The sequence below is a fragment of the Thioclava sediminum genome, from assembly GCF_002020355.1.
In the GTDB taxonomy this organism is placed as follows: Bacteria; Pseudomonadota; Alphaproteobacteria; order Rhodobacterales; family Rhodobacteraceae; genus Thioclava; species Thioclava sediminum.
This window is the reverse complement of sequence record NZ_MPZV01000005.1, coordinates 166,258-279,308: the sequence shown is the minus strand read 5'-3', so window position 1 is coordinate 279,308 and position 113,051 is coordinate 166,258. Positions and strand designations below refer to the sequence as shown.

Here is a 113,051-nt window from a genome sequence, read left to right as displayed (position 1 = left end):
AATTGCACGCCCTCGATCGGCAGCTCGCGATGACGCAGGCCCATGATCGTGCCGTCGTCCAGCTCGGCGGTGATCTCGAGGCAGTCGGGCAAGCTCTCGCGCTCCACGATCAGCGAGTGGTAGCGCGTCGCTTTCAGCGGAGAGGGAAGGCCCTTGAAGCAGCCTTTGCCCTCGTGGCGGATCTCGCCCATCTTGCCATGCACGATCTCGGAGGCGCGCACGACTTTCCCGCCAAAGGCCTGACCGATGGTCTGATGCCCCAGACAGACGCCGAACAGAGGCAGCTTCGCCTCGGCCGCGGCCATCACCAGCGGCAGGCAGATGCCCGCCTGATCGGGATCGCAAGGCCCGGGCGACAGCACGATCGCTTCGGCGCCCATGCCCATCGCCTCCTGCACGTTCAGCGCGTCGTTGCGCCAGACCTTCACATCGGCGCCCAGCTCGCCAAAATAGTGCACCAAATTATAGGTGAAGCTGTCATAATTATCGATGAGCAGCAGCATGGCCGGGCCCTTTCGTTTGTTGGCCCCCGGCGTCCCCCATGCACTCAAGCGCCGATGCGCTTATCAAGGGGGGTGAACCGGGGAACGGGTCGGGCTATAGATGCTATCAGCGAAGGGTCGGGGTCAAGGGCAGTCCCCGGGAAAAGCCGCGCATCAAGAGCGGTGAAGATGGAGGCAGGCAATGATGCGATCTGTGATGAAGGGCGGACTGGCCGGTCTGCTGGTCGCGGTACTTGGTGCGGGCGTGATGTCGTTGATCTTCCCGGCGCCGAAAGAGCCCGGCGCAGAGATCAAGCTCGCCGGAAGCCCGACGCCCGAAGAACCCGCGAATGTGGACCTGCCAGCGGGCTCCGATTTCTCGCGCCCTGCGACCGATCGCACGCCCTCGATGCCGACGCCGGACGGGGCGCCGATTTCAGCGCCGACCAAGACGCCGCGCGTGTCCGAGCCGCAGCCGAGCCTCGCGCCGCCCAGTGCCGACGAAATCCAAAGCGCCGCACGCCCGGAGATGGCGACCGAGATGGCCGAGCCGCTTCCCGAGGCGGACGGGGAGGCCGTGGCGCTCGCAGAGCCGGTCGCGCCGGAGGCAGGGGCCCAACCCGACAGCGCCCCGCCTGCCTCTTTGCAAGGCGCGCCCGCGCCCGATGCCACGCCCGAGGTTGCCGCTGCGCCCGCGCCCGAAGCGCAGCCGCAGCAGACCGCTGAAACTGCGCCCGCAGCCGAAATGCCCGCGCTGCCCGACGTGACCCTGCAGCCGCCGAAAGCGCCCGAGAAAGCGACGCCGCCTGCCGATGAGGGAAACACGATTGTGGCGGCGAGCGAGATGCCCGCACTGCCTGAGGCCGAGATCACGCCCCCCGAAGCGCAGCCTCAAGCGGCCCCGTCGCTCGGTGAGATGCCCGCGCCCGATCAGTTGCCGCCCGAGGGGGAGGGGATCGACACTGCGCAGGCCGACAAGCCCGAGATATCAAGCGATCCGGCCACAAGCCCGGACCTGCCCGCCGGGCGGGCCCTTCCGCAAGCCGGGGATGCGGCCCCGATCAAGCCGCGCATCTTCTCGTTGCAAGACGCCCCTTCGCTGCCGGGCAAGCCGATGGGCGGGTTCAAATCCGCGCCCGGTGTGGTGGTGGATCGCCTGCCGCAAGTGACGCCTTCGACCGCGCCTGCGCCAGAGGAGGGCCCCGACGCGCAGCCCGCGCAGGAAATGCCCGAGGTCGCGGCGGTCGATGCAGCCGATCTGAACCCGATCCAGAAATTCGCAGCCCCTGCACCGATCAGCGACAAGCCGCAAATCTCGCTCGTGCTGATCGATCCGGGCGTGGCGGCGGGCGGGCTCGACCCGGCGACGATCACCGCGAGCGATCTGCCGATGACCATCGCGATCGATCCGACCCGCGAAGGCGCGGCTGACGATGCGAAAGCCTTCCGCGCGGCGGGGTTCGAGGTCGCGATCCTCGCAGCTGGATTGCCCGCGAACGCCGCGCCCGAAGATGTCGAGGTGGCGCTGGAGGCCTGGCGTCACGTGATCCCCGAGGCGGTCGCCGTCGTGGAGCCGCCGCAGCCGCAATTCCAGAACAACCGCCCGCTTGCGCGCCAGATGATCTCCGCGCTCAGCCGCGGCGGGCTTGGGGTGGTCACCCAGAAGAAGGGCTTCGACAGCGCCAACCAGATCGCGACCTCGGCCGATCTGCCGCGCGCGCAGGTCTGGCGCGTGATCGATGACGGGCGCGAGAAGGCCGCAGTGATCTCGCGGATGCTGGCGCGCGCCGATTTCGAGGCGGAGCGCAACGGCTCGGTCGTGGTGATGCTCTCGGCCTGGCCGGAATCGGTTCAGGGGATCGAGGACTGGTATGTCGATGCGCAGAACAAGGTGACGCTGACCCCGGTTTCTGCGCTGGCGCTCGATAGCGTGGCGGCTGGCACTCCAGACACCGAGCCGAAAATGGAAAACGCGGGCCAGTAAGCCCGCGTTCTCAAAGCTTGGGAAAAGGCGACTGCCTCAGCCGTTGCCGCGAGTGGCTACGAACAGCCCCGCATCCTCGGCCGCCTTGCGCAGCGCCTTGGACTTGTTGACCGTCTCCATCCACTCGGCCTCGGGGTCGCTGTCATAGACCACGCCGCCGCCTGCCTGAATGTAAAGCGTCTTGTCCTTCACCACCGCCGTGCGCAGCGCGATGCACATATCCATCTCGCCATTGGCTGCGAAATAACCCACGGCGCCGCCATAGATGCCGCGTTTCTCCGGCTCCAGCTCGTCGATGATCTCCATCGCGCGGACCTTGGGCGCGCCGGACACGGTGCCTGCGGGCAGACCGGCCAGCAGCGCCGAGAGCGCGTCCTGATCGTCGGCCAGCTCGCCCACGACGTTCGAGACGATATGCATGACGTGGCTGTAGCGCTCGATGATAAATTTCTCGGTCGGGTGGACCGAACCGATCTTCGCGACGCGCCCCACATCGTTGCGGCCCAGATCCAAGAGCATCAGATGCTCGGCCAGCTCTTTCTTGTCGGCCAGCAGGTCTTCTTCCAGCGCCTTGTCCTCGGCAGGGGTCGCGCCACGCGGACGGGTGCCCGCGATCGGGCGGATCGTCACCTCGCCCTCGCGCACGCGCACGAGGATCTCGGGCGAAGCGCCCACGATCTGGAAGCCCCCGAAGTTCAGGAAGAACATGAAGGGGGAGGGGTTGGTGCGCCGCAGCGACCGATAGAGCGCGAAGGGCGGCAGCGGGAAATGCGCCGACCAGCGCTGTGCCGGAACCACCTGGAAGATGTCGCCCGCGCGGATGTAGTCCTTCGCCTTCTCCACGGCGGACATGTAGCCCTCTTTGGTGAAGTTCGAATGCATCTCGCCGACCTGCAGGCTCTCGCCCAGATCGCGGCTCTCTACCGGCGTGCGGTCGAGATCGCGCAGCGCATCCGAGACACGCTCGGCGGCCTGCGCATAGGCCGCGCGCGCGGACTTGCCCTCGGCTTGGAAGGCAGGCGCACAGATGATCACGTCGCCCTTCACCCCGTCGAGCACGGCCACGACCGACGGGCGCAGCAGCATCGCGTCGGGCACGCCGAGCGGATCGGGGTTCACGTTCGGCAGCTTTTCGACCAGACGGATGGTGTCATAGCCGAGATAGCCGAAGAGACCTGCCGCCGCGGCGGGCAGATCGTCGGGCATCTCGATGCGGCTCTCCGCGATCAGCGCCCGGAGGCTGTCGAACGGGTGGCCCGGAAGGTCTTCCCACGCCTCGTCGAAGCGCGCCGAGCGGTTGATCCGCGCCTGCTCGCCCCGGCATTCCCAGATCACGTCAGGCTTCATGCCGACGATCGAGTAGCGCCCGCGCACCTCGCCGCCGGTCACCGATTCCAGCATGAAGGAATTCGGCTGCGCCTCGGCGAGCTTGAGCATCAGTGAGACAGGCGTGTCCAGATCGGCCGCGAGCCGCGCGTAGACCAGCTGGTTTTCACCCTTGGCCCAGCGTTCCTCGAACGCCTCGAAAGAGGGGGAGAGAGCGACCACGGCGGGCCTCCTTACTGCATCTGCGACTGCACGGCGGTCACGGTCTGGTTGTCGAGATCGAGCCCGGCCTCCGACTCCACGGCGGTCGCGTAGAAATTGAGCAGGTCATTGGCCAGCGAGTTCGACAGTTGGGTGCCGATCTGACCCGAGATCAGCTTGGTGTCGGCATCTTCCATATCCGCCGGAATGACCTTGTCGGTGACGAAGACATAAACCTTGCCGTTGGCGGTGATCTGCGCGGGCTTGCCCGGCTCGGTCTTGAAGACCTTGGAGATCACCGGCGGCGGCAGTTCGTCGGAATAGCCGCCCCGGCCGATGCTCGCGACCTTGGTGGTCAGCACGCCGGTCTCGCCCAGCGACTTGCCGCCCTCGACCGTCGAGACGATCTCCTTGGCGCGGTCCTCTTCGGCCTGCACCACCTGATCGGCGCGCCAGGCCGCTGCGACCTCGTCCTTCACATCGGCGAAGGGCTTGGGCTGGGGCGGCACGATCTTGTTGAGGCGCAACGCGAAGACGCCGCCATCCGAGAGCGTCTGCAGATCGGGATAGGCGTCGGTCGTGGCCTCGTCGGCCGCTTTGCGGAACTCGTCATAGCCCGCGATGCCGTCGGTGCTGTCGGCGGTGTAGGCGATCTGGCCGAGCTCCATATCGGTTTCCTTGGCCATCTCTTCGAGCGTCGCGCCGCCTGCCAGACGGTCCTGCAGGTCTTCGCTCATCTTGCCGATCTCGTTGCGCGCCTTCTCGGCTTCGGCATCGCCCGCGAGTTCGTCGCGCGCCTCGGCAAAGGAGGTTTCCTGCGCATCGATGATGCCGTTCACCTTGAACAGGGCCGGGCCCAGATCGGTCTCGACGGGGCCGACCACGCTGTTGTTCTCAGCCGAGAAGACCGGATCGGCAGCCTTGCCCAGATCGTCACGGGTTACATCGCCCAGATCGGCGTCGTCGAGCGACAGGCCGCGATCCTTGGCGAGATCGGCGAAGGTTGCGCCGCCATCCAGCTTGGCTTTCGCGGCCTTGGCTGCGTCCATGTCGGAATAGACGAGACGCTCCACAAGGCGTTTCTCGGGCTGCTTGAACTCGTCGGCGCGGCGCTCGTATTCGGCCTTCAGTGTAGCGTCGTCGATCTTGACCTTGTCGGCCAGCATGTCCGGAGTGAGCCACGCATAGGTGATGTCGCGCGTCTGGGGCGCGGTGAACTGATCGATATGGTCGTTGTAATAGGTCTGAAGCTGATCGTCGGTCGGGTCCGGGATCGCCTTGGTCAGATCGCTTTCGCTCACCTCGGCCCAGGTGAATCCACGCTTCTCGCTGACATATTTGGTATAGGCGTCGACCACCGGCTTGGGCGCATCCACGCCCCCTGCAACGGCGCCCTGAATGATCGAGCGGGACAGGTCGTCGCGCAGCTGAGCCTCGAATTGCGGCTCGGTATAGCCCTGCTGGCGCAGCGCGAATTTATAGGTTTCGCGGTCGAACTTGCCCGAGGCGTTCTGGAACGCCTGAACGTCGTAGAGCTGCTTTTGCAACTGCTGGTCGCCCACCGACACGCCAAGACGCCGCGCGCCTTCGCCGATCGCGGCCTGACCGATCAGCTTGCCCAGCACCTGCTGGTCGACGCCGGAGGAGCGCATCTGCGCCATCGTGACCGGCTGGCCAAGCTGCTGGCTGCGTTGCTGAATCTCCTGACGCAGGGCGCGGGCGTAATCGTCGACGGTGATCTTGGTGTCGCCGACCGCGCCGACCGCTTTGGCCGAGCCGGAGAAATTGCGTAGCCCGAAACCGCCGAGACCAAGGATCAGCATGGCCAGCAAGATCCAGACGACGACACTCTTGCCGTGGCTGCGCATCTTCATCGGGGTTCCTCCTCGGGCATTGTTTGTTGGGCGCTGTTTAGGGCTTTGATTACTGGCCTGCAAGGCTAGCCGCGCGCGAGGCCCGCCAGCCGGTCGCGAAGGGCCGCGATCCCGTCCGTATCGACATTGGCGAATGCGATCCGCATCTGCTGCGCGGCGCCGTTTGCGCCTTGCGGCATGAACATCGTACCGGGCAGCATCAGCACCCCGGCTTCGCGCACCAGAGCCTGCGCGAAATCAGGAGAGGGGCGGGGATCGGGATGCGTCACATAGGCGAAATAGGCCCCGCAGCCGAGCATCTTCCAGCCTTCCAGATCGGCGAAAGCGGCCTCCATGGCCGCGCGCCGGCGCAGGATTTCCGCGCGTTCGCCCGCGACCCATTGCGACAGGTGCAGCATGCCCCAAAGCGCGGCCATCTGGCCGAGTTGCGAGGGGCAGATCGCCACCGTGTCGAGGAATTTCTCGACCTCGGCGAGGCGTGTCTCGCCCGCGACGATTGCGCCGACGCGATGCCCGGTCAGCCGATAGGCCTTCGAGAACGAGTAGAGATGGATGAAATAGCGCGGCCAGTCGGGATCCGAGAACAGGTCATGCGGCGCGCCGCTACGCGAGTCGAAATCGCGATAAGTCTCGTCCACGATCAGTGCGAGCTTGTGCCGCTTGGCCAGATCGGCGAAGGCGCGCAGCAATTCGGCCGGATATTCCGCCCCGCCCGGATTGTTGGGCGAGACCAGAACGATCGCGCGGGTCTTGCCGGTGATCTTCGCGGCGGCCTCCTCCGGGTCGGGCAGAAGCCCCGCGCCGGGTGCCAGCGGCACCGTCTGCACGCCCGCCATGTCGAGCCACATCTTGTGATTGAAATACCATGGGGTCGGCAGGATCACCTCGTCGCCCGGACCTGCGAGCGTAGCCAGCGTCGCGCAAAACGCCTGATTGCAGCCTTGGGTGATTGCGACCTGTTGCGCGGCGATCTCGCCGCCATAGGCGAGGCTCCATTGATGCGCGAGTTCCGCACGAAGCTCGGGCATGCCCAGAACGGGGCCGTAGAGATGCGCTTGCGGATCGTTCAGCGCGGCCTCGGCGATGGCTTGGCGCAGCGCCTCGGGCGGCGGATCGACAGGGGCTGCCTGAGAGACATTGATCAGCGGGCGATCGGCGGTGAACTCGACCCCATCGAGCCAGCGCCGCGCCTCCATGACCGGGGGCGGGAAGGTGGCGGCGAGGGCGGGATTGAGCGGATGCGGCATGGGGGTCCTTCTGGCTGATCGGCGCGAGATCAGCAGAGCGTCGCGCGCTTGGCAAGAGGCGGGAGCCTCCGGCGGGGATATTTGGATCGAGAAGAAGAGGTTTGCGCTTCCTCTTGGCGGAAATATCCGGGCAGGCGAAGGGAGGCAGCGCCCCCTAGCTGCGTCTCTCACGGTGGTTGCGCCACGCGAAGTTGTGCCGCACGTACCATTCGCGCAGGGTCAGTGCGATCACCACGAGATCCAGCACCGTCAGCGCCAGCATGCCTGCGCCATGGTTCAGGCTATAGAGATACATCTGGTAGGCCACGAAGCCCGTCATCATCACGATCGCCATCGGATAGGCCCAGATCAGCCCGCGGATCAGCAGCAGCACGACGACAAGTTTCAGCAAGCCGTGGCTGGTGAAATAGAAGCCGTAGAAATCCTGCGTCTGGATCGAGAAGTGATGGGCCGCGTTCAGGAATGCATTGGCGATCCGGTCATTGGGATCCTCGCGCAGCTCGCGCGCGGTCAGCCAATGCGCTGCATCGAACAGCGCATTCTTCGGCAGGCCGAGCAGCGCGAGGCCAGACAGCGTTTCCGCAATCTCGAAGATTGCCTTGATGATCAGGCTGACCTCGAAGAGCCAGTGCAGGAACCGACCCAGAGGGGTTCCGGGCGCGCCGAATTTCACCGATCAGTCCGTGCCGCGATACGGCTGCACATATTGCAGCGCCATGTCCCAGGGGAAGAAGATCCAGGTGTCTTGGCTGACCTCGGTGATGAAGGTGTCGACCAGCGGCGCGCCCATCGGCTTGGCGTAGACGGTGGCGAATTGCGCCTTCGGGAAGAGGTCGCGCACCAGCTTCAGCGTGTTGCCGGTGTCGACGAGGTCGTCGACGATCAGCACGCCTTCGCCGCCGTTTTCCATCAGGCTCTCTTGCGTGGGCTTGATGACCTGCGCTTCGCGCTGTTCCTGATGGTTGTAGCTTTTGACCGAGATCGTATCGACCGTGCGGATGTCGAGCTCGCGCGCGACGATCGCCGCCGGAACGAGGCCGCCACGGGTGATGCCCACCACCGCGCGCCAGCTGCCGTCGCCCGGGCCCTTGCCGTCGAGGCGCCATGCGAGCGCGCGCGCATCGCGGTGGATCTGGTCCCAGCTGACATGGAAGCCTTTTTCATGCGGCAGACGATCGGACATCGGGGGTCTCCTCAGCTCAGAGCGAGTTTCAGACCGAGCAGCGCCAGCAGGCCGCCAAAGCAGCGCTCGATCACGGTTTTCAGGTTCAGATAGGCCGCGCGCGTTTTCTCGAGCGAGAAGATCCGCGCGACGATGACGTTCCACCCCGCATCGTTGAACATCACGATGCCGAGGATCGCGACATAGGCCCAGGCGGGTGCCGACGGCGGGATGAAGGTCAGGAAGACAGTGCCGAAGAACACGGCGGGTTTGGGGTTGGCGAGCTGGGTCGAGACGCCGAGCCAGATCAGCCGGGGGATGGAGCGGGTGCGCGGCAGGTCGGGGATCTCTTCATCCATCGGGTCGCCCGCATGGCGCCACATCTTATAGGCGAGCCAGAGCAGATAGGCCGCGCCCGCGATCTTGAGTGTGGTCAGCAGGGCAGGGGCGACCTTGAAGACGAGGGCGAGGCCGAAAAGTGCCGCCGCCGCCCAGATCACCGCGCCCAGGCCGATACCGAGCGCGAGCCAGATGCCGCGACCGAAGCCCTCGCGCAGACCCGTGCGCGCGGCCAGCAGCACAGCTGGCCCCGGCGACATCGCCGCGGCCAGATGCACGAAATAGATCGCGGTGAGGGCCGCGAGGGTCATCTCATTCCTTCCGCTTGGTGACCACGTCGATATCGGGCGCGTCGACCGCTTTCATGCCCACCACGTGATAGCCAGCGTCGACATGCAGCGTCTCGCCGGTGGTGCCGGAACCGAGATCGGAGAGCAGGTAGAGCGCGGCCTTGCCGACTTCTTCCTGAGTCACGTTGCGGCGCAGCGGCGAGTTCAGCTCGTTCCACTTCATGATGTAGCGGAAGTCACCGATGCCCGAAGCCGCGAGGGTCTTGATCGGGCCAGCGGAGATCGCGTTGCAGCGGATGCCGTCTTTGCCCAGATCCTCGGCGATATACATCACGCTCGCTTCCAGCGCCGCTTTCGCCACGCCCATCACGTTGTAATGCGGCATGACCTGCTCGGCACCGTAATAGGTGAGCGTGAGCAGCGAGCCGCCCTCGTTCATCATCGCGGCGGCTTCCTTGCACACGGCGGTGAAGGAATAGACCGAGATGTCCATCGTGGTTTTGAAATTTTCGCGCGAAGTATCGACATAGCGCCCGCGCAGCTCCGACTTGTCGGAGAAGCCGATCGCGTGGACGACGAAATCGATGCTGTCCCAATGGGTGCGCAGCGTCTCGAAGAGCGTCTGGATCGAGTCGCCGCTGGCGACGTCGCATTCCACGAGGATATCGGAGCCGAGCTGTTCTGCCAGCGGCCCCACGCGCTTCTTGAGCGCCTCGCCCTGGAACGAGAAGGCCAGCTCCGCACCGGCATCCGCGAGGGCTTTGGCGATGCCCCAGGCGATGGATTTGTCATTCGCAAGGCCCATAATCAGCCCGCGTTTGCCTGCCATCAGGTTGTTTGACATGTCAGGTTTTCCCCCGCTTCGCTCTGGTAAGTCCGAATGCTTTAGGCGAAAGGTGGAGACGCATCAAGGCTACTGACCTCCGGTCAAGCATGATCGTGTGGATCGTGTTGCAGATCTGGGCGTTGAGCACGATGTGCGATGCGGCGACGAGACTGGAGGCGAGTATGAGTGACAGAACCGGAATTTTCGCAGGCGAAGATCCCTTTGCCATCGCGCAGACATGGCTGGATGAGGCCGCGGACACCGAGATCAACGATCCCAATGCGATTGCCCTGGCGACGGTCGATCCGGACGGGTTGCCCAATGCGCGCATGGTTCTTCTCAAGGAAATCGAAGGGCGCGACATGCCCTCCGGCGGGGCTTTCGTCTTCTACACCAACTACGGATCGGTGAAGGCGCAGGAGATCGAAAGCGCCGGGAAAGCCGCCTTTGTGATGCATTGGAAATCGTTGCGCCGTCAGATTCGGGTTCGCGGTATGGTTGAGCGCGAGGAGGGGCCGCAGGCCGACGCCTACTACAAGTCGCGCTCGCTGAAATCGCGTCTCGGCGCCTGGGCCTCGCGACAAAGTGAGCCACTGAGTTCACGCAGCGCCTTGATGGCGGAGGTCGCGAAGGTGACCGCGAGCCACGGTGCGAATCCCGATCGGCCGCCGTTTTGGGGAGGGTTCAGAATCAAACCGTTGGAGTTGGAATTCTGGGCGGACGGTTCTTTTCGCCTTCATGATCGCTTCCGCTGGAGCCGGCAAACCCTTGCCGATCAGTGGGTTGTAACCCGCCTGAACCCCTGAAACTCGCGCTTCGTGAATTGCATAGGGTCTTGAAACTTTGGGCAATCTCTTGAAGTGTCCCCTAAACACCGCATTTCCAGAAGGACGTGCGGAGGAAATGCGAACAGGAAAGCCCGCGAATGCAAACGGGATGGAATATGCTGGGGGAGTCCGAGGCAGAGCTTCGTGAGGTGACTGGCACCGTCAAATGGTTCGACCCTGTCAAAGGGTTCGGCTTCATCGTCGATGGCGAAGGGGGGCCGGACATCCTTCTTCATGCGAATGTTCTGCGCAATTTCGGTCAGGGCTCGATTGCCGACCACGCACGGATTCGCGTCCAGATGCAGCTGACCCCGCGCGGCGCGCAGGCGGTCGAGGTTTTGGAGATTCTTCCTCCGGAAGGCGAGCCCGTCGCGCCGATCGAGGATCTGGGCGACAACACGTTCGACGATATCGCGGCGCTGCCATTGGAGCCCGCGCGGGTGAAGTGGTTCGAAAAGTCCAAGGGCTTCGGCTTTGCCAATGTCTTCGAGAATGACGAGGACATCTTCATCCATATGGAAGTTCTGCGCCGGTCGGGTTTTGCCGATCTGACTCCCGGCGAAGCGGTGTGCCTGCGCGTGATCGAAGGCAAGCGCGGCCGGATGGCGGCACAGGTTCTCGCATGGGATGCAGGCTTGAAATCCGGGCGCTGAGCGCCGCGCTTTTCCTTGCCGTAACGCCGGGCCTCGCCGCGGCGGAGGGGGCGCAGTGCCGCGATGACCTCGCCATTCTGCGCACCGGGAACCAGCCGGTCAGCTTCACCGTCGAGATTGCCGATAGCAGCGCCGAGCGCGCGCAGGGCCTAATGGGGCGGCGCGAGATGGACGAAGGGGCAGGAATGCTCTTCATCTACGAGCATGCGCGGGAGGTGGCTTTCTGGATGCATGACACGCCGCTGCCGCTCGATATGGTGTTCATCGATCCGACGGGCGAGGTGGTGAAGGTCGCGGCCAATACGACGCCCAATGACGACACCCCGATTCCCTCCGGCGCACCGGTTCGCTACGTGCTCGAGATCAATGCCGGGATGGCGGCGCGCCACGGCATCGCGCCGGGCACGCAACTGGCGCATCCCAGCGTTGATCCCGCGCTGGCCGCATTTCCCTGCGAATGACCCTTTCCTTGGGACGAGCCTCTTTGTAAGGAGAGGGCGTCGGGGCGTAGCGCAGCCTGGTAGCGCGTCTGTTTTGGGTACAGAAGGTCGTGAGTTCGAATCTCGCCGCCCCGACCATCCCCTCGAAATCGCCGGAATCGGGCCCGCTATATCTAGTGGTAGGCTCTTGATTGTGACACTAGCGACACGCTCTTCGGCTTTGCCCAAATTTTGCGCAACCCCGGCGAGGCTATCCACAAGATATTGCGTTCTGTGGATTGAAATTGCCAGATGAGCGGCCAAAGCCCCCGAATCTTCAATGAAATTTGGCCCTTATTGGTGCCGCAATGCAGCGCCCATGCGTTAACCAAATGTGGAGGAATCGTGCAGCGCGCTTCCCTCGGGGCCGGTCAACTGAAAAATGGACTGACTCTAGGTGAAAGTTTCGTTGACGGCTCGGTGCGCCTACGGCAGGTTGTGTGGTGTCGGAGGCTAACCCACCAGATGTAGTGGAGCCTAGGGCCAAGGGACAGATTTCGGACATTGCACCCCCGAATCCGGGGCGCGCAGCCCTCGCGGTGTCGACTGCGAGGCCCGGGCTTCTTTGTCTTCTGCGGCTCCCGCCGGCACCAGATTGGACTGACTGCAAACGGGGACAGGGCAATGAAGATCGAACGGAAGTTCACCACCGACGAAACCGGCGCTTACGGCGCGCTGGAATTCACGACGACCACGTCTGAGATTCGCAACCCCGACGGGAAAGTGGTGTTCCGAAACGAGTCGGTCGAGGTGCCCGGCCGCTGGAGCCAGGTGGCGTCTGACGTTCTCGCGCAGAAATACTTCCGCAAGGCCGGCGTTCCGGCGGCGCTGAAGAAGGTCAAAGAGAAGGGCGTGCCGGAATTCCTGTGGCGCTCGGTCCCCGATGAAGAGGCGCTTGCTCAGCTCCCCGAAGAGGCGCGCTACACCGGTGAAAACTCGGCCAAGCAAGTGTTCGACCGTCTCGCCGGTGCCTGGTGCTATTGGGGCTGGAAGGGCGGCTACTTCTCCACGGAAGCTGATGCGCAGGCTTACTATGACGAGATGCGCTTCATGCTGGCCGAACAGATGGCCGCGCCGAACTCGCCGCAATGGTTCAACACCGGCCTGCACTGGGCTTACGGCATCGACGGCCCCGGTCAGGGTCACTTCTATGTCGACCACAAGTCGGGCAAGCTGACCTCCTCGACCTCGGCCTACGAGCATCCGCAGCCCCATGCCTGCTTCATCCAGTCGGTCTCGGACGATCTGGTGAAAGAGGGCGGGATCATGGACCTCTGGGTCCGTGAGGCGCGCCTGTTCAAATACGGCTCGGGCACCGGCACCAATTTCTCGAGCCTGCGCGCCGAAGGCGAGAGCCTCTCGGGCGGCGGCAAATCCTCGGGCCTGATGGGCTTCCTCAAGATCGGCGACCGCGCAGCGGGTGCGATCAAGTCGGGCGGCACCACGCGCCGCGCGGCGAAGATGGTGATCTGCGACATGGATCACCCGGACATTGAGGAATTCGTCAACTGGAAGGTCATCGAAGAGCAGAAAGTGGCTTCGCTGGTCGCGGGCTCCAAGCTGCATGAGCGCGAACTTAACGGCATCTTCACCGCGATCCGCGAATTCGACGGTTCGGCGGAGACCTCGGTCGATCCGAGCGAGAACGAGGCGCTGAAAGCCGCGATCAAATCCGCCAAGCGCGTGATGATCCCGGAGACCTATATCAACCGCGTGCTGCAATATGCGCGGCAGGGCTACAGCTCGATCGAATTCCCGACTTACGATACCGATTGGGACTCGGAAGCCTATGTCTCGGTCTCGGGCCAGAACTCGAACAACTCGGTGCGCGTCACCAACGCTTTCCTGAAGGCGGTGAAGGACGATGCCGATTGGGAACTGATCCGCCGCACCGACGGTAAGGTCGCGAAGACCGTGAAGGCGCGCGATCTGTGGGAGCAGGTCGGCCACGCCGCATGGGCCTGCGCCGATCCGGGCATCCAGTTCCACGACACCGTCAACGAATGGCACACCTGCCCCGAAGACGGCGCGATCCGCGGCTCGAACCCGTGCTCGGAATACATGTTCCTCGACGACACGGCGTGTAACCTCGCTTCGATGAACCTGCTGACCTTCTACAAGGACGGCAAGTTCGACGCGGAAAGCTACATGCACGCCACCCGTCTGTGGACCGTGACGCTGGAAATCTCGGTGCTGATGGCGCAGTTCCCCTCGAAGGAAATCGCGCAGCGCAGCTACGACTTCCGCACGCTGGGCCTCGGCTATGCCAATATCGGCGGCCTGCTGATGAACATGGGTCTGGGCTACGACAGCAAAGAGGGCCGGGCGCTGTGTGGCGCGCTGACTGCCGTGATGACCGGTGTGTCCTACGCCACTTCGGCCGAGATGGCGGGTGAGCTGGGCGCTTTCCCGGGTTACGAGAAGAACGCGAAGCACATGCTGCGCGTCATCCGTAACCACCGCAACGCGGCCTACGGTAAGACCGAGGGTTACGAGGCGCTCGAGACCAAGCCGGTCGCGCTCGATCACAAGGGCTGCCCCGATCAGGACCTGATCGCGCTCGCCACCCAAGCCTGGGACGAGGCGCTGGCGCTGGGCGAGAAGCACGGCTACCGCAACGCGCAGGTGTCGGTGATCGCGCCGACCGGGACGATCGGTCTCGTGATGGATTGCGACACCACCGGGATCGAGCCGGACTTCGCGCTGGTGAAGTTCAAGAAGCTCGCAGGCGGCGGCTACTTCAAGATCATCAACCGCTCGGTGCCGGGCGCGCTCGAGACGCTGGGCTATGGCTCGGCGCAGATCGAAGAGATCATCGCCTATGCGGTGGGTCACGCCAGCCTCGGCAACTGCCCCGACATCAACACCACGGCGCTGATCGGCCACGGCTTCGGCCCGCGCGAGATCGAGAAGGTCGAGGCCGCGCTGCCGACGGCGTTTGATATCCGCTTCGTCTTCAACCAGTGGACGCTGGGCGAGGAGTTCTGCACCCAGACGCTGGGCATCCCGGCCGAGAAGCTGAACGATCCGACCTTCGACATGCTGCGTCACCTCGGCTTCACCAAGAAGCAGATCGACGCCGCCAACGACCATGTCTGCGGGACGATGACGCTGGAAGGGGCGCCGCATCTGAAGGACGAGCATCTGAGCGTGTTCGACTGCGCCAACCCCTGCGGCAAGAAGGGCAAGCGCTACCTCAGCGTCGACAGCCATATCTACATGATGGCCGCCGCGCAGAGCTTCATCTCGGGGGCGATCTCGAAGACGATCAACATGGCGAACCACGCCTCGATCGAAGACGTGAAAGCGGCCTACGAGCTCAGCTGGTCGCTCGGCATCAAAGCCAACGCGCTCTATCGTGACGGCTCCAAGCTGTCGCAGCCGCTGGCCGCCGCGCTGGTCGAGGATGACGAGGAGGCCGAGGAAATCCTCGCCACCGGTTCGACCCAGGAAAAGGCCGCCGTGCTCGCCGAGAAGATCGTCGAGAAGGTGCTGGTCAAGGAGATCGTCCGCTCCCACCGCGAGAAGCTTCCGGAGCGCCGCAAGGGCTACACCCAGAAGGCGGTCGTGGGCGGCCACAAGGTCTATCTGCGCACCGGCGAATATCAGGACGGCACACTGGGCGAGATCTTCATCGACATGCACAAGGAAGGCGCTGGCTTCCGGGCGATGATGAACAACTTCGCGATCGCCGTGTCGGTCGGTCTGCAATACGGCGTGCCGCTGGAGGAGTTCGTGGACGCCTTCACCTTCACCAAGTTCGAACCCGCCGGCATGGTTCAGGGCAACGACTCGATCAAGAACGCGACCTCGATCCTCGATTACGTGTTCCGCGAACTGGCCGTGTCCTATCTCGACCGCACCGACCTTGCGCATATCAAGCCGCAGGGCACCAGCTTCGACGATCTGGGCGGCGGCGAAAACGAGGGCAAGCGCGCCGATGGCAATGTCGAGCCGATGTCCGAGAACGCGTCGAAATCGCTCGAAGTGCTGCGTCAGATTTCCTCGACCGGTTACCTGCGCAAGCGCCTGCCGCAAGAGCTGATGGTGCTGCAGGGCGGTGTGGACGTCGTGACCTCGCAGATGCCCGCGCAAAGCGCGCAGGCCCGTGCGTCCAGCTCCACGGCGGTCTCCTCTGGGGGTGTCCAGATGGATGCGCGCGCCAAGGCGAAGATGCAGGGCTACGAGGGCGAGGCCTGCGGCGATTGCGGCAACTACACGCTCGTGCGCAACGGCACCTGCATGAAGTGCAACACCTGCGGGGCGACCAGCGGTTGCTCTTGAGGGACAGGGGCTCCGGTCTGGCGGCTGGGGCCCCGACGACGACGCCACGCGATCCGCGTGTCGGGGACTGGGACGTGACGACTGGGGCCTATTCGCATGGCGGGGCCGAGGGACAGTACGACCGCCAAAGGCGGCAAAAGGAGCGGAAATTGGATCTGATCGTCGGCAATAAGAAGGTGACCCCGAAAGCCACGCGCCGGATTCCCGGTGGCATCGAGGCCGAACTGGTGGGCGAGGAACTGACCTCGCTGATCGACGCGACCTTCACCGGCATCGAGATCGCCTGCCTCGGCGGCGACCTCGATCACCACGCGCTCGACGTGACTGATATCCGCATGGGCGGCGGTGCGACCACCGTCACACTGATGACCGCGCGCGAGATGGCGCTGCACTAAGCGCCGCGCGCGCTAACGAGATCCGGGGCGGGTGCGCTCGCCCCAGACGCCGAGAAGGACCAGGCGAGACTAAAAACAGCTCGGGCGGTAAACTAATGAGCCTGATCGGCGAAACTGGCCCTCTCCAACCCCCCGGAGAGGGCCGCATTATTTCTTGCGGATAGGGCAGGGACGGGCTCTGGTCATTTGCGCGGCCTCGCGTCACGATATGCGCAGGGGCCCGAGGGGGCCGAGGATTGAAACCCGCAACCGGAAGGACCGCAGATGACCGCATCCGGACCGACAGTCTCCTTCACCCAGATGAAAGACGGCACCCGCGAGGATTACGAACTGCTCGAAGAGCTGGAAAAGCCCTTCCTTGCAGGCACGGCGGACCGGCTGTTGCGCGAATTGGCCGCGCAGGCGGAGGAGACGCTGTCGGGCTACCAGATCACGCGGCTCGAACACGGGCTGCAGGCGGCAACGCGGGCGCGGCGCGACGGGGCGGATCTCGACTGGGTCGTGGCGGCGCTGCTGCACGATATCGGCGACCGGCTCGCCCCGCAGAACCACGACCGGATGGCCGCTGAAATCCTGCGCCCCTATGTCCGCGAAGAGGTCTCGTGGGTGGTGGAGCATCACGGCATCTTCCAGATGGCCTATTACGGCCATCACTACGGTTGGGACCCGGAAGAGCGGCAGAAGTTCAAGGACCATCCCTGCTATAGTAGCTGCGAGCAATTCTGCGAGCGCTGGGATCAGTCGAGCTTCGATCCGGCCTATCCTATGGACCCGCTGGATAGCTTCGTCGAGGATGTCCGTGAGGTGTTCGCTCGTAAGGCCTATGCGCCCGAAGTGCTTCGCGCGGGCGAGGTTCACGGTCTGCCCGATCCCGCCTGAGTAGGCTGGAGCCGCGCCGGTCGCACCGGTGCATCTCGCTTTTTGTCGCAGGTGAACGATTTTTCTGGCGATAACAGGCGCGTGAGACTAAGGGCATGACCCATGAGCGATACCTTGCCCCCGTGCCCCGAATGCAATTCGTCCTTCACCTACGAGATGGACGCCCTCCTGATCTGTCCCGAATGCTGCCATGAATGGTCGGCCTCGGGTGACGCGGATGCGCCCGCCGAGGTGCGCGACGCGGTCGGCAACGTACTGAACGACGGCGACACGGTGACCGTGATCAAGGACCTCAAGGTGAAGGGCTCTTCCTCGGTCGTGAAGGTCGGCACCAAGGTGCGCGGCATTCGTCTCGTGGATGGCGATCACGACATCGACTGCAAGGTGCCCGGCATCGGCCAGATGGGGCTGAAGTCGCAATTCGTGAAAAAGGTTTCCGAGTAAGCCTGCTCACTGACGCGTGGCGACCCAGCTGCCCCTGCACCCATCGACGTTTTCATAATTCCCCACGAGGCGCCCTTTGACGAGGTGCCCCTTGAGCGAGCCGACAGAGCGCGTCCGGAAGTAGAAATTCCCGACGATCCGGTCGGCTCCGACGACATGCCCGGAAATCCTGTAGGAGGCTCCGTAGGTGTTGGTAGCCTCGCCCGAAACCCGGCCGTCTTGTATGCGTATCCCGCCATAGCCCGGTGTGCAGGGGCGATCCATCACACGCATGGACTGAGGGGTGTACCTTCCGACCCAGTGCCCGTCGAGCGGGCTTGGCCGTCCGTCGGGTGGCTCTGGGACGCAGGCTGCGAGCGCGATCAGGGTCATTCCTGCGAGGATCGCGGTGGCGGCCCTGCGTGTGAGTGTCGTCATCTTCGTCATCGATTTGACCTCCCCGGTTTGCGCCCGCGTGCTCACTCGATCACGACGATCATCGTGAAGGGGGCAGAGGCGTCGCCGATATTGTAGACGGTGATCCGGTTCTCGCCGTTGAGCCAGAGCTGGCCGCGATAGTCCCGCCTGCCGCCGCGGCTCTCGTAGAGAAGCGCGCCGTCCGGGGTGAAGATGTTGAAATGCACCGCAGGCGAGTCGGTCTGGAGCTGCGCCGTCAGGAACTGCTTTTCGCGAGCACCGAGCCGGTAGTTCACCGCGGCTCCGGGGGCGAGGGTCGATCTCAGCACCGCGCCGCTTGTGCCGGGGGCGAACTGGACCTGCTGCTCGCGGGTCTCGGGTTCGGCCACGCGTGGCGGCGGGGCAGAGCCTTCGCGAAGGTAGCGCCCGGCAACCCAGCCGGTCAGAGACCCTTCGGTCGCCGCGACCTGACACCAACGCTGTCCCTCGGCCATCCGACAACCCATGTTGCGCAGGATCGCCCCCTCGGGGAACCGCCCGAGGATCGCCGCCCCGGTCGAGGGCCCCGCGCGCAGGTTCAGCGGATCGTTGATGTCGCCGGTCTGGACCTCCCAGAAATCGGGCCCGCCCTGCAGCCCGTCGGCATAATCGCCCTGCACGATCGCGCCGGTCTTCCCGGTGATCCCGATCCGGATGTCGAAATTCGCAACCTCGTCGCGCCGGGCCGCCGAGCGCATCATGTAGACCGAGATCTTGTAGGTTCCCGAACTGGGCAGCGTGCCTTTGTAGTGGTTCAGCTCGGGCGTTAACTGGCTGGTCATGATCGCCTGATCGCCCGGGCCGCTCCCGGGACCGTAGAGGTTGAAATACGTGGCGGTGTGGTTCGTGGACAGCTTGATATCGATCGTCTGTCCGGCCTCGGCGCCGATCGTGTAGATCACGCTGTCATAGCCCTTGATGCGATCGCTCAGAACCGCGTTATCCGCTCCGGCTGAGAAATAGACCGGAACCTCGCGCATCTCCTCGGCAAGGACAGGTGTGGTGAATGACAAAGCCGCGACGAAGACATAACCCAGAAACCGGTTCATACCGATCCTCCCTCTTTGGTTTATGGCGCGCGTCATCGGGGAGTGTAGCACGAAAATCGTACAGAGGCGCGGGGTCAGGCAGTGCCGATCTGCGGGCGTCCCAAATAGGCCCGCAGATGGGGCAGGGCGGCAAGTTGCACCGCGATCAGGATCAGCGCGACCGGCCAGATCACCAGCGCGCCGGGCGCGGCGAGTGTGATCAGCGGGACCGCGATCAACACGAGTGCGGTCGTCAGCGCGGCGCGGCCCACCTGAGGCAGCGCCATGACCCGTGACAGCCGCCAGAGCGCCACGCCAAGACCGATCGCCTCGCCCGCGACCCCGAGCCAGATCACCGGCACGACCGAGCCGGTCTCAATCAGCGCCCAATAGCTCAGCGGCAGCACCCCGATCCGGGGCAGGTTCCCCCAAAAGCCGTTATCGGTCTGCCCCGCCGAGAGCGCGACCGTGCTCGGCCCGTTCTTGATCGCGCGGAGCGCATTCATCAGCGCGAAGGGGATCAGGAGCGGCAGGAGGTTTGCATATTTCGCCCCCAGAAGGGCCGTGACGACGAGCGGTCCGATCAGGACCGTGCCCAGCAGCAGGATCGATCCGGTGAGGAACATCCCCTCGAAGGTCGCCCCGGCAAGCTGGCGATGCGCGGAGGCGTCCGCACGGCCATGCGCGGCCGAAAGTTTCGGCAGAAAGAGGTTCTGCACCGATTTCGCGCCGATCAACGTGGGCGTCAGCGTCAGCGTCATGCCCATCGCGAAGATCGCCAGCGCCTCCATCCCCGCCAGTCGCCCGACGATGATCTTGTCGCCCTGAAAGACCAGATACATCAGGGCCGCATTGGCCAGAAGCGGCGCGCCGAAACGCAGGTTCGCGCGCATCTCGGTGCGGTCGAGGCGCGGGCGGTAGCGGCGCTCGGCCATCAGGTGCGAGACCAGAACGCCGAGGGCCGCGTGCAGCAGGATCGCCCAAAGCGCTACCTGCCAGTCGTCGAAGAGGCGCGAGAGCGGCCAGATCGCGATCAGCGCGGCCAGTGCGGGCAGGGCGCCTGTCAGTAGCATCGGGCGGTAGTGGCCCCTGCGCTGGGCGCGGTGGATGTCGAAATGCTGCGCCGCCGTCAGGAGCGGCACAAGCGCGAGCCAGCGATAGGCAGATGCGGCCTCTGGGATCGCGAGGAAGCCTGCGATCGGCCCGGCCAGTACGAACAGCGCCGCCGCCGCGATCACGCCGCGCAGCAGTTGGAAACCTTGCAGTGCCGCCTGAAACGCCGGGTCGTCGCCGCGCTTCGACTGCACGATCTGCTGCTGCAGCCCCAGCGTCGAGCCCATCTCGATCACCGCCATCACCATCGCGAAAGTCGCGGCCACGCCGTAATCGGCCACCGGGATCAGCCGCGCGATCGCGAGGTTGCGCGCGAGCATCAGCGCCGAGGTGGCGGCGTTCCCGCTGAGAATGAGGATCGCGGTGCGAAGCATGTACTGTCCGATATGGCGCGGGGTTTGGCCGCCCGCGCATGTTTTGCGCCCATAATCCCGCCCGAGGGGCCGTCGGGTCAAGCGCGCTGTGGCGGCTGTGGCTTGACGGCCACGTCACGCGCGCCGACCGACCCAGCCAAGCCTTGCCAGATTCACGGCTTTGCTGTTCAACTCCTTGAAAAACCAGATCGGCCGAGCATGACCCATCACAGCCCCATTTCGACGCCTTCGAGCGAGGCGCTCGCCCATGTCGCGGCGGGCGATCTCTGCGCGGGCTGCGGGCTGTGCGCCGGGGTGGCGCCGGATGAGATCGCGATGGCGCCCGATGCGCGCGGCTTCCTGCGCCCGGTGCAAAGCGCCGAGATCAGCGCACGGGCAGAGACTGCCATCGCCGCGTGCTGCCCGGGCCTGGGCCAGAGCGCGCAGCGCGTGGCGCCCGGAGAGGAACCGCTCTGGGGGCGGTTCATGGAGATGAAAGCGGGCCATGCCACCGACGCGGACCTGCGCCATGCGGGAGCCTCAGGCGGGGCGCTCTCGGCGCTGGCGCTGCATCTGCTGCAATCGGGCCGCGTCGATGCCATCGCCCAGATCGAGCCCGATCCAGACAACCCGATCGGCAACCGGATGCGGCTCAGCACCACGCGCGACGAGGTTCTGGGGGCGGCGGGCTCGCGCTATGCGCCCTCGGCGCCGCTGGCGGACCTGTCGACGCTGATCGCGGATGGGCGGCGCTTCGCGGTGATCGGAAAGCCTTGCGATGCGGTGGCTTTGCGGGCGCTGGTCGCGCGCGATCCGAAACTTGCGCGGAGTTTCCCGGTGATCCTGTCCTTCTTCTGCGCTGGCGTTCCCAGTGCAGAGGGCGCGCGGGAGTTGCTGGCGGAGATGGGCGCGCCCGAGGAGCAGCTCGCGGGCCTGCGCTATCGCGGCAATGGCTGGCCGGGCAAGACGGTGGCCGAGCTGCATGATGGCTCCACCCGTGAGACGAGCTATCACGCGGCCTGGGGCGGGGTGCTCTCGCGCCACGTCCAGCACCGCTGCAAGATTTGCGCCGATGGTACCGGCGTGGCCGCCGATCTGGTCTGCGCCGATGCGTGGGAGGCCGACGATGCGGGCTATCCGCTGTTCGAGGAGGCGCCGGGACGCAGCCTGATCGTGGCGCGCACGCGCTTGGGGGCCGAGATATTGGCCGAAGCCGAAACGGCAGGAGCCGTGGAAACCACGCTGTTCGATGTGGCGGAGCTGGCCGCGATCCAGCCCGGCCAGCGCGAACGCCGCCGCGCCCTTTTTGCGCGTCTCGCCGCGCTCAAACTGATGGCCCGCCCGATCCCGCGCTACGAGGGGATGAACCTGCGCGCCTGCGCGCTGCAAAACCCGGTCACGCGGAACCTGCGCAATTTCGCAGGCACGGTCCGACGTGTGTTGCGGGGCCGAAAATGAGCCGCACGCTGCGCGTCTGCCTGATCTTCCACTCGACGCGTTCGGACAATCTTGGCGTCGGCGCGCTGACCGTGTCGGAGATCGCCCTGCTGCGCGATCTTGCTGCCAAGGCAGGGCGCGAGATCGCGATCACCGTGCTCGACTGGAAGGACCGGCGCACGCCTTATGTGGCGGGCGACGACTTGCGGCTGATCGAGGTGGATGGCGCTTTCCTGAAATCTCCCAAAGGGTTGTGGGCCGAAGTTAAGGTAGCCGATCTGGTGATCGACATTGGCGGCGGCGACAGTTTCGCCGACATCTACGGCACCTCGCGGCTGGTGAAGATGTTCTGGATGAAGTTCGCCACCCATCTCGCGGGCACGCCTCTGGTGGTCGCGCCGCAGACCGTGGGGCCGTTCACCAAGGGCTGGTCGAAGCGGCTGGCGCGGATGAGCCTCAACCGTTCGGCTTTGGTGGCGGTGCGCGACGAACGCTCGCGCGCGGCGCTGGACGATCTGGGCTATCGCGGCGCGCCGGTTCTGGCCTCCGATCTGGCGCTGCGGCTGCCCTATGACCCGCCCGCGCCGCGTGACGGTGGTCCGGTGCGCGTGGGTATCAACGTCTCGGGGCTGCTGATGGCGGGGGGTTATCACGGGGGCAATGATTTCGGGATGGCGCTGGATTATCCCGCGCTGATCGCGCGCGCGATCGACTGGTTCAAGGGGCAGGGGGCCGAGGTCCATCTGGTCCCGCATGTGATCGTGCCCGAAGGCCCGATGGTGATCGAGGATGACCTGCGCGCCTGTAAGACGCTGGCGGCCGAGCATGATGTGATCTGCGCGCCCGCCTTCGCAAGCCCGTCCGAGGCGAAGAGCTATATCGCGGGGCTCGATTTCTTCACCGGCGCACGGATGCATGCCTGTATCGCGGCGTTCTCGTCCGGTGTCGCTGTGGTGCCGCTCGCCTATAGCCGCAAATTCGCGGGGCTGTTCGGCGCGCTGGGATATGACCACACAGTCGATGCGACCTCGGCGGATGCGGATGCAGTGATGGCGGCGCTGGAGCAAGGGTTCGCTGATCGCGACAGCCTCGCGGCAGAGGCGAAGGTGGCGCTGGCGCGCGGGATCGACCGGCTTGCGGCTTACGACGCGGAGCTGCTTGAGTTGATGAAGGCGCTGTGATGGCCGAGGCCGCGATCATCATCCCGCATTACAACGACGTCACGCGGCTCATGCGCTGCCTCGAGACGCTTGCGCCGCAGCTCGACGCGCGTTGCGAGCTGCTGGTGGTCGACAATGGCTCGACCGATGATCTGGCCCCCGTCCGCGCCGCCTATCCCGACCTTCGGATCGTGACCGAGACCAAGAAGGGCGCGGCAGAGGCCCGCAATCGCGGGGTGGCGGAGACGACGGCGGCGCGGCTGTTCTTCATCGACAGCGATTGCGTGGCCGACCCGGACTGGATCGCGACCGCCTTCGCCGTGGCCGGGCAGGGCGATCTGGTTGGCGGGCACGTCTTCGTGTTCGACGAGACCCCGCCGCCGCGATCCGGCGCAGAGGCTTTCGAGACCGTCTTCGCCTTCGATTTTCGCCGCTATATCGAGGAGAAGGGCTTCTCCGGCACCGGTAACCTGCTGACCCGGCGCGATGTCTATGAAGCCACCGGCCCCTTCATCGCGGGGCTGTCGGAGGATCTCGACTGGTGCCGTCGGGCGACCGCGAAGGGCTATTCGCTGATCTATGCCGACGGGCTGCGCGTGGGCCATCCGTCACGGCAGGACTGGGCGGCGCTGTCGCGCAAATGGCGCCGGCTGACCGAGGAAGGCTTCGGCGTGAATGGATCAAAACTGCCCGCGCGGCTGCGCTGGGGGGCGAAGGCGCTCTTGATGCCCGTCTCGATCCTCGCCCATCTGCCCAAGGTGCTGCGCCACCCCGACCTGCGCGACGCGACCGAGCGGTGGCGCGCCGTGGCGACGCTCGCGAGACTGCGGCTCGCGCGGATGGGCTGGATGCTGCGGCAGGCGATTTTCGGGCGGCTTTAGCGGCGCGAAGGCCACAATGGCGATGTGCAAGGTTTAATCTGGGTTAAAGCGCTTGCTGCGTCGATCTTCCTCACGCTAGCGTGACGTCAAGATATCAGAGCCGCAAAAAGTGGCCCGGAACAGGCAGGCAGCGATGGAGCAGATCGCATTCACCACGAGGCATGCAGCCCGCGTCGGACGGCGTGGGCTTTTGGCCGTCGGTCTTCTCGTACTCGGGGCGCTGCCCGCACTGGCGCGCGACTGGCAGGTCTCGGATACGGCCGGGCTGGCGCGGATCGGGGCGAAGCTGGAGCCGGGCGACACGGTTCTGATCGCGCCGGGCGACTATGACGCGCTCGATCTGCGGGGGCTGACAGGGCGCGAGGATGCGCCGATAACCTTCCGCTCTGCCGATCCGGGCAACCGGGCGGTGATCGCGCAGATGAACCTGCGGGAAGTCAGCCATGTCGTGATCGAGGCCGTGACCTTCGATTACCGTTACACCGAGGGCGACCGATCCAACTTCCGCCCGTTTCAGGTCTTCACCACCCGCGATCTGACGATCCGCAATGCGCTGTTCGATGGGGACCTCGCCCCCGCCGATCCCGATCTGATTGAGCAGGGCCCGCTGCCCACGGCCTTCGGGCTGGCGGTGCGCGCCTCGACCGGGATCACGGTCGAGCGGTCCGAGTTTCGTCGCTTTTATCGCGGCGCGATCTTCACCGACTGCACCGATCTGGTGGTGGTCGCCAACGACATACATGACATGCGGATGGACGGGCTGAACTTCGCCCAGATCGAACGCGCAGAGATCGCAAACAACCACATTCACGATTTTCGCCGTGCGGTCGCGTCTGGCGATCATGCCGACATGATCCAGTTCTGGACCGCCGGGACCGAACGGCCCAGCCGTGACATCGCGATCACGAACAACCTGCTCAATTCCGGCGAGGGCGGCTTCACCCAGTCGATCCTGATGCGCAACGAGCTGGTCGATCGCGGCAAGGCGGGCGCGGAGATGTTCTACCGCAATGTCGAGATCAGCGGGAACGTCATCATCAACGCCCATCTGCACGGGATCACGGTGGGCGAGGCGGAGGGCGTGAAGATCGCCAACAACACGCTCATCCATGACGTCTATTCCGAGGGCGAGAAACGCGATCCGGTTCTCTGGATCCCGCAGATCCGCGTGGCGCGCGATGCCCGCGCCGTGGAGATCGCCCGCAATGCGGTGAGCGAGATCGCAGGCCCGGCGGGGCAGCCCGACTGGAAGCTCCGCGACAACCTGCTGATTCAGGACATCACGCCGCAGCGGGCGAGCTATTACGACCAGCTCTTCGTCGCCGCGCGCACCGGTGCGCCGCGTGAGATCATGAATTACGCCTATCTTCCGGGTGGGGCTTTGGCCGGGAGCGGGATCGGTGCGCCGATGCTCGATATCCTCGGCGGTCCGGACGCGTTCCAGCCGGTCATGCGGTTCGCGCGCAGCGACGGCGGCGGCACCACGCTGCAATTCGACGCGAGCGAGAGTGTGCTGCCCGAAGGGGTGGCCCCTGCCGAGGTTGCCTATCGCTGGGGGATCGACGGGCAGACCAGTCTCGAGGGCGCGCAGGTGCCGGTGGGCTTCCGCATGCCGGGGCGGCACAAGGTGACGCTGTCGCTAACGCTGCCCGACGGGCGGAGCGCGCAGAGCAGCGGCTATGTCATGGTCCGCGATGACCGTATCCTCAGCTATGACCCCGAGCTGGGCCGTGTGATCTCGCATGCCGGGGCGCAGCCGGAGGCGCTCGACTCGATCCCGCTCAGCCCCGGCGCGCTGGAATTCGGGCTCGGTGGCGGGGCCGTGGTGATCCCGCGCGAGATGGTCGCGCCGCTCTACGGGGCGGATCGCTTCGCGCTGCATATGAAGCTGCGCGCGGTGGGCGATTACAAATCCGCCGGAGAGCTATTGCGGCTGCATCAGTCGCTGATCGTGCGGGTGACCGGGCGCGGCACGTTCGAGGTCGAGTTCTGGCCCGAGAGCGGGCAGCGGCTATTCCTGCGCACCAAGCGCGTGCCGATCTATGACGGCAAGTGGCACGACATCACCTTCCGCTACGCCTCGGAAGACAGCCGTTTCGAGGTGCTTTCGGGCGAGGAGGTGATCGGCAAGGGCTCCGTGTCTGGGCGGCTCAAGCCGATGGAGTATTGGGGCCTCGCGCTGGGCAATCCCTTCGGCAAGGGAAGCTTCCACGGCGAGATCGAGGCGCTTGATCTGACCGCGAGCCGCCCGGCGGTGAGCGGGGCGATGCGCTGATGCGCGCCGGGGCGATTGGCAGTGTCACTCCGCAACGTGCGCGCCCGACAAGCCGCGCGGGCGGGCGATCCCGTATCGCCGAGACCGCCGCGCTCGCGACCGCGAAACTGCCGTGGCCGGTGCTGCTGTTCGTGCTGTCGATCCTGCTGCCCTTCAAGTTCAACCTCGGCCCGCTTGCGATCACCGGGAGCCGCCTTGTGCTGATGGCCTTCATCCTGCCCGCCTTCGCGCGGGTCTTCAGCGGGCGGGCAGGGCGGATACTGCCGGTCGATTGGCTGTTCCTGTTCCATGCGCTGTGGCTGTCGGTCGCGCTGGCGGTGAACAACCCCGACCGGGTGATCCAGCAGGCGGGCTCGGTCGGGCTGGAGGTTCTGGGCGGCTACCTGATCGGGCGCGCCTATATCCGCTCGCGCGAGGATTTCGCGGCGCTGGGCAAGGTGCTGATCTGGTCGGTGCTGATCCTGACGCCCTTCTCGCTTTACGAGACGAAGACCGGCACGACCCTGATCCCGACGCTGATCGACAAGCTGCCGGGGATGGGCACGATCACCTACAACTTTCAGGAGCCGCGCCTGGGGCTGGAGCGGGTGCAGGGCCCCTTCGCGCATCCGATCCATTTCGGGCTCTATTGCTCGGTCGTTTTCGCCTTCGCCTTCGTGGCCTTCGACGGGATCAAGTCGCTGGGCTGGCGGGTGGTGGCGAGCGGACTGATCCTGCTCAACGGCTTTCTTGCGCTCTCCTCGGGGGCGCTTCTCTCGCTGCTGCTGCAGCTGGGGCTGATCGGCTGGTACATCACGTTCGTGCGGATCGAATGGCGCTGGTGGCTGCTGACGGGGCTGTGTGCCTTCGCCTATGTTACGGTCGACCTGCTGTCGAACCGCTCGCCGATCATGGTGTTTCTTAGCTACGCGACCTTCTCGGCCCATACCGCCTATTGGCGCACGATCATCTTCGACTGGGGGCTGAAGAATGTCTGGGCCAACCCGATCTTCGGCATCGGGCTGAATGACTGGGTGCGGCCGTGGTATATGTATTCCGGCTCGATGGATAATTTCTGGCTGGTGATGGCGGTGCGCTATGGCATCCCGGGCTTCCTGCTGGTCACGAGTGGCTATGTCTGGGGGCTGTTCAAGGTGATGTTCCGCGATTTCAGCGGCGATCCGCGAATGCAGAATTTCCGCCGCTCCTGGGTGTTCACCTTCGCGGGGATGACCTTCACGCTCTGCACCGTCTATGTCTGGGAGTCGATCTACGCCTTCACCTTCTTCCTGTTCGGGGCAGGCATGTGGATGCTGACCGAGGCGGTGAAGGAGCGGGCCGATGAACCCGAGGACGCGGCACGGCCTGAGGCGCGCGGTACCAGCTACACGCGGTTTGCGCAGACGCATCGGCGGGGCGATTAACGCCCGATCTTCGCCCGTGTATCGGGGCTGAGCGCGGCCAGCACCGCTCCGGGCGGCGCCATCCCGAAGAAGCCCCGCAAGAGCGCTGCGGCTTCCGCCCCATGCCCCTGGGCCCGCAATTGCGCGGCTTTCGCCAGCGACCACGCCGCACCGCCGATCAGCCCGGCGGGGAAATGGCGGCGCAGGAACATCGCCCGCGCGCGATGCTTGAAATATTGCGAGAACGGCGAGGCGACCGAGCCCATCCGCTGCGAGCCGATCGCCGTGCCCGCGACGTGATGTACGACCGCGCGTTCGCAATAGGAGATCGGCAGATCGCCCCGCCGCAGCGCCCAATCGACCTCTTCGTAGTAAAGGAAATAGTCTTCTGTCATCGGCCCTGCACGCTCGAGATGGGCGCGGGTCGCGACGAGGCTCGCGCCGGTGACGAAATCGATCTGGGAGGGGTCCGGGGCGGGGCTGTCCGCGGAGGCGAACTGGTTCAGGTTATGGGTGATCCCGGTGCGCCGGTCGATCACCCCACCGTCGATCTGGATCTTGTCGGGCGCGTCGCCATAGACCACCCGATGCGCGATCATCGCGGCGCCTCGCGGTCCGGGATCATGCGAGGCGAGAAGGGCAGGCGTCTCGGGCGGCACCACGCAATCGGGGTTGAGCAGCCAGAACCGGTCAAGCGCGGGATTGGCCGCGAGCCGCGCGAGGCCCAGATTGACGCCCGCAGCAAACCCGCCATTGCTCCCCGCCTCGATCAGCGCAATGCCATCCTGACCCGCCTCCGCTGCCCCCATCAGATCGGGAACGGCTGCGCGGATCACCTCCACCGTGTCATCGGGCGAGGCATTGTCGACTACCACCACATGCAGCGCCACGCCGGTCGCCGCCCGCAGCGAGGCGATGCAGGCCGCGATCACGTCCGAGGATCGATAGGTGACAATGACGACACCCAGAGCGGGATCGGTGGCGGGACGCGGCTCGGCCATGTCGCTCTGGCTCAGGCCCCGCGCGAGAGGGCTGCGACCCCGGTGCGGGCCACTTCGGCCAGACCCAGCGGGCGCATCAGATCGGCGAAAGCGTCGATCTTCTCCGGCGTGCCGGTGATCTCGAAGACAAAGCTCTCCAGCGTCGAGTCGACCACATTGGCGCGGAAGATCTCGGCCAGACGCAGCGCTTCGATGCGCTTGTCGCCCGTGCCCGCAACCTTGATCAGCGCCAGTTCGCGCTCGACCGGGTAGCCCTCGACGGTCAGGTCCTTCACTTCGTGAACCGGCACGATCCGGCCCAGTTGCGCCTTGATTTGGTCGATCACGTTCTCGGTGCCGCGGGTGACGACGGTGATCCGGCTGCGATGGCCCTTATGGTCCACCTCGGCCACGGTCAGGCTGTCGATGTTGTAGCCCCGGCCCGAGAACAGCCCGATCACGCGGGCCAGAACGCCCGCCTCGTTATCCACGATCACGGCGAGCGTATGGCTGCGCTCAATCTGGTCGTGGCTGTCGCGCAGGTCGTAAGCGGAATGGCTCGAGGAGCCTTTCTTGATCTTCAGAGCGGCCATTGCCTCTCTCCTTTTCCTAGTTCGGACCCGATCTTCGGCTTGGTCCAAATATCCCGGGGGTCCGGGGGCAGCGCCCCCGGCGTCGCTCACACCAGCGCCGCGCCTTCCTTGAAGACATCGGCATCGGCCGCCAGCAGCATCTCGTTATGCGGCTTGCCGGACGGGATCATCGGGAAGCAGTTCTCGTGCTTCTCCACGAGGCAGTCGAACAGCACCGGGCCGTCATGCTTGATCATCTCCATGATCGCATCGTCGAGATCGGCGGGGTCGGAGACCTGCATCCCCTTCCAGCCGAAGCTCTCGGCGAGCTTCACGAAATCGGGCAGGCTTTCCGACCAGCTATGCGAGTAGCGCTCGCCATGCAGCAGTTCCTGCCACTGGCGGACCATGCCCAGACGCTCGTTGTTGAGGATGAACTGCTTGACCGGCACGCGGAACTGGGTCGCGGTGCCCATCTCCTGCATGTTCATCAGCCAGCTCGCCTCGCCCGCCACGTTGATCACGAGGCTCTCGGGATGGGCGATCTGCACGCCGATCGAAGCCGGGAAGCCGTAACCCATCGTGCCCAGACCCCCGGAGGTCATCCAGCGGTTCGGGTCCTCGAAGCCGAGGAACTGCGCGGCCCACATCTGATGTTGGCCGACCTCGGTGGTGATGTAGCGATCCATGCCCTTGGTCAGCTCTTCGAGCCGCTGCAGGGCATATTGCGGTTTGATCGTCTTTTCCGAGTTGGTGTAGGCGAGGCAGTTCACCTTCTTCCACTCGGCGATCTTCTTCCACCATTTCTCGATCGCGGGCTTGTTCACTTTGCGTCCGCGCGATTTCCAGACCTTGAGCACGTCTTCGAGCACATGGCCGATGTCGCCGAGGATCGGCAGGTCGACGGCGATGATCTTGTTGATCGAGGAGGCGTCGATATCGACATGCACCTTGGTCGATTTCGGCGAGAAGTCCGCCACGCGGCCGGTGATCCGGTCGTCGAAGCGCGCGCCGAGGTTGATCATCAGGTCGCAGCCATGCATCGCGAGGTTGGCTTCATAGAGACCGTGCATCCCGAGCATGCCGAGCCAATTCTTGCCCGAGGCGGGGTAGGCGCCCAGACCCATCAGGGTCGAGGTGATCGGGAAGCCGGTCGCGTCCACCAGTTCGCGCATCAGCTGGCTCGCGGCGGGGCCCGAGTTGATCACGCCGCCGCCGGTATAGAAGACCGGTTTCTCGGCGGTCTCGATTAGCTCGACCAGCTTGGTGATCGCGTCGAGATCGCCCTTCACCTGCGGCTGGTAATGGTCGACCTTCGCGGCTTTCGGCTCGGTATAGGTGGCCACCGCGAATTGCACGTCCTTGGGCATGTCGATCAGCACCGGGCCGGGACGGCCCGAGGTCGCCACGTGGAAGGCCTGATGGATCGTCTCGGAGAGTTTCGCGGGGTCCTTCACCAGCCAGTTATGCTTGGTGCAGGGGCGGGTGATGCCCACCGTGTCGGCCTCCTGGAAACCATCGGTGCCCACGAGGAAGGTCGGCACCTGTCCCGACAGCACGATCAGCGGGATCGAGTCCATCAGCGCGTCGGTCAGCCCGGTCACCGCATTGGTCGCGCCCGGGCCCGAGGTCACAAGCGCCACGCCCGGCTTGCCGGTCGAGCGCGCATAGCCTTCGGCCATGTGGATTGCGGCCTGCTCGTGGCGGACGAGGATGTGACGGATGTCGTTTTGCTGGAAAATCTCGTCATAGATCGGAAGGACCGCGCCGCCCGGATAGCCGAAAATTACTTCGACCCCGTGATCCTTCAGCGCCTGAACCACCATCTTCGCGCCGGTCATCTGCCGTGCCATATGCTCACTCCATCCTTGCGCGAGGGCCACGCCGCCCACCGCTAACTCTCAAGCATCCACCTGTCCAAGAAAAAGCCCCCGGCTTTGAGGCGGGGGCGCATGGGAACCTTCATGGTTGTACCGTTACCGGCCCATGCGCTTGGCTCCTACGACGACAAGAAGAATCGCATCCATTGCGGATCCCTTTCGGACTGCTTTGCGCGGACATTAGGATCGGGCGTTGGGGGCGTCAATGCCCAAACGCTGAATAAAATGTCGCGGGCGGCGGAATTTCCTTCCCGATTATTGCGCGCCGCGACCTGCGAGTCGCAACTTTGAGAAACCGGAAGGGGCTCCCGAGCCGGGTGCCGCGGGGGCAGTCGCGGTGAATTGATCTCGTTGACGCTTGGTCAGTCGCGATATCGGGCTCAGAGGCGGGGCTTTAAGGCCGATCTGGTCAAGTGAACAGACCAGATGGAGCCTTAATTGCTTGACCTTTCTCCCCCACTCGGCCAATCACGGGCAAAGCCTCGCGCAGGCTTTCGGGACAAATTTAGGGAGGAAGTGAGATGGGCGCTTTGCTGGCCCTTTCACGCGCGATCGACCGGATAAACGAGACCATCGGCAAGGCGGTGTCGTGGCTTATTCTGGTGTCGGTCCTCGTGAGTGCGACCAACGCCATTGTACGCAAAGCCTTCGACATGTCGTCGAACGCTTGGCTGGAACTGCAATGGTATCTTTTCGGCGCGGCGTTTCTGGGCGCTGCCGCTTACACGCTCAAGCAAAACGAGCATATCCGCATCGACATCATCTATGGTGCGTTCTCGCGGAAGGTGCAGCACTGGATCGATCTGCTCGGGCATATCTTCTTCCTGATGCCGTTCGTTCTGCTGATGCTGTTCAAGCTGACGCCCTTCGTGATGATCTCGATCCGCTCGGGCGAGATGTCGACGAACTCGGGCGGTCTGATCCTGTGGCCGGCCAAGCTTCTGCTGCTGATCGGCTTCTGGCAGCTGTTCTTCCAAGGCGTGTCCGAGATCATCAAGAAGATCGGCGTGATGCGTGGGTTGATCGAGGATCCCCATGCCGACAGCGCGGGCCATCACGGCCATGATCCCATCGCCGAAGAGGAGGGTCTGTAATGCTCGAGCTTATCGCTCAGAACATGGCCCCGATCATGTTCGTCTCGCTGATCATCTTCCTGCTGATCGGCTATCCCGCGGCCTTCGCGCTTGCGGCCAACGGTCTTTTGTTCTTCGTCATCGGCGTTGAACTGTCGGGTTACTCCGGCGGGACGATCAATCTTGACTGGCCGTTGTTGAATGCGATGCCGCAACGGTTCTACGGGGTCTTGTCGAACGAGACCTTACTTGCGATTCCATTCTTCACATTCATGGGCATCGTGCTCGAAAAATCGGGCATGGCCGAAGATCTCCTCGACACGATCGGTCAGCTGTTCGGCCCGGTGCGCGGCGGTCTCGCCTATGCGGTGATCATCGTGGGCGCGCTTCTGGCGGCGACCACAGGCGTCGTTGCGGCCTCGGTGATCGCGATGGGCCTGATCTCGCTGCCGATCATGTTGCGCTATGGCTATGATCGGAAGGTGGCCACAGGTGTCATTGCGGCGTCAGGGACACTGGCGCAGATCATCCCGCCGTCGCTCGTGCTGATCGTTCTGGCTGACCAGCTGGGCGTTTCGGTGGGCGACATGTACAAGGGCGCGCTGATCCCCGGTATGGTGCTGACCGGCATCTACCTCGGCTATGTGCTCGTGATGTCGATCATCAAGCCGAAGTCGATGCCCGCTCTGCCGAAAGAGGCGCGCACGCTGGGCTCTGGCGTGATGTCGCTTTTGGTGGCGCTGGCCGGTGCCGTCGCGATCTTCATCTTCGCCGAGAAGTATTTCGAGGCGAGCGGGTCGAGCGTCAACAACTCCGAGATCCTCGCAGCCGGTGTGGCCGTGATCGCGATCTATATCGTGGCGTTGCTGGACAAGGCGCTGAAAACCAACCTGATGAGCCGTCTGGCCCAGCAGGTGGTGATCGTGCTGATCCCGCCGCTGGCGCTGATCTTCCTCGTGCTGGGCACGATCTTCCTCGGCGTCGCGACGCCCACCGAAGGCGGCGCAATGGGCGCGGTCGGCGCGCTGGTGCTGTCGGCGGTGAAGAAGCGTCTGACCTTCCCCGTCGTGCGTGACGCGCTGGCGGCGACGACGCGCCTGTCGGCCTTCGTGCTGTTCATCCTGCTGGGCGCGCGGGTCTTCTCGCTCACCTTCTACGGGGTGAACGGGCAGGTCTGGGTCGAGCATCTGCTGACCTCGCTTCCGGGTGGCCAATTGGGCTTCCTGATCGTGGTGTCGTTCCTGGTGTTCTTCCTCGCCTTCTTCCTCGATTTCTTCGAGCTGGCCTTCATCATCGTGCCGCTTCTGGCGCCTGCCGCGCAGGCGCTGGGGATCGACCTGATCTGGTTCGGGGTGATCCTGGGCGTGAACATGCAGACCTCGTTCATGCACCCGCCATTCGGCTTCGCGTTGTTCTACCTGCGCTCGGTCGCGGCCAAGGTGCCCTATATCGACAAGGTCACCGGCAAGAAGATGGAGCCGGTGAAGACCTCGCAGATCTACTGGGGCGCCATTCCCTTCGTGTTCATCCAGGTTGCGATGATTGCCATCGTGATCGCCTTCCCGGCCATGGTGATGCACTACAAGGGGCCGCAGGTGGATCTGAAGGATGTCGAGATCAAGCTGCCGCAGATGCCGGGCATGGGCGATGGGGGCGGCCTCGGTGGCCTGCCGTCGCTGGCGCCTCTGGGGGGCTCGACCTCTGGCGGGTCGGGCTCGAGCTCGGGAAGCGCGGCTCCGGGCGGGCTGCCTCCGCTTCCCACACCGGGCAGCAACTGAACGACCGGAAAATGAAAGATCGGGGCGGCCTTCAGGGGCCGCCCCTTTTTTATAGAGAGAGAGTGGAGGGCGAGGGATGCGGTATCCTCTTTTCGTTATTGTCGGGGTTTCGTTGCTTGCGCTGGCGGGCTGCGGCGAGACCAAGGAGCAGCGCGCGGCGACGGGCGGCGTGGCCGGTCTCGTGGTGGCGGGACCTGTCGGAGCGGTTGTCGGAGCCGGGCTCGGCGTAGTGACCCGCAAGAATTGACGACCAGCTATTCGCGGTACTTGGGAACCGCAGCGGGCGTTTCGGCGTCTTGTCCTTGAGGAAGCCGCGCATTGCGGCTGCTATCGAAAGGACGAGAAGATGCGAATTGCGACGATCTTGATGGCGGGCGGCCTGCTGGTTTCGCTCGCGGCATGTGGTGACAACGCGACCGAACGTGCAGCCACCGGCGGTGTCGGCGGCCTCGTGGTTGCAGGTCCGGTTGGTGCGGTGGCCGGTGCCACGGTTGGCGCGGCCACGACGAAGTGAGTTTTGTGACCAGACCAAGAGAAAAGGCCCCGGGGCGCGAACCCCGGGGCCTTCTCAATTCATACGAGACGCAGCTCAGAGCTTGAGGTTGCCCGCAGCCTGCTGACGCATCATGAAGTAGTCAGAGTTGAACTCCGACAGCTGCCACCAGCCATAGGCATCGTTGCGGAAGCCGAACTGGCTGTCGTAGATCTTCTTGAACGCTGCGTTCGAGCTGTTGATCTCGGCATAGACCTCGTTGGCCGCATTGAAGCAGGCTTCGAGGATTTCCTGGCTGAACGGACGCAGCTGCGCGCCTTGGCCCAGCAGCTTCTTCAGCGCGCTCGGGTTCTTGTAGTCATAGGACGCCATCATGTCCGAGTTCGCCGCCTGCGTCGCCGCCGTCAGCGCGATCTTGTAGGCCTCGGGCAGTTGGTCATAGGCGTTCTTGTTGAACATGGCGTGCAGACAGGCGCCACCTTCCCACCAGCCGGGATAGTAGTAATAGGGCGCGACCTTGTAGAAGCCGAGCTTCTCGTCATCGTACGGGCCGACCCATTCAGTGGCGTCGATCGTGCCTTTTTCGAGCGACGGGTAGATGTCGCCACCCGCGATCTGCTGCGGCACCACACCGAGCTTCTCGACGACCTTGCCGCCGAAGCCACCGATGCGCATTTTCACGCCCTTCATGTCTTCGACGGTGTTGATTTCCTTACGGAACCAGCCGCCCATCTGGGCACCGGTATTGCCGCACGGGAAGGCCGTGATGTTGTAGTTCGAATAGAACTCGTTCATCAGGTCGTTGCCGCCGCCATAGTAGAACCAGGCGTTCTGCATGCGCATGTTCAGGCCAAACGGCACTGCGGTCGCGAAGGCGAAGGTCGGATCTTTACCCCAGTAGTAGTAGGAGGCGGTGTGGCAGGCCTCGACGGTGCCGTTCGACACCGAGTCCATCGCCTGCAGGCCGGGGACGATTTCGCCCGCCGCGAAGACCTGAATGTTGAATTTCCCGTCGGTCATGCCCTTGACGTAATTCGCCATCGTCTCGGCGGCGCCGTAGATCGTGTCGAGCGATTTCGGGAAAGACGAGGTCATGCGCCACGTCACAGTAGGGGTTTCTTGCGCAATAGCCGGTGCGGCGAGCGCGCTACCTGCAGCTGCGGCTGCCCCGCCAAGCGCACCTTTGCGCAGGAAAGAACGACGATCCATATGGTTTCCTCCCAAGTCGTGGATGTCTGTCAATTTTTCTGACCACACCGCTCCATTATTAGCGTTCCCTCCGGCGTGGGCATTGTGGTCACAATACTTGACCGGTTCCGCGTGTAAACCGACCTGCAAGTAATTTTATGTCGCATATGGTCACAGTTTCGAAAGCTTGCTGCAGTGTGGCAATGCAGGCGCAGAATATCCGTTGGGTATCTTCGGTCGTCAGGGCATAGAAAAAGCCCCGACGCGCAGGGCGCCGGGGCTTCGGTTATCTGGCTTGACCAGTTTGGGCGGCTTACAGCTCGCCTTTGTTGGCTTCGCTCATCATGAAGTAGTCGTAGTTGAACTCGGCCAGCTGTTCCCAGGTGAACCAGTCCTTGCGGAAGTCCTTGATCGAACCCCAGATCTTCGCGAATTCGGCGTTGTTCGCTTCCATCTCCGAATAGACCTCGTTGGCTGCCTTGAAGCAGGCCTGCATGATCTCGGGGGAGAAAGCGCGCAGCTGGGTGCCGTTGGCGACCAGCGTCTTGAGCGCCTTGGGGTTCTTCATGTCGTATTTCTGCAGCATGTCCGCATCGGCCGCCTGCGAGGCGGTGTGCAGGAGCTGCTGGTACTGTTTCGGCAGGCTTTCCATCTTCTCTTTCGAGAACATGAAGTGGACCGTCGGGCCACCTTCCCACCAGCCGGGGTAGTAGTAGTAGGGCGCGACTTTGTAGAAGCCGAGCTTCTCGTCGTCATAGGGGCCGACCCATTCGGTCGCGTCGATCGTGCCTTTTTCGAGCGCCGGGTAGATGTCGCCGCCGGCGATCTGCTGCGGCACGAGGCCGAGCTTTTCCATCACCTTGCCCGCGAAACCGCCGACACGCATCTTGAGGCCCTTGAGGTCTTCGACCGTCGAGATCTCCTTACGGAACCAGCCGCCCATCTGTGCGCCGGTGTTGCCGCCCGGCAGACCATAGAGGCCCTGCTTGCCGAGGAACTCGTTATAGAGCTCGATGCCGCCGCCGTGGTAGTGCCACGCGTTCATGCCGCGTGCGTTGAGCGAGAAGGGCACCGCTGCGCCGAGCGCCCAGGTCGGGTCTTTGCCCCAGAAATAGTAGCCGACGGTGTGGCAGGCTTCGACCGTGCCGTTCATCACCGCGTCGGCGACCTGAAGGCCGGGGACGATCTCGCCAGCCGCGAAGACCTGAATCTTGAAGTTACCGTCCGAGGCTTCCTCGACCATCTTCGACATCACTTCCGCGCCGCCATAGATCGTGTCGAGCGACTTCGGGAAAGACGAGGCGAGACGCCAGGTGATTTGCGGGTTGCTTTGTGCGATCGCGGGGGCTGCCAGCGTGCTCGCGGCCGCGCTACCCAGCGCGGCTTTCGTCAGAAAGGAACGACGGTCCATTTAGGATCCTCCCATTATTGCTCCGTTGTGCGAGGCCGGTCCTCGCCGCCCGCCTCGTGTCCTCCGCGGCGGGTCTGTCGGGACCGTTTCACCACGGGCCGGGAGTGTCCAGAGTTCACGGGCCCGTAATCGTCGGAAGTCACGGAATAGTTTTGAAAAAATGAGTTGACAGATGGTGTCTGCCGAACGGTTGAGCAATTGCCTGCGAGAGTGACGTCCGTAGCTGGGTGTTGCTCAACTATTGCGTGTGTCGGGGAGTTGAATCCGGGCGACCTGTTCCGCGATGGGCGGCACGGAAAGCGGATGAGTCTCGGTCTCGTGCGTGGCCGGATCGCCGAGGTCGGTCCATTGCCCGCCCTTGTAGATCTCGAGAGCGGAGAAGTTCGCTTTGTAGTTCATCTTCGGCGAGCCGGGCACCCAATAGCCCAGATAGACGTAGGGCAGGCCCACGCGTTGCGCGATCTCGACATGGTCGAGGATCAGGTAGGTGCCGAGGGAGTCGCGGATCCGCTCGGGCTCGTAGAAGGAATAGACCATCGACAGCCCGTCATCGAGCACATCGGTCAGGCAGGTCGCGATCAGGGCGCGCATGCTGTCTGGCGTGGCGGCGGTCTCGCGATATTCGATCACGCGCGACTTCACGGGCGTCTCCTCGATCATCGCGGCGAATTCGAAGATGTCCATGTCAGCCATGCCGCCATCGGCGTGGCGCGCATCGAGATAGCGGCGGAACAGTGCGAATTGCTCTTCCGTCGCCCAGGGCGAAGTCGCGGTACGCTTAAGGTCGCCGTTCTTCTTCAGAACCCGGCGCTGCGATTTCGACAGTTTGAAATCGGCGACCCGGATGCGGGCCGACAGGCAGGCGGTGCAATCTGCGCAGGAGGGCCGATAGAGCACATTCTGCGAGCGCCGGAAGCCTTGCCGCGACAGCGCATTGTTCAGCTTCTCGGCCGACTCCCCCTGCAGTGCGGTGAACAATTTCCGCTCCGACCTGCCGTCCAGATAGGGGCAGGGCTGCGGCGCGGTTACGTAGAACTGCGGTGCAAGCGGAAGCGAATGGCGCATTAGTAGCCTCGTCGGGGAGGGGTCGCGGCAGGCTAGCAAAGGAGCGCGCACCCGCCAAGTGTTTCATGTTGATGACATAGAAAGCGCCCCGGTTACGTCAACCGGGGCGCCGAAATCGCATTGCGACCTGTCTATATGGTTAGGCTTTCGCGTCCTCGGAGGTGTCCTCCGACTGAGCCGCTTCCTTGGCGCGCTCTTCCATGTACTGGTCGAACTCTGCCTTGTCGCGGGCTTCGCGCAGACGACCGAGGAACTCTTCGAATTCCTGCTGTTCGCGCTGCAGTCGGTCGAGCGTGTCGGCCTTGTAGGCGTCGAACGCCGCGTTGCCGGTCGAACGCGAGACATGGACGCCTCCGACGCCGGAGCAACCGAAGCTGCGTTTTTGAACCGCCTGACCCGTGCGCCAGCGACGCCCGAAGCGGCCGGTGAACAGGATGAAAGCGAGAATGACGAGGCCGAGGGGGCCTGCGAAAATGAAACCGGCCACCATCAGCGCGATCCAGGCGCCGGGGCCGTTCCCATCCATCCAGTTAACGGCGCGGGTAAACCAGTTACCAACCGCGACGGGCATGGAGTTGGTGGAATAGGCGGACATTTGAACCTCCGGGTTGAGCATGTGAATTCCTTTCACATACCCAAGATCGGAAGTCAGGGCGGTTCTCGCAAGGGGGTATGTAAATGATTTTTACATTTTTCTCGCAAATCACCGGATTCGCGTGGTTTTATTCGGTGAAATCGGCTTGTTTCGCACCGCTGATCCGCTCCAGATCGGCCGGGGCGATAGCGAAAACATGGCGTGGCGTGCCTGCCGCAGCCCAAACGGTGTCGAAATCTAACAGCCGCGGATCGAGGAAGGCCGTCACCGGGCCGACATGGCCAAGGGGCGCGACGCCACCGATCGCGAAGCCCGTCTCCGCCCGGATCAGCGCCGCATCGGCCTTGCCCAAGGGCTGGCCCGCGACGGCGTTTGCCTTCTCCGCGCTCACCCGGTTGCCGCCTGCGGTGATGAACAGCACGACATGGCCGCTGTCTTCGCCGCGAAAGATGATAGATTTGGCAATCTGGTCGACCTCGCAGCCTACCGCCTCTGCGGCCATCTCGGCGGTGCGGGCCTCGCCCGGCTCGGTGATCTCGAATTTCGCATCTGCGGCTTCGAGGGCGGCACGGACGCGTTTGAGGGATTTGCTCATGGCGAGGCTCCGGAGGATCTGAAGTCGGGCGCTGGCACGCCGGGTGGGTGTAGTTATGGCCAGATGTCGCGCGACAGCAATCCCCATTGACCGGCTCGCTCGGCGGCGTAAGCATGGCGCCATGCCGTTTGCCTCGCGTCTCACCCGTTCTCCCCTGCCTTTCGAGCGCGACCGCGCCGCCGAAGCCGAAGAGCTGTTCTCCGATCTCGCGCCGGAGTTGCGCGAGTTGCTCGGGGGGACGGCAGGGTGCAGCCCTTATCTCAAGGGCCTGATGGAGAAAGAGGCCGAGTGGCTGCGTCCCGCGATTTCGGGCAATCCCGAAGCCGCACTGGCCGAAGAGTTCGCGCGGATCACACCCGTCAGCCTCGCCGATCTGCCGTCAGAGCTGCGTCGGGCGAAGCGTCGCGTCGCGTTGTTGGCCGGGCTTGCCGATCTGGGCGGTGTCTGGTGTCTCGAAGAAGTGACCGGCGCCTTGACCCGGCTTGCCGATATTGCGGTCGATCTGGCGATGAAGCGGCTGGTGGCCGAGGAAATCCGCCGCGGCAAAATCCCCGGGGCGACCAACGATGATATAGATAGTGCCGCCGGGATGGTCGCGCTCGCGATGGGCAAGATGGGCGCGCGGGAGCTGAACTACTCCTCCGATATCGACCTGATCTGCCTCTTCGATGAAAGCCGCTACGATCCAGACGATGCGATGGAGGCGCGCAGCGCGCTGATCCGGGCCACGCGCAAGATGGCGGCGATGCTCAACGACCGCACCGCCGAGGGCTATGTGTTCCGCACCGATCTGCGGCTGCGCCCCGATGCCGCCGTCACGCCGGTCTGTATCTCAATGGGCGCGGCCGAGCTTTATTACGAGGCCGAGGGCCGGACATGGGAGCGCGCGGCCTATATCAAGGCGCGTCCCTGTGCAGGAGATATCGCCGCGGGCGAGCAATTCCTCGAACGGCTGCGGCCTTTCGTCTGGCGCAAGCACCTCGATTTCGCGGCGATTCAGGACGCCCACGACATGCGCCTGCGCATCCGCGAGCATAAGGGGCTGCATGGCCCGATCGAAGTGGCGGGTCACAATATCAAGCTCGGCCAGGGCGGCATCCGCGAGATCGAGTTCTTCACCCAGACCCGGCAATTGATCGCAGGCGGGCGCGACGAGAGCCTACGCGACCGGACCACCGTGGGCGGGCTGCGCGCGCTCGCGGCGAAGACTTGGGTGCCCGAGGATGTGGCGGAGGAGTTGATCGATCACTACCGCGAGCATCGCGAGATCGAGCACCGTCTGCAGATGGTGGGCGACGCCCAGACCCAGATTCTGCCCGGCAACGAAGAGGGGCTCGCGCGGATCGCCGCGATGATGGGCGAGGGGGACGTGGCGCGCTGGCGCGACCGGCTGCGCGACCGGCTGGAGCGGGTCGAAGGGCTGACGAATGATTTCTTCGCCCCCGATGCCGCCGCCGAGCGCCCCGACCTGAGCGAAGCCGCGCGCGAGATCGTCGAGGGCTGGACGGGCTATCCGGCGCTGCGATCCGAACGGGCGCGCGCGATCTTCAAGCGGCTGGAGCCGGAACTTCTCGACCGGATGCGCCGCGCGGCGAATATGGAGGAGGCGCTGACGCAGTTCGACGGCTTCCTCAAGGGGCTGCCCGCCGGGGTGCAGTTGTTCTCTCTCTTCGAGGCCAATCCGCAACTCGTCGATCTGATCGTCGATATCTGCGCTACGGCGCCGGGGCTGGCGAGCTACCTGTCGCGCAATGCCGGGGTGCTGGACGCGGTTCTGGGTGGCTCGTTCTTCGCGCCATGGCCGGGCAAGCCAGCCCTTGAGGCCGATCTTGCGCGGCTGCTGGAGCGGGCGGGCGACTACGAGGCCGCGTTGATCGCGGCGCGGCGTTGGGCCAAGGAATGGAAGTTCCGCGTCGGCGTGCATCATCTGCGCGGCCTCGTTGATGCGTCAGAGGCCGCGGGCCAATATGCCGATGTGGCGGGCGCGGTTCTCGGCGCGCTCTGGCCGATCGTGCAGGGCGAATTCGCGCGCCGCTACGGGCCGTGCCCCGGCAAGGGCGCGGTGGTTCTGGGAATGGGCAGCCTCGGCGCAGAGCGCCTGAACGCGCAGTCCGATCTCGATCTGATCGTGATCTACGATGCGGACGGGCAGGAGTTTTCCGAAGGCAAGAAGCCCATCGCCTCAAGGGCTTACTACGCGAAGCTCACGCAGGCCCTGATCACCGCGCTCAGCGCGCCGATGCCGGAGGGGATGCTTTACGAGGTCGATATGCGGTTGCGGCCTTCGGGGCGACAAGGGCCCGTCGCGACCTCCGTGCAAAGCTTCGAGAGCTACCAGATGGAAGAGGCCTGGACCTGGGAGCATCTGGCGCTGACCCGGGCGCGGCCCGTCGCGGGATGTGCCGATCTGGCCGACCGGGTCGAGGCGATCCGCCTGAAGGTTCTGGAGGCGAAAGGCGGCGGAGACGCGGTGCTCCACGAGCTGGCGCAAATGCGCACCCGGATCTTCGCGGCCAAGGCCCCCGATGGCGATTGGGAGGCGAAGGTCGGCCCCGGCCGGCTGCAGGATATCGAGCTTCTGGCGCAAAGCTTCGCGCTTCGTGCAGGCGTTCCGGCGCGCAAGGTCGAGGCGCAGCTACGCGCAGGACCGCGTGGCGGGTTCGTGACGCGCGAGGAGGGCGAGCAGCTCGCCACCGCCTATCGCTTCCTTTGGCGACTGCAGGCAGGCGGGCGCTTGCTGAACGAAAAACGTCTGGATATGGCGGCGATCGGAGAGGGCGGTCGCGCTTTCCTGTTGCGCGAGACGGGGCTGGATGATCTCGATGCTCTGGCGGCGCGTCTGAACGAGGTCACGACCGAGACGGCCGCCATCGTGGACAGGGCTCTGGAGGGCTGAATGGCGCGCAAACTGATGGAATTGAGCGAGGCGGACCCGAAAGGATTGATCCGCGAGAGCTTCAAGATCGACGGGATCAGCACGGAAGAGTGCCGCTCGATCTTCATGGATTGGGCGTTGAGCCTCGGGCCGGGGATGGACGCGAGTGAAGCGATGCGCACCGTGCTCGCGGCGTATGAAGCGCCGCCCGAGCACCCGATGACCCGGGTGCTCGAAGAAGGTCTGACCCGCGAAAGCGGCCCGCCGATGCGGCGCGGCGGCTGGCGGGCGCGTCGTCCCTAGCAGGGTGGTTAGCGCGGCAGCGCCGCCGCCTCGCGCGCAAGCGCTTCGATCCCGGCCCAGTCGCCCGATTGCACCATCGCATCGGGTGCGACCCAGGAGCCGCCCGCGCAAAGTACGTTCGGCAGGCTCAGGTAATCGTTGGCGTTTTTAATGCTGACGCCGCCCGTCGGGCAGAAGCTGACCTGCGGGATCGGCGCTCCGATGGCCTTCAGCGCAGGCGCGCCGCCCGAAGCTTCCGCCGGGAAAAACTTCAGCACGTCGTAACCCATCTCGAGAAGCTTCATCACTTCCGACGCGGTGGCGGCACCGGGCAGAAGCGGCAGGCCCTCGTCCTCGCAGGCTTTCACCAGCGTTTCGGTCGCGCCGGGCGAGACGCCGAATTTCGCGCCCGCGGCTTTCGCGGCTTTCACATCGGCCGGGGTCAGCAGCGTGCCCGCGCCGACCACGCCGCCTTCGACATCGGCCATCGCGCGGATCGCGTCGAGCGCGCAGGGCGTGCGCAGCGTCACTTCCAGCGCAGGCAGGCCGCCCGCGACGAGCGCCTTGGCCAGAGGGGCGGCATGGGCCACATCCTTCACCACGATCACCGGCACGATCGGGGCCAGTTCGCAGATCTTGCGGGCGGATGCGGATTGTTCGCTAGGGGTCATCGGATCACTCCAGTCTGGGCCGCCCGCGCGGGCGGAGAGGGCAGGACGCTCCGCGGGGGATATTTATCGCCAAGCCGAAAGCAGAACCCTGTCTTCGCCTTGGTACAAATATCCCCGCCGGAGGCAAGAAAACTCAAAGCACCACGGAGGCGCCTTTGGTGGACGGGCCGACATGGGTGCGGAAGGCGCCGAACAGCTCGCGGCCGAGGCCGAACTGGTTGCCGCTGAGGTCGGGCACGACCGGCGTGCGGCTCTCGAAACCTTCGGTCAGGCAGGTCAGCTCGCCCGTCGTCGCGTCGAGCCGCACCATATCGCCGTCCTGCAGCTTCGCAAGCGGTCCGCCATCGGCGGCCTCCGGCGAGACATGGATCGCCGCCGGGACCTTGCCCGAGGCGCCCGACATCCGGCCATCGGTGACCAGCGCCACTTTCAGCCCGCGATCCTGCAGAACGGCGAGGGTCGGGGTCAGCGAGTGCAGCTCCGGCATCCCGTTCGCTTTCGGCCCCTGGAAGCGCACGACGACGATCGTGTCGGAGATGAACTCACCGTTCTTGAAGGCGTCCTTCACCTCGTGCTGTTCCTTGAAGACGCGGACCGGCGCTTCGATCACATGGCGCTCGGGCTTGACGGCGGAGACCTTGATCACGCCGCGCCCGAGATTGCCTTCGAGCTGCTTGAGGCCGCCGGTTTTCTGGAACGGATCGGCGGGCTTGCGCAGGATTTTCTCGTTCTGGCTCTCGGGATCGGACTCTTCCCAGATCAGACCGCCCTCGGTGATCTTCGGCTCCTGGGTGTAGCGGGTGAGGCCGTCGCCCGCGACGGTCTTCGCGTCCTCGTGCAGCAGGCCTGCCTCCAGCAGGTGGCGGATCATGAATTGCAGGCCGCCCGCCGCGTGGAAGTGGTTCACGTCGGCGAGGCCGTTCGGATAGACCTTCGCCATCAGCGGCACGACCGAGGAAATCTCGTCGAAATCTTCCAGATCGAGCACGATCCCGGCGGCGCGCGCCATCGCGGGCAGGTGCAGGACGTGGTTGGTCGAACCACCCGTCGCCATCAGACCGACCATGCCGTTCACGAAGGCTTTCTCGTCGAGCACTTCCGAGGCCGGGCGGTAGTCGTTGCCAAGCGCGGTGATCTCGGCGGCGCGCTTCGCGCCTGCGACCGTCAGTGCCTCGCGCAGCGGCGTGTTCGGGTTCACGAAGGATGCGCCCGGAAGGTGCAGACCCATGAACTCCATCAGCATCTGGTTGGTGTTCGCAGTGCCGTAGAAGGTGCAGGTGCCCGGGCCGTGATAGGAGGCCATCTCGGCTGCCATGAGCGCATCGCGACCGACTTCGCCGGCTGCGAATTGCTGGCGCACCTTGGCTTTCTCGTCATTGGGCAGCCCGGTGGTCATCGGCCCCGCGGGGATGAAGATCGCCGGGATATGCCCGAAGGTCGCCGCCGCCATGATCAGGCCGGGCACGATCTTGTCGCAAACGCCCATGTAGAGCGCCGCGTCGAAGGTGTTGTGGCTCAGAGAAACCGCCGCAGCCATTGCGATCACGTCGCGCGAGAAGAGTGACAGGTCCATCCCCGGCTGGCCCTGCGTGACCCCGTCGCACATCGCGGGCACGCCGCCTGCGACCTGTGCGGTGGCGCCGATCTCGCGCAGCGCGGCCTTGATCGTCTGCGGGAAGGTCTCGAACGGCTGATGCGCCGAGAGCATGTCGTTATAGGCCGTCACGATGCCTACATTGGGGGCGCGATCACCTGCCAACGTGTCCTTGTCCTCGCCCATGGCCGCATAGGCGTGGGCCTGATTGCCGCAGCTGAGATGCGCGCGGGCGGGGCCTGCATCGGCAGCCGCCTGCATCCGGGCAAGATAGTCGCCGCGCGGGCCTTCGGAGCGGGCGCGGATTCGGTCGGTCACACGGGCGATTGTGGCATCGAGGGTCATCGGCGGGGCCTTTCCTTGCTATGCATCTGATGCGGAACATGCAGCCCTTGCGGGCCGCTCGCGCAGCGGGCGCGGATCGCGGTCGCTTCTTCGCTATCATGTTAGCGCTAACGCCGCAACCCGTTCCCTTTGTCGATTATCTGGGGCAGAGCGGGGATGCGGCAAGCGCGAGGGCTTTCGCGCCCCGTCGCTTGGCGCTAGGAAGGCGGCGCTTGAGACAGCGCGCGCAAGGAGCATCCGATGAGCCAGTCCGAAGACACCGCCACCCGCCCGACCGTTCGGCTGCGCCCGAAGGCCGAGGCCCGCGCGATCCGCCACGGTTTTCCTTGGGTTTATGCCGATGAGCTGGTGACGGACCGGCGCACCAAGGCGCTGGCGCCCGGCACGATCGCGACGCTGGAGGATGGCGAGCGCCGTCCGCTCGCGACGGTGACGGTCAACCCGAACTCGAAGATCATCGGCCGGGTGATGAGCCGCGACGCCGAGGCGGTGATCGACCGCGACTGGATCGCCGGGAAGCTCACCCGTGCGCTGGAGATGCGGGCGCGGCTGTTCGATGCGCCGTTCTATCGTTTGGTCCATGCCGAGGCGGACGGGCTGCCCGGCGTCATCATCGACCGCTTCGGCGATGCGGCGGTGATCCAGCCGAATGCGGCATGGTCGGAGGTCATGATCGCCGATCTCGAGGCCGCGCTGGCCGAGGTGACGGGCGTCACGACGATCATCAAGAACGCGGCGGGGCGGGCGCGCACGCTCGAAGGGCTGGACGAGGAAATGCTCACCCTGCGCGGTGGGATCGAGGCGCCGGTCGAGGTGCCGATGAATGGCGCGATCTATCTTGCCGATCTGATGGGCGGGCAGAAGACGGGCCTGTTCTATGACCAGCGCCCGAACCATGCTTTCGCCGCAAGGCTGGCGGAGGGCGCGCGAGTCCTCGACGTCTTCTCCCATGTGGGCGGCTTCGCGCTGGCCGCGCTGGCAGGAGGTGCGACGTCGGCGCTGTCGGTCGATGCCTCGGCCCCGGCGCTGGATCTTGCGACCAAGGGCGCGGCCGCGATGGGCATGGCGGACCGGTTCGCCACGCGCCAGGGCGATGCGTTCGACACGCTCGATGCTTTGGACCGGGAAGGGGAGCGCTTTGATCTGGTGATCTGCGATCCGCCCGCCTTCGCACCCGCCAAGCCCGCGCTGCAGGCAGGGCTGCGCGCGTATGAGCGGATCGCGCGCATGGCCGCGCCGCTGGTCGAGCCGGGCGGCTATCTGGTGCTGTGCTCCTGCTCGCATGCCGCCGATCTGTTGCAATTCCGCGCGGCCTGCACGCGCGGCATCGGCAAGGCAGGGCGGTCGGCGCAGCTCATTCACACCGGTTATGCCGGGCCCGATCACCCGATGCTGCCGCAGCTGGCGGAATCGGGCTATCTGAAATCCCTGTTCTTCCGGCTCGACTGATGCGGGTCGTGCTCGATGCCTGCGTGCTCTACCCGACGGTGCTGCGCGAGATCTTGATCGGGGCGGCGAAGGCGGAGCTCTACCGTCCGCTCTGGTCGGCGCGCATCCTCGAGGAATGGGCGCGTGCGGCTGCGCGCCGCGCGCCTGCCGACGAGGCCATCGCGCGGGGCGAGATCGCGCTCTTGCGGGCGGGGTTCCCGAAGGCCGAGATTTCCGCCCAGCCGGGGATCGAGGCGCGGCTGGTGCTGCCCGACGAGAATGACCTTCATGTGCTGGCCGTGGCGATCGCGGGTAGTGCCGATGCGATCCTGACCTTCAACGCGCAGGATTTTCCGCGCGGGACCTTGGCGGGCGAGGGGCTGGAACGGCGCGATCCGGACGGCTTCCTCTGGCAGCTTCTGTCCGAACATCCCGAGCAGATGCGCGCCATCACCGAGGCCGTGCGCGCCGAGGCCGAGCGCCTCTCGGGCGAGCCGCAGCCGATCCGGGCGCTGATGAAACGCGCGCGTCTGCCGCGCTTCGGCAAGGCACTGGCGGCGTGATCTCGCGCTGCCTGTCCGGGTGTCGCCCCTTGACCGCCCGCGAAAGCCTCGCCAAACAGGCGCAATGATCGGGTTCATCACATGCCAAGAGCGCGGCGCGGCCGACAAGCTCCTTGCCCAGCTCGCCGAAAGGCTGCTGTCGCAAGGGCGCGACGTGATCGGCATGGTGCGCGCCGAGGTGCCGCAGCGGTTCGAATGCGAGATGCATCTGCGCCTCTTGCCCGAGGGAGAAACCCGCACGATCTCGCAGGATCTGGGGCAGGGCGCGGGGGCCTGTTCGCTCGATGCGGGCGCGCTCGAAGAGGTCGTCGCCCAGGTCGGTCATGCGCTCGAAACGGCGCCACCGGGCGCCATCGTGATCCTCAACAAATTCGGCAAACAGGAGGCCGCAGGGCGCGGGTGTCGTGACCTGATCGCGCAAGCGATGGCCTCCGATTTTCCGGTCCTTCTGTCCGTTCCGCCCGAAACGCGCGCCGATTTCGCGACTTTCGCAGATGGTATGGCCGAAGAAATCGTGCCGGAAATTCAGGCGCTTGAGGCGTTTCTTTCGCGTGAGAGCGCTTAATCTGCGCCCTCGCGTTGTCTCGTGTCGCTCCCATGCTAGACTTGTTCAGGTAAGGTGAGTAAAAGGGGGTCGTTAGCGCTAACGGACCCCAAACACGGAGCAGCCCATGGTTTCGCGCGTCATTCCCGTCGATCGTTTCGATCTGGTGATTTTCGGCGCCACTGGCGACCTCGCCAATCGCAAAATTCTCCCCGGCCTGTTTCGTCGCTATTGCGCCGGTCAAATCCCCGAAGGATCCACCATTATCGGGGCTGCGCGCTCGGAGATGACCCCCGAGGAGTTCCGCGACCAGACCCGCGCCGCGATCGCCGAATTCGGCGGCAATAAATGCGACGACGAAGGCGCGCTGGACGGCTTCCTGCCGATGCTCGACTATGTCGCGATCGACGCGAAAGGCGATGGCGGCTGGGACGATCTGAAGTCGAAAGTCCGCGACGATACCGTCAATGCGTTCTACTTCTCGGTGGCACCAGCGCTATTCGGAGATCTGGCCGAGCGCCTCCACACGCGCGGTATCGCGGGTCCGGAGGCGCGGATCGTGGTCGAGAAACCGTTCGGGCGCGACCTCGCCTCGGCCAAGGCGCTCAACGCGGCGCTGGCGGAGTATTTCGACGAGACGCAGATCTACCGGATCGACCATTACCTCGGCAAAGAGACCGTGCAGAACCTGATGGCGGTGCGCTTCGCCAACATCCTGTTCGAGCCGCTCTGGAACAGCCAATTCGTTGATCATGTGCAAATTACCGTGGCTGAAACGGTCGGTGTGGGCGGTCGTGGGTCGTATTATGACAAGTCGGGCGCGATGCGCGACATGGTGCAGAACCACATGATGCAGCTTCTGTGCCTGATCGCGATGGAGCCGCCCTACCACTTCGATCCCGATGCGGTGCGCGACGAAAAGCTCAAGGTGATCCGCGCACTCCAGCCCGTCCAGCCCGCCGATATCGTGCGTGGCCAATACGCGGCCAGCAAGGATGCGCCCGGCTATCTCGAAGATGCCGAGGATCCGGAGTCGACGACCGAGAGCTATATCGCGATGAAATGCCATGTCGCGAACTGGCGCTGGGTGAATACGCCCTTCTATCTGCGCACCGGCAAGCGGCTGCGTGCCCGCACCTCCGAGATCGCGATCACCTTCAAAGAGCCGCCGCACCAGATCTTCGACGAAGCCGAAGGCGAGTGGCGCGAGAACGTGCTGGTGATCCGGCTGCAGCCCAATGAGGGCATGAACCTGAAGATGATGATCAAGGAGCCGGGGCCGGGCGGGATGCGCCTCGTGCAGGTGCCGCTCGACATGTCCTTCGCGGAAGCTCTGGGCGACGAGGCCGACATCACCGACGCCTATGAACGCCTGATCATGGACGTGATCCGGGGCAACCAGACGCTGTTCATGCGCGGCGACGAGGTCGAGGCGGCCTGGGCCTGGACCGACCCGATCATCGAGGGTTGGGAGGCGCGTGGCGACAAACCTCAAACCTATGACAGCGGCGCGTCGGGGCCGGATGACGCGCTGATGCTGATGCATCGCGACGGACGCCGCTGGCGGGAGATTCGTGAATGAATTTTGAGAGTTATCCCGATCGCGAGATGCTGATGATGGGGCTTGCGGATCGCATCGCAAGCCAGTTGCGTGCGTCGATCAACAACGAGGGCCGGGCGACCTTGTCGGTGCCCGGCGGATCGACGCCCGGTCCGATCTTCGACATCCTTTCCGACATTGATCTGGACTGGTCGAAGGTCGCGGTGCTCCTCAATGACGAGCGTTGGGTGCCCGAGACCTCGGAGCGGTCGAACACGCGCCTGATCCGTGCGCGGCTCCTGAAGGGGCGGGCGGCAGCGGCGACACTGGTGCCGCTCTATGCCGAGGCGGAACGTCCCGAGGACAAGATGGAAGAACTGGCCGAAGGCATCGCGCCGCATCTGCCGATCTCCGTCCTCCTTTTGGGCATGGGCGCGGATATGCACACCGCGAGCCTGTTTCCGGGCGCCGACCGGCTGAAAGAGGCGCTGTCGAATGATGCGCCGATATTGCTGCCGATGCGGGCCGAAGCTGCGGGCGAGCCGCGTATCACCCTGTCCGCGCCCGTGCTGCGCGACGCGATGTATACGCATATCCTGATCACCGGCGCGGAGAAGCGCGAGGCGATCGAAAAAGCCGAAAGGCTCCCTGTGGAACAGGCGCCGGTGCGCGCCGTTCTCAAGGACGCGACCGTTCACTGGGCTGAATAACTGGGCAGAGCAAGCGATGACCATCTGGCAAGACCTCCTCGACAAGGCGCAATCCGTACAATCCCGCAGAATCGGAGAATTGTTCGAAAAGGACAATCGCGCAGGCGGATTCAGCCGCGAAACCGGGCCGTTTTTGTTCGATTTCTCCAAGACCAATATCGATGCGGAGACGCTCGATCTGCTGGTGAAACTGGCCGAGGTGAAGGATGTCGCGGCCCGCGCCGAGGCGATGTTCACCGGTGAGAAGATCAACGACACCGAGGGTCGCGCGGTGCTGCATACCGCGCTGCGCAATCTCGACACGGATGTGTTCGTCGATGGCGAGAACGTCATGCCCGAGGTCCGCGCGACCTATGCCCGGATGGAAGCGTTTGCGCGCGATGTCCGCGAGGGCAAGTTCACGGGGCAGGGCGGCAAAATCAGCGATGTGGTGAATATCGGCATCGGCGGCTCAGATCTGGGCCCGGCGATGGCGACGCTCGCGCTCGCGCCCTATCACGACGGGCCGCGCTGCCATTTCGTCTCCAACGTGGACGGGGCGCATATCCATGACACGCTGGCCGGTCTGAACCCGGAGACGACGCTGGTGATCGTCGCCTCCAAGACCTTCACCACGATCGAGACGATGACCAATGCCGAGACCGCGAAGCGGTGGATGGCCGAGAAGGTCTCGGACCCGGCCCAGCAATTCGCGGCGCTCTCGACCTCTGCTGAGAAGACCGCCGCCTTCGGGATCGATCAGGCCCGCGTCTTCGGCTTCGCCGATTGGGTCGGCGGGCGTTATTCGATGTGGGGGCCGATCGGGCTGTCGCTGATGATCGCGATCGGGTCGGAGGGTTTCGCGGGGTTCCTCAAGGGCGCCGCCACGATGGATGCGCATTTCCGCGACGCTGAGTTCAAGGACAACCTGCCGGTGCTGCTGGCGCTGGTCGGTATCTGGCACAACCAGTTCTGCGACTACGCCACGCGCGCGGTTCTGCCCTATGATCAACGGCTTGCACGGCTGCCGGCCTATCTCCAGCAGTTGGAGATGGAGAGCAACGGCAAGCGCGTCAGCATGGATGGCAAGGACCTGCCTTACAATTCCGGGCCGGTCGTCTGGGGCGAACCGGGCACCAACGGACAGCACGCGTTCTACCAGCTGATCCATCAAGGCACGCGGGTCATTCCGTGCGAATTCATGGTCGCCGCCGAGGGGCATGAGCCCGATCTGGCGCATCAGCATACGCTGCTCGTGGCCAACTGTCTGGCGCAATCCGAGGCGCTGATGCGCGGGCGCTCGCTGGCCGAGGCGACCGAGATCATGCGCAAGAAGGGCTTCGAGGGAGACGAGCTGGACCGTCAGGCGCGGCACCGCGTCTTCCCGGGCTCGCGCCCGTCGACCACGCTGCTTTATCCGAAACTGACCCCCGAGGTCTTCGGCGGGATCGTCGCGCTTTATGAGCACCGCGTGTTCGTCGAGGGCGTGATCCTCGGTATCAACAGCTTCGACCAATGGGGCGTGGAACTGGGCAAGGAGCTGGCGCTGGCGCTGGCGCCGGTGCTGAAGGGCGAGGATGCGGGCGAGGGCAAGGACGGCTCCACCCGGCAGCTTGTCGCGCGGGTGCAATCGCTGCGCGGCTGAGCTTGCCACGTGGTAACGGTGTGGTAACGGTCGCGCCTGTGGCCGGAACCGCGCCGATCATCCTTCCGTTCAGCTTATAGGCGGGCGCAGCGCCTCGCCTTTTGGTGTTCGAACAAAGGAATTCCACGATGATCGAGTCGATGGAGAAAAGCCCCGCAGGTGTGGTCGGTCTGATCGCCTCCGGCACTGTTCTTAAACATGATGTGACCGAGGCGATGCGCCTCGTCGGGGCCGCGGATCGGATGATGGTGGTCGTCGCGCCGCGCTTCGATGGCTACATGGCGGAACTGATCGGCGGGCTGCGTCAAAGCTGCGAAGACGGTCAGGCTGGGCGCTGTGCGCTGGTCGTGCCGGAGGATATGCGCTCCGAGGCGAGCATGCAGGGCGAGGGCGGCGCATTTCGCATCTTCACCGCGCAAGGAGAGGCGGAAAGCTGGCTCGCCTCTTAACGCAGGCCGATTTCCGACAGCGCCACGGCAAGCTCGCGGGGCAGGGCCTCTTCGCGGTCGCGACCTTTCGGCAGATCGCGGGGCGCATCCTCGGGGCTCAGGTAGCGCCAGCCCTGGAAGGGGCGGCGCGACAGGGCCTCCGTGCGGACAACCTCGCGGTCAAGCACGATCGCGCAGCGCGCGATCCCGTCCGCGCCCATCACTTCGGACAGTTCCAGAATGCGTTGACGTGCCAGCACCGCGCCCTTGAAGACCCAGTATAGCGACCCGCCACTCAGGATCTCGTCCGCGCGCTTCGGCCACATGCGCGTCACATGCATAGCCGGGCCTTTGCCATAGCGGCTGGCCTGCCACGCGATCAGGTCCTCGACCTTCTCGGCGCCGACGCACAGTTTGATCAGATTCACCACTTTGTCACCCATGCCTCTTAATTAGGTTTTCGCTCCCGCGACGGCAATGTCCGATTTGCGTCTGGTCATGCGAAGAGGCCTTAGGTATAGTGTCAGCCCGCCCCCGACGCACGATATGCGGAGGGGGCTTTCGATTTTTACCTCACTCGAACTGCTGCCAGCGAGGACCTCATGAGCCGTTTTGCCGCCCCGATTGCCGAACAGATCTGGGACATGAAATACCGTCTGAAGGAACAGGACGGGACCCCGATCGACGCGACCGTTGAGGATAGCTGGCGTCGGATCGCGCGCGCCTTGGCCGAGGTCGAGGATAAGCCCGCGAAATGGGAAGAGAAATTCTACGGCGCGCTGGAAGATTTCAAATATCTCCCCGCAGGCCGGATCGCTGCCGGTGCCGGCACGGGCCGCGCCGTGACGCTGTTCAACTGCTTCGTCATGGGAACGATCCCTGACAACATGGGCGGCATCTTCGACATGCTCAAGGAAGCCGCGCTGACGATGCAGCAGGGCGGGGGAATCGGCTACGATTTCTCGACCATCCGCCCGCGTGGCGCCGAGGTGAAGGGCGTCGCTGCCGATGCGTCGGGGCCGCTGAGCTTCATGGACGTCTGGGATGCGATGTGCCGCACGATCATGTCGGCAGGCTCGCGTCGCGGCGCGATGATGGCGACGATGCGCTGCGATCACCCCGATATCGAGAGCTTCATCACCGCCAAGCAGGATTCGGCGCGGCTGCGGATGTTCAACCTGTCCGTGCTGGTGACCGACGCCTTCATGGAGGCCGTGAAGGCCGATGGCCCGTGGGATCTGAAATACGGCGACAAGGTCTATCACACGCTGAACGCCCGCGATTTGTGGAACAAGATCATGCGTGCGACCTATGACTATGCCGAGCCGGGCGTAATCTTCATCGACCGCATCAACAAGATGAACAACCTCAACTATGTCGAGCAGATCGCCGCGACCAATCCCTGCGGCGAGCAGCCCCTGCCGCCCTATGGCGCGTGTCTGCTGGGCTCGATCAACCTTGCGCGGCTGGTGACGAACCCGTTCGAGGCCGATGCAGGTCTGGACCCGGAGCAGCTCGACGAGATGGTGCGTCTTGCGATCCGCATGATGGACAATGTGGTCGACGCCTCGCGCTTCCCGCTGGAGCAGCAGCGCGAAGAGGCGCAGAACAAGCGCCGCATCGGTCTGGGCGTGACCGGTCTCGCCGACGCGCTCCTGATGCTGGGCCTGCGCTATGGCTCGGAAGAAGCGGCGGCGCAGACCGAAGCCTGGATGAAGCAGATCGCGCGGGCGAGCTATCTCGCCTCGGTCGATCTTGCGAAGGAAAAAGGTGCGTTCCCGCTGTTCGATGCCGAGAAATACCTTGCCTCGGGCAACATGATGCAGATGGATGACGACGTCCGCGAGGCGATCCGCGAGCACGGCATCCGCAACGCGCTGCTGACCTCGATCGCACCCACGGGAACCATTTCGCTTTATGCGGGCAACGTCTCCAGCGGTATCGAGCCGGTCTTCGCCTATGCCTACAAGCGCAAGGTGCTGCAGCCCGACGGCTCGCGCACCGAGGAAGAGGTTGTCGATTACGCGGTGCAGATGTGGCGCGACAAGTTCGGGGACAAACCGCTGCCCGACTATTTCGTCAATGCCCAGACGCTTGCCCCGATGGATCACGTCCGGATGCAGGCGGCAGCGCAGAAATGGATCGACAGCTCGATCTCCAAGACCATCAACTGCCCCGAGGATATCCCCTTCGAGGCGTTCAAATCGGTCTATATGGAAGCGTGGGACACCGGCTGCAAAGGCTGCACCACCTACCGTCCGAACGACGTGACCGGTTCGGTTCTCAGCGTTTCCGAGAAGTCCGAAGATGCGCCGGAAGTCGATGAGGGCGCCGATGTGGTCTACCTGACCGAGCCGCTGGACCGTCCGGCAGCACTCGAAGGCTCGACCTACAAGATCAAGTGGCCGGGTTCGGAACACGCGATCTACATCACGATCAACGACATCGTCCAGGGCGGACACCGCCGCCCCTTCGAGGTCTTCATCAACTCGAAGAACATGGAGCATTTCGCCTGGACCGTGGCGCTGACCCGGATGATCTCGGCGGTGTTCCGGCGCGGCGGCGATGTCTCCTTCGTGGTCGAGGAGCTCAAAGCCGTATTCGATCCGCGCGGCGGGGCCTGGATGCAGGGCAAATATATCCCCTCCATCCTCGCGGCGATCGGCGGCGTGATCGAGCGTCACATGATCTCGATCGGCTTCCTCGAAGGCGAAGGGCTGGGCCTGAAATCCGACCCCGAGGCCGACCGCATGGCCATCGGCGAAGCCCCCCGCGGCAAAGCCTGTCCGTCCTGTGGCTCCTACGCTCTGCGGATGGTCGAAGGCTGCATGACCTGCGCCGATTGCGGCCACTCCAAATGCGGCTGAGCCGGGTGAGTTGAAGCCAAAAAAAGCAAATGACTGCGCAGGCGAAAGCATAAGCCTGCCCACGGGCTGCCCCAGCTGGTCTATCGTTGATCCCAGGGCGTCAGGCTGAAACAGGAACGGGGCGAGGATACATATCCTCGCCCCGTTTGGTTTTCGGCTGTCTCCCGCTTCAGAACTGCTTGGACAGTCTCAGCGAGATGCTGTTGCTGTGGCTGTTCGACCCCGAGGTATTGCGCAGGTCGATGCTGAGCTGCGTGCCGCCCTCGAAGGCGATACTCGTGCCCAGCCCGATCGTCAGCAGGTTCTGATCGGATTGCGGCAGGTTCAGCACATATTGCGAGCCGTTCACCAGATCCGCATAGCTCATCCCCGCGGCGATATCGCGGTTCAGCACCCGGTTATATTCCAGCCGGAAGTTCGGCGAGACCGTCCCGAAGCTCGTTTTTTGGGTGAAGCCACCGCGCAGGCCAAAGTCGAACTGGGTCGAGCCGAAGCTTTGACGGTCGAAGCTCAGCGCATCGGCCGGGTCCGCAGTGCGCTCGGTAAAGGCATTCAGATGCCCCGAGATCACCTGCATCCCCGCATAGGGCGAGAGCATCCAGTTATCCTGCCGGAACTCCATCCCGGTGCGGACCTGTGCGAAGACCTGAGAGCCATCGCGCGAACCATAGGCCATATCCGGCCCGCCCGAGATCGCGCGGCGACTGTCGAAGCCCAGCGTGCCATAGCCCGCCAGCACATCGACAAAGCCGCGTTCGCCGGTGCGGAAGGTCCCGTAGACCACCGCGTTCACGCTATGCCCACTGGTCTTCGAACCATCGCTGCCGATATCCGAGTGCCCGTTGCCATAGCCAAGCCCGAGCCCGAGGATCGCGTCCGCGCTGGGTTGGTAGTCGAGACCCGCGCTGAGCCCGTTGCTATGGAGGTCGATCGCGCCGTCCTTCGTCAGGTTCAGCGTGCCCGCCGTCCAGATCGCGGTTTGCGGGCCGAACAGGTTTTCGGAGGCGCCGCTGGTCGAGACGGATGGGGTCGGCGTGGGAGCTGCGCCACGCGTAGCCCCTCGGCTCGGCGCGGGCGTGCGACCGGTCTGGTTCTCGAACGGATCGACCGGGTCGGCAAAACCGCGCGCGCGGGTCACGCTGGGAATGCCGAGACGCGCGCCGAAACTGTCGCGCAGGCCATTGCCGTCGCGCAGCGCTTCGAGATGCGAGGAGAAGTTCCCGATCTGCGTGCGGGCGAATTGCATCGCCATCGTGTTCTGCGCGGTCACGATCCCGATCACATCCGGATCCTGTGTCGGATCGGGGGCCACCTCGACCAGAACCGTCAGCGTCGCGCTGCCCGGCGCGTAGCTCGCATTGCCGGCGGTCGTGCCGGTGATCTGGCAGCTACCCGCCGCGACCGGCGTGACCACAGCGCCGCTGAGCGTGCAGACCGACGGCGTCGCGTTGCTCAGCGTCACCGTCAGGCCAGAGCTCGCCGTCGCGGTTGCTGCGAAAGGCGCACTGCCGATCCGCACCGGAGAACTGACCGGCGCGAAGGTGATCGTATCGGTCTGGCGCGCCACGGTGGCGGTGATCGTGTAGCTCTGCGTCGCGATCCCATCGGCTGCGGTGGCGGCCACGCTGATCGTGTTCGCGCCCGTCGCCAGCGAGACTGGCGCCGAGGCGCTGCCCGAGGCGGTCGCATTGCCGTTCACGGTGAGGCTCGCGCCGCTATCCGTGGCCGTCGGCGTGACGGTTATCGAGCCCGTGCCATAGGGCAGGTCCACCGAATAGCCGCTCGTGCCCGAACTGAACACGGGGCTCAACGTGCCCTGGCTCACGCTCAGCGCCGAGAGCGTCGCGACATTCGACAGATAGGCGAACTGATCCGCGCTGGTGGCGCTCGAGGTGCCGCCCGGTGCGGTCACGCTTACATGCACCGTGCCCGTGCCCGAAGGCGCGGTCGCGGTGATCTGGCTGTCGGAATTGACGGTGAAGCCGCTCGCAGGTGCCCCCCCGAAGCTGACCGCCGTCGCGCCGTTGAAATCGCTCCCCGTCAGCGTGACGGAGGTGCCGCCGCTGGCCGACCCCTGTGCCGGGCTGATCGCGGTGATCGTGGGGGCGGCGCGCTGGATCGCGATGGTGATCGTGGCGCTTTGGAAGCTCGCATTCGGTGTGCTGGCATCATGGCCGCTTACGGTGAAGCTGTAGCTGCCATTGGCGCTGGGCGTGCCGCTGAGAGTCCCGGTGGATGAGAGCGACAGCCCCGGCGGGAACGAGCCGGTCTTCGCGGCTGTGTCGAACGTGTAGGGCCCGGTGCCGCCCGAGACGCTCAGCGTGGCCGAGTAGCTCGTGCCGACCTGCCCATCCGACAGCGCGCCCGAGGTCACGGTGAAAGTGGGAGCCGAGACGGTGATCGTGACCGTCGCGGGGGCGGATGTGCCCGTCGCGTTCGTGCCGGTATAGGTGAAGCTGTCCGCGCCGTGATAGCCCGCCGTGGGCGTATAGCTGATCGTGGTGCCGCTCACCTTGGTCGAGCCGTGGCTGGGCCCGGAGGCGACCGTGACCGATGTCGCCGCGCCGCCGGAGAAGTTCAGCGGCACCGCGTTGTCGGTCGAGCCATATCCTGCGGTGAGGCTCACGGCATTCGCGGTCGGCGCCGCCAGCGGCGAGACGCTGTTCGACGCGGCCGAGGCCGGGCCGGTGCCCGCAGAGTTGGTCGCGGTGACGGTGAAGTTGTAGCTGGTTCCGTTCGTGAGGCCGTTCACCGTGATCGGTGAACTGGTCCCAGTTCCGGTGAACCCGCCCGGTGTGGAGGTCACGGTGTATCCGGTGATCGTCGCGCCGCCATCGGAACCGGGCGGGGTGAAGCTGATCTCGGCCTGTCCATCTCCCGCCGTCGCGGTGCCGATCGTCGGCGCGCCCGGCACGACCGCGTTCACGGCGAAGCTCTGCGTGACGGTCGGGGCGGGGTTATAGGTGCTGTCGCCCGCCTGATCGGCGTCGATCGAGCAGGTGCCGGTCGAGGCGAAGGTCAGCGCGCCACCTGCGGTGATGGTGCAGACCCCGGTTGTGGTCGACGAGAAGCTGACCGGCAGGCCGGAGGACGCGGTTGCGTTCAGCGTCGGCGAGGTGCCGTAATCCTGCGCGCCCGGATTGGCGAAACTGATGGTTTGGCCCGCCGTCGGCGTGACGCTGTTCGAGGGCGCTGAGAACCCGGCCGATCCGTAGCCGTTATCGGCGCTGACCGTGAACGTATAAGCCGTACCGGCGGTCAATCCGTTGACGGTGATCGACGTGCCGGTGCCATTCGCGGTTTTGTTTCCAGGTGAAGACACCACTGTGTAATCCTGGATCGGCGCGCCCCCGCTGTCGGTGGGTGGGGTGAAGCTCACGGTGGCGCTCTCGACGCCGGCGACGGCTGTGACATTGGTGGGCGGCGGGGCCGTGGTCGGGTTGACCGTGAAGCTCTGCGTGACGGTTTGCGCCGCAAGATAGCTGCCATTGCCCCCCTGATCGGCATCGATCGAGCAGGTGCCCGCCGAGACGAATGTCAGTGCACCGCCCGAGGTGATCGTGCAGACACCGGTGGTGGTCGAAGAGAAGCTGACCGTCAGGCCGGACGAAGCGGTTGCGCTCAGCGTCGGCGAGGTGCCGTAGGTTTGCGCACCCGGGTTGGTGAAGGTGATCGTCTGAGCCGCCTTCGGGGTCACCGCGTTCGAGGCGCTGGAAGCCGGGCTTGTCCCGAAGTTATTCGTCGCGGTGACGGTGAAGGTATAGCTGGTGCCGTTCGTGAGGCCGTTCACCGTGATCGGCGAGCTGGCCCCGGTTCCGGTGAGCCCGCCCTGCGTGGAGGTCACGGTGTATCCGGTGATCGTCGCGCCGCCGTCGGAGGCGGGCGCGGTGAAGCTGACTTCGGCTTGGCTATCGCCTGCCGTCGCGGTGCCGATCGTGGGTGCGCCCGGCGCGGCCGCGTTCACGGCGAAGCTCTGCGTGACGGTCGGGGCGGCGTTATAGGCGTTATTGCCCGCCTGATCTGCATCGACCGAGCAGGTGCCCGCCGAGACGAATGTCAGTGCACCGCCCGAGGTGATCGTGCAGACACCGGTGGTGGTCGACGAGAAGCTGACCGTCAGGCCGGACGAGGCGGTTGCGCTCAGCGTCGGCGAGGTGCCGTAATTCTGCGCGCCCGGATTGGCGAAGGTGATCGTCTGTGCAGCCTTCGGCGTAACCGCGTTCGAGGGGCTGGAGGCCGAGCTCGTCCCGAAGTTATTCGTCGCGGTGACGGTGAAAGTATAGCTGGTGCCGTTCGTGAGGCCGTTCACCGCGATCGGAGAAGTGGTCCCGGTTCCGGTGAACCCGCCCGGCGAGGAGGTCGCGGTATAGCCGGTGATCGGGTCGCCGCCATTCGAGGCCGGGGCGGAGAAGCTGACCTGCGCGCTGCTATCGCCGGCCGAGGCCGAGACATTCGTCGGCGCATCCGGCGCGGTCGCGGGGGCCGGGAAGGTGAATGTGACGGTGTAGGTGGTATTGGTTGTGGTATTTCCGCCCGAGGAGATGCCCGATGCGTAATAGAGCGTGACCGGAACTCCGCTGGCCGGATAGGTCGTCGGAGCGGTGTCCAGAGTGACCGTGTAAGTCGGGAAAATATAGGTGCCGGTGCTTGTGTCGAGATTCGGGGATACCGTGATCACCGCGCCTGAATTCGGATCCGTGAAGGTCTGGCTCGTGATCTGATTATTAACCGTGTCGCCCTGGATCGGCCAATAGGCGTTCGCGTTGACCCCCGTCGCGTCATAGAGGCCATATTGGACATCGAGACATTCCGCACTCACGTTGAGCGTCTTTGTCGACCCCTGCCCGCCATCCAATAACAGCGTCGTGCCGGTGCCGCAGGCGGCCAGAGAGGCGCTCGCCCCGGCGGTTGTCAGAAGCACACCCGCCAGAAGTCGCAAAATGAAAATTCGGAGGGTCGAAATTCGCGTTATGCGAGAAAACCGGTTGGATGCCTGATTGACGGCGCATGCAATGCGACCGCTCAGCGTCAATGCCCTGAACATATCTTGTTGTCCCCACTGAAATTGCAGCGTGGCTCGGACGCATCAAAGAAAATCGTCTGAAAATCCCCGTGGGGCAATTGGTAAAATAATGCGCGAGTCTCTGCTCCCTGATGTTGACGCTATGTCGCGTATTAATTTTCGTCAATCTTTAGCGCGTATTGCCGGGATCTTGCCGAAATGTGCCGACAGGGCTGTGGCGCGAAGAGCGCAGTCGCCGGGTGGCCAGGGGGCGCCATCTGCAGCGCTCTCGCGCGCGCATCGCGAGCTCCCGTTTGGGTGATTTGTCAATATAGCGACACAACACATAGTTGTAAGTTGTCGCAGGACATGTTCGCCCGTAGCCTCGCCTTAGAGGAGAATTCAAGGGAACAGTTCGATGGAACCATTTCTGGGCATGATCATGCCCGTAGCCTTCGATTTCGCGCCGCAGGGCTGGGCGTTGTGTAATGGACAGTTGATGAGCATCGCGCAGTATTCGGCGCTTTTCTCGCTTCTCGGGACCGAGTTCGGCGGGGACGGGCGGACGACGTTCGGCCTCCCCGATCTTCGTGGGCGCAGCCCGCGCGGTGCCACCATGCAGGCGCGCGGGCAAAAACCGGGGAGCGAGGCGGTCACGCTCACGGACGCCACGATGCCCAGCCACAGCCACCCTTTCGTGGCCTCGCAGCTGGCGATCGCGGGACGTGCGCCGATTGCGCCCGACGACATGGTGATCGCTTCGGGCAATATTCCCGCTGGCAATCTCTATGGCAGCGCCGAGGCGCCGGTCGCGCTGGCGCAGACCAATATCGGTCACACCGGCGGCGGCATTGCGCATCCCAACATGCAGCCCTCGCTTTGCGTCAATTACGTCATCGCCCTCCAGGGCATCTTCCCGCAGCGCGCGTAAAGCGCGCAACGGATCCGCCGGAACGGAGAGGATATATTCATGGACCCCATTGTCGGACAAATCACGCTGTTTGCCTTCCCGCGCACGCCGCGCGGCTGGCTCAGCTGTCAGGGGCAGTTGTTGCCCATCAACCAATATCAGGCGCTGTTCTCGCTTATCGGAACCCAATATGGCGGCGACGCCGTCACGACTTTCGGCGTGCCGGATCTGCGCGGGCGCATTCCGCTCGGCATGGGACATGCGCCGGGGCTGTCGGTCTACAAGGTCGGCGACAAGGTCGGGGAGGAGACGGTCACGCTGAGCGTCGCGGAGATGCCGTCGCATTCCCACGCGATCCAGGCGTCGAGCCAGAGCCCGGCGGCCAACGCGACCGCCGTGCCCGGCCCGGAGGTCGAGTTCGCGACCGCAGATGGCACGGGTGTCACGCGCTACGCGGCCCAGCCCGGTGGCGCGTCCGCGACGCTGAATCCGGCCTCGATCGGATCGAGCGGTGCGTCCCGCCCGCACCAGAACATGATGCCGACCACGGTGATGAACTACTGCATCGCCTATGACGGTATTTACCCGCCGCGCTCGTAAGCGCGCCCGGTCTTTTCGGAAAGGACAGGATATGGACCCCATTCTTTGCACGGTCATGCCATTTCCCTACAATTTCATCCCCAAGGGTTGGATGCCTTGTGACGGGCAGGTCTTGCCGATGTCACAATACTCGGCGGTCTACTCGTTGATCGGGACGACCTATGGCGGGGACGGGCGCACGACCTTCGGGCTGCCCAATCTCAACGGGGGCAGCGGTTCGCCGTTGAGCGTCGTTGCCGGGCAGGGCGTAGGGCCGGGGCTTACCCCTCGCGCGCTCGGCCAGCGGGTGGGCAGCGATACGGTGACGCTTACCGAGGCCGATCTGCCGCCGCATTCGCATTCGCTTTCGGTGTTTCCTGAAGGCACGGATGCGAGTGCCGCGCCGACTGCAGGCGATACCTGGATCTCGACGGGGGCCAATGGCTATACCGGCACGCCGGTTCAGGAGGCGACCAGCTTTGCGCCCGGCGCGATCTTGCCGGCCGGAAGCAGCCAGCCGCATGAGAACGATCAGCCGACGCTAGGGCTCGTCTATTGCATCGCCATGCAGGGTATCTACCCGAGCTTCGACTGAAAAACCCGCGCGCCCCGCGAGGCGCGCGACCTGCAATTCAAAGGGGCGGTCGCAGCGCGGCGCGCCCCTTTTTCGTGGGATGAGCTGCCGTGAGAGATCGTGACGCTCTCCGACTTGATCCGAAAGCCGTGCCGAGTGGGCTCAATCCAGCGTCTGTCGATAGCGCAGCATCGAGATCAGCATGATCACCACGCCGATGATGGCGATCGCCCGCAAGTCGCCGGTGATGTCGGCCAGATGGGCACCTTTGAGCATCACCTTGCGCACGATCCGCAGGAAATGCGTGGCGGGGATCGCCGAGCCGATCACCTGCGCCCAGCCGGGCATGCCTGCGTAGGGGAACATGAAACCCGAGAGCAGGATGGTGGGCAGGATCGTCATGAAGCTCGCCTGCATCGCCTGCATCTGGGTGCGCACGAGGGTCGAGATCAGGAAGCCGAGGGCGAGGTTCACCACTATATAGAGGTTGAAGCCGATGAAGAAGGCCAGCCCCGATCCGAGGAACGGCACCCCGAACAGAAGCTTCCCGGCAATCAGGAACACGACGGTCTGGATGTAGCCGATCACGACATAGGGCAGGATCTTGCCCAGCATCACCTCGAGCGGCCGGACCGGTGTGGCGATCAGGGTTTCCATTGTGCCGCGTTCTGTCTCGCGTACGATCGCGATCGCGGTGATCAACACCATCGTCATCGCGAGGATCACGGCGATCAGGCCGGGCACGATGTTCAGCGAGGTTTTGCTCGCCGGGTTGAATTGCTTGTGCACCACGACCGAGAAGGGCGGCGGTTGCCCTGCGACCGGAGCGAGGGGGCCCTGGAAGGTCTGCTTCACCGCAGTGTCGATGATCCCCGACAGCGCGCCGACAGCGGTGCCCACGGCCGTCGGATCGGACGCGTCGGCGCTGACGAGCAGCTTCGGCGACAGGCCCCGCACGATGTCGCGCTCGAAATTGGGCGGAATGACCACGACGAAATTCGCGGTGCCGTCGCGGAGCGCCTGATCGCCTTCCTCGGCGCTGGTCACGATGCCCTCGAATTTGAAGTAATCCGAGGTCTCCATGCCCGACAGCACCGCGCGCGCCACCGGGCTTTCATCGGCCATCTCGATCAGGGTGGGCAGGTGGTGCGGGTCGGAATTGATGATGTAGCCGAACATGACCAGCTGCAGGATCGGGATGCCGATCATCATCGCGAAGGTCATCCGGTCGCGCCGCATCTGGATGAATTCCTTGTAGAGCACTGCTCCGAAACGCGAGACCGAGAACCAACTCATGCGGAGGGGCCTCCGTTGACGCCGAAATTGTCGGCCGCGGTTGCCATCAGGTAGATGAAGACCTCTTCAAGCTCGGCCTCTTTCTTCTCCCATTTGCGCGCGTCGTTCTCCCCGCTCTTTTCAGCGACGACCGCGTCGAGCCCGGCGCTGTCGGTCGAGGACACATGAAGCTGGGCGCCGAAGCGCGCGACCTGCTCGACCCGCGGATCGGCGCGCAGCTCTTCCTCGAGCTGGACCAAGTCGGGGCCGGAGACCCGCCATGTCGTCAGGCCGACCTGATGCGGGATCTCGGTCGCCGGGCCGTCGATCAGCTTCTTCCCATAGGCGATATACGCGATGTAATCGCATTGCACCGCCTCATCCATGTAATGCGTCGAGACAAGCACCGTGACGCCCTGTTTGCTGAGCTGGCGGATCTCGTCCCAGAAGTCGCGCCGCGCCTTCGGGTCGACCCCGGCGGTGGGTTCGTCGAGAAGCAGGAGCGCGGGCTTGTGCTGCATGCAGGCGGCCAGTGCCAGACGCTGTTTCCAGCCCCCCGACAAAGTGCCCGCCAACTGCTTGCCGCGCCCTTCGAGGCCTAGGGTTCGCAGGGTCTCGTCCACCACCTTCTTGCGGTTCTTCACCCGATACATCCGCGCCATGAAGTCGAGGTTCTCGCGGATCGTCAGATCGCCATAGAGCGAGAACTTCTGCGTCATGTAGCCGACGTTTTCCTTGATCGCGCGCGCGTCCTTGTGGATGTCGTAACCAAGGGTGTGACCTTCGCCGCCATCGGGGGTGAGCAGCGCGCACATCATCCGGATCGTTGTGGTCTTGCCCGAACCGTTGGGCCCGATGAAGCCGTAGATCGCCCCTTTGGGCACCGACATATCGACCTCGTTCACCACCTTCTTGCCGTTGTAGATCTTCGTGAGCCCCTTCACGACGATCGCGGGCTCGCTCCGGTCGCTCACGCTGTCGGCGGGTGTCGTGCTCATTGCAGCCGCCTCAGGCTGACCGGCTGGCCCGGCAGGAGCGACACGCCCGCCGGGATTCGCGCCTCGGCCCGGAACACGAGCCGCGAGCGTTCTTCGCGCGAGTAGATGATCGGGGGCGTGTATTGCGGCTCGGAAGCCATCTTGCTGATCGTCACCTTGATGTCGGGGTCACAGCCGTCGCATTCCATCTCCAGCTGATCGCCAATGGCGAAATCCGCGCGCTCGGCCTCGGGCAGGAAGAACAGGACCTTGAGCGCGTTCGGCGGCAGGATCGACAGCACGGGCGCCCCGGCTGCGGCCACTTCCCCGGCCTTGTAATAGACCGTCTCGATCCGACCGGCCACGGGCGCGGTGACCGTCATGTCATCCAGCTGTGAGCGGGCGAGATCGGCATCGGCCTGTGCTGCCTCGAGCGTTTTCTGGGCTGCGAGGACCTGCGCGCTGCGCGCGGGCAGGGCCGCCACTTCGAGCTGAGCCTTGAGCTGGGCCACCTGCGCCTCGGCTTCTTCCAGAGCGGCGCGGTCGACATCAACCTTGGCCTGAGCGACGATTTCTCGGGCGAACAGATCCTCGGTGCGCTTGAGCGCGGATTCCGCGAGGTTGCGATGCGCGATGGCTTGCTCCAGCGAGGCCTTGATCACCTCGATCTCGGGGTCGCGCGAGCCGGTTTCGAGGTTGTTCAGATTGGCGCTCGCGGTCCCGATCTTGGCCTCGGCGGCGCGGACCGCAGCCTGCTGCTTGGTCGAATCCATGTCGAAGAGGAACTGATCGGCCTTCACGCTGTCGCCTTCGATCGCCGCCAGCGTCTTGATGCGTCCGGTGACCGAAGGGGCGACATAGACGTATTCGCCCTCCACATAGCCGGAGTAATGCGGCACCGGGGCGTCCCCATAGCCGGGAATGATCGCGGTGAGCAGGGCGCTGATCCACGCAACAATGGTATCAAGCATCGGTCGAACCCTCCGGGGACAGGAAAACGCCGTGGAATAGAATGTCGAGGTGGTTCTCGATCAACTGATCGAGCGACAGCCCGTTCTCCGGCACGATGTCGAAGATCTCCGCAAGCAGGAGATGCACGACGATCGGGCCGATGATCGAGCGCAGGGTCAGTTCGGGATCGACCGGGCGCAACTGGCCCGACGCGATGCCCTGTCGGATGATTTCGGTGGCGGCGGGAAGGACGTGGTCGAACACCTCGCGCCGATACATCGCGGCGATTTCGGGGGCGACGACGGCCTCGCGGATCACGACCTTGGGCACCGCCAGAACTTTCGGATCCCCAAGCGAGGTCGCGATGAGCGAGAACAGCGCGCGCAGCGTGGCGCGCGCGTCGTCGGACGTCAGATCGACAAGCGCTTGCGCCCGTGTGGCGATCGGGGAAACGGCCCTGCGCACCAAGCCTTCGAGGATCGCCTGCTTCGACGGGAAATAGAGATAGACGGCCCCCTTCGAGAGACCCGCCGTCTTGGCGATCTGCGCCACCGACGTATGGGCGTAACCCTTTTCATCGAAGAGCGAGAGCGCCGCGTCGAGCACCTCGTCAGGCCGCGCCTCCGCGCGACGTCGAAATTTGGGCTCGGGCGAGTCGGGATCTGTCATGGGGAGAAAATAACTGACCGGTCAGTCAGTAGCAAGAATATTGACTCAGTGCCGTATGTCTTCCGACAACTTCAGGAAAAAGGCGAGGGGGGGTAGGCCCGACGCCGTTGGTCTTTCGCGGAAGTTGAGGGAAAAATCGCTCAAGGCGAGGAGGCACCGTTGCGCCATGCTTCGCTGAGCGTTGCGCCGCCCCGAGCTCGAGCGCCACGATGCCGCGCGGGGCTTTGGGGCAAGCCTGTCTCAGCTTTCCCTGCTCACGCGGTGGCGGAGCCAGACGATCCCATTCTCCAGCGTCTCGGCCTGCACCAGCTCCAGCGATTGCGCGGGGCCGGTGCCTTGTTCGTAGATCGCGGGTGCGCCGCTATTGCCGTCGATCACCGGCAGGATCAGGGTGCTGGTCGCGTCGATCAGCCCCTTGGCGAGGAAGGTGCCGTTCAAGGTGCCGCCGCCTTCAAGCAACAGCCGGTCGATCCCGAACCCCTCGGCGATGCGGCTCAGCGCGCCTTCGATGTCGTCTCCCTCGGGACCGCTGAACACGACCGAGATGCCGCGCTCTGTTAGCCGCTCGACATGGGCCTGCGCGACGCGCTCGGAGAGCACGATCGCCAGATGGTCGCCCTCGAGTTCGTCCGTATCCGGCAAGAGCCGCCCCTTGCGGTCGAATACGACGCCGAGGGTGCGTCCCGCCAGATCCGCCAGTCGATCGGGGCGCGGGCTCGGCGCGGGGTCGAGCATCGGTTCGACATGCGGCACCCAGCCTTCGAGCGAGGCGCGACCGATGATCCAGCCTTGCCCCTCCAGACGCGAACCGACCGCATCGTAGATCGTCAGCAATTCGTCTTCGGAATAGGGCCACCCTTCGGTCTTCAATCGTCCGTCGAGCGTGGTGATCATATGGCAAGTGATATGCGGCCGGGGCATTGCGGGGCCTCGTGCTTTGAAAATTATTGGGAAGAAGAAAGAGAAGGCCGAGCCGCGCGGGCCCGGCCCTCAAGGTCAGCCGTTATAGTCTTCGTCGGCGACTTTCTCGAGCCAGGTGACCGGCGAGCCGTCGATGCTTTCCTGCACCGCGATATGGCTCATCGCGGTCTCGGACGAGGCGCCGTGCCAGTGCTTTTCGCCTGCCGGGAACCACACGACATCGCCCTGGCTGATCTCTTCGACAGGGCCGCCTTCGCGCTGGACGCGGCCGCGCCCAAAGGTGACGATCAGGGTCTGGCCCGCAGGGTGGGTGTGCCATGCGGTGCGCGCGCCGGGCTCGAACGTGACATGGCTGCCCGAGGTGCGGCCGGGCTCTTCGGCCTGAAACAGCGGATCGACGCGGACGGTGCCGGTGAACCAGTCTTCGGGGCCCTGCATTGAGGCGTTGGCGCCGGAACGAATGATTTTCATGTGAAAACTCCTTTCTTGGGGTAGGGGAGCGCGGGCTTAGCCGCGCAGTTTTTCGAAACGGTAGGTCAGGGCGGGACCGCCGGGTTGCCCATAGGCTAGCTCGGCGGTGACCATTGCAAAGGGCTCGACGAAACGCCCGGTGCGCAATCCGCCCGCATCAACCGGCGTAAAGCCGATATCTTCGATCAGCCCGCGCGCGACGGCCTTCGCACCGTCGTCATCGCCGTAGATCAAAAGCTGCGGCGGGTCGGCCTGTCCCTTGCGGGCAAAGACCGGTGCGAAGCTCTCGGAGGGAGAGGTGTTGAATGTGGCCACCCAGCGCGCATCGGGGCGCATGGTGGCGAGTTGCTCGGCCCCGGAGGTCTTGGGGCCGAGCACGAGATCGCTATTGCTCGTATCGAGCGGAACGCAGCAGTTGAGCACCACCTGGCCTGCCATGTCGCAGGCCTGAGCCAGCACATCGTCGATGCGGCTCCAATGCACGGCGAGCAGGATCGCATCCGCATCCGCGACCGCCTCGGAGACGCTGGTCGCCCGCCCGCCGGTCTCGGCGGCGAGCCGGTCCAGCTTGGCCTGACTGCGCGAATAGGCGAAGCGCAGATCGTGGCCGCATTGCGCCCAGATCCGTCCGAGCTTGGCGCCCATCAGTCCAGATCCGAGAATGGCGATCTTCATGGCAGGGTCCTTTATTCGGCGCGGTTCTCGAAGACGTCCTTGGCCACCGGCAGGGCGGAGAAGACCTTGGGCCAGCCCGCGTAGAAGGCCAGATGCGAGAGCATCGCGCCCGCTTCCTCCTGCGTCAGCCCGTTATCCATCGCGCGGTTGAGGTGGAAGGTCATCTGCTCGGGCTGGCCCGCCGCGATCAGGGCCGCGACGGTGACCATCGAGCGGTCGCGCGGCGCGAGGTCGGGACGCAGCCAGAGGTCGCGGAACAGAAGCTCGCGCGTGTTGTCGACCACGCCCATCGAGACGTCGCCATAGGTGCCGCGCACGAAACTCTCGCGCGATTCCTCGGCCTCCTCATCGAGCGGCAGCAGATTGACCTCTGCGCCGGGAAGGCTGTCGGCGGCGATTCCGCGCGCCTCGTAGACCGGCGCCATCGCCTCGGCCGCGGCGGTGGCGTTGCCCCAGCCGGTGTAGAAGGCGAGATGGGTGACGGTTTCCGACAGTTCGGCAGGCGTCACGCCGCTATCGAGCGCGAGTTCGACGAAACGCTCGAGGTTTCCTGTCTCGTGGCGGGTCATCAGCGCCGCGAAGGTCACGAGCGAGCGGTCCCGCATGGACAGCTGTTCGCCGGTCCAGACCGAGCCGAGAAGATCATTGCTGGAATAGGCCTCGAGCGCGGGGGCCGCGCGGCCAACGGCGTCGGGGATGGTGCGATCGAGCGCCTCGCCGGAGGCCGAGGACGCAATCAGGGCGAAAGCAGAAGCTGCAAAACGGGTTTTCATATCATCTCTCCTGTCGGGTTGATCTTGTCCTTCAGAGATGGGGGAGGCGGCACTCAGGTTAATGCCGTATCAAGCCAAGTCACTCATGAGCGAGATTCATCGAAAGGCCTGAAAGGCACCGCCGGGACAGGCCCGGCAGTGCGATGGTCTGGCTTAAAGCTGCCCGCCATAGACGGGGAACATGCTCGCCTCGCCGTAATCCTTGATCTCCTCGACCGATTTCAGTGCCTCCATATCGGCTTCGGAAATTTCGAAATCGAGCGCCGCATTGGAGCGCATGTGATCGGGATTGGCGGTCTTCGGCAGCGCGACCATGCCCAGTTGCAGCACGTAGCGGATCGAGAGCTGCGGGACGCTGACGCTGTATTTCTCTGCCATCGCCTTGATCTCGGCATTGTCGAGGATCTGGCCGTGGCCGATCGGCGAATAGGCCTCGGCGACCATGCCGTTGCTCTGGATGTAGTCGATCAGTTCGAAGGGCGTGTTCGACACATGCGCGAGGATCTGGTCGATCATCGGCTTGACCTTTGCGTTGTCGAGCAGGTTGTCGAGATCCGCCTTCTCGAAGTTCGACACGCCGATCGCGCCCAGCTTGCCCGCCTCATAGGCTTCTTCCAGCGCGCGCCACGCTTCGAGGTTGCCCTCGAAGTAGCCATCGTCGCCGTGGAACTCGGTCCAGGGCTTCGGGCTGTGGATGATCATCAGGTCGATCTTGTCGAGCCCGAGCGTCTCGAGCGAGCCGTCGATGGCGGCTTTCGCATCGGCATAGTTCTTGATGCCCGCGTCGAGCTTCGTGGTCAGGAAAATCTCGTCGCGCGGAACGCCGCAATTGCGGATGCCTTCGCCGACGCCACGTTCGTTTCCATAGGCCTGCGCGGTATCGATATGGTGATAGCCCATCTCGACGGCGGCCTTCACCGCATCGGCCACCTTGTCATCGTCGATCATCCATGTGCCAAGGCCCAGTTTCGGGATCTCGACGCCATTGGGGAGGGTAAGGGTTTCGTTCAGGATCATGTCTGGCTCCTTGCATTGGAGTGCGCCGCGCCCCTCATTTTCAAGAGCACGGCTTCGGTTCATGTCCTGCAATCTAGTGCGAGATGCGCCTCAGGATAATCGGCGGAATTTTTATAGCACTCATGAGTGACAAGCATGAATGCGCACGTTCATTCACCCGAGCGTGATAATAGGGGACCGATCAGCCCCGCTCGCGCAGCGCTTCCAGCACGGCGCCGAAGGCCGAAGAAGGGCGTTGGCGGCTGGGGTAATAAAGGTGAAATCCCGGGAAATAGGGGCAATATTCCTCGAGGCAGGCTTGCAGGGCGCCGCTTTCCAGATGGGGCGCGGCGAGCCGGTCCGGCACCAGCGCCAGCCCGTGCCCGTCGAGCGCCGCGTGCTGCACCAACCCGATCGTGTTGAAGCAGGCCTGACCGGAGACTTTCACCCGGATCTCGTGCCCGTCGGCATCCTCGAATTCCCAGGCATAGAGTGCGCCATGCGTCGCCAGCCGCAGGTTGATGCAATTATGTTCGCTCAGATCATGCGGGGTCTGCGGCACGCCAGCCGTTTCGAAATAGGACGGCGCGCCGACGCAGAGCATCCGCTCGTCCGGGCCGATCCTTGTGGCGATCATCCCTTCGCTCACGCTGTCGCCATAGCGCACCCCGGCATCGCATTGCGCCGAGGCCAGATCGGTGAAGCCGTAATCCATCACCAGCTCGACATTGATAGAGGGGTATTGCTTGAGCAGCGGCGAGAGCTTTGGCCAAAGCACGGTCTCGATCGCGTAATCGGTGGAGACGATGCGCACGGTGCCCGTGGGCTGGTCCTGCGCGTCGTCGAGCGCGCGCAACCGCGCCTCGATCATCTCGAAACAGGGGTTGAGCGTGGCCAGAAGATCCTCGCCCTCGAGCGTCGGCGCAACGGATCGCGTGGTACGCGTCAGCAGCCGCAGCCCCAGCCGTTGCTCCAGCGCCTTGATCGTATGGCTCAGCGCGGATTGCGACACGTTGAGCCGCGCCGCGGCCTTGGTGAAGCTGCGCTCTTCGGCGACGGCGGCCAGGGCGATCAGATCGTTGATATTCTCGCGGAGCATGAGGGAGGCCTCGCTGAATGTTGGTGTCGCCATCGGGCGGGTCTCCCTCACGATATATGCGCGTGGTTCATGACGTCCACGGATTATTCAGCCGTGGATCAGGCGACGTCACTCCAGATAATCCGCGTCGGTCACCTTCTCGCCCCAAGTCACGGCGGAGCCATCTACCACCTGCTGAATCGCGAAATGCGTCACATGGGTCGTGTCGGTCGCGCCATGCCAATGCTCGATGCCGGGCGGGCACCAGATGACGTCGCCCGCCTGCATCAGCTGTTTGGGCTGGCCGCGTTCCTGTACCCAGCCGGAGCCTGCCGTCACAACGAGCTTCTGACCCGCCGGATGGGTGTGCCAGGCCGAGCGCGCGCCGGGAAGGAAGGTCACTTCGCCCGCGCTCACATCGCCCATGTCAGGGCCGAAGACGGGGGCGACGAGGGCGGTGCCGGTGAAGGTCTCAGAGCTGCCGATCGTGGCCGCGCGGCTCTCCGCCGGGGTCAGTTCCATCGACTGCGCAACGGCGGCGGGGGCGGCGAGAAGGACGGCGAGCGTCGTGAAGGTGCGGATCATCAGGGGTCTCCCTTGGATTGCGTTTCAATGGCAAGGCCGTGATCTCCCTGGCCTCGCTTTCATTGAGGTAAGGACCGCAGACGCGGGGTTAATGCCGCAAAAGCCGGAAAGCCTCATGAGCAGGATTCATGGATGCTGTGCGCAAAGCGGTGATTATCTGCGGCGCGTTTCGCGGCATGTTGAAAGGCAGGCGCCACCCTTGTTCCGGCGCTCTTCGTCAGTTCCCGAAAAAGGAGGCCCGAGATGTGCCAGTCCTGCAATGACACGTTCCAAACCTTGACCCGCGATGGCGAAAGCCGCCGCAATTTCCTGCGCAGCGGTGCCGCGCTGGCCGCGGCCCCCTTGGCGGCGAGCGTCGCCACGCAAGCGGCCGCGCAAGAGGGCGGCGCATCGCTCGAAGCTTCCGAAGTGCAGGCTTGGGCGGCCTTCGACACGGATGGCAGTTTCGCGCCGCATACGATCCCGCGCCGTGCGGCTGGCCCGAAGGATGTCGTGGTCGAGATCATGTATAGCTCGATCTGCCACTCGGACATTCACACCTACAAGGGCGACTGGGGGATGCCGCAGTTCCCGCTTGTTCCCGGTCACGAGATGGTCGGCCGGGTCGTCGGCATCGGCGCGGAAGTCACCAAGTTCCGCGAGGGCGATGTCGCCGGGGTCGGCACGATGGTCGACAGCTGCGGCACCTGCGCCAATTGCCTGGCCGACCGCGAGCAGAACTGCCTCAACGGCACGACCTTCACCTATAATTCCGAGGACAAGATCTCGGGCGGGGTGACCTATGGCGGCTATTCCAAGAAGATCGTCGTGAAGGAAGACTTCGCGCTGCGCATCCCGCCTGGGGTCGATCTGGCCGGGTTCGCGCCGCTTCTTTGCGCCGGGATCACCACCTTCTCGCCGATCAATCACTGGGATCTGCAGCCCGGCCAACGTTACGGCGTGATCGGAATGGGCGGTCTGGGCCATCTCGCGGTGAAGCTGGCGGCGGCGAAAGGGGCCGAGGTCGTCGTCTTCACCACTTCCGAGGACAAAATCGCCGATGCCAAGGCTTTCGGCGCCGCCGAGGCCTATCTCTGGTCCGACGAGGCCGCGATGCGGAGCCAGATGGGCAGCTTCGATCTGATGCTCTCGACCGTTCCGGTGGCCTATCCGATGCAGCAATTCCTGAACCTGCTCAAGCTCGACAAGACGCTGGTCAATGTTGGCGCGCTGTTCCCGATCGAGGGGGCGCATGGGATGATGATGGGCTTCGGGCGTCAGAGCCTCGCGGGCTCGATGACGGGCGGCATTGCCGAGACCCAGCGGGTGATCGACTTCGCCGCACATCACGGGGTCGCGGCCACCTATGAGATGATCACCCCCGAGCAGATCGGCGAAGCCTGCGAGAAGGTCGTGAACAAGCAGGCGCGCTATCGCTATGTGATCGACATGACCCAGGCCTGAAACGGCGACTGATGAGTGCCGCTCATCTGTGGCAGTATTGCGCGGGGGGTAATCCTCCCGCGCAATCGCGCATAGATTTGTCTCCAGCAGCAGGAGGGCATCGGCCATGAGCTTCACGAAGTTTCTGACACCCGTCGCGGCGCTGTGCGTCGCCGCCAGCATGGCCTGCGCTCAGGAGACGAAAGGAGACAGTATGATCCCGATCACCGTGACCGCAGGCGAGACGGTTCTGACCGCCACGCTCGACGACACCCCTGCAGGGCGCGATTTCGCGGCGCTCATGCCGCTGGAGCTGACCCTGCGCGACTACCACGGCATCGAGAAGATCGCCGATCTGCCGCGCAAGCTCGACACCACCGGCGCGCCGCGCAGCTACGAGCCGAAGACGGGCGACATCACGCTTTATGCGCCTTGGGGCAATCTCGCGATCTTCTACAAACCCTTTGCCAACTCGCCGGACCTCGTGCGGCTGGGCGCGTTCGACGGGTCGCTCGAGGCGCTGATGAGCAACCCGACGGTTCGGTTCGAGCGGGCCGAGTGATCGCATATCCCCTCGACGGCGTAGATCGGTAGCCTGACCCGGAAGGAGATGCCGTGACCGCTGCCGCACCTTTGCCATTGCCTGCCGCCACCCGCGCTGCGGGCGAGGACCGCCTGACGCGGTTCGCCCCCAAGATGGGCGCGGATTACGCGCGGGGGCGCAATTTCGATCACGGGGCGGGGCGGCATAGGGACGTCTCGCAACTGTCGCCCTATCTGCGCCGGCGTCTTGTGCTCGAGCGTGAGGCGGTGACGCGGGCGTATGAGGCGCATGGTGCAGAGGCTGCGGAGAAATTCGTGCAGGAGGTGCTCTGGCGGGGCTATTTCAAGGGCTGGTTGGAGCATCGCCCTGAGGTCTGGGCGCGCTATCGGGACGGATTGGCGCAAGACCTTGCCGCGCTCGACGACGCCCCCGGTCTGGCCGCGCGCGTGGCCGAGGCCGAGGCGGGCCGCAGCGGGATCGCCTGTTTCGACGCGTGGGCGCGTGAGTTGCGCGAGACCGGCTATCTGCACAATCACGCGCGGATGTGGTTCGCCTCGATCTGGATCTTCACGCTTCGGCTGCCGTGGCGGATCGGGGCGGATTTCTTCTATCGCCATCTGCTCGACGGCGATCCGGCCTCGAACACGCTCAGCTGGCGCTGGGTGGCGGGCCTGCATACGCGGGGCAAGTTCTATGCCGCTGAGGCTGCCAATATCACGCGCTACACAGGCGGCAGGTTCGCGCCCGATCCCGCGGAGTTGGCGGAAGTCAGCGAGGGGTTGGAGGCGAACGAGCCCGAGGGGCTGCCCCCGGTTGCGTCATTGCGCGCGCCGCGCCCCCCGCAGCCGGGGCTGCCCACGGCGCTCCTGATCACCGAGGAAGATTGCCGCGTCGAGGATTTCGATCTGAGCGCGTTCGATCTGCGTGGAGCCGCGACCCTCAGCGCCAGCCACCTGCGCTCGACGCGCGAGGTGGCGCCGCATGTCGCGCGGTTCGAGCGCGACGCACTCGCCGATGCCGCTGAGCGCGCCGGGGTGCCGGACGTGCAACGCCTGAAGGCCGGTGGCCCGTCCGCGCTGGTCGATTGGGCGCAAAGCCTCGGCGTTCGGCAGATCGTCACGCCTTACATTCCGGTCGGGCCGCTCGGCGATTGGCGCGAGAGCGCGGAGGCGGCGCTGGGCGCGCATGGCATCGCGCTGTGCGAGCTGACTCGGGAGTGGGATCGCGTGATCTGGCCCCATGCCACGGCCGGGTTCTTCAAGGTCAAAAAGAAGCTCCCCCAAATCCTTGCAGAGCTTGGCTTGGCCTGAGGGCAGGGTGAATTGCGCGCGCCCTTGCCGATCATCGCCGAGTGATCGCGCCGCTTCGGAATTTTCCTAGTCATCTCAAAGCTTTTGGGCTACGATTCCGATCAGACCCGGAAAACGGGCGTATTCGAGGCAGTAACGGCAGTATAGCCCATGACAGAAATGGCATTCGGCACCGTCCCCGTGCGGGCCGGTGAACCCGTCTTACCGAAATGGTGGCGCACGATCGACAAATGGGCGCTCGGCGCCGTTTTGGCGTTGTTCGGCCTTGGCATGTTGCTGGGGCTCGCAGCCTCGGTGCCGCTGGCAGAGCGCAACGGTCTTGAGCCTTTCTATTACGTCAAGCGACAGGCCTTCTTCGGGGTGGTGGCGCTGGGCGTGATGCTGGGCATCTCGATGCTCGACCCCAAACAGGTGCGCAGGCTGGGCGTGATCGGCTTCGTCGGCGCCTTCGTCGCGGTGATGCTGCTGCCGGTGCTGGGCACCGATTTCGGCAAGGGCGCGGTGCGGTGGTATTCCTTCGGCTTCGCGTCGATCCAGCCGTCCGAATTCCTCAAACCCGGTTTCGTCATCATCTCCGGCTGGTTCATGGCCGCAGCCCATGACGTCGGGGGCCCCAAGGGGCGGCTCTATTCCTTCCTGCTGATGGTCATCATCGTGGTGGCGCTCGCGCTTCAACCCGATTTCGGGCAGGCGTCGCTGGTGCTGTTCGCATGGTCGGTGATGTATTTCATTTCGGGCGCGCCGATTGCGCTGCTGACAGGGATCGGGGCGCTGACCGTGGCGGGCGGCTTCTTCGCCTATAATTTCTCGGAACACTTCGCGCGCCGGATCAACGGCTTCCTGTCGACGGATGTCGATCCGCGCACGCAGATCGGCTACGCGACGAACGCGATCCAAGAGGGCGGGTTCTTTGGCGTCGGTGTGGGGCAGGGTTCGGTGAAATGGTCGCTGCCCGATGCGCATACCGACTTCATCATCGCGGTCGCGGCTGAGGAATACGGGCTGATCCTCGTCCTCGTGATAATCGCGCTCTACGCGACGGTCGTGATCCGGTCGCTGCTGCGCCTGATGCGCGAGCGCGATCCCTTCACCCGGCTTGCGGGCTCCGGTCTGGCCTGCGCCTTCGGCGTTCAGGCGATCATCAATATGGGCGTCGCGGTGCGCCTTCTGCCCGCGAAAGGCATGACTTTGCCGTTCGTCAGCTACGGGGGCTCTTCGGTCATTGCTTCGGGGATTGCGGTGGGTATGTTGCTCGCGCTGACTCGGACCCGGCCGCAGGGACAGATTTCGGATATTCTCGCCCGGCGCGGTCGCTAAAACCCTCAGGAGGGGGACATGGCCAAGGACACGACCCCGCTACTGCTGATCGCCGCTGGCGGCACCGGCGGGCATATGTTCCCCGCACAGGCGCTGGCCGAGGCGATGGTGCGCCGGGGCTGGCGCGTGAAGCTGTCCACGGATGCGCGCGGGGCGCGCTACGCGGGCGGCTTTCCCCATACGGTGACGGTGGAGCAGATCGCCTCGGCGACATTTGCGCGCGGTGGCGCGCTCGGCAAGTTGGGCGTGCCCTTCAAGATCGCGGGCGGCGTGGCCTCGGCCATCCGCAAGAACCTGTCGGACAAGCCGACGGTTGTGGTGGGCTTCGGCGGTTATCCGACGATCCCGGCGCTGTCTTCGGCGGTGTTCCTGGGCATTCCCCGCGCGATCCACGAACAGAACGGCATCATGGGCAAGGTGAACCGGGTCTTCGCCAAGAAGGTGAACCGCTTCGCCTGCGGCACCTGGCCGACCGATCTGCCCGAGGGCGTGCAGGGCGAGCATACGGGCAATCCGGTGCGAGCTGCCGTGCTGGAGCGGGCGGGCGCGGCCTATATCCCGCCGGGCGATTACCCGATGTCGGTCCTCGTGATCGGCGGCTCGCAGGGCGCGCGCATCCTGTCGGACACGGTGCCGGCGGCGATGGCGAGCCTTCCGGAAGCCGCCCGCGCCAATCTGCGCGTCTCCCATCAGGCGCGCCCCGAAGACCTCGACCGGGTCGTGGCCGCCTATGACGCGGCCGGCATCAGCGCCGAGGTCGAACCTTTCTTCAATGACGTGCCGCGTCGTCTCAGCGAATGCCAGCTGGTGATCTCGCGCGCCGGTGCGTCCTCGGTCGCGGATATCTCCGTCATCGGACGGCCCGCGATCCTGATCCCCTATGCCGCCGCCGCGGGCGATCACCAAGCGGCCAATGCGCGCGGTCTCGCGAAGACCGGTGGCGCGATCACCATCCCCGAAAGCCAGCTCTCGGCAGAGAGCCTCGCGGATCAAATTTCACTGGTGCTGGACAACCCTGAGGGCGCGCTGCAGATGTCGCGCGCGGCCCTCTCCTACGGGGTGCCGGACGCCACCGAGCGGCTCGTCGCCCTCGTCGAAGACCTAGCAGGAAAGACTCAATGAACGCGACCAAACTGCCCGGAGAACTCGGCCCCATTCATTTCGTCGGTATCGGCGGGATCGGTATGTCCGGCATTGCAGAAGTGCTGATGACCCAAGGGTTCACGGTTCAGGGCTCGGATGCGAAATCCTCCAAGATCACCGATCGTCTGGCGAAACTGGGCGCGACCATTTTCGAGGGCCAGCGCGCCGAGAATATCGGTGAGGCGGGCGTCGTGGTGATCTCCACCGCGATCAAGCCGGGCAATCCCGAGCTGGAAGAGGCGCGCCGCCGCGGTCTTCCGGTCGTGCGCCGCGCCGAGATGCTGGCCGAGCTGATGCGCCTGAAGTCAAACATCGCGATCGGCGGCACCCACGGCAAGACGACGACCACGACGATGGTCGCGACGCTGCTCGACAAGGGCAATTTCGACCCGACCGTGATCAATGGCGGGATCATCCACGCCTATGGCTCGAACGCGCGCGCAGGCGCGGGCGAGTGGATGGTGGTGGAGGCCGACGAGAGCGATGGCTCGTTCAACCGTCTGCCCGCGACGATCGCCATCGTGACCAATATCGACCCCGAGCATATGGAGCACTGGGGCTCGTTCGACGCGCTGCGCAAAGGGTTTTACGATTTCGTCTCGAACATCCCGTTCTACGGGTTGGCTGTCTGCTGCACCGATCACCCGGAAGTGCAGACGCTGGTCGGCAAGCTCAACGACCGCCGCGTCGTGACTTTCGGCTTTAACGCGCAGGCCGATATCCGCGCGATCAACCTGCATTATGATGCCGGCGTCGCGCATTTCGACATCGCCCTGCAGGGCGAAGAGGGCAAGCCGGTGATCGAGGGCTGCACGCTGCCGATGCCGGGCGATCATAACGTCTCGAACGCGCTGGCCGCCGTCGCGGTGGCGCGCCATCTCGGGATGAAAATGGGCGAGATCAAGGAAGCTCTGGCGAGCTTTGGCGGCGTCAACCGGCGCTTCACCAAGGTCGGCGACGTGCTGGGCGGGGTCACGATCATCGACGATTACGGCCACCACCCGGTCGAGATCGCCGCCGTGCTGAAAGCGGCGCGTCAGGCGGTGAAGCCCGGAGCGCGGGTGATCGCGGTCCACCAGCCGCACCGCTATTCGCGTCTGCATTCGCTGTTCGACGATTTCTGCACCTGTTTCAACGAGGCCGATGTGGTCGCCATCGCCGAGGTCTTCTCGGCAGGCGAGGAGCCGATCGAGGGGGCGACGCGCGACGATCTGGTCGCCGGGCTGATCGCGCATGGTCACCGTCATGCTCGTGCCATTTTGTCGGAAGATGATCTGGCTCGGCTGGTGCGTGAACAGGCGCGTCCCGGCGATATCGTCGTCTGCCTCGGGGCGGGGACGATATCGACCTGGGCGAACAACCTGCCTGCGAAGCTGGGGGGCTGAGCAGGCGCCGGGGCGACCCGGCACGACATCGAAAAGACTTGCGGCGCTGCCACGTCGTCTCATGTGGGCAAGAAGGGCCGCGTCATGCGTGACGAGACGCATCTGAAACGCCGATTGGGTCCGTGGCTGATGACCGGCTACGGGGTCGGCGTCATGGTGGGCGCGGGTATCTATGTGCTGGTCGGCGCGGTTGCGGCGCAGGCCGGGATCTGGGCGCCGCTGGCCTTCGTGCTGGCGGGGCTGATCGCGGCGCCGTCGGCGCTGTCCTATGCCGAATTGTCCTCACGCATCCCCGAAGCTGCCGGAGAAGCCGCCTTTGTCGAGGAAGGCCTACGCAGCCATGCGCTGGCGCTGATCGTGGGGCTGGGTATCGTGGTCGCGGGCACGGTGTCGGCGGCGGCGGTGCTGCGCGGCGGGGCGGGCTATCTGACACTGCTGGTGCCGCTGCCGGTCGAGGGCGTGATGATCGCCTTCGGGCTGGTGCTGATCGGCGTCGCCTGTTTAGGTGTGCTGGAATCCGTGGGGCTCGCCGTGGCGCTGACGCTGGTCGAGGTGGTCGGGCTCGCGCTGGTGATCTGGGCGGGGGTCTCTGCCGATCCGAGCCCCGATCTCACGCCGCTGCCCGCGCCGCATTGGGCCGGGATCGCGGCCGCCGCGTCGCTCGCTTTCTTCGCCTTCATCGGTTTCGAGGACATGGTGAACATGTCCGAGGAGATGCGCGACCCGATCCGCGACATGCCGCGCGCGATCCTCGCCGCGCTCGCGATCACCGCCATCCTCTATCTGACCGTAAGCTACGCTGCCGTGCGGGCGGTGCCGCTGGCCGATCTCGCCCGCTCCGAGCAGCCGCTGGCGCTGGTCTGGCAATCGGCGGGGCACGGGCCCGGCATCCTCGCCGCGATCGCGGTGGCGGCGGCGCTCAACGGAGTGCTTGCGCAGGTGGTGATGGCGGCGCGCGTGCTGTTCGGTCTGGGTCGCCGCAGTCCCGCGCTGTCCGTTTTTCATCAGGCGCATCCGCGCTTTGGCACGCCGGTCCTCGCGACTCTTCTTTGCGGTATGGCGATGATTGCGCTTGCGCTCGCTGCCCCGGTCGAGCAATTGGCCGGTATCACTTCGAAGGTGCTCCTGGGCGTCTTCCTTCTCGTTAACCTGTCGCTCGTCGCGCTGAAAAGCCGGTCCGACTATGCGCCGTTCAAGGTGCCTATGGCCGTTCCGGTCGTGGGCGCATTGGTCGCCGGAGCGGCCCTGATCGCAGCCCTGGGAGGTTTCTCATGACCGTCTCGCTCGTTCTTGCCTGTGTCTGGGCGCTCATTGCCACGCTGATCGCGATGGGACCGAGGCGGTTCCACTGGCCGGGCGCGTGGGGGCTGATCGCGGTCGGCGTGCCGCTGGTGGGCTGGGTCACCTATCAGAACGGCCCGATCATGGGGCTGCTGGTGCTGGCGGGCGGCATGTCTGTGCTGCGCTGGCCGGTCATTTTCCTTGTCCGTGCGCTGCGGGGTACGCGTGACCCCGCTGAATGAGATCGGGATCGCTTGCCTCGCCCTGCGCGCGGGGCTACGAAATGCGCCATGACTGATTGTCCTTCGACCTATACCCCGCGCGGCGCGCTGACGCCGAACCGTCCGCTCGACTCGCTGACCTGGCTGCGCGTGGGCGGCCCGGCGGATTGGCTGTTCCAGCCTGCCGACGAGGAGGACCTTGCAGAGTTCCTCAAAGGGCTGCCCGAGGAGATCGCGGTCTTTCCGATGGGCGTAGGCTCGAACCTGATCGTGCGCGATGGGGGACTGCGGGCGGTGGTGATCCGCATGGGGCGGGGCTTCAACGGCATCGCCTGCGAGGGCGACACGGTCACCGCGGGCGCCGCGGCGCTCGACGCCCATGTCGCGCGCAAGGCGGCGCAGGCGGGGCTGGACCTGACTTTCCTGCGCACCATTCCCGGCGCGATCGGCGGGGCGGTGCGGATGAATGCGGGCTGCTACGGCTCTTACGTCGCCGATCACCTGATCGAAGCGCGCGTGATCACGCGGGCAGGGGAGCGGGTCACGCTCACGCCCGGGGATCTGAACTTCGCCTACCGTCAGAGCGATTTGCCCGAAGGCTGGGTGCTGACCGGCGCCACCTTCCGGGCGCAACCCGGCGACCCGGAGGCGCTCGAGACGCATATGGCCGAGCAACTGGCCAAGCGCGATGCGACCCAACCGACGAAGGACCGCACCGCCGGATCGACCTTCCGCAACCCGGCGGGCTTTTCCTCGACGGGCCGGGCCGATGACACGCATGAGCTGAAGGCGTGGAAGGTCATCGACGACGCCGGAATGCGCGGCGCGCGCATCGGTGGCGCGCAAATGTCGGAAAAACACAGCAACTTTATGATCAACACTGGCGGGGCGACCGCGGCCGATCTCGAAAATCTCGGGGAAGAGGTGCGCAAAAAGGTTGTGCAATCGAGCGGAATTTCGCTAGAGTGGGAAATCATGCGTGTAGGAGAATTCGAGGCGTAAGACCTCCACCCTGCAACGCAATTACCGGACGGGGGTCAACCCCCGCATGAGGCGAAAGTAGCGGGTATGTCGAGCAGGGCATCCCACCGTGTGGCGGTTCTTCTGGGCGGCCCTTCTGCTGAGCGGGAGGTGTCTCTGTCCTCGGGGCGCGAATGCGCCAAGGCGTTGCGCACGGCGGGTTTCGAAGTGATCGAGATCGACGCGGGAGAGGATCTTCCGCAACGGCTGAGCGATGCCGCGCCTGATTGCGTTTTCAATGCTTTGCATGGTCGCTGGGGCGAGGATGGCTGCGTTCAGGGCATGCTCGAATGGCTCCGCATTCCTTACACGCACTCCGGTGTGCTGGCCTCGGCGCTGGCGATGGACAAGGCGCGCGCCAAGCAAGCCTATGCCGCCGCGAACCTGCCGATCGTGCAATCCGTGATCGCGACCAAGGATGACGTGATGGCGCGGCACGTGCTGCCGGCGCCTTATGTCGTGAAGCCGAATAACGAGGGTTCGTCTGTCGGCGTCTATCTGGTGATGGACGGCGCGAACTCCCCGCCGCAGCTGTCGGCCGAGATGCCCGAAGAGGTGATGGTCGAGACCTACGCCCCGGGCCGCGAGCTGACCGTTTCCGTGATGGGCGATCGCGCGCTTTGCGTGACCGAGATCATCACCGAGGGCTGGTACGACTATGACGCGAAATACCGCCCCGGCGGCTCGCGCCACGTTCTGCCCGCCGAAATCCCCGTCGAGATCACCGAAGCCTGCCTCGATTACGCGGTCCGCGCGCATCAGGTTCTGGGCTGCCGGGGCCTCTCGCGCACCGATTTCCGCTGGGACGAGGGCAGGGGGCTCGCCGGTCTCGTGCTGCTGGAGACCAACACCCAGCCGGGCATGACGCCCACCTCGCTTTCGCCCGAACAGGCCGCGCATTGCGGCATCGACTTCCCCGAATTGTGCGCGTGGTTGGTGGAGGACGCCTCATGCGGCCGCTGAACGGTGCCCCGCCGCGCGAAGCCCCCGGGCATCGCCAAGGCCCTTCGGGTGGCATGGCCCCCCGCGTTTACCAACGCTCCAAACGTCCCGCCCGCCGCGATCCCGCGCCCTCGCGGCTCGCTTTCAAACTCGAGCGGCTGTGGCTCACGCCTGCGGTGCGTGCCTTCACCCGGATCGGTGTGCCGATTGTTCTGATCGTCGCGGGCCTCGGTCTTTGGCTGGGCGATCCGGGCCGCCGCGCCGATCTCGTCGCGCAGGTGCAGGACGTGAAGGACGCGATCGAGCATCGCCCCGAATTCATGGTCAAGCTGCTCAAGATCGAAGGCGCGAGCCCCGAGGTTGCCCACGCCGTGCGCGCGATGCTGCCGATGGGGCTGCCTGCTTCCAGCTTCGATATCGACCTCGACGCCTATCGCGACACGATCCGCCGCCTCGATGCGGTGGCCGATGCGCGCCTCGTGATCCGCCCGGGCGGGGTGCTCGAGGCCGACGTGACCGAGCGCGTGCCCGCGATCCTCTGGCGCCAGCCTGCGGGTCTCGAGATGCTCGACGCGTCGGGCCACCGGGTCGCCACGCTGATTTCGCGCGAAGCGCGCCCCGATCTGCCGGTGATTTCCGGCATGGGCGCGGATAAGGCGGTGCCCGAGGCGCTGGAAATCATTGCCGATGCCGGTCCGCTTCTGCCGCGTCTGCGCGGGCTGGAGCGGCTGGGCGAGCGGCGCTGGGATCTCGTGCTGGATCACGATCAGCGCATCATGCTTCCCGAGACAGATCCCGTCGCCGCACTCGACCGCATCCTCGCGCTCAACACCGCCGAGGATCTGCTCGCCCGCGATTTCACCGTGATTGATTTTCGAAACAAGGACCGTCCGACGATCCGGCTCAGCGATAACGCGCTCGCCGAATTCCGCCGGGTGCAGTCTGACATTCTCAAAGCGAGGGCCACGCAATGACCGATCTCTACGAGTTCCAGCGCGCAATGCGCAACATGCGTAAGGCAGCGATGCAACGGGGCGTGATCGCGCTTCTCGATATCGGCAGTTCCAAGATCGCCTGCCTCGTTCTGAAATTCGACAATCCGAACGGGTCCGAGGATGAGGACTCGCTGGCCGGGCACGCCTCGGTGCGGGTGATTGGGGCCGCGACGACGCGTTCGCGCGGGGTGCGCTTCGGCGAGATCGACGCGATGGCAGAGACCGAGCGCGCGATCCGGACCGCCGTGCAGGCCGCGCAGAAGATGGCCAATACCCGCGTCGATCACGTCATCGCCTGTTTCGCGGGCGCCGAGCCGCGCTCCTACGGGCTGGCGGGCGAGATCGAAGTTCAGGGCGATCAGGTCACCGAAGTCGATGTAAGCCGCGTGCTGGCGTCCTGCGATATCCCGCCGCTCGGGGCAGGGCGCGAGGTGCTTCATGCGCAGCCGGTGAACTTCGCGCTCGATCACCGCTCGGGTCTGGCCGATCCGCGGGGCCATGCGGGCCAGCGGCTCGCGGTCGACATGCATCTGCTGACCGTCTCCGACACCGCGATCCAGAACCTTATCTATTGTATCCGGCGCTGCGATCTCGAACTCGCGGGTATCGCCAGCTCCGCCTATGTCTCGGGTGTCTCCAGCCTCGTCGAAGACGAGCAAGAGCTGGGCGCGGCCTGCATTGACATGGGCGGCGGCGCGACCGGCGTGTCGATCTTCATGAAGAAACACATGATCTATGCCGACGCGGTGCGGCTGGGCGGCGAGCATGTCACCCGCGACATCGCGGCGGGGCTGCGGGTGCCGATGTCGGTGGCCGAGCGGATCAAGACCTTCCACGGCGGCGTCGTCGCCACCGGCATGGACGATCGCGAGATGATCGAGCTGGGCGGCGACTCCGGCGACTGGGAAAAGGATCGCCGCCAGGTGAGCCGCGCCGAACTGATCGGTATCATGCGTCCGCGCGTCGAGGAAATCCTCGAAGACGTGCGCGCGATCCTCGATGCTGCGGGGTTCGAGCATCTGCCCTCGAAGCAGATCGTGCTGACGGGCGGGGCGAGCCAGATCCCCGGTCTCGACGGGCTGGCCGCGCGAATCCTCGGCCAGAATGTGCGGCTCGGACGACCCATGCGGGTGCAGGGTCTGCCGCAGGCCGCGACCGGCTCGGGCTTCTCTTCCGTGGTGGGTCTGTCGCTTTTTGCGGCGCACCCGCAAGACGAGTGGTGGGATTTCGAGATGCCCCCCGAAACGCTGGGCGGGCGCTCGCTGCGCCGGGCCATCCGCTGGTTCCGCGATAATTGGTGAAATGTTGCAAAAGTGAAAATTGACTGATCTCAGACGCCTGTCGCGCGAAGTTCAAGTTCGCGTAGCGGCGGCGGTCTGACCGCATCATCCACACAATATGCTGACGTCTGCGCGAAATACCGCTGGTCACGGAATCTGGAGCTCCAGATTTTGTGGTCCGAAGCGGTTTTTTACGTGACGCTGCGGCGATTCATCGCTAAAATCGGTCTAATTTCCATTGAAATCGGCCTGGGACAGGGTCGGGCAGCAACAACAGGCGGACATACCACATGGCGTTGAATTTGATGATGTCAGAGCACGAGGACCTGAAGCCCCGGATCACCGTATTCGGCGTCGGGGGCGCGGGCGGAAACGCGGTCAACAACATGATCGAGCAGCAGCTTGAGGGCGTGGAATTCGTGGTCGCGAATACCGACGCTCAGGCGCTGCAGCAGTCCAAGTCGCAGGCCCGGGTCCAGATGGGCACCAAGGTCACCGAGGGTCTGGGCGCAGGTGCACGTCCCACGGTGGGCGCGGCCGCGGCCGAAGAAAGCATCGAGGCGATCGTCGATCACCTCGCTGGCGCGCACATGTGCTTCATCACCGCCGGCATGGGCGGCGGCACCGGCACCGGCGCGGCCCCGATCATCGCGCAGGCCGCGCGTGAGCTGGGCGTGCTGACCGTCGGCGTCGTGACCAAGCCCTTCCAGTTCGAAGGCTCCAAGCGGATGCGTCAGGCCGAGCAGGGCCTCGAAGAGCTCCAGAAGGTCGTCGACACGCTGATCATCATTCCGAACCAGAACCTGTTCCGTCTGGCCAACGAGAAGACCACCTTCACCGAGGCCTTCTCGATGGCGGACGACGTTCTGTATCAGGGCGTCAAAGGCGTGACCGACCTGATGGTCCGTCCGGGCCTGATCAATCTCGACTTCGCCGACGTGCGTGCGGTGATGGACGAGATGGGCAAGGCGATGATGGGCACCGGCGAGGCGACGGGCGAAGATCGCGCGGTTCAGGCCGCCGAGAAGGCCATCGCGAACCCGCTCCTCGACGAGATTTCGCTGGCAGGCGCCAAGGGCGTGCTGATCAACATCACCGGCGGCTACGACCTGACGCTTTTCGAACTCGACGAAGCGGCGAACCGCATTCGCGAAGAGGTCGATGCGGATGCCAACATCATCGTCGGCTCGACGCTGGACCCCGACATGGAAGGCGCGATGCGTGTCTCCGTGGTCGCGACCGGTATAGATGCGCTGGCCACCCCGGCGGAAGTCCCGGTGCCGCGCCGCTCGCTCGCCGAGCCGCTGAAGCCCGCGGAAACCGCAGCCGAGGCCACCATCGAGCATGCGCCTGCTCCGGCGCCGCAGCCCGCACCGGCTCCGCAGCCCGCGCCGCAGCAGGCACCGGCCGCTCAGGCAGCCCCGCAGCCCGCGCCGCAGCCGCAGCAGACCGCACAAGAGCGGACCCTGTTCGACGCGCCCGCAGCTCGCGCCACGATGGAGCAGCCGCGCGCTCAGGAAGCCGCTGACGACCTGCCGCCGCCGGCCTATCGTCCGCAGCCTGCACCCGCGCAGGATCTGCATGTCGAAGACGGCGCGCATGACTATGTCGCACCGCGTCCGCGTCAGCCCGGCACCCCGTCGCCGGAAGCCCTGCGTCGTCTCGAGGCGGCGGTGAACAAGGCTCCGTCGAGCGCGCCCGCGCAGCGTCCGATGGCGGCGACTCGCCCGGCCGCACCGCAGCAGCCGCAACCGCAGCCGCAGGCAGAGCGTCCGCGCTTTGGCATCAACTCGCTGATCAATCGCATGACCGGCCACGGCCATGCCGAGCAGGGCCACGCGCCCCAGCAGCACGCTCCGCAGCAGCCCGCGCCGCAGCCCCAACAGCCGCGTCCGCAGACCGCTCAGCCGCGCGCCGAGGCCTATGATGACGAGCAATCCGAGGATCAAGATCGCATCGAGATCCCGGCCTTCCTGCGCCGTCAGGCGAATTAATCGGTCACAAAGGCTTCACGAAACGCCGAAAAAGGTCCGCGAGAGCGGGCCTTTTTTCATTCTATATCAGGGCTTTATGTGCTTCTGCGCGGCCTTCCGCCAGATCACGGTCGCAATGTTTCAGGCCGTTACAAAGAGTGAATTGTTAACCCCGCCTTCTCTGACTAACTGATGCTGCGGCTCTCGGACCCGTGTGTTCGTGGATCGCCAGAGAAAAAAGTTGTGAGGTTATCGTGCAGACGACGCTTGCCAAATCCGTGGCCTTTTCCGGCGTTGGGCTCCATTCGGGCGCCCCGGTCGAGATGCATGTGCATCCGGCGCCTGCGGGCCATGGGATCGTGTTCCGTCGCACCGATGTGTCCGGCGTGAACCCGCGTGTGCCCGCTTTGTGGAGCAACGTGCCGAGCGCGACGCTCTGCACGCTGATCGAAAACGAGGACGGCGTTCAGGTCTCCACGATCGAGCACCTGATGGCGGCTCTCGTGGGCTCGGGCATCCACAATGCGCTGATCTCGCTGGACGGGCCGGAAGTGCCGATCCTCGACGGGTCTTCGGCCCAGTTCGTCGCGGCGTTCCGCGCGGCTGGTTTGCGTGAGCTTGCCGCTGAACTGCGCGCGATCCGCATTCTCAAGCCGGTCGAAGTGCGCAACGGTCAGGCCGTGGCGCGCATCGAACCTGCCGCGGGCCTCGAGATCGATTTTGCGATCGACTTCACCGACGCCGCGATCGGTCGTCAGAGCAAGCGCCTCAAGATGGCCAATGGCGCCTTCGTGCGCGAGTTGATGGACAGCCGCACCTTCTGCCGTCTCGCCGATGTCGACGCGATGCGCGAGAAAGGGCTCAGCCTCGGCGGCACTTTCGAGAATGCCGTGGTCGTCGATGGCGACAAGGTGCTCAGCCCCGGCGGTCTGCGTCACGCGGATGAACCCGTGCGCCACAAGATGCTCGATGCGCTTGGCGATCTCGCGCTTGCGGGCGCGCCGATCCTCGGTCGCTATCGTGGCAACCGCGCGGGTCACGCGATGACCAACCAGCTTCTGCGGGCGTTGTTCGAGCGCCCCGATGCGTGGTGCTGGGAAACCTGTTCGCCCGCGCAGGCTTACAGCTTGCCCGGCGCTGGTGTATGCTCGGCAGCGGCACTGGCATCGGCCTGAATGCATCGCGGCCCGGTCACGGGTTCGCGGGCATCGGGAAAAGGGGCGTCAAAACCCGCAAAGGCATTTTGCGCCCCGGATTTTTCTATGCTAGGACATGCCGAACGGCCTCCGAAACGGGGTAGTGATTGACGGGTCCGGGGCCTTTCTCCGGCAACGAAAGAGGGATGGGGCAGGGCATGGCGCGCGGCAAACTGGCGGCAGCGAAACTCGGGGCTCTTGGTCTTGTAATGGCGCTTTCCGCCTGCGGTACTGACCCGAACAAAGCACCGAACCTCGAAAACTTCACGGCCAAGCAAATCTACGAGCGTGGCGAATACGAGCTGGAGGTCGGCAATCCGCGCCGCCCCAATACCGCGCTGAAGTATTTCTCCGAGGTCGAGCGGCTTTACCCCTATTCGCAATGGGCCAAGCGCGCGTTGATCATGGAAGCCTATGCCCAGCATAAGGCGAAGAATTACGAAGAAGCCCGCGCTTCGGCGCAGCGATTCCTCGACACCTATCCCGGCGACGAAGATGCGGCCTATGCGCAATATCTTCTGGCGCTCAGCTATTACGATCAGATCGACGAGGTCGGCCGCGATCAGGGCCTGACCTTCCAGGCGCTGCAGGCGCTGCGCGACGTGATCGAGAAATACCCGGATTCGGAATATGCCCAGTCGGCGATCCTGAAATTCGACCTCGCCTTCGACCACCTCGCGGGCAAGGAGATGGAGATCGGGCGTTACTACCTCAAGCGCGGCAACTACACCGCGGCGATCAACCGCTTCCGCGTGGTGGTGGAGCAATTCCAAACGACGAGCCACACGCCCGAGGCGCTGGAACGTCTGGTGGAGGCTTATCTGGCACTCGGCATCACCGATCAGGCCCAGACCGCAGGCGCGATCCTCGGCCACAACTTCCAGTCCTCGCCCTTCTATCAGGACGCTTTCAACCTGCTGCAAAAGCGTGGGTTGAAGCCCGAGGCGAAGGGCAACGGATGGCTGTCCAGCGTGTATCGTCAGGTGGTTCAGGGCAAGTGGCTCTGATCGGGGCCCTCATGGTCTGAAATGCTACATTCGCTGGATATCCGCGACATTCTGATTATCGAGAGGCTGGAGCTGGACTTCGGCCCCGGCCTCAATGTGCTGACCGGTGAGACCGGGGCGGGCAAATCGATTCTGCTTGATTGTCTGGGCTTCGTGCTGGGCTGGCGCGGCCGGGCCGAACTCGTGCGTCAGGGCGCCGATCAGGGCGAGGTGACGGCTGTGTTCGAGTTGCCCACCGATCACCCCGCACGCGAAGTGCTGGCCGAAGCGGGCATCCCCGTCTCGGACGAATTGATCCTGCGCCGGGTAAATGCGCGCGACGGCCGCAAGACCGCGTGGATCAACGATCGCCGGGCGTCCGGTGACGTGCTGCGGCAGGTCTCCGCCTCGCTGGTGGAGCTGCACGGCCAATCCGACGATGGCGGCCTGCTCAACGAACGCGGCCACCGGGCGCTGCTCGATGCCTTCGCGGGCCATTCCGATCTGCTGGAGGCCACCCGCGCGGCGTGGAAAGCGCGGGCGGCGGCTGCGCGCAAGCTGGAGGCGGCGCGGAGTTCTCTCGCTGCGGTGAAGGAGGAGGAAGAATTCCTGCGCTATGCGGTGAAGGAATTCGACACGCTCGATCCGAAACCCGGCGAGGAAGCCGAGCTCGACAGCCAGCGCCGCCTGATGCAGGGCGCCGCGAAAATCCGCGAGGATGTGGCGCGCGCCTTTGCCGCCCTCGGCCCGGAAGGGGCGGAGGGGATGATGCGCGACGCCGATCGCTGGCTGCAGGGCGCTGCGGACCGGGCCGAGGGGCGTCTCGACGCGCCGCTGGAGGCCTTGGAACGCGCCTTCCTCGAGCTGGGTGAGGCGGCGCAGGGCGTGGAGACCGCGCTGGATGCGCTCGATTTCGATCCCCATGCCTTGGAGGCCTGCGAGGAACGTCTGTTCGCGATCCGAGGTCTTGCGCGCAAACACGGTGTGCTCGCCGATGAACTGGCCGATTTCGCCGAAGGCCTGCGCGAGAAGCTGGCTGCCTTGGATGCAGGCGAGGAAGGGATCGGCGCGCTGGAAGCTGAGCTCGCGAAAGCAGGCGCGACCTATGACAAAGCCGCCGCCGCATTGTCGAAGGCGCGTACCGAGGCTGCAGGGCAGCTCGATGCCGCGATGGCGGGCGAATTGGCGCCGCTGAAGATGGATCGCGCCGTGTTCGAGACGCGGCTGTCGGAGGGCGAGCCCGGTGCCGAGGGCACCGATACCGTGCGCTTCACCGTCGCCACCAACCCCGGCGCACCGGCAGGGCCGCTCAACAAGATCGCGTCGGGCGGCGAGCTGTCACGCTTCCTGCTTGCGCTCAAAGTCGTGCTCGCGCGCGGTGCCGATACGCTGACCCTGATCTTCGACGAGATCGACCGCGGCGTGGGCGGAGCCACCGCCGATGCCGTGGGCCGTCGTCTCGCGAAGCTCGCTGAGGGCGCGCAGGTCCTCGTCGTCACCCATTCCCCGCAGGTCGCCGCCCGCGGCGCGACCCATTTCCGGGTCGCGAAATCGGTCAACAACGACATGACCACCTCCGAAGTCCGCGCACTGGCCACAGCCGAGCGCACCGACGAAATCGCCCGCATGATCGCAGGCGCCGAAGTCACCGAAGCCGCGAAGGCGGCGGCACTGGATTTGCTGAAGGGTTAAGCGTCGGTCGCGCGTGTTTCGTGGTGGTCCGCCTACCGGGCTTTCAGCCGGTTGCGCAGTGTCTTGCGATGCATCGAGAGATAGTAACGCGCGACCGAAAACGCCCCGCCGGAGCGGCCGCTGAAATGCGGCATCCGGATGAAATGCGGGTTCGGGTGACGGAAGGACCAATCCCACCGGTGGACCGATAGATCGACCTTTTGCAGCACCCACGGCAAGGCCAGCTGATCGCGCTTCGAGTTGTGACGATATTCCTCCCACCAGAGTTGCATCGCCGGCGCGAGATTGGTGGCTCGATGGTTGCGGAAGATGATGCTGTTTTCGGAGAGCGGCACGCCGCACCCGGTCGGCATATCCCCGCGATACCGGTTTAGCTGCGCAAGCATCGCAGCCTTTTCCTCGGGCGAGAAGCGGGGGGAGGCGCACAGTTCGGTGCATTCCTCGTCAATGGTGGACCGCGTCGGGTGTTTGAACAGCCCGATCGCGGCATGCGAGGCGATGAATTCATCGCGCAAGGCCTTGAGGTCGCTGACGATCCGAATGTTCCCGTCGAGATAGACCGAATAGCCGTATTCAGGGAAAATCTCATGCGCGAACATTTTGCACCACCGGTTCGCATCGCCCGAGGGCAGGTCACGGGCCGGTTCGGGAAGCGGCCGGACGGTCCAGCCACGCGCCTTGGGCATGGGGGTGTTGGACAGTAGAATATAGTCGACGTCCGGATCGGACTGGCGCGGAGGCAGGGGTAGGTCGTAATCGTCGATTATGGCCGTATAGACGACAACCCTTGGCCGATCTGAAGAGGATGAACTGGGGGTCATGATGTCATTCCCCTTATCCAAAGCACCACTCGGCTCAAAGTGAAAACACGCTCCCGCGCGCGATTTTCACGAGTTCTCTGAATCTTTCAGCAATGGCGGGGGCGGAAACACGCGCAGCCATCCCCTGTGTCGCGCTCAGGGCCTGTGTCCAGTTTGGCCGGCCGAACTCGGCGGCCATCTTCTGGAATGCCGCTTCTACCGCCGTGTCGCTGTCGTCTTCGGTGAAATAGGGATAGTCCGCGCCAAGCAGCGCTTCGGCATCGGGCACCGAGCGGTTCACCAGCGGAACGGCTCCGCAGGCGGCGGCGATCATCCCCTTGGTGAATGGTTTCGTCACGCGGCTGCCTTGCGCGTCGGGGCGGACGCAGTAATGCGCGCTGTAGTCTCCGAGCGCCTCGAATGTGGCCTCGAAATCTTCGGCATGGGCCGCGTTGAGCACGTCGATCTTGTCTCGCAGTGCCTCGCTCATTTGGCAGTTCAGCGGGTCGCCGAAATAGACCATGCGGAATGTGTCCTGCTGCGCGCGTACAGCCTGATTGGCGAGGCGAATATCGGGGCCGTGCAGGATTGTGTGGACTTTGGACGAAAAGCGGGGACCGCCGGCGTTCCGCTCAGCGATAAGGTCGACCAGCTGACGCTCGGATTGGTACGCGCTTGCGATGTGCAGATCGGCGGCGGGCGACAAAAGCCGGTCGAGATCGCCATCGACATAGTCGGCGCAAATTGTCCCGCCGCGTTTTTTCAAGATCGCGGCGACCTCGGGGCGCAGCACGGGCAGGGCGCTTTTCGTGACGAAGAAGATCGCGTCTTCGGGTTGGCGTGCGGCCCAGAGACGGCGCGCGATCTTGCCCCAAAGCTTCGACTTGCGTGGCGCGAGGGAAATGGAGAGATCGATCTCGTCGCCAAGCTCGGGCGAAATCAGTTCAATCAGCTGATGGGCGCGCATGAAGGTGCTGCCCAGCGAGAGGTGCCGGTCGCTGCAAACGAAGACGATTCTTGGTCTTATTTCTCCCATGTCGCAACCATAGGTTAAGCGGCTGGGAGCCGCCATACGGCGTCTTACCCCGCCTCCACCACGAATTGCGCGGCGACGATTTCCCAGCCCGCTGGCGTCAGCCCAAGCGTTGCGGCCAGCGTGCAGCCGATCCGCCCCGCATCCGCGCCGTTTTCGGTGATGATCCCGGTCAGGACGAAGCGTTGGAGGACGACTGCGGCCTCGGCGCCGACGGCGCGCGATTTGGCCTTGCCGGTCACCAGCCGCGCGCGCGAGAAGGCGCCGGCGAGTTCGCCTGCGAACAGTTCCGCGATCTGGGTGCGGCCCGAGGCGATCCCGCCGGTGAGCGAGATGAAATCGGCATCTTCCGCGAAGAAGCCCGCAAGCGCCTGCGCATCGCGCGCGCCCCAGGCTTTCGCAAAGGCGCGCGGCAGCGCGTCCGGGGTTTCGAAGCTCATTCGTCCTGCTCCACCAGTTTGCCGGGATTGAGAATGTTCTGCGGGTCGAGCGCGCGCTTGATCTGGCCCATCACGTCCCAGCCGGCGCCATGCTCGCCGCGCATATAGCCCATCTTGCCCATGCCGATACCGTGCTCGCCGGTGACGGTGCCCTGCATCTCCAGCGCACGTTCGGCCATCTTCGCGGCCACTTGCTTGGCGCGTTTGAACTCGTCCTTATCCTCGGGATCGAGCAGCAGGACCGAGTGGAAATTCCCGTCGCCGACATGGCCCACCACGGGGCCGATCAGCCCGGCTTCGAGGATGTCATGCTTGGTCGCGGCCACGGCCTCGGCCAGTCGCGAGATCGGGACGCAGATATCGGTCACCAGCCCCATGCAGCCGGGGCGATGCGCGATCGTGGCGGGGTAGGCGCCGTGGCGCATCTTCCACAGGCGGTTGCGATCCTCGGTGGTGGTGGCCCATTGGAAATCGGCCCCGCCCATCTCTGCCACCACTTCGCCGAAGCGTTCCGAGGCCTCGGCCACGCCGGTTTCCGAGCCGTGAAACTCGATCATCAGATGCGGCTTGGCGGGGAAATGCGTGCCGTTCGCCTCGTTGAAAATCTGCGCGGTCAGGTCGTCGACGAATTCGATCCGCGCCGTCGGGATGCCCATCTGGATCGTCATCTGCACCGTCTCGACCGCCGCTTCCAGCGTGTCGAAGGCACAGACCGCAGACGAGATCGCCTCGGGCTGGCCATGCAGGCGCAGCGTCAGCTCGGTGATGATCCCGAGCGTGCCTTCCGAGCCCACCATCAGCGCGGTCAGATCGTAGCCTGCCGAGGATTTCTTCGCGCGGCTGCCGGTGCGGATGATGCGACCGTCGGCCAGCACCACTTCCAGCGCCGCCACATTGTCGCGCATCGAGCCATAGCCCACCGTCGTCGTCCCGCTCGCCCGGGTCGCCGCCATCCCGCCAAGCGAAGCATTCGCGCCCGGATCGACCGGGAAGAACAGCCCCGTCGCGCGCAGGTCTTCGTTGAGCGCCTCGCGGGTCACGCCGGGCTGGACGCGCACCTGCATGTCCTCGGCCAGAACGGCGACCACGCGGTCCATCTTCATCAGATCGAGGCTGATCCCGCCGCGCACCGGCACGGCATGGCCCTCCAGCGAGGTGCCCGTGCCATAGGGCGTGATCGGCACGTCATGGGCGGCGCAGATTTTCACGATCGCGCTGACCTCTTCGGCGCTGATCGGATAGGCCACCGCATCGGGCGGTGCGAAAGCGAACCATGTCTCGTTGCGGCCATGCTGGTCGCGCGCGCCTTTCGAGGCGTCGAGCCGGTCGCCCAGCAAAGTTTCGAGTTCCGCCAGCGCCTCTGCCAATGCCATGCACGCCTCCCATTTTTGCTGCCCAAGCTTTAGGCTCAGCCGCGCGCGAGTGAAAGGGTTCCTGCGGTTTGTCGGCGGTTTTTGTCTCGGATCAAGGATTTGTCGCGAATCTCTGCCTAGCTAGCAGCGCGCAGGTCCGGCAGACTTGCGCGGCAGGCAATGAAGAAGGAGCGCGCCATGATGTTCGAGAGCCGGAAATGGGACGAGATCGAGGTCGGTCAATCGGCGGAGTTGAAGCGGCTGTGCACGGCCGATGATTTCTACGTCTTCGCGGCGGCTTCGGGCAATCACAACCCGGTTCATCTTGAGGCGGAGGACGGCGATGGCGACGGCCAGAAGGAGGCCTACGCGCCGGGGATGTTCGTGGCCTCGCTGATCACCGCCGTGCTGGGCAATCTGCTGCCGGGGCCGGGGACGCTCTATCGCTCGCAAAGCCTGCGCTTCCACGATCTCGCGGCCGCCGGGCAGGAGCTCTGCGCCCGCGTCGAGGTGCTCGAAAAGCTGCCCGGCGATCTCTTGCGGATGAAGACGGAAGTGCGCCGCGTGGGCGACGACGCGTTGATCGTCGAGGGCGAAGCCGAGGTTCATGCCCCGCAGAAACATCTGAAATTCGATGCGCTCGAAGTGCCGGGCCTGATCTCGCAACGTCACCGCCATTTCGAGAAGCTGCTGGAGAAGGCCGAGCCGCTGCCCGATCTGGTCACCGCGGTCGTCTGCCCCGAAGAGCCAGTGTCGCTCGACGGTGCGCTCCTCGCTGCCGAACATCACCTGATCGAGCCGCTGCTGATCGGCCATCCCGAAAAGATCATGTCCGTCGCGAAGGAGCTGGGCCGCGACGTGACCAAGTTCGAGATCCTGCCCGCCGAGACTGCCCGCGATGCCGCCCGCATGGCGGTGCAGCTGGTCAATGAGGGGCGCGCCGGCGCAGTGATGAAGGGCCACCTGCACACCGATGCGCTGCTGAAGCCGATGCTCGACAAGGCGACGGGGCTGCGGGTCGGCAAACGCTTCACCCATGTCTTCGTGATGGATGTGCCCGGCGTCGTGCATCCTCTGATCGTCACCGATGCCGCGATCAACATCGCGCCCGATCTCGAGACCAAGGTGCATATCGTGCAAAACGCGATCGACGTGGCGATCTCGATCGGGATCGAGGTGCCGAAAGTGGGCGTGCTGTCTGCGGTCGAGACCGTGACGCCCGCGATCCCGTCCTCGCTGGATGCGGCGCTTCTGTCGAAAATGGCCGAGCGCGGGCAGATCACCGGGGGCGAGGTCGATGGGCCGCTCGCGATGGACAATGCCGTCGATCTGGCCGCCGCGCGTACCAAGGGCATCCGCTCGGCCGTGGCGGGCCGGGCCGAGGTGCTGGTAGCACCCGGGATCGACTCCGCAAATATGCTGGCCAAGCAGCTCGCCTATATCTCCCATGCGGAAGGGGCGGGGCTGATGCTGGGCGCGAAAGTGCCGGTGATCCTGAACTCGCGCTCCGATAGCGGTATGGCGCGGCTGGCCTCCGCCGCCGTGGCCTCGATCCACTACCACCGGACCTGCGGGGATCGCGCATGAGCACCCGCGCGATCCTGACACTGAACTCCGGCTCGTCCTCGCTGAAACTGGGGCTGTTTTCGGAAGATATCGACACGCTCGCGCTCGGCCATGTCGACCGGATCGGACGGCGCGAGGCGGCGATGAAACTCAGCGGCCCCGATGGCGCGCCGCTACCGCTGCCCGCCTCCGCCCCGGACGATTTCGCGACCAATGCGGCGGCGCTGCACACCGCGCTCGCGGCGTTTCAGGCGGCCTTTCCGGGGCTGGAAGTGATCGCGGTCGGCCACCGGATTGTGCATGGCGGGATCGACCATGCGGCCCCCGAGCCCCTGTCCGAACCGCTGATGAAGGAGCTGGCCAAGCTCGCCCCCTTCGCGCCGCTGCACCAGCCGCATAACCTCGCAGGCGTGCGTGCGGCGGTCGATACCTTCCCCGGCACGCCGCAGGTCGCCTGCTACGACACCGCCTTTCATCGCGGCCATCCCTTCGTCAGCGACACCTTTGCGCTGCCGCGCCGCTATTACGAGAAAGGCGTGCGCCGCTACGGCTTTCACGGGCTGAGCTATGATTTCATCAATGGCGAGCTGACCCGCACCGAGCCCGACTTGCACAAGGGGCGGATGATCGTGGCGCACTTGGGCTCGGGCGCGTCGATGTGCGCGATCGAGAACGGCCAGTCGGTCACCTCGACGATGGGGTTCTCCGCGCTCGAAGGGCTGCCGATGGGCACGCGTCCGGGCGAGCTCGACCCCGGCATCCTGCTCTACATGATGGATCAGGAGGGGATGAGCGCGTCCGAGATCTCGACGCTGCTCTACAAGGAATCCGGGCTTCTGGGCATGTCCGGCATCTCCAACGATATGCGCACGCTGGAGGGATCAAGCGACCCCAAGGCGAAAGAGGCGATCGACTATTTCTGCTTCCGCATCAAACGTCAGATCGGCGCGATGGCGGCGGCGATGGGCGGCTTGGACGGGATCGTCTTTACCGGCGGGATCGGAGAGAACTCGGCCCGCGTGCGTGCGCAGGCCTGCGACGGTCTGGGCTTCCTCGGGGTCGCGATCGACGTCGGCGCCAATGCCGAGAATGCGCGCGAGATCGGGTCGGGCGCGGTTCGGGTGCTCGTGATCCCGACCAATGAGGAAATCGTCATCGCGCGGGCGGCGAAGGCCGTGCTCGACCTGTAAGCGATGGCGCTTGCGGGTCCTGCTGGACGCTCCGCGGGGGATATTTGGAGCAGTTGGAAGCAGAGCGCAGGCTTCCCTTCCAATTGCCCTAAATATCCCCGCCGGAGGCATCCGACGGCTTTCGGCGCGCGCAGTCTCAGATCGGCGCGCAGGCGGTTTGCAGCCAGGCCTTGGCGCGCTCGCTGACCTTCGGCGCGATCCGCTCCAGCACCTCGGCGTGATAGGCGTCGAGCCAGTCGCGCTCTTCGGGACCAAGCAGCTCGACATCGATCAGGCGGCGGTCGATCGGCACCCAGGTCAGCGTCGAGAAGGACAGTTGGTCGCGATTGTCGCCCTTAGCCTCGGCCTCTTCGGTGAGGATCAGGTTCTCGATCCGGATGCCGAATGCGCCCTCGCGGTAATAGCCCGGCTCGTTCGACAGGATCATTCCGGGTTCGAGCGACAGGGTCGACACCCGAGAAATCCGCGCGGGGCCTTCGTGCACGCAGAGCGCAGCGCCGACGCCATGGCCGGTGCCGTGATCGTAATCCCAGCCCTCGGCCCAAAGCGGCGCACGGGCGAGCGCATCGAGATGGGCGCCTGCCACGCTGCGCGGGAAGCGCGTGCGCGATAGCGCGATCATGCCTTGCAGTACGCGGGTGAAGGGGCGTTTGGCGTCTTGTGGCACGTCGCCAACGGCCACGGTGCGGGTGATGTCGGTGGTGCCGTCGACATATTGGCCGCCCGAATCCACCAGCAGCAATTCACCCGGTTTCACGGGGCGATTGGTGTCCTCGTTCACGCGGTAATGGACGATCGCGCCATTGCCACCCGCGCCGCAGATCGTCTCGAAGGAGATGTCGATCAGCGCGTTGGTGTCGCGGCGGAAGCCTTCGAGCGCGGTGACGACTTCGATCTCGGTCAGCTTACCTTTCGGGGATTCCGTGTCGAGCCAGCTGAGGAACTCGACCATCGCCGTGGCGTCGCGCAGATGCGCCGCCTCCATGCCCGCAACTTCGGCGGCGTTCTTGCGCGCTTTCGGCAGGATGCAGGGATCGCGCGCCTCATGGATCTTGGTGTCGTGATCGGCCAGCAGCAGCGAGACGGCGAGCGGCGCGCTGTCGGGGTCGACCAGCACCGGGCCTTCGATCGCCTCCAGCGCGGCGGTCAGGCTGTCGGGCGGCAGGATCGAAACCCCGTCGCCCAGATGGGCGCGCAACTCGGCGTCGAATTTCGCGTCATCGGCAAAGAGCTTCACCGCGCCATCGTCGAAGAGCACCGCGAAGGATTGCACCACCGGGTTGCGGGGAATGTCGGAGCCGCGAATGTTCAGCAGCCAGCAGATCGAATCCGGCAGGGTGAGGACGGCGGCCGCGATATCGTCGTCGCGCAAGCCCTCGGCCAGACGGGCGCGTTTCTCTGCGGCGGTCTCGCCTGCGAATTCCGGCGGGTGAATGCGGGCCGGTTCGGCGGGCGGGGCAGGGCGGTCGTTCCAGACGCGGTCCACGAGGTTCTCGCTCTCGATCAGCGCGATGCCGGTGCCTTCCAGCCCCTCGCGGATTTTCGCGATCTCGGATTTGGTATGCAGCCACGGATCGAAGCCGATCTTGGCGCCTGCGTGTGCGTGATCCTTGAGCCAGTCGGCCGGTTTCACCTCGGGCCAGTTCACCGGGGTGAAGTGGTCGAGCGAGACCTCGGCGCGCACTTGCACCCGGTAGCGGCCATCGACGAAGACGCCCGCGATCTCGGGCAGGGCGATGCAGAAGCCTGCCGATCCGGTGAAGCCGGTCAGCCAGCCCAGACGCGCATCGCAGGGCGCGACATACTCGCCCTGATGCGCATCGGCGCGGGGAATGATGAAGCCGTCGAGCCCGGCTGCGGACATGGCTTCGCGCAGCGCCGCCAGCCGGGGCGGGCCCAGTTCGGGGCGCGATTGCACCGAGAAATCCTGAAACATCAGATAGCCTTCTTGATCCCGAGGAAGCGGGCGCGGGCCCGCGGATCGCTGTCGAAGAGGGAGGCGAGCTGTTCGGTCATGGCGCCCGCCAGTTGCTCCACATCGGTGATCGTCACCGCGTGCTGGTAATAGCGCGTCACGTCATGGCCGATGCCGATGGCGATCAGCTCCACCGCGCGGCGCCGTTCCACCATCGCGATCACGTCGCGCAGGTGTTTTTCCAGATAGATCGCCGGGTTCACCGACAGCGTCGAGTCGTCCACCGGCGCGCCGTCAGAGATCACCATCAGGATCTTGCGCTGCTCCGAGCGGGCGAGCATCCGGCGATGCGCCCATTCCAGCGCCTCGCCGTCGATGTTCTCCTTCAGCAGACCTTCCTTCATCATCAGGCCCAGATTGGCCCGCGTCCGGCGCATCGGAGCGTCGGCCCGCTTGTAGATGATGTGGCGCAGATCGTTGAGGCGACCGGGGCTTTGCGGGCGGCCATCGGCGAGCCATTTCTCGCGCGATTGCCCGCCTTTCCAGGCGCGGGTGGTGAAGCCGAGGATCTCGACCTTCACGTCGCAGCGCTCCAGCGTGCGGGCGAGCACGTCGGCGCAGATCGCCGCGATCGAGATCGGGCGGCCCCGCATCGAGCCGGAATTGTCCAGGAGCAGCGTCACCACGGTGTCGCGGAACTCGGTATCCTTCTCGACCTTGAAGCTGAGCGGCGTCGTGGGGTTCGCGACAACGCGGGCGAGGCGGCCCGCATCGAGCATTCCTTCCTCGCGGTCGAATTCCCAAGACCGGTTCTGCTGCGCCTGCAGGCGGCGTTGCAGTTTGTTGGCGAGCCGTGAGACCGCGCCTTTCAGCGGATCGAGCTGCTGATCGAGATAGAGGCGCAGACGCTCCAGCTCGGCCGGTTCGGCCAAGTCCTCGGCGGCGATCTCCTCGTCGAATTCGGTCGTGTAGACGGCGTAATTAGGATCCGCCTGCGAATGCGGCGGGGGCGGCGGCGGCTCCAGCGGCGCATCGGCCTGCGGCATGTCCATCTCGTCGCTCATTTCCTGATCGGCGAGATCGTCGGAGCTGACGGAGGTCTGGGTCTGGTCGTCCTGCGCTTCCTGGCTGGATTCCGGCGTAGCCTCGGCCTCGTCGTCCTCCTGCTCGTCGCGGGCCTGATTTTCGCCCTGTTCCTCGTCGGCGTTTTCTTCCTGCTCGTCCTCGGCCTCGTCGCCCATATCCTCGTCGGGATCGTCGCCCAGTTGATCGGCATAGCCGAGATCGGCGATCACCTTGCGGGTGAGGCGCGCGAAGGCGGCCTGATCGGCGAGGACGTGGTTGACGTTCTCCAGATCGTCGCCCGCCGATTGCTCGATGAAGGGGCGCCACAGGTCGAGCACGTTATCCGCGCCGGGCGGCAGTTTCCGGCCCGTCGCCAGTTCGCGCACGAAATAGCCCGCGGCGACCGAGAGCGGCGCTTCTTCGGGGGCGCGGATCTGGGCATAGCCCTTGCGCTCGGCCTCATGGGCGATCTTGGCGTCGATATTCGACAGCGTGCCCGGCATGTCGCGCGCGCCCAAGGCTTCGCAGCGCGCGGTCTCCATCGCCTCGTAGATCGCGCTCGCAAGATCGCCCGAGGGCGCATAGCGGCTGTCGATCGCGGCATCGTGGTGGCGGCGGCGCATCGCCATCGCATCGGCCGTGCCGCGCGCCAGCAGAACCTCGTCGCGCGTCATCCGGCGCGAAACCTGCGGCAGGCGCATCGTGTCGGCGGTCATACCCGAAGGGTCGACCGAATAGCTCACCGTCATATCGGGCGCGTCGGCCATCGTCTTGGTGGCCTCGGCCAGCGCCTTTTTGAAGGGATCCGCGGGGTTGTCGGAAGGCTTGCTCATAGCCTCAGATAAAGCATCGCGCGCGTCCGCCCGCAAGAGCCGATCGCGCGAGACGCGCGCGGCAGATCGGCCTGGTTTGCGCGGGCGGGGGGCTGGGAAAGTTCCCGCTGCTGGCGCGCGGCATCCGTTCACCTGTGCACATAGCGGGCGGGTTGGATGGGCTCAAACAGGGCTTACGTAGAGTTGAACACGAGACGCACGCCTCCCCCTGTGGCCTGACTTCCCCAATCGAAGGCCCCGTGCGACATACCCGAAAGGAGTTCGACATGAGCGAGACTTTGAACATCGGCCTGATCGTCGGCACGACGCGCGAAGGGCGCTTCGCTGACCGCGCACTCGAATGGTTCGAGACCAAGATCGATGCGCGCGACGACATGCGCTACGAGGTTCTGGATCTGCGCGAAGCCGCGCTGCCCTTCTTCGACGAGGTGGCTCCGCCTGCAGCGAAGCCCGTGACCAGCGAGAAGGCGCAGGCCTGGGGTGAGAAGCTCAAGGAATTCGACGGGTTCATCGTGGTGACGGCGGAGTACAACCACTCGATCCCGGCCACGATCAAGAACGCCTTCGACTATGCGTTTGAGGGCTGGCGTCGCAAGCCGCTGGGCACCGTGGGCTATGGTGGCGTGGGCGCTGCCCGCGCGGTCGAGCATCTGCGGCTCGTCGCGATCAACTTCGGCATGGTCCCCGTCGCAGGCGCAGTCAGCATCGGCGGTGCGGATTTCGTGAAGGCCGCGCAAGGCACGCCGATCGCGGAACTGGGCGACCATCTGGACGGTCCGGCGAAGACGCTGCTCGACGATATGGCGTTCTGGGGTCAGGCGGCGAAGCTGGCCAAGGGCGAGACAGAAAATCGTCAGGCCGCGTGATCTAAACGGATCTGCCACACGTAGTAGTAGAGTAACGAGTTTGCCCGGCCCCCGCGCCGGGCGTTTTTATGCGCGCCTCGAGGGGGCTGCGATTACTGAAACAGCCCTGTGCAGATCATCGGCATCCAGTCCGCGTGCAACGTGCTCAGCGGGAAGGCCCGGCGATCCTGCGAGCCCTTCGCGGTCTGGCCGCGCCGCGTCATGATGTAATCGCCATTGAGCAGGTTCACGTCGCAGGTGCCGGTATCCTCGGGATCGATCCGGTCGTAATAGCGGTAGCTGTAGCCCGAGACGACGAAGCCGCCATTGCGCCACGCGATGGAATAGGCGCTTTCCCAAGGGGTGCGCCCGATCCCGATCTGTTCGGAATGCAGCTTGAACGCGCTGTCGGAAAGCGGCTCGAGCGAGGGCGTCTGCCCGCCCATCTGGCCCGAAAAGACCACCCGTTCGATCGTCATCTCGCGTTTCAGCCCGAAGGTCGGGTCACCAAGATAGATCACCAGATCGGCCGCATCCGCGCCGTTCTGCACCAGCATCGCCGCATCCTGCGTGCCGTCGCCGTTCCAGTCGCCGGTGAGGGCCGCGAAAATCTCGCCATCCTTGGGCGCCTCCTGAGCTGCCGCCGCGAAGGGCAGCAACGCCGCGAGGAGCACGCCCCGGATCGCGAGGCGCGGGATCACGAGGCGATAGCCGCCGCCGATTCCGGCAGTTCCTCGTCGAAGAGGCGCTGGTAGAACTCGGCCACGGTCTGGCGCTCCAGCTCGTCGCATTTGTTGAGGAAGCTCAGGCGGAACGCATAGCCGATATTGCCGAAGATGCGCGCGTTTTGCGCCCAGGCGATCACCGTGCGCGGCGACATCACCGTCGAAAGATCGCCATTCATGAAGGCGGTCCGGCTGAGATCGGCAACGGTCACCATCTGGCTGATCGTCTTGCGCCCGGCCTCGGTATTGTATTGCGGGTTCTTCGACAGAACGATCGCGACCTCGGCGTCATGGCTGAGATAGTTCAGCGTCGAGACCAGCGACCAGCGGTCCATCTGACCTTGGTTGATCTGCTGGGTGCCGTGGTAGAGGCCCGTCGTGTCGCCCAGACCCACCGTGTTCGAGGTCGCGAACAGGCGGAAATAGGGGTTCGGCGTGATGACTTCGTTCTGGTCGAGCAGCGTCAGTTTGCCGTCGGCCTCCAGCACACGCTGGATCACGAACATCACGTCGGCGCGGCCCGCATCGTATTCGTCGAAAACGATGGCGGTCGGGTTGCGCAGCGCCCAGGGCAGGATGCCCTCGTGGAACACGGTGACCTGCTTGCCATCGACCAGCTTGATCGCATCCTTGCCGATCAGGTCGATCCGGCTGACGTGGCTGTCGAGATTGACGCGCACACAGGGCCAGTTCAGGCGGGCGGCGACTTGCTCGATATGGGTCGATTTGCCGGTGCCGTGATAGCCCTGGATCATCACGCGGCGATTGTAGGCAAAGCCCGCGAGGATCGCCATCGTGGTGTCGGGGTCGAATTTGTAGGTGGAGTCGATCTCCGGCACGCGGTCGGTGCGCTCTGCAAACCCTTTGACCTTCATGTCGGAATCGAGGCCGAACACCTCGCGCAGGTCGATTTCTTCAGTGGGCTTGGCGGTCTGGTCGAGCATCGCGGACGTCCTTTCGTGGTTGGGTCGATTTGTGAACCATCGCGCGCAGGCGTGCAAGAGGTGCGATTGTCCCAGTGACAACGATCAGGCCCGGCGCATCTCCATATCGCAAATCCGGTCATAGCGTGCGCGCCCGCGCCAGCGCAGCCAGAACCAGTCATACCACCAGCCCATCGCGAGGATGAGCGCCAGCGGAATGATGAGGAACGGGGCGAAAGACCCGGCTATGGCTGCGGCAACGCGGTCCATGACTGCAACCGTTCCCGCGAGATTGGCTGTTTGCAGGGGCAGGAGCAGCAACTCCACCACGGCTCCGATCACGAAGGGCGCGAGTTTGAGCGCCTCTCGCAGATAGAACCGCCGCCCCGGACCATGCAGCCGCAATCCCAGCGCCGCCTCGCCCGGGCTGCGCTTGCCGCGCTGATGCCTGTAGCCCAGCAAACCGATATAGAGCGCGAGGATCAGCGGCGAGACCGGCCAGACTGTCACGATCCGCGTGGCACTGTCGTCAAGCGCAACCGTGAGCCGTTTTCTTTGCGTCATGTTGCCCTTGCGCGTCACGTCATAGACCAGGGTTATCGAATTCATTGCATTCAGACCGAATGAACTGATGCGACACAGGCTGAACCCGGCGATATCGTGCCCGTCGAGGGCCGCGCGGACAGGGGCGGGGATCGTCGGCAGTTCGCGCCCGGCTTTAGCATAGGCCTCTGTAAGTTGCGGAGGAGCCGGATCGGGAAGGGTTTGACAGCTGGAAATCTTGACGCCAAAGGGGGCGCTCCACAGCCCCGTCCAACGTAGCGGGATGCTGATCACAAGTAGAAGAAGCATCACTAAGATCATGTCGATCAGGAAAGCGCCAAGGCGGCGAAAGAAAAAACGAGGCTGCATCTCTATGCTTTTAAGGAAAAAAATAATTCGGGACCCTAGGGATGAAAGGTGTCTCGTGTCAACGTTGGATCGGCCCGTTCCCGCCGCCGTGCGGTCCTTTGAGTTGACCCTTTCCCGCCTTTCGCTAGAAAGACGCGAAAGCTTGAGGTGCATCATGCAGCATTACGAATACAAGGTCATCCCGGCGCCTGCGCGCGGCGACAAGGAGCGCGGCCTGAAATCCGGCGCGGACCGCTTCGCCCATGCGCTCTCGGGCGTGATGAACGAGATGGCCACGCGCGGCTGGGAATACCTGCGCGCAGAGACCCTGCCCGCGGAAGAGCGTACCGGCCTCACCGGCAAATCGACGGTTTATCACAACCTGCTCGTCTTCCGCCGTCCCACCAGCGCCGATCCGGCGCGTGCGGTCGGTGCGCATCCCGATCCCGAGGATGCGGCCAATGACGAGGATGCGCCCGAGGCCAAGCGCCGCGCGCTTCTCGCCGATGCGCCCGAGGGCCGCGCGCCGAAACTGCGCGCCAACCGCGACGGGGCTGCCAAAGACGAAGACTGACGCGGGGCAGGGGCGTTGCCACGGCGGCGTTCCGAAAGTGGGTGCCGTCCGTCCTGAGCTTCCAGCTGCAAGACATGCCGCGCGCCGCATCTCGGCGTGCCGGTTGCGTTGCCGTCGGGGCGACCCGGTCCGCCCCTTGATCCGCGCAATTAGCGGCCCCATTTCCGCCCGACCCCCTTTCAACATCTGTCATTTCCAGTAGACTGCGTGACCCGACTCGGAGGCAGGCCTCAAACGCCGCCCCGAAGTGGCATTCGGGCAGCAGGCAAGAGGCAAGCATGAGCAACAGCGATCCTTTCGGCTTCAACATTTCGGCCGCGGCGGACAAGAAGCGCCGCTCGCGTGGCAGGCGCGGCATGTCGGGGGCGTTCGAGACCTCGACCCGGATCTGCGACAAGGAAGGCTGCAACGAGCCGGGCAAGTACCGCGCGCCGAAAAGCCCGAAAATCCTCGATGACTACTACTGGTTCTGCAAGGACCACGTCCGCGAGTACAATCTGAACTGGAACTATTTCCAGGGTCAGTCCGAGGAGGAATTCCAGGCCTTCCTCGACAATGCGACCGTCTGGGAGCGGCCGACCAAGCCCTTCAGCAAGGCCAAGGAAGAGGCCGGCTGGGCGCGTCACGGGATCTCGGACCCGCATGAGATCCTCGGCGACAACGCCACGAAGAACCCCGGCCGGACGATGGGCCGCAAGCTGCCGCCGACCGAACGTCGCGCGCTCGATATTCTCGAGGCGAAGGACTCGATGACCAAGGCCGAGGTCCGCAAGTGCTACAAGGCGCTGATCAAGGTGCTGCACCCGGATATGAACGGCGGCGACCGCTCTCAGGAAGAGATGCTGCAAGAGGTCGTCTGGGCCTGGGATCAGCTGAAGGACAGCCGCAACTTCAAGTGACGGTAGGGGGCTCTGCCCCCGTCTCCGGAGGGCGACAAATCTTATCTTAAGGAATTGGGGGCTCTGCCCCCCGCGCTAACGCGCGTCCCCCGGGATATTTGCGCAAGAGCGAAGACGCCTTTTTACATGTCTTCGCTCTTTTGAAATATCCCGGGGTGAATGCCGCAGGCAGAGGGGCAGCGCCCCTTAGACCCCTTCCACTCGCGCGCCCCCGCCCCATCTCTAGGGGAGGAGGTGCTTCATGAACCCGTTTCCAAGTCTGCGCGCTGCTCTGGCGCTCGCCCTGACGATCCCCGTTCTCTCGAGCCTCGGCCTCGCGCCACTCGTCACCCCTGCCGCCGCGCAGAACGTGGGCGAGAAACCCGCGAGCCGCGATCTGCCTTTCGTGCTCAAGCCGATCGCGCAGCTGGAAAACCCCTGGGCCATCGCGCCCTTGCCCGACAGTTCGGTTCTGGTGACCGGCAAGGCGGGCAAGATGTGGCATGTCACGGGCGGCGGCGCGCAGGCGATCAGCGGGCTGCCGGAGGTGCAATATAGCGGTCAGAACGGGCTGCTCGACGTCGCTGTCCCGCCCGATTTCTCGGACACGCGCGAGGTCTATATCACTTATGTCGCGCCGGATAACGCGCTGCATCTGGCGCGGGGCGTGCTGGACGGCAGCAAGCTCACGCAGCTGAAGACGATATGGCAGCAGACGCCGGGCGGGCGTGGCCAGCCCGGTGGGATCGTGGCGTTCGGCCCCGACGGGATGCTCTACCTCACCGTGGGCGACCGGATGCAGCCCGACACCGCGCAGGACCCCGACAATCCGCGCGGCAAGATCCTGCGCCTGACCCGCGACGGCCAGCCCGCGCCCGGCAATCCCCATGAAGGGGCGGGTGGGGTGCGCGCCGAGACCTGGACCGAGGGGCACCGCAACCAATACGGCCTCGCCTTCACGCCCGACGGCAAGCTCTGGGAGCATGAGATGGGGCCGCGCGGCGGCGACGAGCTGAACCTGATCGAGAAGGGCAAGAATTACGGCTGGAACGCGGTCTCGAACGGGCGGCACTATTCCGGTCAGCCGATCCCCGATCACGACACGCGGCCCGACTTCGCTGCGCCGAAGCTTTGGTGGACGCCGGTGATCGCGCCGGCGGGGCTCGCGGTCTATGAGGGGCGCGACTTTCCCGACTGGCAGGGCGATATGCTGATCGGCGGGCTTGCGGGCAACGGGCTCGCGCTGATCGCGGGCGACGGCTCGGATCAGATCGCGCGCTGGGATTTGCAGATGCGGGTGCGCGACGTGGCCGTGGGGCCCAAGGGCGAGGTCTGGATCATCGAGGATGCGGGCGAGGGTGCGCTCTATCAGCTGCTGCCGAAGTGATCTTCCGAAATGCATAAATGACAACGGCGGCGCGCACCTTTCAGCACGTGACCGCCGCCTTGGACAAAGGCCGGGCGGATCATGCCCGGCCTCTCGCGTTGCGGGCTTACATCCGGCCCTTCCACGGCACGACCTTCTTCTCCACCCAGCGCATCGCCAGATCGAAACACCACGCGATGCCGCCGATAAGGAAGATACCCACCAGCACGGTCGAGGTTTGCAGGAACTGGCTGGCCGAGAGGACCATGTAGCCCAGCCCCATCGTCGCCGCGACCATCTCGGCGGCGACCAGCGTCGTCCAACCGAAGCCCACGCCGATCCGCATCGCGGTCAGGATTTCCGGCAGCGCCGAGGGCAGCACCACTTCGCGCAGCACCTGCGCGCGGCTCGCCCCCAGCGAATAGGCGGCATGGATCTGCTCGATCGCGACCGAGCGGACGCCTGCACGCGCCCCAAGCGCCATCGGGGCCAGCACCGACAGGAAGATCAGCAACACTTTCGACGTCTCGCCGATGCCGAACCAGATGATCATCAGCGGCAGATAGGCCAGCGGCGGGATCGGACGGTAGAACTCGAGGAAGGGATCGAACAGCCCGCGCATCACCGGGCTCATCCCCATCGCCAGACCCAGCGGAATTCCGATGATGCAGGCCAGCGCGAAGGCGGCGAAGACACGGCCTGCGGAGACGAGGATATGCTCCCAGAGCGGCACGCCGGTGAAGCCGGTCGAGATCAGTCCGAAGAGCTTCTGCACGACCGCCACGGGTGAGGGCAGGAACAGCGGCGCGATCAGGCCGGAGGCGGTCACGATCTGCCACAGGCCCAGCACCATCAGAACGGCCACGACCGAGATCTTGATCGTGTTGCCTTCGCCCGGCACGCCATAGGTCTGGCCGGGTTTGGTGGGGGCTTGGCGGAAAATGCGTTTGATCATCGGGGCGGGGCGGCTGTCATCTTGGATATCCATGGTCATGCGGCCTTCTCCTCGTCTGCGAAGATGATGCCGAGAATGGTCTCGCGCATCGCGATGAATTCGGGGGATGCCTTCACGTCGCGGGCGCTTTCGCCTGCGAGGAAACGGCGCGAGAAGGGCAGGTCGAAGCGATGCGTGATCCGGCCCGGACGAGGCGACATCACGATCAGCTTGGAGCCCATGAAGAGCGCTTCCTCGACCGAGTGGGTGATCAGGAAGACCGATTTGCCCTGCGCTTCCCAGATTTTCAGGATCAGTTCCTGCGCGCGTTCGCGGGTCAGCGCATCGAGCGCGCCGAGCGGTTCGTCCATCAGCAGGATGCGCGGATCGGCAGTGAGCGCCCGGCCGATGCCCACGCGTTGCTGCATCCCGCCCGAGAGCATGTAGACGGGGCTGTCCTCGAACCCCTCGAGGCCCAGCACGGTCAGGAATTCGCGGGCGACCTTGTAGCGTTCGGCCTTGGCGACGCCCTGCAGCTTCAGCCCGAAGGCGAGGTTGTCGAGCACGTTCATCCACGGCATCAGCGCGTGTTTCTGGAACACCACGGCGCGGTCCTGGCCGGGGCCGGTCACGGGGGCGCCGTCGAGTTTGATCTGGCCCGAACTCGGCGCGAGGAACCCCGCGATCAGGTTCAGGAGGGTCGATTTCCCGCAACCCGAGGCGCCGAGGGCGACCACGAATTCGCCCGGCTCGATGGTCAGCTCGACATTGCGAAGGGCTTCGACCGGCTCGGATTTGTCACGGGCGGGGTAGAGTACGGAGGCGCGGCGGATTTCAAGCATCTGGGCTTCCTTTCCGGGGCGGAGCTGGGGAATGGGAAACGCCCGGCCAGATCTCTGGCCGGGCGCTGGGGCGTGTCTTTATTCGCCCATTGCGTCTTGCAGCGGCTTGAGCGTGATGAACTGCGAGTAGTCATCGGCCACCGAGTCGATCCGGCCCGCTTCCTTCAGGAATTCGGCGGTCGATTTGATCGCAGGCGCCATCGCACCACCCAGCCAGTCGGAGCCGACCTGATCGGCGGGCTTGAGGAAGGTGTAGCCACCGAGAATGCCCGGAACCTGTGCTGCGTCCGCACCGGTATTCGTGGCGATCTCTTTCACCTCGTCGCTGTCGGCGGTCCAGGCGTCCTTGTTGTCGATATAGGCTGCGTCGGCAGCTGCAGTGACCTTCACGAAGCCTGCGACGGCTTCCGGGTTTTCCTCGGCCCACTGGCTGTTGACGACCCAGCCGTCAAAGGTCGGGTAGCCCCATTTCGCGGTCTCGTCCGCGCCCATAATGCGGGTGCCCGATTTCAGCAGCTGCGACTGCACCGGGTCCCAGATCCATGCGGCGTCGATGGCGTTCTGCTCCCACGCGGCGGCGATCTGATCGGGCGACATCGACAGGATGGTCAGGTCGCTTTCCGAGATGCCCTCATGCTTGAGCGCGCCGGTGAGCGAGAAATGCGCGGTCGAGCCGACCGGCACGGCCACGCGCTTGCCCTTGAGGTCGGCCAGCGACGAAATCCCCGAGCCGTCATGCGCGATCAGGCTCTCGGCCTGACCGATCACGTCGCCGATCATGAACAGCTTGATCGGAACGCCTTGGCTGGCCGCGATGGCGAAGGGCGAGGAGCCGAGCGCTGCGAGCTTAACGTCGCCCGAGGCCATCGCGGCGATCACGTCGGTGCCCGAGGCGAATTTGCGCCACTCGACATCGTAGCCCATCGCCTTTGCATAGTCCTCGGTCTTCACCTTGGTCATCATCGGGATCGGCGTCCCGAAATTGCCGATGATCAGCGTTTCGGCCGAGGCCGCCGTGGCCATCGGCAGCAGGCCGATCAGCGCGAGCGTCGCGTAACGGGCGGTTTTCTTGAACATGTCTATCCTCGTCTGTTGGTTGAGCGGGCCGTTTGCGGCCTCTTTCGGGGAGGGGCCGGGGCGGTTGCCCGCCCGGGCCAGTGTTGATCCGTGTCAGGCGCTGAGCTTGGCCAGCGCGCGGTCGATCGTCTCGGTGATCCGGGTGATCTCGGACGGGCCGACAATCAGCGCGGGGCTCAGACACAGCGTGTTGTTGAAGCCTTTGAACGAGCGCGAGGTCTTGCCGATGATCACGCCTTCCGCGTCGCAGGCACCGACCACACCTTCGACGAGCTTCTCGTCGAGCGGCTCTTTCGTGGCGCGATCCGCGACCAGTTCCAGCCCGCAGAACAGGCCCTTGCCGCGCACATCGCCCACGACGGCGTGCTTGTCCTTCAGCTCCATCAGGCGGTCCATCAGCAGGTCGCCCATCGCGTTGGTGTTCGCGAGCAGGTTCTCGTCCTCGATGATGCGCATGTTCTCCAGCGCCGCCGCCGGGCCTGCTGTGCAGCCGCCGAAGGTGGAGATATCGCGGAAATAGCTCATCGGATCGTCGGGATCGGAGCGGAATTTCTCGAACACCTCCTCGGTGGTGATCAGGCACGAAATCGCGGCATAGCCCGAAGCCAGACCCTTCGCGGTGGTCACGAAATCGGGCTTGATGCCGTAATGCTGGTAGCCGAACCACTCGCCGGTGCGGCCCATGCCGCAGACGACCTCGTCCATATGGATCAGGATGTCGTATTTGGTGCAGATTTCCTGCACGCGCTCCCAATAGCCCGCGGGCGGGGTGATGACGCCGCCGCCTGCGGTGATCGGCTCGAGGCAGATCGCGCCCACGGTGTCGGGGCCTTCGCGCAGGATGACCTCTTCGATCGCGTTCGCGGCGCGCAGGCCGTAATCTTCGTCATCCCATTGCGCGCGATATTCGAGGCAATGCGGCACGGCGACGAACCCGTCGGGGAAGGGGCCATACTGGTCGCGGCGCTGTTCCTGACCGCAGGCCGCCATCGCGCCCAGCGAGGTGCCATGGTAGTCGCGCTCGCGGTAGAGGATCTTCCACTTCTTGCCGCCATGATGCTTATGGGCGATCTGGCGCACCATCTTGAAGGCCTTCTCATTCGCCTCGGAGCCCGAGTTCGCGAAGAAGACGCGGCTCAGGCCCGGCGTCTTCTCGACCAGACGGGCGGCGAATTGCGCCGCCGGGATCGTGCCCGCCGAGCCCGCGAAGTAGTTCATCTTCAGAAGCTGATCGCGCACGGCATTGGCGATGCTCTCGCGGCCATAGCCGACATTGACCGTCCACACGCCGCCCGAGACCGCATCGAGATAGTCGCGACCATTCTGGTCCCAGACCGTCATGCCCTTGCCCTCGACAAGAATGCGCGGATCGCGGTGGTCCAGGGCTGCGTGCTGGAACAGGTGGTGCCAGACATGGGCGCGGTCGGCTTCGACCGTGGCGCTGATATCGTTGAACTGACCGTCCATCGGGGTTTCCCTTTCCTTTGGGTTCGGCGCCAGTCAAGCATTGCGGCAGCGCAGCATGTGAGGGCCAGGGCGCCAATTCCGATGGGGCCAGATTTCGGCATCGATGTATTTCGGGCAGAGGTTTTAAGCCCTGAGCTGGGCAAATGACCGGAAATTGGGCGATTGCCGAAGATCGGGCGGCATCTGGCCCGCTCGACCTTGCTCTTCCATGGGGCCAGAGCGCAGATGCGAGGGCAAATTCAAGGAGCCAGATCATGGATCGCTTGCCCGTCTCCATCGACCGCAACAGCCCCGAGCCGCTGCAAAGCCAGCTGCGTCAGGCGCTGATCGCGGCGATTCATGCGGGCAAGATGGCGCCGGGGCAGAAGGTGCTGTCCTCGCGCGCGCTGGCCGAGAAGCTGGGTATCGCGCGCAACACCGCCACCGCCGTTTATGACGAGCTGGTCGCGCGCGGCTATCTCGAGGCGCAGCCGCGCCGCGGGCTGTTCGTCGCCACTCGCGGACAGGGGAAGGGCCAGAGCGTCGCGGGCGCCTCCGTGGTCGATTGGAAAGCGCGCATCGGGGTGACCCCGTCGCAGCTCAACCATATCCGCAAGCCGCTGAACTGGCAGGACTATCCCTATCCGTTCATCTTCGGGCAGGTCGATCCGCGGCTGTTCCCGCTCAACGCGTGGCGCAATTCTTCGCGCGATACATTGGGGCGGGCCTCGCTCGACTGGTGGGCGGCGGATCGCGCGGTCGATGACGATCCGATGCTGATCGAACAGATCCGCACCCGCATCCTGCCCGAGCGCGGCATCTATGCGCGGCCCGAGGAGATCCTGATCACGCTCGGCGCGCAGGAGGGGTTCTACCTGCTCGCGCAGCTTCTGGCGGGGGCGGGCAAGCGCGTGGGCTGCGAGATGCCGGGCTACCCGGATTCGCGCTTCATCTTCGAGATGTCCGGCGCGCAGAGCGTGCCGCTGCCGATCGACGAGAAAGGTGCGCGGATCGCCTCGGGGCAGGGGCTCGATCTGGCGCTGCTGACACCGGGCGCGCATTGCCCCTCGATGGTGATGATGCCGGGGCCGCGCCGCGACGAGATCCTCGCGCGGGCCTCGCAGGACGATTTCCTGATCATCGAGGACGACTATGAGGGCGAGGTCGCCTTCGCCCGCGAACCGGCGCTGAAATCGCGCGACCGGGACGGGCGGGTGATCTATCTCGGCACGCTTTCGAAGACGCTCGCGCCGGGGGTGCGCCTGGGCTTTCTGGTGGCCCCCGAGCCGCTGGTGAAAGAGGCGCGCTGGCTGCGGCGGCTGGTGCATCGCTCGGTCCCGCTCAACAACCAGCGCACGGCCGCGATTTTTCTGGCCGAGGGGCATTACCTGTCGCTGCTGCGCAAGCTGCGCGCGGCCCATGCCGACCGCTGGTATCGCGTGATGGAGCATCTGCCCGATCTGCTGCCCGGTTTCCGTGCGCCCGATCCGTGTCATGGCGGCTCGTCGGTCTGGCTGGAGCTGCCCGAAGGTGTCGACGGGCGCGAATTGATCGCGGCGGCGGGGGCGGAAGGCATCTTGCTGGAAAACGGTGATCCTTTCGTGGCCCCTGAACAGGCGGGGCGCTTCATCCGGCTTGGCCTGTCGCTGATCGAGACCGAAGCCATCGTGCCGGGGATGCGTCTCTTGGGCGAGATCGCGGCGCGGCTGGCGCAAGAGGGCGTCTCTGGCCCCAACGAAAATGCCGCTCTGGACCAATCGGGCGCGCAGGCGGCGAGCTAGGGCGAGAGAAAGACCCTGACGGAGCCGATGATGTTCGACGCCACGACCCTCTATGTGATCCTCGCCGTGGCCTATGCGGCGGTGCTGCGCGGCATGGCGGGATTCGGCTTCGCGATTGCTGCTGTGCCTATCCTGTCGCTGTTCATCCCGCCTCTGGAGGCGGTCGCGATGGCGGTTCTGTTGCAGGTGGTCGTGGGGCTGCACGATCTGGTCAAGCTGCGCGGGGCCGTCCATCGGCCCTCGCTGCTGCGGCTCTGTGCCGGGTCGCTGATCGGCACGCCGCTGGGGATCTGGGCGCTCAGTGCGCTCAGCCCCGATGCCGCACGGATGGCGATTGCGGTGCTGGTGCTGGGAGGGCTCGCGATGCTGCTGCGCTACAAGCCCGCGGCGCCGCAGCCGCATTCGGGGCTGGCGCTGCTGGCGGGTGTGGCCTCGGGCGCGTTCTCAGGTCTGGCCGCGATGCCCGGACCTCCGGCTGTGGTCTATTACCTCGGCGCAGGCACGCCGCCTGCACAGACGCGGGCCTCGTTGCTGCTGTTCTTCTTCGTGGCTTCGGTGATCGCGGTGCCGGGGCT

At 65.0% G+C, this 113,051-nt stretch carries 102 protein-coding genes and 1 tRNA gene (2 of these 103 only partly in view); 56 read left to right on the top strand and 47 right to left on the bottom strand.

Annotated elements, in window-relative coordinates:
- A protein-coding gene (locus tag BMI91_RS18950; RefSeq protein WP_078520124.1) for an anthranilate synthase component II crosses the window boundary here: on the bottom strand, positions 1-503 show its 5' portion. It extends 91 nt beyond the left edge of the window; the window shows 503 of its 594 coding nt (coding positions 1-503); the start codon lies at positions 501-503; its stop codon lies beyond the left edge, outside the window.
- Between the two features lie 181 nt (positions 504-684).
- On the opposite strand from BMI91_RS18950, the gene BMI91_RS18945 reads away from it, so the two are divergent.
- Positions 685-2,466 carry a divergent polysaccharide deacetylase family protein gene (locus BMI91_RS18945; RefSeq protein WP_078606252.1) on the top strand — a complete coding sequence of 594 codons (1,782 nt, stop codon included), beginning with the start codon at positions 685-687 and terminating at the stop codon, positions 2,464-2,466.
- A gap of 36 nt (positions 2,467-2,502) precedes the next feature.
- Here BMI91_RS18945 and trpE read toward each other — a convergent pair whose 3' ends face one another.
- The 7 genes from trpE to fabI form a co-directional block, all read right to left on the bottom strand.
- Positions 2,503-4,014, bottom strand: a complete 1,512-nt coding sequence (gene trpE, locus BMI91_RS18940; protein WP_078542842.1) for an anthranilate synthase component I — start codon at positions 4,012-4,014, stop codon at positions 2,503-2,505.
- An 11-nt stretch (positions 4,015-4,025) separates the two neighbouring features.
- Positions 4,026-5,867: a SurA N-terminal domain-containing protein gene (locus BMI91_RS18935; protein WP_078606251.1), complete on the bottom strand. Its 1,842-nt coding sequence runs from the start codon at positions 5,865-5,867 to the stop codon at positions 4,026-4,028.
- A 65-nt stretch (positions 5,868-5,932) separates the two neighbouring features.
- Positions 5,933-7,114 (bottom strand): aminotransferase, encoded by a 1,182-nt coding sequence (locus BMI91_RS18930; RefSeq protein WP_078606250.1) that lies wholly within the window; start codon positions 7,112-7,114, stop codon positions 5,933-5,935.
- A 154-nt stretch (positions 7,115-7,268) separates the two neighbouring features.
- The gene (locus BMI91_RS18925) at positions 7,269-7,787 is read right to left on the bottom strand and encodes a DUF2127 domain-containing protein (protein WP_078547759.1); all 519 of its coding nucleotides are present in this window, start codon (positions 7,785-7,787) and stop codon (positions 7,269-7,271) included.
- A 3-nt stretch (positions 7,788-7,790) separates the two neighbouring features.
- A complete protein-coding gene (gene gpt, locus BMI91_RS18920; protein WP_075775650.1) occupies positions 7,791-8,297 on the bottom strand; it encodes a xanthine phosphoribosyltransferase in 507 nt (168 codons plus the stop codon).
- Between the two features lie 11 nt (positions 8,298-8,308).
- Positions 8,309-8,926 (bottom strand): LysE family translocator, encoded by a 618-nt coding sequence (locus BMI91_RS18915; protein WP_078547756.1) that lies wholly within the window; start codon positions 8,924-8,926, stop codon positions 8,309-8,311.
- 1 nt (position 8,927) lies between these two features.
- The gene (gene fabI, locus BMI91_RS18910) at positions 8,928-9,749 is read right to left on the bottom strand and encodes an enoyl-ACP reductase FabI (RefSeq protein WP_078606249.1); all 822 of its coding nucleotides are present in this window, start codon (positions 9,747-9,749) and stop codon (positions 8,928-8,930) included.
- Positions 9,750-9,913: 164 nt separating this feature from the next.
- On the opposite strand from fabI, the gene pdxH reads away from it, so the two are divergent.
- The 8 genes from pdxH (at position 9,914) to BMI91_RS18870 (ending at position 17,692) form a co-directional block, all read left to right on the top strand.
- The gene (gene pdxH / locus BMI91_RS18905; RefSeq protein WP_078606313.1) at positions 9,914-10,537 is read left to right on the top strand and encodes a pyridoxamine 5'-phosphate oxidase; all 624 of its coding nucleotides are present in this window, start codon (positions 9,914-9,916) and stop codon (positions 10,535-10,537) included.
- Positions 10,538-10,674: 137 nt separating this feature from the next.
- A complete protein-coding gene (locus tag BMI91_RS18900; protein WP_078520559.1) occupies positions 10,675-11,211 on the top strand; it encodes a cold-shock protein in 537 nt (178 codons plus the stop codon).
- Entirely contained in the window at positions 11,181-11,672 is a 492-nt protein-coding gene (locus BMI91_RS18895; RefSeq protein ID WP_078606248.1) for a DUF192 domain-containing protein, read from the top strand. The genes BMI91_RS18900 and BMI91_RS18895 overlap by 31 nt, the downstream gene beginning before the upstream one ends.
- Before the next feature lie 40 nt (positions 11,673-11,712).
- Positions 11,713-11,789 (top strand) — tRNA-Pro (locus tag BMI91_RS18890).
- A gap of 525 nt (positions 11,790-12,314) precedes the next feature.
- Entirely contained in the window at positions 12,315-15,974 is a 3,660-nt protein-coding gene (locus tag BMI91_RS18885) for a vitamin B12-dependent ribonucleotide reductase (RefSeq protein WP_078606247.1), read from the top strand.
- A 149-nt stretch (positions 15,975-16,123) separates the two neighbouring features.
- Positions 16,124-16,369, top strand: a complete 246-nt coding sequence (locus BMI91_RS18880; RefSeq protein ID WP_078520114.1) for a hypothetical protein — start codon at positions 16,124-16,126, stop codon at positions 16,367-16,369.
- Positions 16,370-16,633: 264 nt separating this feature from the next.
- Entirely contained in the window at positions 16,634-17,248 is a 615-nt protein-coding gene (locus tag BMI91_RS18875; protein WP_244176689.1) for an HD domain-containing protein, read from the top strand.
- Between the two features lie 102 nt (positions 17,249-17,350).
- Positions 17,351-17,692, top strand: coding sequence for a zinc ribbon domain-containing protein YjdM (locus BMI91_RS18870; RefSeq protein WP_078606246.1), 342 nt, complete (start codon positions 17,351-17,353; stop codon positions 17,690-17,692).
- A gap of 6 nt (positions 17,693-17,698) precedes the next feature.
- On the opposite strand, the gene BMI91_RS18865 is transcribed toward BMI91_RS18870, so the two are convergent.
- The 3 genes from BMI91_RS18865 to BMI91_RS18855 all read right to left on the bottom strand — a co-directional run bounded on the left by BMI91_RS18865 (position 17,699) and on the right by BMI91_RS18855 (position 20,642).
- Positions 17,699-18,118, bottom strand: coding sequence for a hypothetical protein (locus BMI91_RS18865; protein WP_078606245.1), 420 nt, complete (start codon positions 18,116-18,118; stop codon positions 17,699-17,701).
- A gap of 32 nt (positions 18,119-18,150) precedes the next feature.
- Complete coding sequence (locus tag BMI91_RS18860) at positions 18,151-19,176, bottom strand: SH3 domain-containing protein (RefSeq protein WP_158522200.1); 1,026 nt, start codon at positions 19,174-19,176, stop codon at positions 18,151-18,153.
- Positions 19,177-19,250: 74 nt separating this feature from the next.
- Positions 19,251-20,642 (bottom strand): oligosaccharide flippase family protein, encoded by a 1,392-nt coding sequence (locus BMI91_RS18855; protein ID WP_078606243.1) that lies wholly within the window; start codon positions 20,640-20,642, stop codon positions 19,251-19,253.
- A 198-nt stretch (positions 20,643-20,840) separates the two neighbouring features.
- Here BMI91_RS18855 and BMI91_RS18850 point away from each other — a divergent pair, with 198 nt between their 5' ends.
- The 5 genes from BMI91_RS18850 (at position 20,841) to BMI91_RS18830 (ending at position 27,777) form a co-directional block, all read left to right on the top strand.
- The gene (locus BMI91_RS18850) at positions 20,841-22,079 is read left to right on the top strand and encodes a Coenzyme F420 hydrogenase/dehydrogenase, beta subunit C-terminal domain (protein ID WP_078606242.1); all 1,239 of its coding nucleotides are present in this window, start codon (positions 20,841-20,843) and stop codon (positions 22,077-22,079) included.
- A complete protein-coding gene (locus BMI91_RS18845; RefSeq protein ID WP_078606241.1) occupies positions 22,076-23,239 on the top strand; it encodes a polysaccharide pyruvyl transferase family protein in 1,164 nt (387 codons plus the stop codon). Before BMI91_RS18850 ends, BMI91_RS18845 begins: the two co-directional genes overlap by 4 nt.
- Positions 23,239-24,099, top strand: coding sequence for a glycosyltransferase family 2 protein (locus tag BMI91_RS18840; RefSeq protein ID WP_078606240.1), 861 nt, complete (start codon positions 23,239-23,241; stop codon positions 24,097-24,099). The genes BMI91_RS18845 and BMI91_RS18840 overlap by 1 nt, the downstream gene beginning before the upstream one ends.
- A 133-nt stretch (positions 24,100-24,232) precedes the next feature.
- Positions 24,233-26,374, top strand: coding sequence for a right-handed parallel beta-helix repeat-containing protein (locus tag BMI91_RS18835; RefSeq protein WP_078606239.1), 2,142 nt, complete (start codon positions 24,233-24,235; stop codon positions 26,372-26,374).
- On the top strand, positions 26,374-27,777 hold the full coding sequence (locus tag BMI91_RS18830) for an O-antigen ligase family protein (RefSeq protein WP_078601742.1): 1,404 nt from the start codon (positions 26,374-26,376) through the stop codon (positions 27,775-27,777). Before BMI91_RS18835 ends, BMI91_RS18830 begins: the two co-directional genes overlap by 1 nt.
- On the opposite strand, the gene BMI91_RS18825 is transcribed toward BMI91_RS18830, so the two are convergent.
- From BMI91_RS18825 to BMI91_RS18815, 3 genes are all read right to left on the bottom strand, one after another.
- Positions 27,774-28,757: a glycosyltransferase family 2 protein gene (locus tag BMI91_RS18825; RefSeq protein ID WP_078606238.1), complete on the bottom strand. Its 984-nt coding sequence runs from the start codon at positions 28,755-28,757 to the stop codon at positions 27,774-27,776. The genes BMI91_RS18830 and BMI91_RS18825 overlap by 4 nt on opposite strands.
- A gap of 11 nt (positions 28,758-28,768) precedes the next feature.
- A complete protein-coding gene (gene ilvN, locus BMI91_RS18820) occupies positions 28,769-29,329 on the bottom strand; it encodes an acetolactate synthase small subunit (protein ID WP_075775634.1) in 561 nt (186 codons plus the stop codon).
- 86 nt (positions 29,330-29,415) lie between these two features.
- Positions 29,416-31,161, bottom strand: coding sequence for an acetolactate synthase 3 large subunit (locus tag BMI91_RS18815; RefSeq protein WP_078601744.1), 1,746 nt, complete (start codon positions 31,159-31,161; stop codon positions 29,416-29,418).
- A 99-nt stretch (positions 31,162-31,260) separates the two neighbouring features.
- Between BMI91_RS18815 and BMI91_RS19920 the strand changes: the two genes are divergently transcribed.
- From BMI91_RS19920 to BMI91_RS20105, 5 genes are all read left to right on the top strand, one after another.
- Entirely contained in the window at positions 31,261-31,479 is a 219-nt protein-coding gene (locus BMI91_RS19920; RefSeq protein ID WP_134330847.1) for a hypothetical protein, read from the top strand.
- 230 nt (positions 31,480-31,709) lie between these two features.
- Positions 31,710-32,282: a TRAP transporter small permease subunit gene (locus tag BMI91_RS18810; RefSeq protein WP_078606237.1), complete on the top strand. Its 573-nt coding sequence runs from the start codon at positions 31,710-31,712 to the stop codon at positions 32,280-32,282.
- Positions 32,282-34,039, top strand: coding sequence for a TRAP transporter large permease (locus tag BMI91_RS18805; RefSeq protein WP_078606236.1), 1,758 nt, complete (start codon positions 32,282-32,284; stop codon positions 34,037-34,039). Before BMI91_RS18810 ends, BMI91_RS18805 begins: the two co-directional genes overlap by 1 nt.
- A 76-nt stretch (positions 34,040-34,115) precedes the next feature.
- The gene (locus BMI91_RS20155; RefSeq protein ID WP_098411498.1) at positions 34,116-34,286 is read left to right on the top strand and encodes a hypothetical protein; all 171 of its coding nucleotides are present in this window, start codon (positions 34,116-34,118) and stop codon (positions 34,284-34,286) included.
- A gap of 99 nt (positions 34,287-34,385) precedes the next feature.
- Positions 34,386-34,553: a hypothetical protein gene (locus tag BMI91_RS20105; RefSeq protein WP_158522199.1), complete on the top strand. Its 168-nt coding sequence runs from the start codon at positions 34,386-34,388 to the stop codon at positions 34,551-34,553.
- A gap of 75 nt (positions 34,554-34,628) precedes the next feature.
- Here the strand turns inward: BMI91_RS20105 and BMI91_RS18800 are convergent, their stop codons facing one another.
- From BMI91_RS18800 to BMI91_RS18780, 5 genes are all read right to left on the bottom strand, one after another.
- Positions 34,629-35,741 (bottom strand): TRAP transporter substrate-binding protein, encoded by a 1,113-nt coding sequence (locus tag BMI91_RS18800; RefSeq protein WP_078606235.1) that lies wholly within the window; start codon positions 35,739-35,741, stop codon positions 34,629-34,631.
- 292 nt (positions 35,742-36,033) lie between these two features.
- Entirely contained in the window at positions 36,034-37,131 is a 1,098-nt protein-coding gene (locus BMI91_RS18795) for a TRAP transporter substrate-binding protein (protein WP_078520100.1), read from the bottom strand.
- 234 nt (positions 37,132-37,365) lie between these two features.
- Positions 37,366-38,196, bottom strand: a complete 831-nt coding sequence (locus BMI91_RS18790; protein WP_078520099.1) for an arginyltransferase — start codon at positions 38,194-38,196, stop codon at positions 37,366-37,368.
- 139 nt (positions 38,197-38,335) lie between these two features.
- Positions 38,336-38,791: a DUF2852 domain-containing protein gene (locus tag BMI91_RS18785; protein WP_078520098.1), complete on the bottom strand. Its 456-nt coding sequence runs from the start codon at positions 38,789-38,791 to the stop codon at positions 38,336-38,338.
- A 127-nt stretch (positions 38,792-38,918) separates the two neighbouring features.
- Positions 38,919-39,386, bottom strand: a complete 468-nt coding sequence (locus tag BMI91_RS18780) for a YbaK/EbsC family protein (RefSeq protein WP_078606234.1) — start codon at positions 39,384-39,386, stop codon at positions 38,919-38,921.
- A 121-nt stretch (positions 39,387-39,507) separates the two neighbouring features.
- Between BMI91_RS18780 and BMI91_RS18775 the strand changes: the two genes are divergently transcribed.
- Positions 39,508-42,282, top strand: coding sequence for a [protein-PII] uridylyltransferase family protein (locus BMI91_RS18775; RefSeq protein ID WP_078606233.1), 2,775 nt, complete (start codon positions 39,508-39,510; stop codon positions 42,280-42,282).
- 15 nt (positions 42,283-42,297) lie between these two features.
- Positions 42,298-42,564: a hypothetical protein gene (locus BMI91_RS18770; RefSeq protein ID WP_078606311.1), complete on the top strand. Its 267-nt coding sequence runs from the start codon at positions 42,298-42,300 to the stop codon at positions 42,562-42,564.
- An 8-nt stretch (positions 42,565-42,572) separates the two neighbouring features.
- Here the strand turns inward: BMI91_RS18770 and eda are convergent, their stop codons facing one another.
- Positions 42,573-43,214: a bifunctional 4-hydroxy-2-oxoglutarate aldolase/2-dehydro-3-deoxy-phosphogluconate aldolase gene (gene eda, locus BMI91_RS18765; protein WP_078606232.1), complete on the bottom strand. Its 642-nt coding sequence runs from the start codon at positions 43,212-43,214 to the stop codon at positions 42,573-42,575.
- 133 nt (positions 43,215-43,347) lie between these two features.
- A complete protein-coding gene (gene edd, locus BMI91_RS18760) occupies positions 43,348-45,153 on the bottom strand; it encodes a phosphogluconate dehydratase (protein WP_078606231.1) in 1,806 nt (601 codons plus the stop codon).
- Positions 45,154-45,393: 240 nt separating this feature from the next.
- On the opposite strand from edd, the gene BMI91_RS18755 reads away from it, so the two are divergent.
- The 7 genes from BMI91_RS18755 (at position 45,394) to BMI91_RS18725 (ending at position 52,011) form a co-directional block, all read left to right on the top strand.
- Positions 45,394-46,602 (top strand): RSP_2647 family RNA methyltransferase, encoded by a 1,209-nt coding sequence (locus tag BMI91_RS18755; protein ID WP_078606230.1) that lies wholly within the window; start codon positions 45,394-45,396, stop codon positions 46,600-46,602.
- Positions 46,602-47,144, top strand: coding sequence for an RSP_2648 family PIN domain-containing protein (locus BMI91_RS18750; protein ID WP_078606229.1), 543 nt, complete (start codon positions 46,602-46,604; stop codon positions 47,142-47,144). Before BMI91_RS18755 ends, BMI91_RS18750 begins: the two co-directional genes overlap by 1 nt.
- 64 nt (positions 47,145-47,208) lie before the next feature.
- Positions 47,209-47,709: a DUF2478 domain-containing protein gene (locus BMI91_RS18745; protein WP_078606228.1), complete on the top strand. Its 501-nt coding sequence runs from the start codon at positions 47,209-47,211 to the stop codon at positions 47,707-47,709.
- Positions 47,710-47,815: 106 nt separating this feature from the next.
- Entirely contained in the window at positions 47,816-49,270 is a 1,455-nt protein-coding gene (gene zwf, locus BMI91_RS18740; protein ID WP_078601751.1) for a glucose-6-phosphate dehydrogenase, read from the top strand.
- Entirely contained in the window at positions 49,267-49,938 is a 672-nt protein-coding gene (gene pgl, locus BMI91_RS18735) for a 6-phosphogluconolactonase (RefSeq protein WP_078606227.1), read from the top strand. Before zwf ends, pgl begins: the two co-directional genes overlap by 4 nt.
- Positions 49,939-49,954: 16 nt before the next feature.
- Positions 49,955-51,562: a glucose-6-phosphate isomerase gene (pgi, locus tag BMI91_RS18730; RefSeq protein ID WP_078606226.1), complete on the top strand. Its 1,608-nt coding sequence runs from the start codon at positions 49,955-49,957 to the stop codon at positions 51,560-51,562.
- Between the two features lie 128 nt (positions 51,563-51,690).
- The gene (locus BMI91_RS18725; protein ID WP_078601754.1) at positions 51,691-52,011 is read left to right on the top strand and encodes a hypothetical protein; all 321 of its coding nucleotides are present in this window, start codon (positions 51,691-51,693) and stop codon (positions 52,009-52,011) included.
- Here the strand turns inward: BMI91_RS18725 and BMI91_RS18720 are convergent.
- Positions 52,008-52,433: a DUF1489 family protein gene (locus tag BMI91_RS18720; protein ID WP_078606225.1), complete on the bottom strand. Its 426-nt coding sequence runs from the start codon at positions 52,431-52,433 to the stop codon at positions 52,008-52,010. The two genes, BMI91_RS18725 and BMI91_RS18720, sit on opposite strands and share 4 nt — an antisense overlap.
- Before the next feature lie 159 nt (positions 52,434-52,592).
- Here BMI91_RS18720 and BMI91_RS18715 point away from each other — a divergent pair, with 159 nt between their 5' ends.
- On the top strand, positions 52,593-54,857 hold the full coding sequence (locus tag BMI91_RS18715) for an adenosylcobalamin-dependent ribonucleoside-diphosphate reductase (protein WP_078606224.1): 2,265 nt from the start codon (positions 52,593-52,595) through the stop codon (positions 54,855-54,857).
- A gap of 169 nt (positions 54,858-55,026) precedes the next feature.
- On the opposite strand, the gene BMI91_RS18710 is transcribed toward BMI91_RS18715, so the two are convergent.
- Entirely contained in the window at positions 55,027-59,778 is a 4,752-nt protein-coding gene (locus BMI91_RS18710; RefSeq protein ID WP_208607998.1) for a fibronectin type III domain-containing protein, read from the bottom strand.
- A 499-nt stretch (positions 59,779-60,277) separates the two neighbouring features.
- On the opposite strand from BMI91_RS18710, the gene BMI91_RS18705 reads away from it, so the two are divergent.
- From BMI91_RS18705 to BMI91_RS18695, 3 genes are read left to right on the top strand one after another with little or no spacing between them, the layout of a single operon-like run.
- A complete protein-coding gene (locus BMI91_RS18705) occupies positions 60,278-60,790 on the top strand; it encodes a phage tail protein (protein ID WP_078547657.1) in 513 nt (170 codons plus the stop codon).
- A 39-nt stretch (positions 60,791-60,829) separates the two neighbouring features.
- Positions 60,830-61,369, top strand: coding sequence for a phage tail protein (locus BMI91_RS18700; RefSeq protein ID WP_078606222.1), 540 nt, complete (start codon positions 60,830-60,832; stop codon positions 61,367-61,369).
- A 31-nt stretch (positions 61,370-61,400) separates the two neighbouring features.
- The gene (locus BMI91_RS18695) at positions 61,401-61,943 is read left to right on the top strand and encodes a phage tail protein (protein WP_078606221.1); all 543 of its coding nucleotides are present in this window, start codon (positions 61,401-61,403) and stop codon (positions 61,941-61,943) included.
- A gap of 141 nt (positions 61,944-62,084) precedes the next feature.
- On the opposite strand, the gene BMI91_RS18690 is transcribed toward BMI91_RS18695, so the two are convergent.
- The 11 genes from BMI91_RS18690 to BMI91_RS18640 all read right to left on the bottom strand — a co-directional run bounded on the left by BMI91_RS18690 (position 62,085) and on the right by BMI91_RS18640 (position 71,293).
- The gene (locus BMI91_RS18690) at positions 62,085-63,218 is read right to left on the bottom strand and encodes an ABC transporter permease (RefSeq protein WP_078606220.1); all 1,134 of its coding nucleotides are present in this window, start codon (positions 63,216-63,218) and stop codon (positions 62,085-62,087) included.
- Positions 63,215-64,195, bottom strand: a complete 981-nt coding sequence (locus BMI91_RS18685) for an ABC transporter ATP-binding protein (protein WP_078606219.1) — start codon at positions 64,193-64,195, stop codon at positions 63,215-63,217. The genes BMI91_RS18690 and BMI91_RS18685 overlap by 4 nt, the downstream gene beginning before the upstream one ends.
- Positions 64,192-65,145 (bottom strand): HlyD family secretion protein, encoded by a 954-nt coding sequence (locus BMI91_RS18680; protein ID WP_078606218.1) that lies wholly within the window; start codon positions 65,143-65,145, stop codon positions 64,192-64,194. Before BMI91_RS18680 ends, BMI91_RS18685 begins: the two co-directional genes overlap by 4 nt.
- Positions 65,138-65,794 carry a TetR/AcrR family transcriptional regulator gene (locus tag BMI91_RS18675; RefSeq protein ID WP_078606217.1) on the bottom strand — a complete coding sequence of 219 codons (657 nt, stop codon included), beginning with the start codon at positions 65,792-65,794 and terminating at the stop codon, positions 65,138-65,140. The genes BMI91_RS18680 and BMI91_RS18675 overlap by 8 nt, the downstream gene beginning before the upstream one ends.
- A gap of 240 nt (positions 65,795-66,034) precedes the next feature.
- Positions 66,035-66,715: a dihydrofolate reductase family protein gene (locus BMI91_RS18670; RefSeq protein ID WP_078606216.1), complete on the bottom strand. Its 681-nt coding sequence runs from the start codon at positions 66,713-66,715 to the stop codon at positions 66,035-66,037.
- A gap of 75 nt (positions 66,716-66,790) precedes the next feature.
- Entirely contained in the window at positions 66,791-67,186 is a 396-nt protein-coding gene (locus BMI91_RS18665) for a (R)-mandelonitrile lyase (protein ID WP_078542630.1), read from the bottom strand.
- A gap of 36 nt (positions 67,187-67,222) precedes the next feature.
- Positions 67,223-67,861 carry an NADPH-dependent F420 reductase gene (locus BMI91_RS18660; protein WP_078606215.1) on the bottom strand — a complete coding sequence of 213 codons (639 nt, stop codon included), beginning with the start codon at positions 67,859-67,861 and terminating at the stop codon, positions 67,223-67,225.
- Between the two features lie 11 nt (positions 67,862-67,872).
- A complete protein-coding gene (locus BMI91_RS18655; RefSeq protein WP_078606214.1) occupies positions 67,873-68,634 on the bottom strand; it encodes a carboxymuconolactone decarboxylase family protein in 762 nt (253 codons plus the stop codon).
- Between the two features lie 153 nt (positions 68,635-68,787).
- Positions 68,788-69,651, bottom strand: a complete 864-nt coding sequence (locus tag BMI91_RS18650) for an aldo/keto reductase (RefSeq protein WP_078606213.1) — start codon at positions 69,649-69,651, stop codon at positions 68,788-68,790.
- 181 nt (positions 69,652-69,832) lie between these two features.
- A complete protein-coding gene (locus BMI91_RS18645; protein ID WP_341853202.1) occupies positions 69,833-70,762 on the bottom strand; it encodes a LysR family transcriptional regulator in 930 nt (309 codons plus the stop codon).
- A gap of 75 nt (positions 70,763-70,837) precedes the next feature.
- Positions 70,838-71,293, bottom strand: a complete 456-nt coding sequence (locus BMI91_RS18640) for a (R)-mandelonitrile lyase (RefSeq protein ID WP_078606211.1) — start codon at positions 71,291-71,293, stop codon at positions 70,838-70,840.
- A 243-nt stretch (positions 71,294-71,536) separates the two neighbouring features.
- Between BMI91_RS18640 and BMI91_RS18635 the strand changes: the two genes are divergently transcribed.
- The 16 genes from BMI91_RS18635 (at position 71,537) to recN (ending at position 90,000) form a co-directional block, all read left to right on the top strand.
- The gene (locus BMI91_RS18635; RefSeq protein WP_078606210.1) at positions 71,537-72,736 is read left to right on the top strand and encodes an NAD(P)-dependent alcohol dehydrogenase; all 1,200 of its coding nucleotides are present in this window, start codon (positions 71,537-71,539) and stop codon (positions 72,734-72,736) included.
- 106 nt (positions 72,737-72,842) lie between these two features.
- Positions 72,843-73,277, top strand: coding sequence for a cyclophilin-like fold protein (locus BMI91_RS18630; protein WP_244176688.1), 435 nt, complete (start codon positions 72,843-72,845; stop codon positions 73,275-73,277).
- Positions 73,278-73,330: 53 nt separating this feature from the next.
- Positions 73,331-74,569, top strand: coding sequence for an FAD-binding domain-containing protein (locus BMI91_RS18625; RefSeq protein WP_244176687.1), 1,239 nt, complete (start codon positions 73,331-73,333; stop codon positions 74,567-74,569).
- Positions 74,570-74,719: 150 nt separating this feature from the next.
- Complete coding sequence (locus BMI91_RS18620; RefSeq protein ID WP_078523003.1) at positions 74,720-75,886, top strand: peptidoglycan glycosyltransferase FtsW; 1,167 nt, start codon at positions 74,720-74,722, stop codon at positions 75,884-75,886.
- Positions 75,887-75,904: 18 nt separating this feature from the next.
- A complete protein-coding gene (locus BMI91_RS18615; protein WP_078606209.1) occupies positions 75,905-77,008 on the top strand; it encodes a UDP-N-acetylglucosamine--N-acetylmuramyl-(pentapeptide) pyrophosphoryl-undecaprenol N-acetylglucosamine transferase in 1,104 nt (367 codons plus the stop codon).
- Positions 77,005-78,414, top strand: a complete 1,410-nt coding sequence (murC, locus tag BMI91_RS18610; protein ID WP_078523001.1) for a UDP-N-acetylmuramate--L-alanine ligase — start codon at positions 77,005-77,007, stop codon at positions 78,412-78,414. Before BMI91_RS18615 ends, murC begins: the two co-directional genes overlap by 4 nt.
- An 84-nt stretch (positions 78,415-78,498) precedes the next feature.
- A complete protein-coding gene (locus tag BMI91_RS18605; RefSeq protein ID WP_078606208.1) occupies positions 78,499-79,689 on the top strand; it encodes an APC family permease in 1,191 nt (396 codons plus the stop codon).
- Entirely contained in the window at positions 79,686-79,937 is a 252-nt protein-coding gene (locus BMI91_RS18600; protein WP_078606207.1) for a DUF2484 family protein, read from the top strand. Before BMI91_RS18605 ends, BMI91_RS18600 begins: the two co-directional genes overlap by 4 nt.
- A gap of 48 nt (positions 79,938-79,985) precedes the next feature.
- Positions 79,986-80,918: a UDP-N-acetylmuramate dehydrogenase gene (gene murB / locus BMI91_RS18595; RefSeq protein WP_078606206.1), complete on the top strand. Its 933-nt coding sequence runs from the start codon at positions 79,986-79,988 to the stop codon at positions 80,916-80,918.
- Positions 80,919-80,984: 66 nt separating this feature from the next.
- Complete coding sequence (locus BMI91_RS18590) at positions 80,985-81,899, top strand: D-alanine--D-alanine ligase (RefSeq protein ID WP_078601774.1); 915 nt, start codon at positions 80,985-80,987, stop codon at positions 81,897-81,899.
- A complete protein-coding gene (locus BMI91_RS18585) occupies positions 81,887-82,852 on the top strand; it encodes a cell division protein FtsQ/DivIB (RefSeq protein WP_078606205.1) in 966 nt (321 codons plus the stop codon). The genes BMI91_RS18590 and BMI91_RS18585 overlap by 13 nt, the downstream gene beginning before the upstream one ends.
- Positions 82,849-84,174: a cell division protein FtsA gene (ftsA, locus tag BMI91_RS18580; RefSeq protein ID WP_078522995.1), complete on the top strand. Its 1,326-nt coding sequence runs from the start codon at positions 82,849-82,851 to the stop codon at positions 84,172-84,174. The genes BMI91_RS18585 and ftsA overlap by 4 nt, the downstream gene beginning before the upstream one ends.
- A 269-nt stretch (positions 84,175-84,443) precedes the next feature.
- Entirely contained in the window at positions 84,444-86,147 is a 1,704-nt protein-coding gene (gene ftsZ, locus BMI91_RS18575; protein WP_078606204.1) for a cell division protein FtsZ, read from the top strand.
- A 233-nt stretch (positions 86,148-86,380) separates the two neighbouring features.
- Positions 86,381-87,301, top strand: coding sequence for a UDP-3-O-acyl-N-acetylglucosamine deacetylase (lpxC, locus tag BMI91_RS18570; protein WP_078522993.1), 921 nt, complete (start codon positions 86,381-86,383; stop codon positions 87,299-87,301).
- Between the two features lie 179 nt (positions 87,302-87,480).
- Positions 87,481-88,329, top strand: a complete 849-nt coding sequence (locus tag BMI91_RS18565) for an outer membrane protein assembly factor BamD (RefSeq protein ID WP_078523038.1) — start codon at positions 87,481-87,483, stop codon at positions 88,327-88,329.
- A gap of 21 nt (positions 88,330-88,350) precedes the next feature.
- Positions 88,351-90,000 (top strand): DNA repair protein RecN, encoded by a 1,650-nt coding sequence (gene recN, locus BMI91_RS18560; protein WP_078606203.1) that lies wholly within the window; start codon positions 88,351-88,353, stop codon positions 89,998-90,000.
- A gap of 32 nt (positions 90,001-90,032) precedes the next feature.
- On the opposite strand, the gene BMI91_RS18555 is transcribed toward recN, so the two are convergent.
- Genes BMI91_RS18555 through BMI91_RS18540 form a run of 4 tightly spaced genes read right to left on the bottom strand, consistent with a single transcriptional unit; the run spans position 90,033 to position 93,646 of the window.
- Positions 90,033-90,821, bottom strand: a complete 789-nt coding sequence (locus BMI91_RS18555; RefSeq protein ID WP_078606202.1) for a glycosyltransferase domain-containing protein — start codon at positions 90,819-90,821, stop codon at positions 90,033-90,035.
- Between the two features lie 34 nt (positions 90,822-90,855).
- Positions 90,856-91,872, bottom strand: coding sequence for a hypothetical protein (locus BMI91_RS18550; RefSeq protein WP_146684160.1), 1,017 nt, complete (start codon positions 91,870-91,872; stop codon positions 90,856-90,858).
- An 8-nt stretch (positions 91,873-91,880) separates the two neighbouring features.
- Complete coding sequence (locus BMI91_RS18545) at positions 91,881-92,273, bottom strand: SgcJ/EcaC family oxidoreductase (protein ID WP_078542649.1); 393 nt, start codon at positions 92,271-92,273, stop codon at positions 91,881-91,883.
- Positions 92,270-93,646, bottom strand: a complete 1,377-nt coding sequence (locus BMI91_RS18540; protein WP_078606200.1) for an FAD-binding oxidoreductase — start codon at positions 93,644-93,646, stop codon at positions 92,270-92,272. The genes BMI91_RS18545 and BMI91_RS18540 overlap by 4 nt, the downstream gene beginning before the upstream one ends.
- A 177-nt stretch (positions 93,647-93,823) precedes the next feature.
- On the opposite strand from BMI91_RS18540, the gene BMI91_RS18535 reads away from it, so the two are divergent.
- Both BMI91_RS18535 and BMI91_RS18530 read left to right on the top strand, forming a co-directional pair.
- Entirely contained in the window at positions 93,824-95,212 is a 1,389-nt protein-coding gene (locus BMI91_RS18535; protein WP_078606308.1) for a bifunctional enoyl-CoA hydratase/phosphate acetyltransferase, read from the top strand.
- On the top strand, positions 95,209-96,381 hold the full coding sequence (locus tag BMI91_RS18530; protein WP_078606199.1) for an acetate/propionate family kinase: 1,173 nt from the start codon (positions 95,209-95,211) through the stop codon (positions 96,379-96,381). Before BMI91_RS18535 ends, BMI91_RS18530 begins: the two co-directional genes overlap by 4 nt.
- Before the next feature lie 136 nt (positions 96,382-96,517).
- Here the strand turns inward: BMI91_RS18530 and BMI91_RS18525 are convergent, their stop codons facing one another.
- Both BMI91_RS18525 and cobT read right to left on the bottom strand, forming a co-directional pair.
- Positions 96,518-98,317, bottom strand: coding sequence for an aminopeptidase P family protein (locus BMI91_RS18525; RefSeq protein WP_078606198.1), 1,800 nt, complete (start codon positions 98,315-98,317; stop codon positions 96,518-96,520).
- Positions 98,317-100,194 (bottom strand): cobaltochelatase subunit CobT, encoded by a 1,878-nt coding sequence (gene cobT / locus BMI91_RS18520; protein WP_078606197.1) that lies wholly within the window; start codon positions 100,192-100,194, stop codon positions 98,317-98,319. Before cobT ends, BMI91_RS18525 begins: the two co-directional genes overlap by 1 nt.
- A 266-nt stretch (positions 100,195-100,460) precedes the next feature.
- Here cobT and BMI91_RS18515 point away from each other — a divergent pair, with 266 nt between their 5' ends.
- A complete protein-coding gene (locus BMI91_RS18515) occupies positions 100,461-101,060 on the top strand; it encodes an NADPH-dependent FMN reductase (RefSeq protein ID WP_078522983.1) in 600 nt (199 codons plus the stop codon).
- Positions 101,061-101,152: 92 nt separating this feature from the next.
- Here the strand turns inward: BMI91_RS18515 and BMI91_RS18510 are convergent, their stop codons facing one another.
- From BMI91_RS18510 to BMI91_RS19915, 3 genes are all read right to left on the bottom strand, one after another.
- On the bottom strand, positions 101,153-101,740 hold the full coding sequence (locus BMI91_RS18510) for a hypothetical protein (protein WP_078606196.1): 588 nt from the start codon (positions 101,738-101,740) through the stop codon (positions 101,153-101,155).
- On the bottom strand, positions 101,737-102,708 hold the full coding sequence (gene cobS / locus BMI91_RS18505) for a cobaltochelatase subunit CobS (protein ID WP_078542657.1): 972 nt from the start codon (positions 102,706-102,708) through the stop codon (positions 101,737-101,739). The genes BMI91_RS18510 and cobS overlap by 4 nt, the downstream gene beginning before the upstream one ends.
- A gap of 84 nt (positions 102,709-102,792) precedes the next feature.
- On the bottom strand, positions 102,793-103,296 hold the full coding sequence (locus tag BMI91_RS19915; protein WP_146684158.1) for a hypothetical protein: 504 nt from the start codon (positions 103,294-103,296) through the stop codon (positions 102,793-102,795).
- Between the two features lie 457 nt (positions 103,297-103,753).
- Between BMI91_RS19915 and BMI91_RS18495 the strand changes: the two genes are divergently transcribed.
- The 3 genes from BMI91_RS18495 (at position 103,754) to BMI91_RS18485 (ending at position 106,417) form a co-directional block, all read left to right on the top strand.
- On the top strand, positions 103,754-104,152 hold the full coding sequence (locus tag BMI91_RS18495; RefSeq protein WP_078571686.1) for a DUF4177 domain-containing protein: 399 nt from the start codon (positions 103,754-103,756) through the stop codon (positions 104,150-104,152).
- Between the two features lie 278 nt (positions 104,153-104,430).
- Positions 104,431-105,051 (top strand): DnaJ domain-containing protein, encoded by a 621-nt coding sequence (locus BMI91_RS18490; RefSeq protein WP_078522979.1) that lies wholly within the window; start codon positions 104,431-104,433, stop codon positions 105,049-105,051.
- A gap of 241 nt (positions 105,052-105,292) precedes the next feature.
- Complete coding sequence (locus tag BMI91_RS18485) at positions 105,293-106,417, top strand: PQQ-dependent sugar dehydrogenase (RefSeq protein ID WP_078606194.1); 1,125 nt, start codon at positions 105,293-105,295, stop codon at positions 106,415-106,417.
- A gap of 106 nt (positions 106,418-106,523) precedes the next feature.
- Here BMI91_RS18485 and BMI91_RS18480 read toward each other — a convergent pair whose 3' ends face one another.
- The 4 genes from BMI91_RS18480 to BMI91_RS18465 form a co-directional block, all read right to left on the bottom strand.
- On the bottom strand, positions 106,524-107,390 hold the full coding sequence (locus BMI91_RS18480) for an ABC transporter permease subunit (RefSeq protein ID WP_244176685.1): 867 nt from the start codon (positions 107,388-107,390) through the stop codon (positions 106,524-106,526).
- A complete protein-coding gene (locus tag BMI91_RS18475; RefSeq protein ID WP_078571688.1) occupies positions 107,387-108,172 on the bottom strand; it encodes a taurine ABC transporter ATP-binding protein in 786 nt (261 codons plus the stop codon). The genes BMI91_RS18480 and BMI91_RS18475 overlap by 4 nt, the downstream gene beginning before the upstream one ends.
- Before the next feature lie 78 nt (positions 108,173-108,250).
- On the bottom strand, positions 108,251-109,249 hold the full coding sequence (gene tauA / locus BMI91_RS18470; RefSeq protein WP_078606193.1) for a taurine ABC transporter substrate-binding protein: 999 nt from the start codon (positions 109,247-109,249) through the stop codon (positions 108,251-108,253).
- A 93-nt stretch (positions 109,250-109,342) separates the two neighbouring features.
- A complete protein-coding gene (locus BMI91_RS18465; protein WP_078606192.1) occupies positions 109,343-110,716 on the bottom strand; it encodes an aminotransferase family protein in 1,374 nt (457 codons plus the stop codon).
- A 254-nt stretch (positions 110,717-110,970) separates the two neighbouring features.
- Between BMI91_RS18465 and BMI91_RS18460 the strand changes: the two genes are divergently transcribed.
- Complete coding sequence (locus tag BMI91_RS18460; RefSeq protein WP_078606191.1) at positions 110,971-112,476, top strand: aminotransferase-like domain-containing protein; 1,506 nt, start codon at positions 110,971-110,973, stop codon at positions 112,474-112,476.
- A gap of 30 nt (positions 112,477-112,506) precedes the next feature.
- Positions 112,507-113,051, top strand: the 5' portion of a protein-coding gene (locus tag BMI91_RS18455; RefSeq protein ID WP_078542767.1) for a sulfite exporter TauE/SafE family protein. It continues 196 nt past the right edge of the window; 545 of the gene's 741 nt are visible here — the first part of the coding sequence; it begins with the start codon at positions 112,507-112,509; the stop codon falls past the right edge of the window.

Excerpts from the sequence above, each read along its gene's own strand:
- BMI91_RS18945 (WP_078606252.1), top strand. The coding sequence starts at position 685 with ATGATGCGATCTGTGATGAAGGGCGGACTGGCCGGTCTGCTGGTCGCG.
- BMI91_RS18935 (WP_078606251.1), bottom strand. The coding sequence starts at position 5,867 with ATGAAGATGCGCAGCCACGGCAAGAGTGTCGTCGTCTGGATCTTGCTG.
- BMI91_RS18930 (WP_078606250.1), bottom strand. The coding sequence starts at position 7,114 with ATGCCGCATCCGCTCAATCCCGCCCTCGCCGCCACCTTCCCGCCCCCG.
- gpt (WP_075775650.1), bottom strand. The coding sequence starts at position 8,297 with ATGTCCGATCGTCTGCCGCATGAAAAAGGCTTCCATGTCAGCTGGGAC.
- BMI91_RS18915 (WP_078547756.1), bottom strand. The coding sequence starts at position 8,926 with ATGACCCTCGCGGCCCTCACCGCGATCTATTTCGTGCATCTGGCCGCG.
- fabI (WP_078606249.1), bottom strand. The coding sequence starts at position 9,749 with ATGTCAAACAACCTGATGGCAGGCAAACGCGGGCTGATTATGGGCCTT.
- pdxH (WP_078606313.1), top strand. The coding sequence starts at position 9,914 with ATGAGTGACAGAACCGGAATTTTCGCAGGCGAAGATCCCTTTGCCATC.
- BMI91_RS18900 (WP_078520559.1), top strand. The coding sequence starts at position 10,675 with ATGCTGGGGGAGTCCGAGGCAGAGCTTCGTGAGGTGACTGGCACCGTC.
- BMI91_RS18895 (WP_078606248.1), top strand. The coding sequence starts at position 11,181 with ATGGGATGCAGGCTTGAAATCCGGGCGCTGAGCGCCGCGCTTTTCCTT.
- BMI91_RS18885 (WP_078606247.1), top strand. The coding sequence starts at position 12,315 with ATGAAGATCGAACGGAAGTTCACCACCGACGAAACCGGCGCTTACGGC.
- BMI91_RS18875 (WP_244176689.1), top strand. The coding sequence starts at position 16,634 with ATGACCGCATCCGGACCGACAGTCTCCTTCACCCAGATGAAAGACGGC.
- BMI91_RS18870 (WP_078606246.1), top strand. The coding sequence starts at position 17,351 with ATGAGCGATACCTTGCCCCCGTGCCCCGAATGCAATTCGTCCTTCACC.
- BMI91_RS18865 (WP_078606245.1), bottom strand. The coding sequence starts at position 18,118 with ATGACGAAGATGACGACACTCACACGCAGGGCCGCCACCGCGATCCTC.
- BMI91_RS18860 (WP_158522200.1), bottom strand. The coding sequence starts at position 19,176 with ATGAACCGGTTTCTGGGTTATGTCTTCGTCGCGGCTTTGTCATTCACC.
- BMI91_RS18855 (WP_078606243.1), bottom strand. The coding sequence starts at position 20,642 with ATGCTTCGCACCGCGATCCTCATTCTCAGCGGGAACGCCGCCACCTCG.
- BMI91_RS18850 (WP_078606242.1), top strand. The coding sequence starts at position 20,841 with ATGACCCATCACAGCCCCATTTCGACGCCTTCGAGCGAGGCGCTCGCC.
- BMI91_RS18845 (WP_078606241.1), top strand. The coding sequence starts at position 22,076 with ATGAGCCGCACGCTGCGCGTCTGCCTGATCTTCCACTCGACGCGTTCG.
- BMI91_RS18840 (WP_078606240.1), top strand. The coding sequence starts at position 23,239 with ATGGCCGAGGCCGCGATCATCATCCCGCATTACAACGACGTCACGCGG.
- BMI91_RS18835 (WP_078606239.1), top strand. The coding sequence starts at position 24,233 with ATGGAGCAGATCGCATTCACCACGAGGCATGCAGCCCGCGTCGGACGG.
- BMI91_RS18830 (WP_078601742.1), top strand. The coding sequence starts at position 26,374 with ATGCGCGCCGGGGCGATTGGCAGTGTCACTCCGCAACGTGCGCGCCCG.
- BMI91_RS18825 (WP_078606238.1), bottom strand. The coding sequence starts at position 28,757 with ATGGCCGAGCCGCGTCCCGCCACCGATCCCGCTCTGGGTGTCGTCATT.
- ilvN (WP_075775634.1), bottom strand. The coding sequence starts at position 29,329 with ATGGCCGCTCTGAAGATCAAGAAAGGCTCCTCGAGCCATTCCGCTTAC.
- BMI91_RS18815 (WP_078601744.1), bottom strand. The coding sequence starts at position 31,161 with ATGGCACGGCAGATGACCGGCGCGAAGATGGTGGTTCAGGCGCTGAAG.
- BMI91_RS19920 (WP_134330847.1), top strand. The coding sequence starts at position 31,261 with ATGGGAACCTTCATGGTTGTACCGTTACCGGCCCATGCGCTTGGCTCC.
- BMI91_RS18810 (WP_078606237.1), top strand. The coding sequence starts at position 31,710 with ATGGGCGCTTTGCTGGCCCTTTCACGCGCGATCGACCGGATAAACGAG.
- BMI91_RS18805 (WP_078606236.1), top strand. The coding sequence starts at position 32,282 with ATGCTCGAGCTTATCGCTCAGAACATGGCCCCGATCATGTTCGTCTCG.
- BMI91_RS20155 (WP_098411498.1), top strand. The coding sequence starts at position 34,116 with ATGCGGTATCCTCTTTTCGTTATTGTCGGGGTTTCGTTGCTTGCGCTG.
- BMI91_RS20105 (WP_158522199.1), top strand. The coding sequence starts at position 34,386 with ATGCGAATTGCGACGATCTTGATGGCGGGCGGCCTGCTGGTTTCGCTC.
- BMI91_RS18800 (WP_078606235.1), bottom strand. The coding sequence starts at position 35,741 with ATGGATCGTCGTTCTTTCCTGCGCAAAGGTGCGCTTGGCGGGGCAGCC.
- BMI91_RS18795 (WP_078520100.1), bottom strand. The coding sequence starts at position 37,131 with ATGGACCGTCGTTCCTTTCTGACGAAAGCCGCGCTGGGTAGCGCGGCC.
- BMI91_RS18790 (WP_078520099.1), bottom strand. The coding sequence starts at position 38,196 with ATGCGCCATTCGCTTCCGCTTGCACCGCAGTTCTACGTAACCGCGCCG.
- BMI91_RS18785 (WP_078520098.1), bottom strand. The coding sequence starts at position 38,791 with ATGTCCGCCTATTCCACCAACTCCATGCCCGTCGCGGTTGGTAACTGG.
- BMI91_RS18780 (WP_078606234.1), bottom strand. The coding sequence starts at position 39,386 with ATGAGCAAATCCCTCAAACGCGTCCGTGCCGCCCTCGAAGCCGCAGAT.
- BMI91_RS18775 (WP_078606233.1), top strand. The coding sequence starts at position 39,508 with ATGCCGTTTGCCTCGCGTCTCACCCGTTCTCCCCTGCCTTTCGAGCGC.
- BMI91_RS18770 (WP_078606311.1), top strand. The coding sequence starts at position 42,298 with ATGGAATTGAGCGAGGCGGACCCGAAAGGATTGATCCGCGAGAGCTTC.
- eda (WP_078606232.1), bottom strand. The coding sequence starts at position 43,214 with ATGACCCCTAGCGAACAATCCGCATCCGCCCGCAAGATCTGCGAACTG.
- edd (WP_078606231.1), bottom strand. The coding sequence starts at position 45,153 with ATGACCCTCGATGCCACAATCGCCCGTGTGACCGACCGAATCCGCGCC.
- BMI91_RS18755 (WP_078606230.1), top strand. The coding sequence starts at position 45,394 with ATGAGCCAGTCCGAAGACACCGCCACCCGCCCGACCGTTCGGCTGCGC.
- BMI91_RS18750 (WP_078606229.1), top strand. The coding sequence starts at position 46,602 with ATGCGGGTCGTGCTCGATGCCTGCGTGCTCTACCCGACGGTGCTGCGC.
- BMI91_RS18745 (WP_078606228.1), top strand. The coding sequence starts at position 47,209 with ATGATCGGGTTCATCACATGCCAAGAGCGCGGCGCGGCCGACAAGCTC.
- zwf (WP_078601751.1), top strand. The coding sequence starts at position 47,816 with ATGGTTTCGCGCGTCATTCCCGTCGATCGTTTCGATCTGGTGATTTTC.
- pgl (WP_078606227.1), top strand. The coding sequence starts at position 49,267 with ATGAATTTTGAGAGTTATCCCGATCGCGAGATGCTGATGATGGGGCTT.
- pgi (WP_078606226.1), top strand. The coding sequence starts at position 49,955 with ATGACCATCTGGCAAGACCTCCTCGACAAGGCGCAATCCGTACAATCC.
- BMI91_RS18725 (WP_078601754.1), top strand. The coding sequence starts at position 51,691 with ATGATCGAGTCGATGGAGAAAAGCCCCGCAGGTGTGGTCGGTCTGATC.
- BMI91_RS18720 (WP_078606225.1), bottom strand. The coding sequence starts at position 52,433 with ATGGGTGACAAAGTGGTGAATCTGATCAAACTGTGCGTCGGCGCCGAG.
- BMI91_RS18715 (WP_078606224.1), top strand. The coding sequence starts at position 52,593 with ATGAGCCGTTTTGCCGCCCCGATTGCCGAACAGATCTGGGACATGAAA.
- BMI91_RS18705 (WP_078547657.1), top strand. The coding sequence starts at position 60,278 with ATGGAACCATTTCTGGGCATGATCATGCCCGTAGCCTTCGATTTCGCG.
- BMI91_RS18700 (WP_078606222.1), top strand. The coding sequence starts at position 60,830 with ATGGACCCCATTGTCGGACAAATCACGCTGTTTGCCTTCCCGCGCACG.
- BMI91_RS18695 (WP_078606221.1), top strand. The coding sequence starts at position 61,401 with ATGGACCCCATTCTTTGCACGGTCATGCCATTTCCCTACAATTTCATC.
- BMI91_RS18690 (WP_078606220.1), bottom strand. The coding sequence starts at position 63,218 with ATGAGTTGGTTCTCGGTCTCGCGTTTCGGAGCAGTGCTCTACAAGGAA.
- BMI91_RS18685 (WP_078606219.1), bottom strand. The coding sequence starts at position 64,195 with ATGAGCACGACACCCGCCGACAGCGTGAGCGACCGGAGCGAGCCCGCG.
- BMI91_RS18680 (WP_078606218.1), bottom strand. The coding sequence starts at position 65,145 with ATGCTTGATACCATTGTTGCGTGGATCAGCGCCCTGCTCACCGCGATC.
- BMI91_RS18675 (WP_078606217.1), bottom strand. The coding sequence starts at position 65,794 with ATGACAGATCCCGACTCGCCCGAGCCCAAATTTCGACGTCGCGCGGAG.
- BMI91_RS18670 (WP_078606216.1), bottom strand. The coding sequence starts at position 66,715 with ATGCCCCGGCCGCATATCACTTGCCATATGATCACCACGCTCGACGGA.
- BMI91_RS18665 (WP_078542630.1), bottom strand. The coding sequence starts at position 67,186 with ATGAAAATCATTCGTTCCGGCGCCAACGCCTCAATGCAGGGCCCCGAA.
- BMI91_RS18660 (WP_078606215.1), bottom strand. The coding sequence starts at position 67,861 with ATGAAGATCGCCATTCTCGGATCTGGACTGATGGGCGCCAAGCTCGGA.
- BMI91_RS18655 (WP_078606214.1), bottom strand. The coding sequence starts at position 68,634 with ATGAAAACCCGTTTTGCAGCTTCTGCTTTCGCCCTGATTGCGTCCTCG.
- BMI91_RS18650 (WP_078606213.1), bottom strand. The coding sequence starts at position 69,651 with ATGATCCTGAACGAAACCCTTACCCTCCCCAATGGCGTCGAGATCCCG.
- BMI91_RS18645 (WP_341853202.1), bottom strand. The coding sequence starts at position 70,762 with ATGGCGACACCAACATTCAGCGAGGCCTCCCTCATGCTCCGCGAGAAT.
- BMI91_RS18640 (WP_078606211.1), bottom strand. The coding sequence starts at position 71,293 with ATGATCCGCACCTTCACGACGCTCGCCGTCCTTCTCGCCGCCCCCGCC.
- BMI91_RS18635 (WP_078606210.1), top strand. The coding sequence starts at position 71,537 with ATGTGCCAGTCCTGCAATGACACGTTCCAAACCTTGACCCGCGATGGC.
- BMI91_RS18630 (WP_244176688.1), top strand. The coding sequence starts at position 72,843 with ATGAGCTTCACGAAGTTTCTGACACCCGTCGCGGCGCTGTGCGTCGCC.
- BMI91_RS18620 (WP_078523003.1), top strand. The coding sequence starts at position 74,720 with ATGACAGAAATGGCATTCGGCACCGTCCCCGTGCGGGCCGGTGAACCC.
- BMI91_RS18615 (WP_078606209.1), top strand. The coding sequence starts at position 75,905 with ATGGCCAAGGACACGACCCCGCTACTGCTGATCGCCGCTGGCGGCACC.
- murC (WP_078523001.1), top strand. The coding sequence starts at position 77,005 with ATGAACGCGACCAAACTGCCCGGAGAACTCGGCCCCATTCATTTCGTC.
- BMI91_RS18605 (WP_078606208.1), top strand. The coding sequence starts at position 78,499 with ATGCGTGACGAGACGCATCTGAAACGCCGATTGGGTCCGTGGCTGATG.
- BMI91_RS18600 (WP_078606207.1), top strand. The coding sequence starts at position 79,686 with ATGACCGTCTCGCTCGTTCTTGCCTGTGTCTGGGCGCTCATTGCCACG.
- murB (WP_078606206.1), top strand. The coding sequence starts at position 79,986 with ATGACTGATTGTCCTTCGACCTATACCCCGCGCGGCGCGCTGACGCCG.
- BMI91_RS18590 (WP_078601774.1), top strand. The coding sequence starts at position 80,985 with ATGTCGAGCAGGGCATCCCACCGTGTGGCGGTTCTTCTGGGCGGCCCT.
- BMI91_RS18585 (WP_078606205.1), top strand. The coding sequence starts at position 81,887 with ATGCGGCCGCTGAACGGTGCCCCGCCGCGCGAAGCCCCCGGGCATCGC.
- ftsA (WP_078522995.1), top strand. The coding sequence starts at position 82,849 with ATGACCGATCTCTACGAGTTCCAGCGCGCAATGCGCAACATGCGTAAG.
- ftsZ (WP_078606204.1), top strand. The coding sequence starts at position 84,444 with ATGGCGTTGAATTTGATGATGTCAGAGCACGAGGACCTGAAGCCCCGG.
- BMI91_RS18565 (WP_078523038.1), top strand. The coding sequence starts at position 87,481 with ATGGCGCGCGGCAAACTGGCGGCAGCGAAACTCGGGGCTCTTGGTCTT.
- recN (WP_078606203.1), top strand. The coding sequence starts at position 88,351 with ATGCTACATTCGCTGGATATCCGCGACATTCTGATTATCGAGAGGCTG.
- BMI91_RS18555 (WP_078606202.1), bottom strand. The coding sequence starts at position 90,821 with ATGACCCCCAGTTCATCCTCTTCAGATCGGCCAAGGGTTGTCGTCTAT.
- BMI91_RS18550 (WP_146684160.1), bottom strand. The coding sequence starts at position 91,872 with ATGGCGGCTCCCAGCCGCTTAACCTATGGTTGCGACATGGGAGAAATA.
- BMI91_RS18545 (WP_078542649.1), bottom strand. The coding sequence starts at position 92,273 with ATGAGCTTCGAAACCCCGGACGCGCTGCCGCGCGCCTTTGCGAAAGCC.
- BMI91_RS18540 (WP_078606200.1), bottom strand. The coding sequence starts at position 93,646 with ATGGCATTGGCAGAGGCGCTGGCGGAACTCGAAACTTTGCTGGGCGAC.
- BMI91_RS18535 (WP_078606308.1), top strand. The coding sequence starts at position 93,824 with ATGATGTTCGAGAGCCGGAAATGGGACGAGATCGAGGTCGGTCAATCG.
- BMI91_RS18530 (WP_078606199.1), top strand. The coding sequence starts at position 95,209 with ATGAGCACCCGCGCGATCCTGACACTGAACTCCGGCTCGTCCTCGCTG.
- BMI91_RS18525 (WP_078606198.1), bottom strand. The coding sequence starts at position 98,317 with ATGTTTCAGGATTTCTCGGTGCAATCGCGCCCCGAACTGGGCCCGCCC.
- cobT (WP_078606197.1), bottom strand. The coding sequence starts at position 100,194 with ATGAGCAAGCCTTCCGACAACCCCGCGGATCCCTTCAAAAAGGCGCTG.
- BMI91_RS18515 (WP_078522983.1), top strand. The coding sequence starts at position 100,461 with ATGAGCGAGACTTTGAACATCGGCCTGATCGTCGGCACGACGCGCGAA.
- cobS (WP_078542657.1), bottom strand. The coding sequence starts at position 102,708 with ATGCTCGACCAGACCGCCAAGCCCACTGAAGAAATCGACCTGCGCGAG.
- BMI91_RS19915 (WP_146684158.1), bottom strand. The coding sequence starts at position 103,296 with ATGAATTCGATAACCCTGGTCTATGACGTGACGCGCAAGGGCAACATG.
- BMI91_RS18495 (WP_078571686.1), top strand. The coding sequence starts at position 103,754 with ATGCAGCATTACGAATACAAGGTCATCCCGGCGCCTGCGCGCGGCGAC.
- BMI91_RS18490 (WP_078522979.1), top strand. The coding sequence starts at position 104,431 with ATGAGCAACAGCGATCCTTTCGGCTTCAACATTTCGGCCGCGGCGGAC.
- BMI91_RS18485 (WP_078606194.1), top strand. The coding sequence starts at position 105,293 with ATGAACCCGTTTCCAAGTCTGCGCGCTGCTCTGGCGCTCGCCCTGACG.
- BMI91_RS18480 (WP_244176685.1), bottom strand. The coding sequence starts at position 107,390 with ATGACCATGGATATCCAAGATGACAGCCGCCCCGCCCCGATGATCAAA.
- BMI91_RS18475 (WP_078571688.1), bottom strand. The coding sequence starts at position 108,172 with ATGCTTGAAATCCGCCGCGCCTCCGTACTCTACCCCGCCCGTGACAAA.
- tauA (WP_078606193.1), bottom strand. The coding sequence starts at position 109,249 with ATGTTCAAGAAAACCGCCCGTTACGCGACGCTCGCGCTGATCGGCCTG.
- BMI91_RS18465 (WP_078606192.1), bottom strand. The coding sequence starts at position 110,716 with ATGGACGGTCAGTTCAACGATATCAGCGCCACGGTCGAAGCCGACCGC.
- BMI91_RS18460 (WP_078606191.1), top strand. The coding sequence starts at position 110,971 with ATGGATCGCTTGCCCGTCTCCATCGACCGCAACAGCCCCGAGCCGCTG.